Origin of the sequence: Paenibacillus sp. V4I7 (genome assembly GCF_030817275.1) — a bacterium.
GTDB lineage: Bacteria > Bacillota > Bacilli > Paenibacillales > NBRC-103111 > Paenibacillus_E.
In genome coordinates this window covers 4,437,822-4,553,164 of record NZ_JAUSZD010000002.1, presented here as the reverse complement: position 1 = coordinate 4,553,164, position 115,343 = coordinate 4,437,822, and the positions used below count along the sequence as shown (strand labels likewise).

The 115,343-nt window shown below is 45.9% G+C and carries 70 protein-coding genes and 1 pseudogene (2 of these 71 cut by a window edge); 57 read left to right on the top strand and 14 right to left on the bottom strand.

Features of this window, described 5'->3' with window-relative positions:
• The 4 genes from QFZ80_RS21920 to QFZ80_RS21905 all read right to left on the bottom strand — a co-directional run.
• Nucleotides 1–1,845, bottom strand: the 5' portion of a protein-coding gene (locus QFZ80_RS21920; protein ID WP_307560989.1) for a chitobiase/beta-hexosaminidase C-terminal domain-containing protein. It extends 1,416 nt beyond the left edge of the window; the window shows 1,845 of its 3,261 coding nt (coding positions 1–1,845); its start codon is at nt 1,843–1,845; its stop codon lies beyond the left edge, outside the window.
• 234 nt (nt 1,846–2,079) lie between these two features.
• Nucleotides 2,080–2,925 carry a carbohydrate ABC transporter permease gene (locus QFZ80_RS21915; RefSeq protein WP_307554180.1) on the bottom strand — a complete coding sequence of 282 codons (846 nt, stop codon included), beginning with the start codon at nt 2,923–2,925 and terminating at the stop codon, nt 2,080–2,082.
• Nucleotide 2,926: 1 nt separating this feature from the next.
• Complete coding sequence (locus QFZ80_RS21910; RefSeq protein WP_307554182.1) at nt 2,927–3,883, bottom strand: carbohydrate ABC transporter permease; 957 nt, start codon at nt 3,881–3,883, stop codon at nt 2,927–2,929.
• Nucleotides 3,884–3,909: 26 nt separating this feature from the next.
• Entirely contained in the window at nt 3,910–5,238 is a 1,329-nt protein-coding gene (locus tag QFZ80_RS21905; RefSeq protein ID WP_307560987.1) for an ABC transporter substrate-binding protein, read from the bottom strand.
• A gap of 216 nt (nt 5,239–5,454) precedes the next feature.
• Here QFZ80_RS21905 and QFZ80_RS21900 point away from each other — a divergent pair, with 216 nt between their 5' ends.
• The 9 genes from QFZ80_RS21900 (at nt 5,455) to QFZ80_RS21860 (ending at nt 21,031) form a co-directional block, all read left to right on the top strand.
• Nucleotides 5,455–7,794, top strand: coding sequence for a helix-turn-helix domain-containing protein (locus tag QFZ80_RS21900; RefSeq protein ID WP_307560985.1), 2,340 nt, complete (start codon nt 5,455–5,457; stop codon nt 7,792–7,794).
• Between the two features lie 139 nt (nt 7,795–7,933).
• Complete coding sequence (locus QFZ80_RS21895) at nt 7,934–9,712, top strand: cache domain-containing sensor histidine kinase (RefSeq protein ID WP_307560983.1); 1,779 nt, start codon at nt 7,934–7,936, stop codon at nt 9,710–9,712.
• Nucleotides 9,713–9,715: 3 nt separating this feature from the next.
• Nucleotides 9,716–11,320 (top strand): response regulator transcription factor, encoded by a 1,605-nt coding sequence (locus QFZ80_RS21890; RefSeq protein WP_307560981.1) that lies wholly within the window; start codon nt 9,716–9,718, stop codon nt 11,318–11,320.
• A gap of 117 nt (nt 11,321–11,437) precedes the next feature.
• Nucleotides 11,438–13,015, top strand: coding sequence for an extracellular solute-binding protein (locus QFZ80_RS21885; RefSeq protein WP_307560979.1), 1,578 nt, complete (start codon nt 11,438–11,440; stop codon nt 13,013–13,015).
• A 34-nt stretch (nt 13,016–13,049) separates the two neighbouring features.
• The gene (locus QFZ80_RS21880) at nt 13,050–14,006 is read left to right on the top strand and encodes an ABC transporter permease (RefSeq protein ID WP_307554196.1); all 957 of its coding nucleotides are present in this window, start codon (nt 13,050–13,052) and stop codon (nt 14,004–14,006) included.
• 14 nt (nt 14,007–14,020) lie between these two features.
• Nucleotides 14,021–14,914, top strand: a complete 894-nt coding sequence (locus QFZ80_RS21875; protein WP_307554198.1) for a carbohydrate ABC transporter permease — start codon at nt 14,021–14,023, stop codon at nt 14,912–14,914.
• 24 nt (nt 14,915–14,938) lie between these two features.
• On the top strand, nt 14,939–16,951 hold the full coding sequence (locus tag QFZ80_RS21870) for an alpha-L-arabinofuranosidase C-terminal domain-containing protein (protein WP_307560976.1): 2,013 nt from the start codon (nt 14,939–14,941) through the stop codon (nt 16,949–16,951).
• A 38-nt stretch (nt 16,952–16,989) separates the two neighbouring features.
• Entirely contained in the window at nt 16,990–17,163 is a 174-nt protein-coding gene (locus QFZ80_RS21865) for a hypothetical protein (RefSeq protein WP_307560974.1), read from the top strand.
• A 13-nt stretch (nt 17,164–17,176) separates the two neighbouring features.
• Nucleotides 17,177–21,031, top strand: a complete 3,855-nt coding sequence (locus QFZ80_RS21860; RefSeq protein ID WP_307560972.1) for a carbohydrate-binding protein — start codon at nt 17,177–17,179, stop codon at nt 21,029–21,031.
• A 78-nt stretch (nt 21,032–21,109) separates the two neighbouring features.
• Here QFZ80_RS21860 and QFZ80_RS21855 read toward each other — a convergent pair whose 3' ends face one another.
• On the bottom strand, nt 21,110–21,949 hold the full coding sequence (locus tag QFZ80_RS21855) for an AraC family transcriptional regulator (protein WP_307554206.1): 840 nt from the start codon (nt 21,947–21,949) through the stop codon (nt 21,110–21,112).
• Between the two features lie 124 nt (nt 21,950–22,073).
• Between QFZ80_RS21855 and QFZ80_RS21850 the strand changes: the two genes are divergently transcribed.
• The 11 genes from QFZ80_RS21850 to QFZ80_RS21800 all read left to right on the top strand — a co-directional run bounded on the left by QFZ80_RS21850 (nt 22,074) and on the right by QFZ80_RS21800 (nt 41,857).
• On the top strand, nt 22,074–23,588 hold the full coding sequence (locus QFZ80_RS21850; RefSeq protein ID WP_307564186.1) for a sulfatase family protein: 1,515 nt from the start codon (nt 22,074–22,076) through the stop codon (nt 23,586–23,588).
• Between the two features lie 21 nt (nt 23,589–23,609).
• Nucleotides 23,610–24,587, top strand: coding sequence for a formylglycine-generating enzyme family protein (locus QFZ80_RS21845; protein WP_307560970.1), 978 nt, complete (start codon nt 23,610–23,612; stop codon nt 24,585–24,587).
• A 139-nt stretch (nt 24,588–24,726) separates the two neighbouring features.
• On the top strand, nt 24,727–25,653 hold the full coding sequence (locus tag QFZ80_RS21840; protein ID WP_307560968.1) for an ArsR/SmtB family transcription factor: 927 nt from the start codon (nt 24,727–24,729) through the stop codon (nt 25,651–25,653).
• Nucleotides 25,654–25,878: 225 nt separating this feature from the next.
• Nucleotides 25,879–27,213, top strand: a complete 1,335-nt coding sequence (locus tag QFZ80_RS21835) for an ABC transporter substrate-binding protein (protein ID WP_307554212.1) — start codon at nt 25,879–25,881, stop codon at nt 27,211–27,213.
• Nucleotides 27,214–27,292: 79 nt separating this feature from the next.
• A complete protein-coding gene (locus tag QFZ80_RS21830) occupies nt 27,293–28,234 on the top strand; it encodes a carbohydrate ABC transporter permease (RefSeq protein WP_307560966.1) in 942 nt (313 codons plus the stop codon).
• Nucleotide 28,235: 1 nt separating this feature from the next.
• Nucleotides 28,236–29,042 (top strand): carbohydrate ABC transporter permease, encoded by an 807-nt coding sequence (locus QFZ80_RS21825; RefSeq protein ID WP_307560964.1) that lies wholly within the window; start codon nt 28,236–28,238, stop codon nt 29,040–29,042.
• A gap of 3 nt (nt 29,043–29,045) precedes the next feature.
• Nucleotides 29,046–30,077, top strand: a complete 1,032-nt coding sequence (locus QFZ80_RS21820; protein ID WP_307560962.1) for an acyltransferase family protein — start codon at nt 29,046–29,048, stop codon at nt 30,075–30,077.
• 77 nt (nt 30,078–30,154) lie between these two features.
• Nucleotides 30,155–32,476 (top strand): family 43 glycosylhydrolase, encoded by a 2,322-nt coding sequence (locus tag QFZ80_RS21815; RefSeq protein WP_307560960.1) that lies wholly within the window; start codon nt 30,155–30,157, stop codon nt 32,474–32,476.
• A gap of 42 nt (nt 32,477–32,518) precedes the next feature.
• A complete protein-coding gene (locus QFZ80_RS21810) occupies nt 32,519–34,279 on the top strand; it encodes a glycoside hydrolase family 2 protein (RefSeq protein WP_307554221.1) in 1,761 nt (586 codons plus the stop codon).
• A gap of 246 nt (nt 34,280–34,525) precedes the next feature.
• The gene (locus tag QFZ80_RS21805; protein ID WP_307560958.1) at nt 34,526–40,480 is read left to right on the top strand and encodes a rhamnogalacturonan lyase family protein; all 5,955 of its coding nucleotides are present in this window, start codon (nt 34,526–34,528) and stop codon (nt 40,478–40,480) included.
• A gap of 144 nt (nt 40,481–40,624) precedes the next feature.
• Nucleotides 40,625–41,857, top strand: coding sequence for an MFS transporter (locus tag QFZ80_RS21800; protein ID WP_307560956.1), 1,233 nt, complete (start codon nt 40,625–40,627; stop codon nt 41,855–41,857).
• Nucleotides 41,858–41,928: 71 nt separating this feature from the next.
• Here the strand turns inward: QFZ80_RS21800 and QFZ80_RS21795 are convergent, their stop codons facing one another.
• The 3 genes and pseudogenes from QFZ80_RS21795 to QFZ80_RS21785 all read right to left on the bottom strand — a co-directional run.
• Nucleotides 41,929–44,349: a beta-propeller domain-containing protein gene (locus QFZ80_RS21795; protein ID WP_307560954.1), complete on the bottom strand. Its 2,421-nt coding sequence runs from the start codon at nt 44,347–44,349 to the stop codon at nt 41,929–41,931.
• A gap of 173 nt (nt 44,350–44,522) precedes the next feature.
• Nucleotides 44,523–47,261, bottom strand: coding sequence for an EAL domain-containing protein (locus QFZ80_RS21790; protein ID WP_307560952.1), 2,739 nt, complete (start codon nt 47,259–47,261; stop codon nt 44,523–44,525).
• 216 nt (nt 47,262–47,477) lie between these two features.
• Nucleotides 47,478–48,435: pseudogene (locus tag QFZ80_RS21785) on the bottom strand (NADH:flavin oxidoreductase); the annotation flags it as partial.
• 149 nt (nt 48,436–48,584) lie between these two features.
• Here QFZ80_RS21785 and QFZ80_RS21780 point away from each other — a divergent pair.
• The 9 genes from QFZ80_RS21780 (at nt 48,585) to QFZ80_RS21740 (ending at nt 59,499) form a co-directional block, all read left to right on the top strand.
• Nucleotides 48,585–49,235: a gluconate 2-dehydrogenase subunit 3 family protein gene (locus tag QFZ80_RS21780; RefSeq protein ID WP_307554230.1), complete on the top strand. Its 651-nt coding sequence runs from the start codon at nt 48,585–48,587 to the stop codon at nt 49,233–49,235.
• Nucleotides 49,228–50,934 carry a GMC family oxidoreductase N-terminal domain-containing protein gene (locus QFZ80_RS21775; RefSeq protein ID WP_307554232.1) on the top strand — a complete coding sequence of 569 codons (1,707 nt, stop codon included), beginning with the start codon at nt 49,228–49,230 and terminating at the stop codon, nt 50,932–50,934. The genes QFZ80_RS21780 and QFZ80_RS21775 overlap by 8 nt, the downstream gene beginning before the upstream one ends.
• Before the next feature lie 379 nt (nt 50,935–51,313).
• Nucleotides 51,314–52,837: a spore germination protein gene (locus QFZ80_RS21770; RefSeq protein ID WP_307554234.1), complete on the top strand. Its 1,524-nt coding sequence runs from the start codon at nt 51,314–51,316 to the stop codon at nt 52,835–52,837.
• Between the two features lie 15 nt (nt 52,838–52,852).
• Nucleotides 52,853–54,025 (top strand): Ger(x)C family spore germination protein, encoded by a 1,173-nt coding sequence (locus QFZ80_RS21765; RefSeq protein ID WP_307560949.1) that lies wholly within the window; start codon nt 52,853–52,855, stop codon nt 54,023–54,025.
• A gap of 29 nt (nt 54,026–54,054) precedes the next feature.
• On the top strand, nt 54,055–55,149 hold the full coding sequence (locus QFZ80_RS21760; RefSeq protein ID WP_307560948.1) for a GerAB/ArcD/ProY family transporter: 1,095 nt from the start codon (nt 54,055–54,057) through the stop codon (nt 55,147–55,149).
• A 125-nt stretch (nt 55,150–55,274) separates the two neighbouring features.
• A complete protein-coding gene (locus QFZ80_RS21755) occupies nt 55,275–56,864 on the top strand; it encodes a spore germination protein (protein WP_307554241.1) in 1,590 nt (529 codons plus the stop codon).
• Nucleotides 56,865–56,867: 3 nt separating this feature from the next.
• A complete protein-coding gene (locus tag QFZ80_RS21750; RefSeq protein WP_307554243.1) occupies nt 56,868–58,040 on the top strand; it encodes a Ger(x)C family spore germination protein in 1,173 nt (390 codons plus the stop codon).
• A 37-nt stretch (nt 58,041–58,077) separates the two neighbouring features.
• The gene (locus QFZ80_RS21745; RefSeq protein ID WP_307554245.1) at nt 58,078–58,320 is read left to right on the top strand and encodes a hypothetical protein; all 243 of its coding nucleotides are present in this window, start codon (nt 58,078–58,080) and stop codon (nt 58,318–58,320) included.
• Nucleotides 58,321–58,389: 69 nt separating this feature from the next.
• Nucleotides 58,390–59,499, top strand: a complete 1,110-nt coding sequence (locus tag QFZ80_RS21740) for a GerAB/ArcD/ProY family transporter (protein ID WP_307554247.1) — start codon at nt 58,390–58,392, stop codon at nt 59,497–59,499.
• Between the two features lie 14 nt (nt 59,500–59,513).
• Here the strand turns inward: QFZ80_RS21740 and QFZ80_RS21735 are convergent, their stop codons facing one another.
• The 5 genes from QFZ80_RS21735 to QFZ80_RS21715 all read right to left on the bottom strand — a co-directional run bounded on the left by QFZ80_RS21735 (nt 59,514) and on the right by QFZ80_RS21715 (nt 67,262).
• A complete protein-coding gene (locus QFZ80_RS21735) occupies nt 59,514–60,989 on the bottom strand; it encodes a GMC oxidoreductase (protein ID WP_307560945.1) in 1,476 nt (491 codons plus the stop codon).
• A 34-nt stretch (nt 60,990–61,023) separates the two neighbouring features.
• Nucleotides 61,024–62,436: a GMC oxidoreductase gene (locus QFZ80_RS21730; protein WP_307560944.1), complete on the bottom strand. Its 1,413-nt coding sequence runs from the start codon at nt 62,434–62,436 to the stop codon at nt 61,024–61,026.
• A gap of 271 nt (nt 62,437–62,707) precedes the next feature.
• Nucleotides 62,708–63,310 (bottom strand): DUF3298 and DUF4163 domain-containing protein, encoded by a 603-nt coding sequence (locus QFZ80_RS21725; protein WP_307554252.1) that lies wholly within the window; start codon nt 63,308–63,310, stop codon nt 62,708–62,710.
• A gap of 29 nt (nt 63,311–63,339) precedes the next feature.
• A complete protein-coding gene (locus QFZ80_RS21720; protein ID WP_307560943.1) occupies nt 63,340–65,589 on the bottom strand; it encodes a GMC oxidoreductase in 2,250 nt (749 codons plus the stop codon).
• Nucleotides 65,590–65,624: 35 nt separating this feature from the next.
• Nucleotides 65,625–67,262 carry a GMC oxidoreductase gene (locus QFZ80_RS21715; protein WP_307560941.1) on the bottom strand — a complete coding sequence of 546 codons (1,638 nt, stop codon included), beginning with the start codon at nt 67,260–67,262 and terminating at the stop codon, nt 65,625–65,627.
• Nucleotides 67,263–67,728: 466 nt separating this feature from the next.
• Here QFZ80_RS21715 and QFZ80_RS21710 point away from each other — a divergent pair, with 466 nt between their 5' ends.
• From QFZ80_RS21710 to QFZ80_RS21585, 25 genes are all read left to right on the top strand, one after another.
• On the top strand, nt 67,729–70,116 hold the full coding sequence (locus tag QFZ80_RS21710) for a helix-turn-helix domain-containing protein (RefSeq protein ID WP_307564184.1): 2,388 nt from the start codon (nt 67,729–67,731) through the stop codon (nt 70,114–70,116).
• A gap of 239 nt (nt 70,117–70,355) precedes the next feature.
• Complete coding sequence (locus QFZ80_RS21705; RefSeq protein ID WP_307560939.1) at nt 70,356–71,978, top strand: type 2 periplasmic-binding domain-containing protein; 1,623 nt, start codon at nt 70,356–70,358, stop codon at nt 71,976–71,978.
• A gap of 84 nt (nt 71,979–72,062) precedes the next feature.
• Nucleotides 72,063–73,034, top strand: coding sequence for an ABC transporter permease (locus QFZ80_RS21700; RefSeq protein WP_307560937.1), 972 nt, complete (start codon nt 72,063–72,065; stop codon nt 73,032–73,034).
• Nucleotides 73,035–73,075: 41 nt separating this feature from the next.
• Entirely contained in the window at nt 73,076–73,951 is an 876-nt protein-coding gene (locus QFZ80_RS21695; protein WP_307560935.1) for a carbohydrate ABC transporter permease, read from the top strand.
• 15 nt (nt 73,952–73,966) lie between these two features.
• On the top strand, nt 73,967–75,154 hold the full coding sequence (locus QFZ80_RS21690; RefSeq protein WP_307560933.1) for a glycoside hydrolase family 88 protein: 1,188 nt from the start codon (nt 73,967–73,969) through the stop codon (nt 75,152–75,154).
• Between the two features lie 24 nt (nt 75,155–75,178).
• A complete protein-coding gene (locus QFZ80_RS21685; protein WP_307560930.1) occupies nt 75,179–78,292 on the top strand; it encodes a glycosyl hydrolase family 95 catalytic domain-containing protein in 3,114 nt (1,037 codons plus the stop codon).
• Between the two features lie 85 nt (nt 78,293–78,377).
• Nucleotides 78,378–78,563, top strand: coding sequence for a hypothetical protein (locus tag QFZ80_RS21680; RefSeq protein WP_307554270.1), 186 nt, complete (start codon nt 78,378–78,380; stop codon nt 78,561–78,563).
• Nucleotides 78,503–78,991, top strand: a complete 489-nt coding sequence (locus tag QFZ80_RS21675; protein ID WP_307564182.1) for a CBM96 family carbohydrate-binding protein — start codon at nt 78,503–78,505, stop codon at nt 78,989–78,991. The genes QFZ80_RS21680 and QFZ80_RS21675 overlap by 61 nt, the downstream gene beginning before the upstream one ends.
• Before the next feature lie 154 nt (nt 78,992–79,145).
• Nucleotides 79,146–82,277 carry an Ig-like domain-containing protein gene (locus QFZ80_RS21670; RefSeq protein ID WP_307560928.1) on the top strand — a complete coding sequence of 1,044 codons (3,132 nt, stop codon included), beginning with the start codon at nt 79,146–79,148 and terminating at the stop codon, nt 82,275–82,277.
• Nucleotides 82,219–86,862: an endo-alpha-N-acetylgalactosaminidase family protein gene (locus tag QFZ80_RS21665; RefSeq protein WP_307560925.1), complete on the top strand. Its 4,644-nt coding sequence runs from the start codon at nt 82,219–82,221 to the stop codon at nt 86,860–86,862. The genes QFZ80_RS21670 and QFZ80_RS21665 overlap by 59 nt, the downstream gene beginning before the upstream one ends.
• 39 nt (nt 86,863–86,901) lie before the next feature.
• The gene (locus tag QFZ80_RS21660) at nt 86,902–90,708 is read left to right on the top strand and encodes a polysaccharide lyase family 8 super-sandwich domain-containing protein (protein ID WP_307560923.1); all 3,807 of its coding nucleotides are present in this window, start codon (nt 86,902–86,904) and stop codon (nt 90,706–90,708) included.
• Between the two features lie 223 nt (nt 90,709–90,931).
• Nucleotides 90,932–91,825, top strand: coding sequence for a MurR/RpiR family transcriptional regulator (locus QFZ80_RS21650; protein ID WP_307554274.1), 894 nt, complete (start codon nt 90,932–90,934; stop codon nt 91,823–91,825).
• 237 nt (nt 91,826–92,062) lie between these two features.
• Nucleotides 92,063–92,839: a DeoR/GlpR family DNA-binding transcription regulator gene (locus tag QFZ80_RS21645; protein ID WP_307554276.1), complete on the top strand. Its 777-nt coding sequence runs from the start codon at nt 92,063–92,065 to the stop codon at nt 92,837–92,839.
• A 50-nt stretch (nt 92,840–92,889) separates the two neighbouring features.
• On the top strand, nt 92,890–94,377 hold the full coding sequence (locus QFZ80_RS21640) for a sugar ABC transporter ATP-binding protein (protein ID WP_307554279.1): 1,488 nt from the start codon (nt 92,890–92,892) through the stop codon (nt 94,375–94,377).
• Nucleotides 94,378–94,552: 175 nt separating this feature from the next.
• Nucleotides 94,553–96,052 (top strand): sugar ABC transporter ATP-binding protein, encoded by a 1,500-nt coding sequence (locus QFZ80_RS21635; protein ID WP_307560921.1) that lies wholly within the window; start codon nt 94,553–94,555, stop codon nt 96,050–96,052.
• Between the two features lie 46 nt (nt 96,053–96,098).
• Entirely contained in the window at nt 96,099–97,133 is a 1,035-nt protein-coding gene (locus QFZ80_RS21630) for an ABC transporter permease (RefSeq protein WP_307445110.1), read from the top strand.
• A gap of 4 nt (nt 97,134–97,137) precedes the next feature.
• Nucleotides 97,138–98,130, top strand: coding sequence for an ABC transporter permease (locus QFZ80_RS21625; protein ID WP_307554283.1), 993 nt, complete (start codon nt 97,138–97,140; stop codon nt 98,128–98,130).
• A 210-nt stretch (nt 98,131–98,340) separates the two neighbouring features.
• Complete coding sequence (gene rhaS, locus QFZ80_RS21620; RefSeq protein WP_307554285.1) at nt 98,341–99,399, top strand: rhamnose ABC transporter substrate-binding protein; 1,059 nt, start codon at nt 98,341–98,343, stop codon at nt 99,397–99,399.
• 148 nt (nt 99,400–99,547) lie between these two features.
• On the top strand, nt 99,548–100,552 hold the full coding sequence (locus QFZ80_RS21615) for a LacI family DNA-binding transcriptional regulator (RefSeq protein WP_307554287.1): 1,005 nt from the start codon (nt 99,548–99,550) through the stop codon (nt 100,550–100,552).
• A gap of 85 nt (nt 100,553–100,637) precedes the next feature.
• A complete protein-coding gene (locus QFZ80_RS21610) occupies nt 100,638–101,552 on the top strand; it encodes an ABC transporter permease (RefSeq protein ID WP_307554289.1) in 915 nt (304 codons plus the stop codon).
• Nucleotides 101,553–101,564: 12 nt separating this feature from the next.
• The gene (locus tag QFZ80_RS21605; protein WP_307556056.1) at nt 101,565–102,461 is read left to right on the top strand and encodes a carbohydrate ABC transporter permease; all 897 of its coding nucleotides are present in this window, start codon (nt 101,565–101,567) and stop codon (nt 102,459–102,461) included.
• Nucleotides 102,462–102,578: 117 nt separating this feature from the next.
• Nucleotides 102,579–104,243 carry a type 2 periplasmic-binding domain-containing protein gene (locus tag QFZ80_RS21600; RefSeq protein ID WP_307554291.1) on the top strand — a complete coding sequence of 555 codons (1,665 nt, stop codon included), beginning with the start codon at nt 102,579–102,581 and terminating at the stop codon, nt 104,241–104,243.
• Between the two features lie 23 nt (nt 104,244–104,266).
• Nucleotides 104,267–106,510 (top strand): GH32 C-terminal domain-containing protein, encoded by a 2,244-nt coding sequence (locus QFZ80_RS21595; RefSeq protein WP_307554293.1) that lies wholly within the window; start codon nt 104,267–104,269, stop codon nt 106,508–106,510.
• 40 nt (nt 106,511–106,550) lie between these two features.
• Nucleotides 106,551–107,519, top strand: coding sequence for a carbohydrate kinase family protein (locus tag QFZ80_RS21590; protein ID WP_307560918.1), 969 nt, complete (start codon nt 106,551–106,553; stop codon nt 107,517–107,519).
• Nucleotides 107,506–108,978, top strand: a complete 1,473-nt coding sequence (locus tag QFZ80_RS21585) for a glycoside hydrolase family 32 protein (RefSeq protein WP_307554297.1) — start codon at nt 107,506–107,508, stop codon at nt 108,976–108,978. Before QFZ80_RS21590 ends, QFZ80_RS21585 begins: the two co-directional genes overlap by 14 nt.
• A 459-nt stretch (nt 108,979–109,437) precedes the next feature.
• Here the strand turns inward: QFZ80_RS21585 and yicI are convergent, their stop codons facing one another.
• On the bottom strand, nt 109,438–111,759 hold the full coding sequence (gene yicI, locus QFZ80_RS21580; RefSeq protein ID WP_307554299.1) for an alpha-xylosidase: 2,322 nt from the start codon (nt 111,757–111,759) through the stop codon (nt 109,438–109,440).
• 130 nt (nt 111,760–111,889) lie between these two features.
• On the opposite strand from yicI, the gene QFZ80_RS21575 reads away from it, so the two are divergent.
• The 3 genes in view from QFZ80_RS21575 to QFZ80_RS21565 are tightly spaced (at most 49 nt apart) and all read left to right on the top strand, a layout consistent with a single transcriptional unit that may run on beyond the window.
• Nucleotides 111,890–112,789: a helix-turn-helix transcriptional regulator gene (locus QFZ80_RS21575; protein ID WP_307554301.1), complete on the top strand. Its 900-nt coding sequence runs from the start codon at nt 111,890–111,892 to the stop codon at nt 112,787–112,789.
• A gap of 49 nt (nt 112,790–112,838) precedes the next feature.
• Nucleotides 112,839–114,575: a sensor histidine kinase gene (locus QFZ80_RS21570; protein WP_307556058.1), complete on the top strand. Its 1,737-nt coding sequence runs from the start codon at nt 112,839–112,841 to the stop codon at nt 114,573–114,575.
• Nucleotides 114,568–115,343, top strand: the 5' portion of a protein-coding gene (locus tag QFZ80_RS21565; RefSeq protein ID WP_307554303.1) for a response regulator transcription factor. Its footprint extends 349 nt past the window's final position; the window shows 776 of its 1,125 coding nt (coding positions 1–776); its start codon is at nt 114,568–114,570; its stop codon lies off the right edge, out of view. Before QFZ80_RS21570 ends, QFZ80_RS21565 begins: the two co-directional genes overlap by 8 nt.

Here is a 115,343-nt window from a genome sequence, read left to right as displayed (position 1 = left end):
AGCGTTTAGAATCGTAGTTATTACATATTTTCTTCTCTCACGATCAATTTGCAATTGGATTTGGTTAGCATCGTTCCGGTACCATACCGTTACTCCTGCAAGCCCTTTAGAGTCATCAAATCGAATATTGGATTCCAAATAATAATTGGATAACGCCCCCTCTTTCAGGAGCATTTGCTTCTGACCTTGCCGGCTGTTTATCGATAGAACGCCTTCATGGATGCGAGTATCAGCAGGTACATGCATATAGTTTTTCAAGCTGGATTCATTGTTGAACCGATCTTCAAAGGACGGGGCGGAGGCATCAAAGTGTACGCCTGATGAGGTGGATGATGTCGGCCCGTCAACGACCATTTCGTCACCCCAGAAGTAGACCCGGTCTTTGCCTTGGCCGTTCACGCCATCCCAAAATGCTTTGTAAGTGATCCATGTCTCAAAGCCGTTAGGTCCTTCAATGATGTTAGGCTGCGAAGGTCCGACAATATCCGCTTCTACCGGCTCGCCTTTTGTATCATAAAGACCGAAATCGAGGTGATAGTCAGCTAAAACCTGAGGACCGGTTCGGCTCATCGTGGCGGCAATGACATTCGTTCCGGTTTTGAGAATGCCCTTAGGCACTTCGACCATGGCATAACCGGGCTGGATTCCTTGTTGGCTAACCACCTCTTGACCATTAATATACAGCTTGCCATAACCCTCCAATCGATGACGGAGCACCACGGTATCCGGGACAGAGGTTAACGTAAATGTTCTTCGAGTCCACAGATTTTCAGGTGTATCTGAAGAACCCCATGTTGTATAAATACTCGGTACTCTGGCCGGTGCTACTGTATAGATCGGATAACCGAATCCGCCGTTACCGGTTTTCCAGCTTGCAGTATCAAAATCGATGTTTTGCCAGCCGTCACCTGGCTTATCGTAGGTAAAGGTGTACGTCTGACTGCCGAATTCCGCAGTTGGCAAGATCGGAGTATACTTCAGCAGCAGTCTCTCTATATTACGACCTAGAAGCTTATTAGGTAGATTTTTGCTGTTGTTGAAGGTGTTGTAATCATCGGATTGAGCAATGCCTGTATCATACAGTCCCGACCGGGGATCCATTTGGTTGGAAGCATATAACAAGTAATATTGGCCGTTCCGATAGTAAAGCTCAGGCCCTTCAAAGTTAAAATGGTTCAGATTGCTCCAATATCCGGGCGAAGTGAAGAGCAACTCTTTCCCAAGTCCTCGGTCCGGATTACCAAGCTCATTGAAAAATGATTTGACGTTCCACAGCCAAACGCCCGGACGGCCTAAGGCGGCTCCGCCTACATTAGGATCAGACTCCCCTGGATTCAATTTGCGCAAATAAAGCTGATCTCCGTTGGGGGCGATAAAAAATTGGAGATCAATCCCTCGGTCATACTGCTTATCCCAGAAGCTGTGCCTGAAATCAGGATGGTCTGTGGACATCGTCGCAGGGTTTCCATGAATCAGATTAGAGCTGTTGAAACCGTAAAACATAACGCCGTTATGAAAGAGGAAATCCGATGCGCCGTATCTCGGGAATGTGATATCGTTCGGAGCAAAGGGAGGCAAAGTAGCCGGGTCGGTTGATATAAAGCGAGTGGGGCCTTCCCAATGAACCATATCTTTTGATTTGTACAGGTTGCCGGTTGTTCCCGTTCCCGCCACATAATAGAAACCATTATATTTCTCAATGGTCCCGTCATACAAAGGCATTTTTTTTCCCTGATCGCCTCCCGAATCGACAGTAAAATAATTTTGCAAAGGAACGGTGCCTGAAGCTTGCACCTGTACCCCGCTAGGGACTAATGTGGAAGTCAAAGCGACTCCAATTGACATGAATGCAACCCAAAGTCTTCTCCTACAACTTTTGTTCAAACGGATCACCCTTTCATCATTTGTAAACGCAATCAATCCAGATTGTATCAGGTTCACCATGTGCAAGTGAATGTGGAATAACGATGCCAAGGTGAGTATTAGGGACATGTGAATGAATATTACCCTCATGTCTATGAAGCGGTACCGCAAAAAAAAGCACCGTATCGACTGTTCGGGTCGATACGGTGAAGTTCTTTATTCCTTAACCGCACCTGCGGTCATGCCGGAGACCATATATTTTTGGAAAAATAAGAATAGCAGCATAATGGGAATGGTGGAAGCGACGCAAACCGTCATAATGTTGGCCCAATCGTAGGCGACTTCGCCCATATAGCGAATGGAAATACCAGGATTTAGTGTTCGCAGAGCATCCTTGGTGATGAGCGTGAGAGAATACAGCAAATCGTCCCAAGACATGATGAACGAATAGATGCCCACTGCAAAGATACCGGGTTTGGATAAAGGTATCACGATTCGAAACAAGATCCCCGTACGGCTTACGCCGTCCATTTTAGCAGCTTCCTCCAAAGAGATGGGAATATGATCGAAAAATACTTTCAACATCATGATGGAGAATGGCAGCGCAGACGTCGTTAGGGCAATAACAAGCCCTAAATGGGTGTTAAGGAGCCCATATGATTTGTACATCGCATACAGCGCGATGAGCAAGGAAACGACGGGCAGCATTTGCGTCGACATGATCGTTAGCATGGCGAAGCCTTTGAAAGGAAACCGGAACCGAGAGAAGGCATACCCTGCCATGATGGCAAGAAGCAGCGTTAATAACGTTGTCGACAGGCTGACGATCAGACTATTTTTGTAATAGATGAGAAATGCCGATTCACTTAACAGTTTGACGTAATGTTCAAAGACAGGTTGAATGACGATCCATTTGGGTGGCAGCACGAAAAGCTCGGAATTGCGTTTTATTGACGTGATTGCCATCCAATAAAGGGGGAATAGAAAAAATGCGAGATAAACGGTCAGCAGAGCAGGGGTCGCGACTAAGCGCAGCAATCGTTCTTTCCAGGTGTTATTCATGTTAGTGCCCCCTTGCCTGATTGTCTTCACCAATCGAAAATAGCTTATTATAGCCCCACGATATGAAAAGTAACAATAGAAGCCATAACACGCCAATAGCTGCGCCTTCGCCCAAGTTTAATTTGATAAACGCAGTTTTGTAGCTTAGAATCGCTAACGTTGTGGTTGCGTTCAGCGGTCCTCCGCCAGTCATAATCCAGAATAACGGAAACATTTTGAAATTCTCGATCATGGAGATCAAAGTGACCGTTTTGATCGTATTCTTCAACTGCGGAAGCGTAATGTACCAGAACGTTTGTCGGCTGCCCGCTCCATCAATTTTGGATGCTTCATAAATTTCCGCGGAGATTCCCTGCATACCGGCAAGCAGCATGGTACTCATGAAGGGCAGCTGCCGCCAAAGGGCAGCCACCATAACAGCCGGCAATGCAAGATGGAGACTGCTCAGCCATTCGTAAGGTTTATCGATAATCCCCCAATTTACAAGGATATAGTTCAAAACACCGTATTGAGGCTGAAACAGCCACATCCATAATAATGCGACTACAATTGTCGGAATCGTCCATGGAATCAGGATGGCAGTACGCAGCAATTTACGCATTCGAACCACATGATTGAGCATCGACGCTAGAAGGATACCTAGTACAAATTGAAGAATCACGATACCTACGACATATATCAGAGTTGTTCGCAGTGCTTGAATAAAGTCATTTTCGGTCCACAAATGTAAGTAGTTGGCGAAGTTATTCCACCTGTAGTCATTCATTCGCACCAGTGTGACATCAAAGAAACTCATATAAATCGATTTGACGATGGGAATGCCGAGGGTCAGCAGTAGCAGCACCATAGGTGGCGCTAACAAAAAGAAAAGAAACCATCTGTCTTTGGCGCGACTCGATAACCACGCATTTCTGAAAGGTTTCTCGAGTTTCACACTTGTATCTGCTATGCTTTTCAAAGTTGTTCACTTCTTTCTATAAGGGGTCATTTCAGCGCTTGTTTAAGCTTGGCATCCAAATCAGACGCTATTTTTTCCGGCGATTCTTTAGCAATAGTAACTTTTAGAATGGAATCCGCCATATCCAGATACGATTGCTCTAGGCCCTGATTATTTTTGGGCAATGCGTTAATAGCACCCATTTGTTGGTTTAACGCTTTATCGAAAGGACTACTGTTGAATTCGGGCAGTGAACTTACCGATTTTCTGGCGGAAACGACATCACTCTTTTGATGATAAAGCAGCATCATGTCTTTGTCGGTTAAGAACTTGATGAAATTGGCTGCTTCTTGCTTATTTTTGGAATCTTTGGTGATGACGAGTCCATGGGCTTCGCCTATGGAGACGCTTTTGCCCGATTTGCCAGCAGGCATCAGAGCTGCTTCCCAAGTGCTATCGAACGCTTCTCCTTTACCGCTTAACGAACGGAACACGGCTTTACCGTAATATCCGTCCGCATACATGCCGAGACGTCCGATCGCGAACAGATTGCGCAGGTCTTTCAGTTTCGCCGCTTGTGGCGACAAGTTCTCGCTTATCAATGTCTGATAGTACTTAAAGGCAGAGATTGTTTCCGGTGTATTTACGTTCACCTTACCGTTCGTATCTAAGATAGAGCCGCCAAAGCTGTAAAGCGTCTTTAAGAAGATCATACCGTTGATGGGCAGCTTATCCGTCGGTTCGCCCAGCCCATATATATTTTCTCCGCTGTCGGTTTTTAGCTTGGAAATTTTACGGGCGATATCCAGCATTTCATCCATGGTTTTCGGCGGTTTTTGCTCCAATCCCGCCTTTTTAAACAGTTCCTTATTCCAATACAGAACGTAAGGCGAAGCTGCCCACGGAATCCCCATCAGCTTGCCATTATAAGTATAATCATCTTTATAGGAAGGAAGTAGATCATTTACGTAATCTTTTCCAAGCAAATCGTCAAGCGGTTCCACGATGTCGGAGGCGGCATAGGTTGGGAATGAAGCGGTGAATGTTTGGATGATATCAGGAGCATCGCCGCTTGATGCCATCACAAAGGTTTGATCTTTAATGTTTCCGAACGGAATACCAATAAATTCGATTTTGACATTCTTATGCAAACTCATGTAAGTGTCAGCCATTTGCTGCAGCGCATCCTTGGTTGCTGCTTCATTAATACTCCAGCTTGCGAACTTTAATGTAACGGGTGAACTGGAAGTGCTGGGTGCAGATGCTTGATCATTCCCTTTTGGCGATTCACTCGGTTTATTTCCCTGTGACGAGCAAGCAGCTAATAATGAAACTGTTAAGCAGCCCGTTAATACAATGCTTACATATTTTCTCATTTTCAATCCCCCTGACAAGTAATTGACTTGCACATTTATCATATCGTTCTTGATTCTTAGCTGTATATGGGAAGTATTCGTATGTTCATCTCGAAAAGTCATATCTCAGCATCATACATTACTGACGTGCGTCATGATTTTCTGACACTTTATATCATAAACGGGATGAGTTATGGCATAATTAAGGCATATTGCATAAAAAGAAAGGTAACTATCATGAGAACATTTACTCGGCAATGGACACAATGGAAAAAAACGAATCGGTTGCTGTTGTTATATTTCATCTCCTATATAATTGTTATTCTCATGCCTGTTGTTGGAATCGGTTTCTTTTCATATCGTCTTGCTTTGTACACGGCTGTAGATGAAATCAGCCGTTCTCATACTAATTCATTGCGGCACACGGTGGCAACATTTGACGATACACTAAGAAGAATCAACTCGCTGACAGTGGCTATTGGCTTGGATGGGAGATTGAACAGTTATTCCGCCGATCATGAAAATCGTTACTTGCTTAATGAGTTTCAAGATATGCTCAAGCAAGCCGTCGCACAGGATCAGAAGATTCAATCCATCCAGCTTTTTTTCGAATCCGGTCAGGTAATGATTTCTTCCGATGTGTTCATTCATCCTTACCAAGGCAGCATGGCTGACCGTTGGGTGGAGGCGATTCGGAGAACGGATCATGATCATCTTTGGCTTCCCCCCAGGCTAATAAGCAATAATGACGAACAGGAAAAAAGTATTATCACATTTATTAGCAAGGTACCTATCAGCTACCATGAAAAAATCGGATATCTGGCGATACATCTTTATGAGGATCAACTGCAGGAACTGCTTACGCAAATGCAAAATATTGCGCACATGAACACGTATATCGTCGCATCGGACGGTCAATTTATTACGTCATACAAGCAGGCGAATATAGGCAATGACGTGACTCAAGCAAATATGAAGCAAGTTGCTTCAACTGCAGGTGAGGGCTTTTTTACAGATAAAGCCCATCAGCCGCATTTGCTGGTCGCTTATTCGACCCAACTATGGAATGGATGGAGGCTTGTGTCCCAGACGCCTCTAACCAATATTTACGAAAGACTTTCCTATATTGGGTGGCTCACATTAGGATTCTGCGTGATGTTAAGTATAATTGGCATTGTGATCTCATATTGGCTTTCACGTAAAATGTACGATCCGATCAAACAATTGATGGAGCGAACAAGAACATACATGGAGGAGCTCTCTTTAGAAAATCCGTTACTTCATACAAACGAACTGAGTTTGGTATCCGATGTACTGAAGACAGCCATAGGGGAAAAGAAACTGCTGGACCAGCTTTTTCTCAAGCAGACACCGGCAATGCTCGATCGCTTTGCGATGGCGCTGCTGCATCAACGATTAACAGATCATTCGGACATTCAAGAGCAAATTGAACTTTATCGTTTGGAGCTGTCGATGCGAGGGTATGTCGTTATGCTCATCGAAATGGACTATGCCGCCGAATTAACGCAGCGTTTTTCAAGTAAAGAATTGAATTTGTATCAATATGCGATCTCGAATATCATTTCAGAGTTGATTCAGACGCAAACCCATTATCGATTTGTCATCACGGATGTATCGGAGCACCAGCAGGCCGTTATTATCAATGTTTTCGATATAATGGAGGCGGAAGAGCTTCGGGAGCTCGCCGGGCATGTGCAGTCTGTCATTGGTGAACTATTAAAATTATCGATTTCGATCGGCATAGGCAGTGTCTATCTGGATATCACCCAAACGCATAAATCTTATCAAGAGGCACTCCAGGTACTTAAAAGCAAGCTTCTCCATGGTGCTAAATCTGTACTTTTGTACGAATTAAACGAAATACACATTCAAGAGCAGGATAGAGACTATTATCCATTGTTGCAGACCGAGAAGCAGATCACGAATAACCTAAAGGTGGGAAACACGGAAGAGGTTTTGTCGATTCTAGAAAAGCTGAAAACGGAAATTACACAAAAGCAGCTTCAATCAGAATCGGTTTATATGGCTTATAATCGTGTACTTGAAGCCAGTATTGAAGCGTTACTCGAACATAATGGCCACCCGCGTCAATTATTCGGTCCAGATATCATACTTTACCGGGAGCTGGCCAAACGGGAAACCATTGATCATATCCACCAGTGGATCTCGGGTATTGTTGCCCAAATCACAACATTCATTCAAGAGCAGGACAATAAAAACAATAAAACCGTAGAAAAAGTCGTTGCATACATTCATGCACACTATCAAACAGACTTGTCCATCGAAATGATTGCCATAGGTGTAGGCTTTAACTCTTCTTATTTGAGCCGTATATTCAAGCAGCATAGGGGCCAAACCATCCTTGAGTATCTAACGCTGAAAAGAATGGAAGAAAGCAAAAAGCTGTTAATGGATACAAATATGAACTTGAATGATATCTCCATGGCGGTTGGCTACAACAATGTAAACAGCTATATCCGTTTTTTCAAAAAGATAGAGGGGATTACTCCGGGGGAATACCGGAAAAAGAGAACAAGCAATTCCTCGGCAGAGTGAGGATATTGCTGAAGAGGATGGACAGGGGCTATGCATTGCACCTTGTTATGAGTAATATAAAAACATGAATCAAGCTCCTGTTCGGGCTGGATTCATGTTTTTTCTACGAATTGACCATATGAAAAGGAGGTGCCGGTTAATGAAGTTATTCTCCATAAAAAAGCTGATTTCACCCACTGTAAGCATTCAGGGGAAAATCTTTGTCGCATTCAGTCTGGTTACTCTGTTTGGAATCGTTGCTGTGACGAGTATTGTTTATTTGTACATGAGAGAAACGGTCAAGAATAATGCGATTACTTCCGTCATGGAAAGCATACGACAAGCGGACGAATCATTAAATCTTCGGCTGGAGGAAGTTAGTCGCTTAAATACGGTTGTCGCTACCAATAAAACAGTGCTGGATACGCTGCTTAGCAAGACGGAGGAACCAAGCTACGAGTGGTTCCAAGAGCAAAAGCGGATCGAGGAATTTTTATCCGCATTGATTGCCTACAAGCCATACATTTCACGAGTTGCCGTCATCGGGTTGAACGAAAAGGTGTTTTTCGTCGGCTCCCCTTGGCTCGACAAAAACGTTTTATACACACCAATGATGGATTATTTACTTCAAAATGGCTCAGGTCATGCTTATTTTCATCAAACCGGCGTCATTGACTCCATTGTGACCGGGCGCGAGCTCCGATATAATCGTAATTTAATCGGTATCGTGATGTTCGATCTGAATGACGAGTTCATTAAGAAAATATATGATGTCAAACCTACGTCGGATAGTATGTTGTTTGTGGTTGACAGGAACAACGAATTCATTTATCAACCCCAAACAAGCGCCCTTGACAAGGAAACGATTATGGGGCTAAAACAGGAGCTGGCCGGTACAGACGGTTCGGTTGAAAGGGTCATCGACCAGAAATCTTATCTGGTCATCACGCGAAAATCGGATTATACAGGATGGTCCACGGTAGCACTCGTTCCGATGAAGTCGCTTTTAACGGAAACGACGCGGATACGCAATGTATTAGCCACAGTAGCCATTATAGTGTTTATGATTATCGTAATCGCCACTTTACAAGTTTCATCAAGAATTACAAGAAATATTCGAAGGCTGAGATCCATGATGATGCATGTCATGGAAGGCAACATGACGCTCCCGTCCATAGAAATTCATTCTAAGGATGAAATAGGTCAGCTCTATCAGGTATTCAAAAGTATGGTGGAAGAATTAAAGCGTTTACTTGAGGGAATCGTGACCACCGAGAAGGAGAAGCGTGAAGCGGAGTTGGCTGTTTTGCAGGCTCAAATCCGTCCCCATTTTCTTTATAACACGCTGAATACGGTAAAGTATTTGGCTAAGCTTAACGGGGTGCCGAATATTGTTGAGGTATCGGAATCTTTGATAGAACTCATGCGCGGTGTATTGGGGAATACGAATGAATTTCTCTCCCTGCAAGAAGAACTGCAGTATGTCCGCAGCTACGTAAATATTGAAAAATATAAATATGTGGAACCCTTACATGTGAACATAGAAGTCGAAAATGAAGAGCTTTTACAATACAGCGTTTTAAAGTTAATGCTGCAGCCTCTTGTGGAAAACGCCATCATTCATGGCATATCATCTTCGGAGCATGAGGGTATGGTGTTAATTCGCATTTATGAGGAAAACAAAGAACTGAGAATCGAAGTCAGAGATAATGGAAAAGGAATGTCGAAGGAACAGATCGATGCTCTGTTAGAAGTAAATAAAGACCAGACCAGCACACGCTTCAGCGGCATGGGAGTTCGTAATGTGCACGAACGCATCGTTCGACTGTTCGGGGAGCCTTACGGCGTGTTCCTCTATAGTGAACCTGATTCGTATACCAACGTGCAGATCAGATTCCCATTGCTGCCGAGTGTGGATCGTATGCAAAAGGGGGAATGATAGATGTTTCAAGTATTATTGGTGGATGACGAGGCGTTGGCACGTAACGATGTGAAGAGTATGTTGGATTGGGAAAAGCATGGATTCACCATAAGCGGTGAAGCACATAACGGATCTATGGCCCTTTCCATGATGGAGCAGCATACTCCGCATATCGCGATCTTGGATGTGAGCATGCCGTTAATGAATGGGGTAGAACTGAGCCGTATGATCAGAGACCGGTTTCCCAAGGTTAAAATGATCATGCTGAGCAGCTTTGACGATTACGATTATGTTCGGACTTGCTTAATGAACGGTGCTATGGATTATTTGCTCAAACATCGCTTGAACCCGGCTGCGCTTTTGTCGCTTCTGAATAAAGCGGTTCAGGAATTGAAGAGTGAAGAACGGGAGCATGAAGCTCGCAGTGCTCAAACCAAAATGATTGAACGTCTAAGTCCGGTTATACTTCGCGAGCACGTAGCTAATTTGGCTAGAGATGTCCAAGAAGCCGGTGAAGAGCTGCAGTCTTATGCACGGGACAATGAGCTCTATACCCATTCCATAAATTATGGAACCGCTACCGTACAAATCGTTCCTTTTCTGTTGTTGACGGAGTCCTTGACCGATGTACAGAAGAATCGCTTTGTACAGCAGGCTACGGATGTCATGCAGATGGCAATTGGTGACATTCAGAAGCGGACGGTTGGCTATGTGGGGGAGGGACGCTTTATTGTCCTATTTTCTTCTGCGGATCGAAGCGAGCACACGATTACAACCCAAATCAATCAAGCCATGAGCAGCCTTTCCCATTCTCTCGAGAAATTCCTTAACTTAAAATGTGTCTATGCGATAGGGCAGCTATGCGGAAGTTTAAGACAGCTTGGTGTCAGTTATAGCAAAGCTAACCAGGATATGAACGACATGTTCTATCAAACCTCGCATACATCCATCCTGAAGGATTCACTGTTTATTGAAGAGCAGAAGCAATTACTGCTTTTTCTGGAACAGTTGGATGGGGAAAGGATTAACCATATCATTTCAACCATTTTTGCTGGAGTACGGAGTCTGCCTGTCTACGCCATGACGGTGCAAATCATTGTAAGCGAAATGCTGCATATTGTTGAAATATCGTTGAAGCGGCATTTTCCTCATACACCCATAGAAAAAAACGAACTCATCCCTTCACGAAGTGAACTTGGGCGAATTGGAAACATTGCCGAGCTTGAGCAATGGTTGTTAAATTACTATGCACGTATGGTTGAAGTCATCAAGCAACAGCATGCAGGAGGACCCTATTCGCGTCATATTTCGAAAGCCATACAATTTATTACGGACAACTATGCTTCCAACATTTCTTTGGACATCACGGCGAGTGCCCTTAATTTGAATCCTTCCTACTTAAGCAGATTGTTCAAAGAGGAAACGCATTTGACGTTCACGGAATATTTGAACCGAGTTCGTATTAAAACAAGCTGCATGCTCATGGAATCCGGCTCTTATTCTTTGAAAGAGATTAGCAGTCAAGTCGGTTTTTTGAGTTATACTTACTATTTTAAAGTTTTTAAAATCATAAACGGAATGACACCTCAGGTGTACATGGATAACCTCAAACAGTCAAAAAAGTAGAATGGAAAGTCATATATGTTGAACCATAAAGAGAAAAACATTGACTATAATTAGATCAACCCTAAGAAAACGCTTTCTTTAGGGGGAAGAAAACATCTCGAACGGAGGAACGTAAGCATGAAAAGAAATTGGGGGACTTTACTGCTTTCCACATTAGTAGTTTCAGGTATGACACTTACCGCATGCAGCTCGGATACGACGAGCAAGAAGAATGAGAACAAATCCAATACAGATGCAGAGAAAAGTGTGTCTATAGCCGGATTTCCCATTGTCAATGAACCGCTTAAGCTGAAGATGTTCACAAGAATTGCGCCATCCAACGGACCCTTTAAGGATATGCCGGTGTTCCAGGACTATGAAAAATTGAGCAATATTCAGGTTGAATTTATCGAGGCGCCAACCGATGGTTTTCCTGAGAAAAAGAACCTTTTGTTTGCATCTAATGAGCTCCCTGATGCGATGTACCGCTCAGGCCTTACACCTTTAGAAGCAATCCGCTACGGTTCAGGCGGCCAATTAATTCCGCTCGAGAAGCTGATTGATTCGTACGCTCCAAACCTGAAAAAATTAATGGATACCTATCCTGAGATTCGTTCAGCCATTACAACACCCGAAGGCCATATTTATGCCATCCCGGGTATTGTAAGCGTCAACGCTGCCAGAACTGACAAAAGATGGATGAATCAAGCATGGCTGAAGAAGCTGAACCTGAAGGAACCTGAGACTACGGACGATCTGTACGAGGTGCTAAAAGCTTTCCGGGATAAAGATCCTAATGGCAACGGTAAGCAAGACGAGCTTCCGATGACAGCACGCAACGCCTTAAGTATCGTACCTATCATGGCCGGATCTTTTGGTCTGGATTTTCAGTTAGGTTATAACATTAACTTGGAGAATAACAAGGTTAATATTTGGATGGGCAGTGATCGGAATAAAGAATTATTGATGTATTTAAACAAGCTGTACTCGGAAAAACTGCTGGATCAGGAACTATTTACTGCGAAAGAAGCTCAATATCTGGCCAAGCAAGGGTCAGGAAATACCGGCTTCTTCTTTGATCAGACGAACAATCCCATGCTGGACACGAAAGTTGCAGATCAATATATTGGCATAGCCCCGGTTAAGGGACCGCATGGTGACAGACTGCAGTTAGCCGCTCCGGTACCAAGGGATTTTGGAGCTTTTGCCATCACCTCGGTTAACAAGAATCCGGAAGCAACAATGCGATGGGTAGATTATTTCTACGGCGACGAAGGTTCCACTTTGCTGCGATTCGGTCGTCTGAATGAGAATTATGAAATGCGCAATGGGATTCCCTTTTATACAGATGCCTTTTTGGCGACAGGCAATCAATCCAAAATCACCCCTTACGCTGGAGGCGGGGCACCGCATCTGATCAGCGAGAAGGTTGCTTCTTACATCAATCCGCCACAGGTCCAGGAAGCTCAAAAGAAACTCGATCCTTTCATGCCGAAGATTCGCTATGCAGCGCCTATGTTTGACGAGCAAACAGCCCAACAAATCAATATGCTGCGGAACGATATTGATAAATATTACGATGAGCAGAGCACCAAGTTTATTGCAGGCGCCCTTAGCTTCGATAAGTGGGGAGAGTTCCAGGCCACTTTGAAGAAAATGAAAATAGACGAGCTGCAAAAGCTGTATCAGGCCGCTTACGATAACCTCAAAAAGTAAAAATAAGCGCCTCATAAAGGCTGGAGGACTACAGATGAAGAGTACGGCAAATACTGTGGGCGTTGCGTCTCGATCCAAAACGAGGCGCTCCAGCCTCTTAAAATCGATGGGTAGTCGATACGATCTCTACCTGATGCTGCTGATACCTATCGCCTGGTACCTTGTGTTCCATTATGGACCTTTGTATGGTTTGCAGATTGCATTTAAAAACTTCAGTCCGGCCAAGGGGATCAGTGGCAGTGCATGGGTGGGTTTGGATCATTTCAAACGCTTTGTAGAATCTTATTATTTCTGGAGGCTCCTGTGGAACACCATTTCGATAAACTTGTTCTCCCTATTGTTTGCTTTTCCTATTCCAATACTGCTGGCTTTACTTATTACTGAAATCCGTAACAAAGCATTCAGCAAAATTGTGCAAAACATTACTTACATCCCTCATTTTATATCTGTCGTCGTCATGGTAGGCATGCTGATGGTGTTTTTATCTCCGCAAGGGGGTCCTGTGAATACGATCATTGAAGCATTTGGCGGGGCACCGGTTCGATTTCTGGATTCAGCTGGCTTGTTTAAGTCCATCTTTATTGGATCTAACATATGGCAAAATATGGGGTGGCAATCGATTATTTATATTGCGGCTCTTAGCGGAGTCAACCCGCAGCTGTACGAGGCGGCCAAAATGGATGGTGCAAGTCGATTGCGGCGCATTTGGCATGTCTCCATTCCAGGCATTCTCCCTGTCATCGTCATCCTGCTCATTCTTGATGTTGGACATTTCATGAATGTCGGTTTCGAGAAAATTTTGTTAATGCAAAATAATTTGAACTTGGAATCTAGTGATGTCATATCTACCTTCGTCTATTCAGCAGGTATTCTTAAAGGAGAATACAGCTATACAGCAGCAATTGGCCTGTTTAACTCTATTGTTAACTTAATGCTGCTGATACTCGTAAATCGCTTTGCCCGTAAAAAGGCAGAGACAAGCTTATGGTAAGGAGGGGCTATGTGATGAGGGAACAAACGCCCAAGAAAAGAAATTCGGATGAGAAAATATTCGATGCTGTCGTTAACTCATTGGCTGTCATTATATTGGTAGTGGTGCTCTACCCGTTACTATTTATCGTTAGTGCATCCTTCAGTGACCCAGCTTTGGTGCTGAATGGCGAAGTGCTTTTACTTCCTAAACAGATTACTTTAGAGGCATACAAGAATGTATTTCAAAACGCTCAAATATGGAACGGATATGGAAATACCATTGTGTATACGATTGTTGGTACGGCGATCAATCTAATCATGACAACATTAGCGGCCTATCCGCTTTCAAGACCAGACCTGCCTGGGCGGGGTGTTATCATGTTTTTCGTAACGCTTACGATGTTTTTCAGCGGGGGGCTCATTCCATCTTATCTCCTCGTTAAAAACTTAGGTATGGTGGATACGATGTGGGCGCTAGTGATACCTGGCGCAATTGCCACCTATAATCTGATTGTCATGAGAACTTATTTTCAATCCAATATCCCTTGGGAGATCCAAGAAGCGGCACACATCGACGGATGTTCGAACTGGAAGCTTTTGACACACGTGATATTGCCGCTTTCCAAGCCGATCTTGGCAGTCATGATCCTGTTTTACGCTGTCGGTCACTGGAATTCATTCTTCAATGCATTGATCTATATTCGGAGCAAAGATATGTACCCGTTACAACTTGTGCTGCGTGAAGTGCTGATGGTCAGTCAGGCGGATGCGGTTGACAGCAATGTGGGACTGGAATCCAAAGTACTGCTGGCTGAGAGTATCAAATATGTGGTTATTATTATTTCTAGCTTACCGGTACTGCTAATGTATCCTTTTGTACAGAAGCATTTTGTGAAGGGCGTTATGATTGGTTCATTAAAAGGATAATGGATGGAAGGAAGCGTTGTGTTTATGCAAGCAAGAGCTAAGATCCAGGTGAAGACGAATCAAGTCCGTAAAGACAGAATTAATCCTTACATATTCGGACATTTTGTGGAAGATATCCGTGATCATATGAATGCGATGTTGGCCTATCCACTTGCGGATATGGATTTTGAAAGTGCAGACGTGACATGTAGGGGGCTCTCCGGACGCTGGCGTCCTTATACGAATGGGAAAAGCACCATGTATGGCCTTGAGTCTGCTGCTGCGCATCATTCCGGACATAGTCAGTTGGTACGTATCTATAGTGACGACGAGGCATACGCAGGTATAAGTCAAGCGATTGCTGTGAAACAAGATCGGGATGGCTATTATTTGGCTCTGTATGCACGAGCTTCTATCGAAATCAAGTATGTTGTAGCAGAGATTGTAGATACGACGAGTGGAGAAGTGCTTGGGCGGACGCGAATAGATCTGGTTAGCCATAACTGGAAGCATTATGAATCGCGATTGACGGTCAGTCGGTCTTATGAGCAAGCGGAGTTCAGATTATATGTACCTTCGGATCATGAGCGCTGGCTGGATCATGTATCCACGGGGATGCTTTGGCTTGATCATATTTCACTCTTGCCTTCTGACAGCGTAGGCAATGTTCGTAAAGAAGTCATGGATATGACTAGGGACTTAAACGCCGGCATGATGCGGCTTGCAGGGAATTATATTAGTGCCTATCATTGGCAGCAGGCGATTGGCCCTGTATATGAGCGGCCCTGTGTAGTCAATGAAGCATGGGGAGGATGGACCAATAAGTATTTTGGTACGGATGAGTTTATTGGGTTTTGCCGTGAACTGAATGTGGAGCCTCTGATTTGTGTAAACGACGGGTCAGGTACTCCGGAGGAAGCTGCCGAGTGGGTTGAGTATTGCAATGGCGATACGAATTCCCCTATGGGAAAACTGCGGGCTGCTAATGGGCACGCCGAGCCGTATGGTGTGAAGTACTGGGAGATCGGCAACGAAGTTTGGGGAGCATGGCAGGTCGGGCATTGCAGCGCCGAGCAATTCACAGAACGCTACATGCGATTTGCCCAATCTATGAAAGCAATCGATCCAGGGATTAGGCTGCTCGCTTGCGGTAATGAGAAAATGGATTGGAACATAACCTTGCTGGAACGAGCTGCTGAGCAGATCGATTACTTAACCTTGCATTTGTATCACGGATATAACCGTTTTGGGATGAATGCTCATACGCCGAAAGAAGAGCGCTATAAGGCCATCCTCTCTTATCCGGAATGGACGAGGGAGACCGTAAGGCAATTAAGGGAGATGTTCGGAACATCCGCCCGTTATGCTCACCTGAAATTGGCGATCACCGAGTACAATATGATGTATTATCCGAATACCATCCGCAAGGGTCTTCCGAATGAACACACCTTAGAAGCAGCGGCTGCAAATGCAGCGAATTTGAATGAATACATTCGAAATAGCGATTTGATTGAAATAGGCAGCTTCTCCGACCTCGTCAACGGCTGGCTTGGCGGATGTATCCGAGTAGGGGATTTCTATGCGGATCAGTTTCGGGGTAAGTCCGCTGGCAGAAGCGAGAATTCCTTGACCGTGTACGGAACTCCAAGCTATTATGTCATGAAAATGTATGGAAACCGAGACTTGGGCTATGTGGTGGAGAGCCATACCGATTGCGGCAGCTTTCAAGTGGGTAGCCTTGCGCCTGCTGCACCACAGCTTGATAACCTGCCGAATTTGGACGTCGTGGCTTGTACGAATGATCGTGGCGATAAACTGACAATCTTTATGGTGAATCGAAGTCTCGAAGATACGCTAACCGACGTGCAGTTGGACGGATTTGCAGAGTCGGGCACAGCTCATCTGTTGGAAGTAACAGCGGACGATTATGAATCAATAAATAGTGTGCAAAATCCGGATGCGGTGGTCTGCGAAGCTCATGAATTATCAGTAATGAAATCTCAAGTGACCTGTCAGCTGAGGGCGTCATCCGTCTATGTATTAGAAATCACTCGCTAACGGGAGTAAAGGATAAACGGATACTACAGATTAAAGATATGAAGGCGATCAAACCGGTACCCGGCGCGATGGAAGCCGTTCATGATGTTCGCGACGGCAATCCGGTCATTCGTTCGGGAATAACGCCTGACGGTAGCGATGCCGTGGTCCTGTCGAACAAGGGCGACGGTCTTTCCAGCGATCCTGGTACTCTCATGAATCCCAATGAATAGGAGCTGATTATAAATGAAAAAATGGTTGATGGGACTGCTTGCTTTTGTCTTACTCTTTTCTTTTCCTGCATCAGGATTCTCTTACAGCAATCCGCAAATCGTTCCGGACTCATGGCGTTGGGAAAACGGGAATTTTTATGGGGAAGGCGATCCGTTCATCCTGAAATTTAACGGAGTCTACTATCTATACACCAGTACGGTAGACGATAAGCCGGGTGTGAAGGTTTGGTCGTCGGAAGACCTGTTGCATTGGGAATATCGCGGACTGTGCGCTGAGGAACCTGTTACTATGGGAGCCTATGCCCCTGAGGTTGTTTACTGGAACGGCGATTTTTACATGTATACGGCTCTGCTTCGGGATGACGGTACCACGCAGCGAGGTCATCGCGTGCTGAAGAGCTCAAGTCCTACAGGTCCCTTCACAGCCCAAACGGGCAACAAGGTAAATGGCATTGACGGGCACGTATTCATTGACGATGACGGACAATGGTACTTCTACAGCACGGGCAATGGCAATATCGACGTTCGTCCGATGTCCGATCCGTATACGTTCGGAGAGAAAGTGAATACGGGAGCCGTGATGAAGGGTTGGACCGAGGGTCCGACGTTAATCAAACGCAATGGAAAATACTATATGACATATACCGGAAACCACATATGGAGCGATGCATATAGGGTGGATTATGCAAGCAGCACGAATCCGGTTACGGGTTTCGTGCCAGCCGCATCCCAGAACCCGATTCTTCTCGATACGGAAGGAGACCATGTCGGGCTTGGGCATAACTCCATTGTTCGTGGTCCCGATCTGGACTCCGATTATATGGTATACCACAGTCATGCCAAACCGGGGCGAAATCTGAACCTGGACCGAATCGTATGGAACGGGGATAAGTTGCTCGTGCTGGGTCCCACGACATCCGAACAGCCCGACCCGGCAATGCCTGAGTTCAGTGACCGGTTCCAAAGAAATGGACTGGGTGATGATTGGAGGGTTGTAGGCGGAGGAAATTGGGGAATCCGGGACGGTAGTACATTGTATCAAGATGCAATGGGTGAACCGGAACAATCTCATAAACTTCTATCCCAGAAAGCGACGGATGACAACTTCACGGCGGAGTTCAACCTGAAGCAATCAGATAAGGGGAACAGTGCGAACCCGCTGATGGGTGCAGTATTCTCCTACACGAATGAGAACAATTATGGTATTGCCGTGCTTAACCCCAAACAAAATCGTTTGGAGACCGTGTTCCGCGTGGAGGGCAAGGATACAGACCGGGTAACTACTCCTCTTCCAGATGGCTATAATTATACGAAATGGCATCAGATCCGTGTGGAGAAGGAGGGCTCCGACTATCGCATCCATGTAGACGGCATGTTGAAACAAACCCGTCCCGTCGAACGTCTTGGCAAGGGCAAGATCGGTTACACGACAACGGATGCCCATGCGGATTTCGGATATGTCGCGTTTAGCAATAAGGTGGGCGGAAACAGCGCCAACGCCGCTTACAAGCCGATTCCCGGCGAGATCCAGGCCGTTCATTTCAACCCAAATGGAAATGGCAAGTCCGATGGCAATGCCGATCAATCCAAAATCGCCGAAGATCCGGATGGCGGTTACCATGTCGCATTGTTCAATAAGGGGAATTTGTCATATAACGTAAATGTATCCGAAGCGGGTACCTATGATGTCGTAATCAGGTATGCCGCAGCAGCCGATGCGCGAGTGAAGCTTGAACTCGATGAATCAACCGAACTGACGGACATGGTACGGCTTCCTTCGACAGGCGGTGCGGATCAATGGAACAATCTGGTGATAAAGGATATCAAGCTTCCGCAAGGGCTGCATAAGCTCAAAGTGATAGCCGTCGGGGGGGCGCTTGATGTTGCCTCTCTGAAGTTGGGCCGCTCCGCTGCAGCGATCCCCCTATCCGATGATTTCAATGACGGCAACGATTCTGACTGGATGAAATTCGAACAGGGCTGGCGGGTAGATACCGGGGAAGCAACTCCGTTTGACATTCCCAAGCCGGTCCCGGGTATCATCGAAGCGCCTTTCTACAATACGGGCGGTGAAGGTATAGCCTACCATGATAATACGTCTGAAAACATCGGCGGTGCCTATCGAGGCGATTCCGTCGATATCCGTACGAACAATAATTTCAACAGTCTTAACGTCGGATGGAACCAGGCTGGCGAATGGCTCAAATACAACATCGACGTGAAACGCGCGGGAATGTATAAGATCGAAGTAACGGCAGCAACCACGTTCAACGATAATCAAGCGCGTATATGGCTGGACGATTATACGGATCTGACCGGTGCGATCAATATTCCGAGTACCGGGGGCTGGAACAATTGGCAGACAACCGTAACCGAAGGCGTCTATTTGCCGGAGGGCCGGCATGCGATTACCTTCGAAACGGTTAAAGGCGAGTATGACTTCGCGAGGCTGAAGTTCGTTTCCTTCGACGTACCCAAATCAATTCCGGGCGTTGTCGAAGCCGTTCATTATAACACAGGTGGCGAGGGTGTCGGTTTCCATGACAATACGTCAACGAATATCGGCGGCCAATATCGCAAGGATGCGGTTGACATTCGCGTCAATCCGAAAGGTGGCTGGAACGTCGGTTGGAACCAGACCGGCGAGTGGTTGAAGTATAACGTGAGCGTTGCCAAGCCCGCTGCCTATGACGTCAGTGCCCGGATCGCAACGGGGCTTGACGGCGGGAAAGTCCGGTTATGGCTTGATGATACGATCGATTTAACTGGGGTCGTTGATATTCCCAATACCGGAGGATGGAATAACTGGAGAAACGTCAAGCTTGGAGACTTAACGCTTCCGGAAGGTGACCATACCATTAAGGTTGAAATCGTCCAGGGCGAATATGATTTCGCTAGTCTCTCGTTTAATACTTTAAATGAATCCCAGATGCTTCCCGGGACCGTTCTTGCCGTGGATTACATGAATGGAGGGGAAGGGGTCGCGTACCATGACAACACACCGGACAATATTGGTCGTCTATTCCGTACCGATGCCGTCGATATCCGTATGCTCCCGGAAGGGTTCACGACGGGTTGGAACCAGACCGGTGAATGGATGAAATACAATGTGAATGTCGCCGAAGCAGGTTCATACAAGCTGGATTTGCGAGTAGCTACAGGCATGGCTGGCAGTCAAGTCAGACTTTGGCTTGATGATACAACCGACCTTACAGGTATTATCAATGTTCCAAACACCAGCGGCTTTCATGAATGGATGACGGTAACGAAAGAAGGAGTTACCCTTCCCGCAGGCAATCACACCATCAAGGTGGAAATTGTAACCGGCGAGTTCGACTTTTACAGCTTCCGTTTCCACAATGACCCGATCGTTCCTAAACAAGGCGTATACAAATCGCAGCCGAAAGGGTATCCGAAATCGGTTCTCGGTGACAGCAGCTGGTCGGACTATATCGTGGAGACGGATATCAAGTTGGGCGCAAATACGCAAGCGGGAGGTAACGCAGGCATCATTTTTCGTGTAAACAATCCCGCTGACGGAACGTTATTGGGGCAGAACAGAAACGATTTCCTTCAGGGCTACATCGCATACCTGACCACAGATGGCGTGCATCTGGGCAAATTCAATTATAACTTCCAGTACTTGACCGGAACGGCACTAGCAGGCACGGTTGGGAATTGGCAGCATATGAAGGTAGTTACGAGCGGCACTAGGATCAAGGTTTATGTTGGGGACATGGAAAAACCCCTAATTGATTACACGGATCAGAGCGGGACGGTTTTCACGCATGGCAAAATAGGGGTTAGAAGCTTCAACAGTGAAAGCTTAATCGATAACTTCATAGTGACGCCGAATCCGGCGGAATAAACAACATAATCACCCTCTTCTGTGGCCTATCTGCACAGGAGAAGGTGATTATTCTTGTCATTTTACGAGGTTCGCTCCCTAACCACGGAATGTTTTCGGGGATAACCCGTAATATTTCGTAAATGCCCGGCTGAACGAATACAAATCAGGATAACCGAGGGAAAGTGCGATTTCAGTTACCGCAAGACGGCTTTCCTTGAGCAACTGAGCGCCTCTTTCCATTCGAAGCTGCTGCAGGTACTGCATGGGGGAACAGCCGTATGCTTCCATGAAGGAAGCATACAGATGCGAACGATGAACTCCAGCGTACTTGGCAGCCGTTTCGATCGTTATTTGCTCGGTACTGTGGAGTTCCAAGTAGTCTTTTACTCTTACTAGCCAATGGCGTTTCGGATCTTTTTTTACTGACAGCGACGACTGCTTCTTCAATCTCCAAAAAAGTTCCATTAACAAGCTTTGTTCCTTCAACGGGTCCAAATTCTCTGTTTCATAGCCCTGGAAAATTAGGCGAAGCGTTCCCCACACCCGATGGTCCATCAATTGTCTGCCAAAGAACGATTCCGGCGAAAGCCCTGCTTCAGCAAGCAGCAATGAAGCCTGGGGTCCATCCACTGCCAGCCAAGCCATTTGAAGCGGCGACTTGTCCTCTGATAAGGAGCGGTACGAATAGGAGCGGCCCGGAAAGAGACAGAATACGTCGCCTTTTTCCAGAACGACCTCCACTTTGCCTTCCGACACTTTTAGGGTACCACTCAGCACAAGATGAAATCCGAATTGACGAATGATTTTCGGTCCGACTTCATAATGAGGCTTGGCCCTGTTTCGGCCTGCCCTCACAATCCAGCAGCCTCCTGAGGTCTGCAGCGGGGTAGGAAGGGCATACCAGATATCGGCGTATTCATGAGCGTATTCCTGCATACACATCACCTTTTTTTGAATTTTGAAGACAAAATGACAAGTCAAATCATCTTGTTATTTTCAGATCGTAAAGTTTAGTATACCATTTATACAAAGAATTATATGTATATTAAAGGAGCTGAAGATTTTGACCAGACCCAACATTTTGCTTATCACCAGCGACCAGCAGCATTGGAATACAATAGGAGCGTTTAACGAGGAAATCCATACCCCTAATCTGGACCGATTGGTTAGGGAAGGGACGACGTTTACGAGAGCATATTGTCCGAATCCGACCTGTACTCCGACCCGATCGTCGATCATTACCGGCATGTATCCGAGTCAACACGGGGCGTGGACACTCGGCACTAAGCTGCTGGAAGATCGGCATACCGTAGGAGAGGATTTCAACAAGAGCGGTTTTCAAACAGCTTTGATCGGTAAGGCTCACTTTCAACCCCTGCGCGGTACAGATGAGTATCCTTCGCTTGAAGCATACCCGCTACTTCAGGATTTGGATATCTGGAGAAAATTTACGGGGCCTTTCTATGGCTTTGACCATGTGGAGTTAGCCCGAAATCATACAAATGAAGCACATGTAGGCCAGCATTATGCCATTTGGATGGAGGAGAAGGGCTGCAAGAATTGGCGTGATTATTTTCTCCCCCCAACCGGCACAATGGATAAAAGCATTATGCACAAATGGCCGATACCGGAAGAGTTTCACTACAATACTTGGATCGCTGAAAGGTCAAATGCTATGCTCGAGCAGTACAAGGAGAATAACGAGCCATTTTTCTTATGGTCGAGCTTCTTCGATCCGCATCCGGATTATCTCGTGCCGGAGCCTTGGGATACGATGTATGATCCGGACCAGCTTACGATACCAGTGGTCACCCCAGGAGAGCATGACCGGAATCCGCCGCACTTCCGGATGACACAGGAGGAGAATCCTGATTTCTCCGCATGGCGCGAAACCGGCCAAGGGATTCACGGCTACCAATCTCATTCTCTGCAATCCCCGGACGAACGTAAAAAACTGGTTGCGACTTATTACGGAATGATCAGTTGTATGGACAAATATATCGGCAAAATTCTCAATAAGCTGGATGAGCTTGGTCTTGCAGACAACACGATTGTCGTGTTTACGACGGACCATGGGCACTTCTTTGGTCAGCATGGGCTGCAGTACAAGGGCGGCTTTCACTATGAAGATTTGATCAAGCTGCCCTTTATTGTCCGTTATCCCGCCCACGTCCCGGAAGGCCGTGTTTCCCCGGCGATTCAATCGCTTGTCGACCTTGCGCCCACCTTCCTGTCGCTTTCCGGTATTCCGATTCCTCCAGTAATGACAGGGGTGGATCAAAGCGGTGTCTGGCTCGGTACACAACCGGAAGCCAGAAATCATACTGTTTGTGAGTTTCGGCACGAGCCAACGACCATTCATCAGAAGACGTATGTCGATGAACGGTATAAAATCACGGTATACTATAATCAAACCTACGGTGAAATTTTCGACCTTCAAGAGGATCCTGGAGAGCTTAATAACCTTTGGGATGAGCCGCAGCATGCTGCACTTAAATCCGAATTGCTTTTGAAATACGCTTGGGCGGAGTTGGGAAAAGAATCGATGCCCATGCCACGCATTTGGCACGCATAAATAGAAAGTGAGGCATAGGGGATGTCAGAACATACTTCTTCCAAACCATCCTGCTGCGGTGCAGGAAGAAACCAGATAGAAACAGGTTTCGTGAAAGTGGGTAAGCTTGAACGGAAATCCGGCGCGTTGGATATAACTGCTAGAACGTCTAAAGATAACATGATTTATTTGCCGGGCGGCTCTTTTCTGATGGGGACGGATGATGGGGAAGGTTTTCCTGCGGATGGCGAAGGACCTATCCGTACAGTAGAGATCAGCTCCTTCTATATCGATCCGTGTGCCGTTACGAATGCAGAATTTCACACATTCGTCGAAGCTACCGGGTATGTTACTGAAGCGGAGAAATTCGGTTGGTCGTTTGTGTTCCATCTGTTTGTTTCTCCGGAAACAGCCGCGAAGGTGAAAATCAAAGTGCAGCATACACCCTGGTGGTTGGTAGTGGAAGGCTCTGATTGGAGGCATCCGGAGGGGCCGGATTCCAGCATTGAAGAGCGTCTGAATCATCCGGTTATCCACGTCTCCTGGAATGACGCGACGGCATACTGCCGGTGGGCGGGAAAGCGGTTGCCAACGGAAGCGGAGTGGGAATATGCCGCTCGCGGCGGGCTGGAACAGAAACGATATCCATGGGGAGACGAATTAAAGCCGGGAGGTGTTCACCGCTGTAACATTTGGCAGGGAAAGTTTCCGGATAAAAACAATCAAAGCGATGGATTTGCAGGAACAGCACCAGTGAATTCGTTTGAGCCGAACGGATACGGGTTGTATAACGTATCTGGCAACGTGTGGGAATGGTGCGCGGATTGGTTCAGCCCGACATATCATCTGAATAGCTCCAAAGTTAACCCGCTCGGTCCGTCATCTGGTGATAACCGAGTGCTTCGCGGGGGATCTTATCTATGTCATAAGTCTTACTGTAATCGCTACCGGGTAGCGGCAAGAAGCAAAAATACGCCGGATAGTTCTACAGGAAACATCGGTTTCCGCTGTGTGAAATAAAAAAAGCCAGTCAACACTTTTTTCAGTGTTCGGACTGGTTTTTTTAATGCTATATATTTCATGAATATGCATCCATGGACGTATACCTCCATTTATTATATGATATATGCATTCATACAAAAATTCGGGAGTGAATTCGATGCTAGAGTTAAATATAGAAAATCCAGATGAGCTTGTTCTTGTAGCCCATGCATTATCTACTGATTTAAGGGTCAACATCATCCAACTGTTAAATACAAAGAAGTTGAATATAAATGAAATTGCTGACGCACTTCAGATTCCTGTATCCACCGCAGCTTCCAATGTGAAGATACTAGAAAAGGCTCGACTCATTGAAACCGAGCTGCTGCCGGCGACACGCGGAGCTATGAAAGTATGTACGCGAACTTACCATGACATTCATATCATATTAAATTCACAGTTCTATCATGTACAGCCGGATAAAAACTGCTATGAGATCGAAATGCCCATCGGATACTTTACGAATTGCCAGGTGTCGCCTACCTGTGGGATGGCCAATACGGAGAAAATGATTATTCAGGAAGATTCGCCTGCCGGCTTCTTTCATCCCGATCGCTTTTCTGCACAAATCATCTGGTTCCGCAAAGGATTCGTTGATTACCGTTTTCCGTTGGAACTTCCGAAAGGTGCTAAAATTCAATCCGTCCAGTTCAGTTTTGAAATCTGCTCAGAAGCTCCAAATTATGATAACAACTGGCCATCTGATATTTCGTTTTGGGTGAACGGGGTCGATGTGGGAACATGGACCTCGCCTGGCGATTTCGGAGGGCGAAAAGGGAAGTTAAATCCAGGATGGTGGCAAGAAATTTCGACCCAGTTTGGATTGCTAAAAACGTTGAGTGTAGATGGTACTATGACCGCTATTGATAATGTTCAAGTGTCTTCCGTCAATTTGCATCAATTAGTGCTTGGAAATAATAGCTTCATCGATTTAAGATTAGGAGTGAAAGATGATGCGACACATAAGGGCGGTATTAACTTATTCGGTAACAAATTTGGGGATTATGAACAAGGGATCGTCATGAAAGTGTTCTATACGATTTAAATGATGGGGAATAAGGTCATACAAACAACAAAACTGTGTTGACCTATCTTTTTGTACAAAAAAAATGTAATAATAAGATGAAAATTGCCATTACGTACAATAATATTAAAATAAACGTTGACATAACCGTATGTAAGCGTTATTATTTTCAATAAGATACAGAAAAATGGTTGTAATACAAAATTATTGTTTTGTATCTTCCAAATTAAAAAGGGAGCGATTGAATTGAAAACAAAAAAAGGTTTAACGTCAATGCTAGGCGCCACAATGTTAGTATCCCTATTGGTAGGTTGCTCAAGTAACGGTGGTTCAAGCGCAACTCCGATCAGCACTGAAAAGGCAGCAGAGACGACGAAACCGGAAAATACCGGAGGCAAGAAAACAGAGCTTGTATTCTGGACGCTGTTTGGGGGCGGCGATGGCGAGTACATGGATCAGATCATTAGTTCTTTTAATAAATCGCAGGATAATATTTCAATCAAGAACGTCAAATTGGAGTGGGCAGAATATTACACCAAGCTCTTGACTGGTGTGTCTGGTGGAAAAGGTCCGGATATCGGGGTTTCCCATACATCCAAATTACCTGAACTAATTAAAGCGGGAGTAGTAACTGAACTAGATACGACTGGTAAGGCCATTAATCTCAACTGGGATAACTATAACAGCAATATTTTGAGTTCCGCTACAGTGAATGGAAAGCATTATGCGGTACCGATCGATACGCATCCTTTCATCATGTACTACAATAAGAAGCATTTACAAACAGCTGGAGTGCTGGGCACTGATGGCAAACCTACAATTGAATCAGGTGCTGATGGCTTCGTCAAATTCTTAACAACGCTGAAAGATAAGCTTCCTAAAGATGTAACACCATTCGCTTTTTCTAATAATGCGGATGATCCATACCGCTTATGGTGGGCGCTCTATTCCCAACAAGGCGGAAATGATGTTATTTCGGATGACGGCAAAACACCTGCGATTGATACGGATAAGGCAATTAAAGCGGCAAACTATATCAAGGACTTATATTATACAAGTAAAGTAATTAAACCGCAGGATCCTGACTTTTACAAAACGTTCCAAAGCGGCAAGGGTGCCATCATGATGACAGGCGTGTGGGCTACAGGAATTTGGGAAACGACCAAAGATCTTGATTTCGGTGCTATGCCAATTCCTAATATCTTTGGAAATTCGAAAACATGGGGAGATTCCCACACCATCATCTTACCAGTGACCGCGAAGGAAGATCCTAAGAAGCGCGAAGCTGCATTGACGTTTGCCAACTATGTTGCTGAAAAAGGCGGCCAAGTTTGGGCAAAAGCAGGACACATTCCTGCCAACAAATCTGTTTTCGATACAGCAGAATACAAAGCTCTTAAATACCGCAGTGACTATGCAAGTGTAGCTGGTGATGTGGTATTCCCTAAGGTATCAGATAAAACATGGCCTAAGAATGATGTTTTGAAAAAATATTTGGATGAAATTTGGTTGAATAAAACCCCGACGGATGCTGTGTTTAAGAAGATTGATGGTGAGTTAAAAACATTGCTCTCTAAATAAATGCTATTAAACTAGATAACAAGCTTGGAGTATCCTACTTCAAGCTTGTTACTTTCAAGAAAGAGAGGTGCGATACTACATGAGTACAAATGAAATTGATTTGAATAAAAAATCGGTCACCGTCCGGTCACAAACGAAAACAAAGCAGTGGCGGCTGGACATCCTGGCTTTTCTATTTCTTTTGCCTTTTCTTGCCTTATACTCCGTGTTTACGTTATTCCCGATGATCAAAGGACTGCAGATGAGTCTGTACGACTGGACGCTAATTAAAAAGATGGATTTTGTTGGCCTTAATAATTATATCGCTATGGTACAGGATGCAAATTTTTGGCGTGCGCTCTGGAACTCAACGTACTTTGTTATCTTATCTACGCCTAGCATGCTTATATTTGCTCTACTGCTCGCGGTCATTGCCAATCAAAAAACGAGACTTCAGAAATTTTTCCGCAGCGTCTTTTTCTTGCCGAGTGTATTATCTGTATCTGTCGTTTCGTATGTAGGTCTTTTTGTTATACAGCCTTACACAGGCTTTCTGAATAATTTACTTAAATTAGTTGGTATTCTTTCGGTAGATCAAGAGATATTTTGGTTGACTGAATCATCTCTTGCCTGGATTGCCATTACGGCCATTACACTTTGGTGGACTGTTGGGGTTAACATGATTCTGTACTTATCGGCTATGCAGGATATTCCAGATGATATTTATGAAGCCGGGAGACTCGACGGCGCTTCGGAAAGACAAATGTTTTTTCGAATGACGCTTCCATTATTAGGTCCTATTACAAAAACGATATTACTGCTTCAAATTATTGCTTCGTATAAAGTGTTTTTGCAAATTTACATCATTACTCGCGGCGGACCGGGTACAGATACACGGCCAATTATTCAGTATATTTACGAGGAAGGCATCAAAAACAACCATATGGGTTATGCAGCTACCATGTCGTATGCGCTATTTGCCATACTCCTTGTCTTGTCGTTGATCCAATTGAGAATGAGTACGAAGAAGGAGGCGGTCTAAGATGCGGGCTCTTCGCTTATCATTATCAGTGCTTCTTGCCCTGTTTTTTCTTGTTCCCATCTCATGGATGCTAATTGTTTCTATTAAAGATGAAGGTATGAAGATTACAGGTGTACTGGATTGGTATAAACCGCCTTACACCTTTGATGCATACGCGTATATTTTTCAAGAAACGTCACTGGTAAGGTGGATGTTCAACTCTCTTGTGATTGCTAGTGCCGTTACAATGCTAACGCTGTTGGTTTCTTCTCTGAGTGCATTCGCCTTGTCCAAAATTAAGTTCCGTTATCAAAAGTTCATGTTCGTCTTGATCTTGGCTGGTCTATTGATCCCAGGCGAAGCGATTCTGATTTCGCTTTATCAGGTCGTGAAGGAACTAGGGCTGTTAGATTCTTATCAAGGATTAATTTTACCGGCGGTGGCTTCTCCATTCGCAGTTGTTGTATTGAAAAGCTTTTTTGACGCGGTTCCCAATGAGCTGCTGGAAAGCGCTGAGATGGATGGGGGAAGCAAGTTAAGGATTTACGCCAGCATTGTAATGCCGCTTGCTAAGCCTGCCTTGGCTTCCATTGTAATTCTTACGTTTATTGCTCAGTGGAACAACTTCCTATGGCCTTTCATTGCGATTACTTCAGAAGAATTATTTACACTGCCGATGGGGATTCCCACCCTTATGACACAGTACTCGGAAGATTATGTAAGACCTATGGCCATTAACTCGGTAGCATCTATTCCTGTCATGGTCGCGTTCTTGTTCTTCGAGCGGCAAATTGTAAAAGGTCTGAGCTTCTCGGGTATAAAGGGGTAATCCATGAATAAAGAAAGAGATTACAGCATCGACATCTTTAAAGGGTTATTGGTCATCGGGATGGTGTACTGTCATATCTTGCAATTTTTCAGCAATCCCGTGGTCTTTACGGGAGCACAACGAGTGATCGATGTTGTTAATATTGTCACGTTTACAGGTTTCGTATTTAGTTTCGGTTACGTTGGCCAATTAGCCTATTACAATAAACCGTTCAAAGCAGTATACGGAAGAATGCTGTCAACCGCGTTGAAAACGCTAATTGCTTTTTATATTTCAGGTACTTATTATCGCTTGTTTTTAGATTCAAAGTCCCTAACATGGAGCACAATCAAGCCTATTCTGATTCTTCAAGATATTCCTGGTTGGTCGGAGTTTCTGATTTCTTTTTCACTTATCATGTTGGTCGGGTTGGTATTATTTAAGCCATTAACTTGGTTGGTTGAGCGAAAGTTTAAATTTTGGATGGTCGCCGTTTTACTGCTAATTACTACGTATCTCCCTTATGACAAAGTGACTGTGAATCAGTTAGGGCTATTGATTGGCACAAGAAAGTTTGCTTCTTTTCCCGTAGTGCAATATTTTCCCTACTACTTGATTGGGATGTATGCCGCACGCTACAAGCTGGGTTGGAGCTGGAGATTTTTCGTAGGTTCCTTAGCTGCTTCCGGCATATTCGTCACATACGTACTAGCGAAACAGGGGCTTCCTGAACGATTTCCACCATCCATCTATTGGATTTTAAGCTCCGCTTTCTTATTGTATGTGTACTTCCTAGCTGCGAAAGTGTTGGTTACTAGTATGAAATATACGAGCTTTTTACGAGTCTTAGGTCAAAATGTGCTGCTCTATCTGCTTCTGAGCAATATCATGATTTTTACGTTAAAACACAATCAGGAGCAGCTTTTATTAAGCACGCTGGAGAGTTTTTGGTTTGATATTGGTGTTCTTCTGCTGATTAGCTTTTTCATTCGAATCACGATAAGGACTAAATTGGGTGCGAAGTTCGCTTTGAAATCGGAAGGTGTAAATCATTGAAGAGATTGGTGAGCGTAATGGTGACGATATGTTTTGGGGTTTTTCTAACCTCATGTCAGGGAGAGGGACCTAAGGGAATGGAACTCGAACGTTGGCGTCAAGTTCCCACTTATAGTAATCCCATGGAGTTAGCTGAAGAGTGGGAGGATTATGGTATTGGCGATCCATTCGTTCTTCGTTACAACGGTATGTACTATTTGTACTGCAGTACCCAGGATGATCAAATTGGAGTAAAAGCGTGGAGTTCTGCGGATTTAGTGAATTGGAAGCCGGAAGGACTCGTTACCGAGGAGCTAATAACAAAAGGGGCGTATGCGCCGGAGGTTGTCTACTGGAACGGTTACTTCTACATGTACACCTCACCGGGAGGCGGCGGTCATTATGTGCTCCGCAGCCAGAGTCCCACAGGCCCTTTTACGGTCCAAACGGATAATCTGGGGATGTCGATCGATGGCTCTGTATTTATTGATGACGATGGGAAATGGTACTTTACACATGCTTCCAATCGAGGCATTATGGCTAACGAAATGTCAGATCCTTATACGTTTGGCCCCGATAAGCTGATCCCGGAAGCCTATTTGCAGCACTGGACAGAAGGCTCATCGATCTGGAAAAGAGAAGGGAAATACCTAATTACCTATACCGGTAATCATGTCTTCAGCACAGGTTATCGAATGCAATATTCGATTTCAGACCAAGGCCCCTTAGGTCCTTATCGGACGCTGGAAAACAATCCATTCGTGATCAGCACGGACGATGAATTTAATGGACTAGGTCACAGTTCTACTGTTCTAGGGCCCGATCTGGATTCCTATTATTTGGTGTATCACAATCTGGAAGGCGCATCGACGTCAGGCCCGCCTGTACGCAAGCTTAATATCGACCGTTTGCAGTTTAATGGGGATCGTATGTCTCTACTCGGTCCTACCTTCGCAATGGCCCGTCCTGTTGCCAAAATGCCTGACTTTTCGGCCAAAGAAGTAGTTCCCGGAAGTACGGCTGGTTGGAAACAAGAGCAATTGCGTGATAAAACGATTGTCGTGAGTGACTCTAAAACGGAACAGGCATTTACAGCTGAGTATAATTTCCACGCATTGTCGACTGACGAAAGCTCTTCCCATATAGGCGTTGTATTTGCATACGAGAATGAGCGAAATTTTATGTTTACGGACGTGGATTCGCAAAGTCATGAGCTCATCGTACAGCGGGTTAATAAGGGTAAGATGGTCCTTGTGGGTAAAGCTCAAATCCCAAAGGAAACGGACCTAACAAAACTGCATACGATTCGGGTAACAAGTGTAAATGGCAAGATTCAGGTTTATTGGGACAATATGCATAAGCTAGAGGTAGATAGGCAGAGTGCCGGAGGTAAAATTGGTTACATCTATGCTTCTGCATCGAAGTCCGCTCCTGCTATGTTGTTTACGGCTTATAGCAATGATGCGGGTGGAAGCAGTGATTATGAAACCTTCAAACCTATCCCAGGGAGTATCGAAGCAGTACATTATTTGAAAGATAAGAACCGTGGCTATTCAGATTCCTTAGCCAATGAGCATCGAGGAATTGCAGCGGATGATGGCAGTATGGCAGCTGTTTTGCCGAAGGCCGGAGATTGGCTGCAGTACCCTATACAGGTGAAGCAGGCAGGAACCTACGGCATAGATTTGGATATGCTGCCATCGGATGCGGAGACAACGATAGAAATAGCTGCTGGAGCAGAAAAGAAGCGGTTTATCGTACCAAAGCGGAACAAAGCGGATCAAACTTGGGAACAAACACGCATCGGGAGTATGGTATTGAAACAAGGCTACGCAAACCTGAAAATCAAAGTTGTCCAAGGTTCGCTTTCGTTCAAGACGATGACGTTCTATCCGGGTGATGAAGCGTTCTCCCCAATAGACAATGTGCCTAAGGGTATGGTGGGCATGTGGATTCCTGTAGATGGCGGTTATGAAACTCGCTCTCATGAATATATAAAAACATTCGCGGGAAGTGAAGACTGGACGGATTACCGGATGGATGCGGAGTTCCATTTCCCCACGATACCGACAAGCGATGCAGGCTTGCTGATCAGATCTGTTCATGAATCTTACTATCCGCATCAAGTGCAAGATGCCTTCACAGGTTATTATGCGTCTGTGAACCAAGACGGACTTTCGTTGAAAAAAGTGAATTACGGAAAACAGGAGATTTTGAAAACCGTGCCTCTAACGATTCAAAAAGATACGAGCTATCGAATGAACGTTCAGGTTACCGGCAATCGAATACGTGTATATTGGAACGGATCAACGGATCCTGTTCTCGATTATCATGATCCGAAAGCTTATACACATGGGAAAATCGGTCTACTTTCCAACCATTCCGATATTATTTTTCATAAAGTTTCTGTTTCGAAATGAAATGCGTAGTTGTAAATACAGAGAAGATAGAGGAGTGTAGTTATGACAACTAAGATGTATATCAAAGATTATCCAAGACCTCAATTCGTTCGTGATTCTTGGCTCAATTTGAACGGGGAATGGGATTTTCGTTTTGACGATGATTATGTAGGGGAAAAAGAAAAATGGTATAAACAGCTTAACGGAGATCACAAAATAACAGTTCCATTCACGTACGAAACGAAGGCGAGTGGGATTGGAGAAGAGAAGTTTCATCCGAATGTGTGGTATGAGCGTGCTTTGGATATCCCGAAGGAGCAAGAAGGGAACCGTGTTATCCTTCATTTTCAGGCCGTAGATTATTTAGCCAAGCTATGGGTTAATGGAACTATGGTCGGACAACATCAAGGGGGATACACTGCTTTTTCTTTTGACATTACACCGTATCTTAGATTTGGCGAATCCAATACCCTCGTGTTGAAAGCGGAAGACTCACAAAGCTGCACACAGCCAAGAGGCAAGCAGCGATGGGTTGATGATAATTTTGAGTGCTTTTATGTGCAGACAACAGGGATTTGGCAAAGTGTGTGGGTAGAGTTTGTAGCGGCCTCGTATTTAAAATCTGTTAAGATGACGCCTGATCTCGATAATTATTCAGTTCGCTTTGAATATCAGGCTCACATGGCTGCCAAATCGAAACAACTTCGTCTGGAAACTCGGATTAGCTTGAAGGATAAAGTTCTTAAGCAATCGAGTCTGGTTATCGATCGCCCATGGCTCCAACTGGATATGAATTTATTACATGAGGCGAATGGGCCTTGGAAGAAACTAGCATGGTCACCGCAAAACCCAAACTTATACGATGTGGAATTTATCCTTTATGAAGATGATATCATCATTGATCATGTATACTCTTACTTCGGTATGAGAAAAATTTCGATTGAAAAAGGAAAAGTGCTCCTCAACAATACGCCGATATATCAACGTCTTATTCTCGACCAGGGCTACTGGCCAGACAGTCACTTGACTCCGCCATCGGAGGAGGCGTTGATTGAAGACATTGATGCAATTTTAGCTATGGGTTACAACGGGGTAAGGAAGCATATGAAGATTGAAGATGCCCGATTCCTTTACTGGTGTGATGTGAAAGGTGTGCTGGTCTGGTCCGAAATGGCGGCAACTTTTGAGTTTAACGATGAGGCTATTGATACGTTCACATCGGAATGGGTGGAGATTGTCCGCCAGCAGTACAATCACCCTAGTATTGTGACATGGGTACCTTTTAATGAATCATGGGGGATCGCACAAATTTACACCAACGTGAGACAACAAAAGTTTACGGAAAGCATCTATCACTTGACCAAATCACTAGACCCGCATCGGCCTGTTATCGTAAATGATGGCTGGGAGCACACCGTTTCTGACATCTTGACATTACATGATTATGAGGAGAAAGGCTCTGCATTCTTAAAGCGTTATATAGACAAAGATGGACTCCTGAACAATGAATTCTCATTCAATAACGGGAAATACGCCATGGCCCAAGGATACGCCTATCGTGGCCAACCGATTATGATCACTGAATTCGGAGGTATCGCTTTTAATACAGGGAAAGGGTGGGGCTATGGGAATCAGGTTGAAAATGAGGAAGCCTTTATCGAGCGCTTTAGGAACATTACACAAGCGATTAAAGATACGGATTACATTAGTGGATATTGTTATACGCAAATAACCGATGTTCAACAGGAAGTCAACGGATTGCTTACAGAAGATCGGAAGCCTAAGATACCACTCGAACTGATAAAAGAAATTAATCTTGCTTAAGGCATAGTAAGAAGGACATGGCTTGTTTGTGAAGCCATGTTCTTTTTTGTTAGGACTCTCTTTGGAAGCGCATTCAAAATAACTGTTTTTTAAACAAAAAGAACGTTTTTTTACATGGGAAAGAAGAAACAAACCATCTATGATGTGAAGAGGAAAACATTCCTAATGGAATGGAGGTGTGACGTTACACAACGTGAACAGACATGATAGAAGAAGGAAAAACATAGAAGGCGAGGACTCCGTATAATGAAGATGAATGCACGTCGAATAGTAACATCCCTATTGTGTGGTCTCATGGTTTCCTACAATATGCTCCCAACTCTGCCATATGGTGAATCTACTGCTCATGCAGCAGAGGCGTTTGTAAAGAAATTTGATTTCGGTTCAGCGAGCAGTCCGGTCATGACAAACTATAATCAAGTTCATGATCAGATGACCTACACGCAGGAACGGGGATATGGGCTTGAAACAGCGCTGCCTGCAGGAGCCTCAAGAAATCGATCAGGCGGCACGGATTTGACGAACGATTTTATTTTGGGAACGCCCTTCACATTCTTAGCTGACGTGCCGAACGGCAATTATAACGTGACGATTTATTCGGGCGATCTGCTTGCAGGTACGTCAACAACGAAAACGACGGTTGCTCTCGAAGGGGCGACGAAAGGAACGATTTCAACGAAGGTAGCTATTGCACAAGCGACCTACAGCACCACGGTAACTGACGGTCAATTAACAGTTGGCATCTCTACAGGCTACAGCGGCACAGGAGCTGGCTATTTGAACGGCCTTGTCATTGAACAGGTACCAGCGGCGACGGCTCCTTCGGCTCCTCAATCACTCGCTGTTACAAACATTAATTCCACTCCAGGTGCAGCCTCCGTATCACTCGGATGGAGCAGCGTAACGGATTCGGTCTATTACAACGTGTACCGAGCGACGAATAGCGTCACGAATTATGATTTTATCAAACAAGTGATGATAAATTCTTACACCGATACGGCAGTTTCTGTAGGAAATACATATTCCTATCAAGTAACTGCTCTGGGTGCAGGTGGTCTTGAATCTGCAGCAAGCACCCCGGTAACGGCGGAAGTGAAACAGACAGTTGCAATTCCGGCTGCTCCTGCCAACTTAATTGTAAGCGGTGTCACTTCGGACAAAGTGTCCTTGCAATGGTCAGCATCGAATGGAGCAACGGGTTATACGGTATTCCGTTCGAATTCTGCTGCTGGAATTTACACCGAGCTCGGCATGGTAACATCGACAACGTACACAGATTCCACGGCCGACACATCGGCAGTTCACTACTATCAGGTAAAAGCAACGAATGCGGCAGGGGTGTCTGAAGCCTCGGGCGTGGCAGCAAGCACGGTATATGTTGCTCCTAATGAGCTTCCGTCCGGATTGCCGTTGAAATTAGACTTCGGTCCTGGGGCCATAGCTGACGGCTATTTCGGCATAACGACTCCAGTGGCCTACTCAGCCCAGCTGAAATACGGATTCGCCAATCCTTCGCTCGTCAGCTCTGGTAACAGCGGCACATCGGATCCATTGAAATCCGATTACCTAATGCCGGCTGGTACCTCCTTCAACGTGGATCTGCCAAACGGGGATTACGCTGTTACGGTTACGGCAGGTGATGCACACGCGGCAACAGAAGTGGCTGTTTCCGTAGAAGGAATGACGGCGAACAAAATTGCGCTCACACCTAAGGCAGCTGGTGAGTATTTGGAACAGACATTTGAAGTCGCCCTAGTTGATGGTCAGTTGAATATCAGCTTCTCGGGGTCCGCGCCCAAAATTAATGGGCTTGTTATTTCAAAGCAAGTGGATCGGGTGGCTGGAGAAATGCCAACGGTGTATATCGCAGGGGATTCTACGGTACAGACCTACGATTCCTATTGGAAGCCTCAAGCCGGTTGGGGGCAGATGATTTCCCGCTACTTTACTTCCAACATAACCTTCAGCAACCAGTCTATCGGGGGCCGCAGCAGCAAAACGTTCCTCACGGAAGGCCGTTTGGATAACATTTTGCGGGCGATCAAGCCGAATGACTACTTCTTGATCCAATTCGGTCATAATGATGCGACAATCTCCGTTCCAGAACGGTATGCATCTCCCGAGGATTATAAAAACTATCTGAAGACGTATATCAATGGCGCTAGGCAGCGTGGCGCTATACCGATTTTGGTAACGCCTGTCGGCCGTAGGGACTTTAACGCAACAACCGGTATATTCAATGTCAGCTTCCCGACATATGTAGCTGCGATGAAGGAACTGGCGCTAGAAATGGATGTAAAGCTCGCGGATCTCAGCGCATTAAGTCGTGCGTACTATGACACCATCGGTCCAATCGGAACGCTTGCTGTTTTCCTCCATGTACCCGTAGGTACCTACACCGCCTTTCCAAGCGGTAATGCGGACGATACGCACTTCCAGGAATATGGCGCAATCCAAATCGCGCGTCTTCTGTCAGGCGGGATTAAAGATCTGAACATTCCACTTTCCGCCTATGTCACGGATGTTGCACCGCCTGCTTCAGTTCCATCGAAGCCAATCGGTGTAGTGGCAAGCAGTGTGAGCAACGCAGGCGCAGTATTGACATGGCACGAAGTAGAAGGTGCGGATATTTATAAGATTTATAGAAAGTTAGCATCAGACACCACTTACGTCTTAGTGGGTACGTCGACAGTTCCGACGACTACGATTCAAGGTATGACGGAAGGGCTAACCTATGATGTAGTTGTTACAGCAGTTAACGGCAAAGGGGAGTCTGAGCAGTCAGATGTCGTCGTCATCAAAACGAAGCACGCGACGATCAAGTTTGACTTCGGCTTGGCTACCTCTCCAGTTCAAGTTGGTTATACTGGCATTAATCTTTCCAGCACATACACAGCAGCAAAAGGCTATGGCATCAAGGACCCAACAGGAATGATTGGCCGTGATCGTGCGACTGGTACGGACCTCCACCGGGATTGGCTCGGCTATTTCAATGTCGGTTGGGAATTCATGGTGGATCTGCCGAATGGTCTTTATTCCGTTAAACTTTACGTTGGCGATTATCTGGGTAGTGCAAGAACGACCGTTGCCATCGAAGGGACGGATTTTGGGACCGTTACAGCGGGCAACAGGTCCGTCGTTGAAAAAATTATTTCACAGACTTCCGTTAGCGATGGACAAATGAACTTCAAGTTCGGCGGTGCGACGGCGATTGTAAACGGTTTGGAAATTACACCGATTTTAATGGCGCCGACAGCTCTGAAAATCGATGCGAAGAACACAGATCCGGAAAGCCCTTCCGTTTCCCTTTCGTGGACCGGGGTAGAGGACGTCGCGAAATATAATGTTTATCGCAAGGTAAGCGGTACGTCAAAATTCCAATTGATTGGAAGCACAACGACGAACGCTTACGTTGATAACACTGTTGATGTGGGGATGGAATACGTATACCAAGTGACGACAGTGGACTTGGCCTCAACGGAAACCGGTCCATCCACATCTCTCACCGTATCCATGATTGATCCAAATGTTCCTATACCTGCTATACCTGTCAATATTCAAGCGGTGAGCGTGAATAAGAATGATCTCACCCTTAGCTGGGATGCAGTTACTGGAGCAAAAACGTATAACATTTACCGTGCTGAGGCAAGTGGTGGTCCCTACGAGTTGATTGGCAAAGCAAGTCAATCCAGCTACACAGATACGACAGTACTTACGACAATTCCTTACTATTACAAGGTTTCAGCCGTAAGTGCAGGCGGAGTATCCGGTCAGTCCGAAACACTGGCAACGCCAGTCGTAACCGTACTGAATCGGCAAGCCGAATATCTCGATCGCGCGCTTGTAGCGGTTAAACAAGATAATGGTGTTTATGTAGGCTGGAAAATGCTTGGCACAGATCCGTCTAACATCGCATTCAATCTGTACCGCAGCGGTGTCAAAGTAAATGCAGAACCGATCACAGGAGCAACAAATCTGCTGGATGAAGCGGGAACGGATACATCTGTGTATCTACTGAAAACTGTTATCGGCGGCAGTGAGAAGGTGGCTTCGAAAGAAGCATCTGTATGGCAAAACAATTATATGGCCATACCGCTCCAGAAGCCGGAGGGCGGCATCACGAAATCCGGAGAAGCCTATACCTACAGTGCGAACGACACTAGTGTCGGCGATGTGGATGGCGACGGCACGTACGAGTTGATCGTAAAGTGGGATCCGTCTAACGCCAAAGATAACTCCCAGGCTGGATATACCGGCAACGTTTATGTCGATGCCTACAAGTTGGACGGTACTCGCCTGTGGCGTATCGACCTTGGACCAAACATTCGCGCTGGAGCGCACTACACGCAGTTCCAGGTTTATGACCTGGATGGCGACGGCAAAGCGGAAGTCACATTCAAAACAGCCAATGGCACGATTGACGGAACAGGTATGGCTATTGGTGACGCAACGGCCGATCACCGGAACAGCAGTGGTTATGTGCTGGAGGGACCTGAATATTTAACTGTCTTTAATGGTTTAACCGGCCAAGCAATCGCAACGACGAATTACGATCCGCCTCGCGGAGTCGTTTCGGATTGGGGCGACGCTTATGGTAATCGGGTGGACCGTTTCCTTGCAGCAGTTGCTTACCTCGACGGTGAGCATCCGAGCTTGATTTTTAGCCGAGGCTATTATACAAGAACGGTGATTGTTGCCTACGATTTCAAAAATGGTGTATTGACGAAAAAATGGCGTTTCGATACGAATGATGAAGGTCTTGGCGCAGCTTATACAGCCCAAGGAGATCATAACTTGTCCATCGGCGACGTAGATGGCGACGGCAAGGATGAGATCACGTTCGGGGCCATGGCCATCGATGACGATGGTACGCCGCTATATAACACAGGACTCGGTCACGGGGATGCACAGCATCTTGGGGACCTAGATCCATCCAGACCGGGGCTAGAGTACTTTAATGTTCATGAGCATCTGGATTCTCCTTATGGTATGGACTTCCGGGATGCGAAAACGGGCGAAATTCTTTGGGGCGTGTGGACAGGGATGGATACCGGACGCGGCATGTCGGCGGACATCGATCCGAACTATTTGGGTGAAGAGGTATGGTCTGCAACAATAACGAATGCGCAGCATATTCCGATCTCCGGTCTTTACAGCGCGAAAGGCGAATTGATCAGCACGACCATTCCAAGTTCAACGAACTTCGGCATCTGGTGGGATGGCGACCTGAACCGTGAGCTTCTAGATTACAACCATGTTGATAAGTGGGACTTTGTGAATCAAACGACCAACCGGTTGTTTACGGCTGATGGGGCGTTGTCCAACAACAGCACAAAAGCAACGCCGAACCTGCAAGCCGACCTGTTTGGAGATTGGCGAGAAGAAATCGTGTGGCGAAATACAGACAGTTCAGAGCTGCGCATTTATACGACGAGTACTATGACCAATACAAAGCTGCGTACGCTAATGCATGATCCGATTTACCGCTTAGGGGTCGCTTGGCAAAATACTGGTTATAACCAACCGCCTCATACAAGCTTCTATCTTGGAGTTGGCATGGTGGAACCGGCTACGCCGCATCTTACGATTGTGAACGAGCCAGCACCTGTGTTACCACCGGTGACTACCGATGATGCGCCTGAGGGCTGGGTGAACAAAGACGTAACGGTAACGCTAACAGTTAGTGACAGCGGATCCGGCGTAGCAGGCACTTACTACACGGTGGATGGCGGTGCAGAGCAGCAAGGCACTTCCGTTATCCTTACAGAAGAGGGCACGCACACTATCTCTTACTGGAGCGTTGACACAAAAGGTAATACTGAAGCTCCACATACAGTTATCGTAAAAATTGACAAAACGGCACCGACCTTACATCTGGTTCTGGATCAATCTGCATTGTTGCCGCCAAATCACCAAATGATTCCCGTGAAAGCAACGATTAGTGCAGATGACGGCCACTCTGGAACCTCCTCCATCTTACTTACATCCATTACAAGCAACGAGCCTGATAATGGGTTAGGCGACGGAGACACGTCAGTTGACATTCAAGGAGCGGAAATCGGCACATTGGATACGGAATTTATGCTGCGTGCAGAGAGATCAGGTAAAGGGAATGGGCGAATATACACCATCACCTACACGGCTTTTGACGTAGCGGGAAACACAACGGCCCAAACAGCAACCGTATTAGTTTCTCATTAATCATCCAGCAAATAATGCACTAGGGAAGCAAGCTTAATCCGTGGTTACTCGCGGAATAGGCTTGTTTTTTTCTAATAGACAATACACGAACGTATGTGCTATAATTGGAAGATTCTGAGTGTCAATTTAGATTGGAGATTAGGTATGAATTATTCGTTACTTCGGAATCGAACATTTGTTTTCATGATGATCGGAGAAGCCATTCAAGGTGCAGGTATTTGGACAAGCATCATTGCCAATTTGCAATTTATGCAAAGCCACGTCCCGTCTGATTTAGGTAAAAGCTTGATCTTGATGTGCGGTTTATTTCTCGGTGTTCTCATTTCGCCGCAAGCCGGGGTGTGGGCAGACCGCTATGATAAGAAAAAAATATTGCTTATATCAGGGATTGTCCGCTGTCTGGCTCCGATTGTCATGTTTGCGGCCATACAGTATCAATCTGTCGCCATCATGCTGTTGTCCGTCGTCATCATGCAAGTAGCGGCTACTGTTTATATGCCTACCGTACAAGCAGCGCTGCCTTCCGTCGTTCCAGCCTCCGAACTTCTTAAAGCGAACAGCGTAAATTTTAACGTGATTACTATAGCGAGAATTGGCGGCACTGCAGCAGCAGGTATATTGGTATCCATGATGAATTTGTACACAGTCTACGCGCTATCGCTTGCTTTTTACGTCATCCTCGTGATGCTCATTACACAGTTGAGGATTCCCAATACTGCGGATACCTTGGCTGCAAGAAAGAAGGAGAAAATCCGCTTTACGGAGTTGTTTCCACTTATTCGATCAGAACCGTCTATATTCATCGCACTTATCAATAGCGGGGTTATTACTTTGTTTCTAGGCGGTTTTAATTTGCTTGTACTGAAGTTTAGTCAAATCCAGCAGAAACCGGAACTGATGGGCTGGATCTATTCTTTAGAAGGCACTAGCATTTTGATTGCAGGTCTATTCGCAAAGCGTGTGATCGGCATGCGGAATCTGGTAACCAGCTCTACGCTGTTTATGTTATTATTTGCGCTTTCTTTTGCAGGAATGTCCTTCAGCGAGAGCAGTTTTGCGGTTCTCGGCTCTTTCGTTATGTTCGGTTGCGCAGTCGCTTTTTTCTTTCCGATGGTATCTACACTATTCCAAATCAAAGTGCCGAAAGAAGCACAAGGCCGCTTTTTCTCATTTCGTGGAATGCTTGACCGCGTCATGTTCCAGATTTCGCTGCTTGCGACCGGTGCTTGTCTCGATTGGTTTGGGATCTCCACATTTTTACTGACGCTCGCCCTCATTACAATATCAAGCGGGATCTTAACGTTGTTCATTGCCAAACGAAAATTAATGGACGTCCGGCAACCGATCACTGTAGACACAGTTGCGGGCGGGAAATAAATGAATCTAGAGAACGAACAAGCCCCGATCCTTGTAGGAATCGGGGCTTGCTTTATTTGTAGTGAAAAAGACTACGGAATTACCACCGAGTTCTTTTCCTGCAGCGTGCGAAGGTCGTTCGCTTTGATTAATCCGTTCGAGACGGTGTACAGCGTATCTCCGATATAAAGAACGCGCTGCACCTGTTTGTCGCCGGCATGAACGTATTGTCCGGCTTTTTGCAGATCTTCCTGAGTAAGATGGGTGATGCCGCCGCGGAACTGGAAGCCTTTTTCCAAATCAAGGTTGTAGACGTACGCACCTTGGAAAGCAAACTTGCCGTATGCGCTAGCAGGCATCTTCGGATCGTTTGTCGTGTGATTCGGATCGATTTTCATCACGTTAACTGGGAAGGAAAGTAGATTTTTTTCCTTGTTAAAGAGCAAGGCACGGTGATTGTGCAGCAGCTCAGAATCCGTTCCGCGGTCCCCGATCAGCTCCTTAAATTTCTCCTTCGGATTATTCACATCGGTTACATCGAACAGCGCCACTTTCATGCCTTGGTAATAGGCAATAGACTGCGGTCCATTCGGGTTTTTGATGTCGACCTCGATCGTATCTTTCCCGAAGCCAATAATGTGGTTTTCATCATAAGGATGCAGATAATCGCTGTAGCCAGGAATCTTCAACGCACCTAATAATTTCGGCCCCGCGGGATCCTTTAAATCCATGACGAATAGTGGATCAGTGTTTTTAAAAGTAACCATGTAAGCCCGGTCGCCCATGAAGCGGGTGGAATAAATCCGCTCTCCTGGAGCGATGTTTTCGATCTTGCCTTTCTCTTTCAGGTTCGCGTCAAGAATGAAAATATGGTTTTTCGAAATCCCCTCATCCGTCCGACCCATTTCGCCAGTAGTAGTAGCAAGCCGGAAATGGCCGTTATGTTCATCCATGGAAAATTGATTGAGTAAGCGTCCGGGCACCTTGCCTGTATTCTTGTACGCCGCTTTACCTGCGTTCAGCCCGAATTGATAAATAATCGTTTCCTGCTTAGGAAGTTCATAAGGCTGGCTGGATCCGTTCGGCTCACCGATTCGTATGCCTTGAGCGGGAACACCTGCAGGCATTTTCATCGGCTGGATTCGCATCTGTTCATAATTCGTTACGGCCATATACAAGTTCTCTTCGGATGCGTACACGTTCTGGCCTGAGCCGAGGTAAGAAGTGACATTCATCGTCTGCTTCAATTCATTCAGGTTGATGCCTCCGATGAGCACATAGTTGGGATCCAGGGCTTTCGGCAAGTAATAGACCTGATCCAAAGGAATAGAGGTAAAGGAATCGCCTGCCGCCGAATCTCGATAAGCAGGAGCTAGCCCAGTTTTCGCTTCTTCTTTATCGGCCATTTCCCGGTATTGGTAGTAATTCACGTACTTATTGGAAATAAAATAGAGCGATGATCCGATTTTGCGGGAAGAAACGTAGTTTCCTTCAAGCTCAGCGTCCTTCAGAAGCTTCAGGCTGCTCCGGTCAGTGAGGTCGTAAACGATGACCTTCGCGGTTCCCTGTGATCTCATAGGCATGATCATTTTCTTCTCAGTGGCGCCGTCTGTACCATTATAAGGGATCGGTTTATAGTTCTGATAAGAATTACCAAGCACGATCAGATGCTTTTCGTCCACGTAGATTTCACTTGGCTGGAACTGAGTGTCTTGATTTTTCGGGAAATCCAAAATGCTCAGCACTTTCATCTGGTCGGCGGGATAAGCCTGAGTGACTACGATACGCTGCTTGTTTACCGTATAGATGTACTTTCCATCAGTCTTGACGACATCGGATTCATCCACGCCTTGCACTTGCACGTTCGTGCCGGAGTAGCCGGGTGCTGCTGTGCTGACCGAATCTTGGACAGTAAGAGTAGCACCTTCGCTAGCTGGAACCGAAGCATTGCCGAAGGATTCAGATTTAGCTTGTTTGGTTATTGTTGTTAAACTAACTCTGGCGAACCCGCTGCTCTCATTCTGCGTCAAAAGTGTGACCAAGTGGTCATAGGTACCAACTACCGGCAAGCTGTCAGTCTGCTTCGTGACGTTCACTGAGCTGGTGGCCGAATCCCATCGAACAACATGATTGGCGCTTTCCATAAAGAAGCGTAGCGGAACGTACATAGAACCATCTACCATTTGCGTGCTGCCGTAAATGGTGTTTGCTTTACCGTTCACGTAGGCATAATCCGAATTCAATGGCAGCTTCAGCTCGTACCCGTTACCAGTAACAACCGCAAGCCGTTCTGCTTCATTCCATGTCACTCCCATGTCTAAAGCCTTTGCCAGATCCCGAACAGACGCCATCAGAACACCGTCCATTATTTTAGGCTGCAGCGAGAAAGCAAATGGCTGGCCCTCAAACTGGACCACAGGTTCCTGATCGGCGTTAGTGGCAGCGGGAGCGACTGCAGACGTTAAGATCATAGCGGAAAGCAGGAGGCCTACGAGCAACCCTTTTTTCATCATCTTCTTCATCCTTTTCTAAGTTATTGAGGATTTCTATTTCCATTATTTTCATCTATATCCTCTTAACGGATGAGCTTTCTAATTTGTTTCAGCGATTCGAAAATATTTTTATTTGTTACCTGTACACATGTAAAAAAAACGAGAATTGTCAATTTCTCGTTCAGATATGCCAACTATTCCGTATAAATAATCTTAACGATGTTATCCGCAGACATCGGAAGGCCCAGAAAATATCCCTGTGCTTCATGACAACCATAGTTTCTTAAAAGATTAAGCTGCTCCTCAGACTCGACGCCTTCAGCGATTACTTTTAGATTTAAATTGATACCTAAGGCGATGATGGTCTTCACGATGTTTTGATCGCTGATATCATTGGATAGGTCTTTAATAAATGTTCGATCTATTTTAATGCGGTCGATGGGGAAGTTCTTTAAATACGCCAATGAACTAAATCCCGTACCGAAATCATCAATGGAAATGCTTACTCCAATGCCTTTCAGTTTGGAGAGCAGCATCGTTGCACGGTCAAGATTCATGGTGATGCTTTCCGTAACTTCAATTTCCAAGTAATGGGGATCCATCCCTGTTTCATTCAAAATCTTGCTCATCAATTCAATTAAGTCCGGTTCATACATCTGCCTTGAGGATAGATTGACGGACATTTTAATTGTACGTCCACAATGGTTATGATCCATCCATAAACGCCATTGTTTGCATGCCTCTTGCAAGACCCATTTTCCGATTGGGACAATGAGTCCGACTTCTTCAGCAAATGGAATAAATTGCAATGGAGAGACGATTCCCTTCTCGGGATGATTCCACCGTATTAATGCTTCTACACCAATGAATTCTTTAGTAGCTATATCATATTGCGGTTGATAAACAAGTACAAATTCATTATTGTCTAGCGCTTTTCTGAGATTTCTGTAGAGCTCTACATGTTCAGAAGCGGGATATTCATTCTCTTTGACATAAAACTGGTGTAAATTTTCCCCTTGCTTCTTCGCTTGATACATCGCGATATCTGCCTGTTTGATCAAAGTTTCAAAAGTGCTCCCGTCAAAAGGAAACATGCTGATTCCGATACTAGTTGAGATATATAAATCTTGATCTTGAATATTGAAGGGGATAGTCAAGGCAACCATAATTGATTTAGCAATAGCTTCCGTTTCCTCTTTTGTTGTGTTGGGCAACATGATCGTGAATTCGTCTCCGCCTTGACGTGAGACAACACCCCTATTCATAATCATGGTCTGCAAACGATCAGAAACATTCTGCAGTAGAACATCTCCCAAGGAGTGCCCCATGGAATCGTTGATCATTTTGAAACGGTCTAAATCCAGATAAAGCACGGAAACGATTTGATCGTTTTGTTTGGCATCAACAATGGCTTTTTCAAGCATATGTTGAAATGATTTTCGATTCGGAAGTTTTGTTAATGAATCATGAAAAGCCATGTGACGAATGGTTGCTTCCGCTTTATCCCGTTCAATCACCAAACTTACAAGATAGGCCGCTCGTTCAATTAATTTAAGCTCATAGGTTTGGGGAGAATGCGGAACTTTGTAATACATGGCAAATGTTCCAAGCACCTGATTTTTTTTATCCGTTATCGGCACGGACCAACAAGCTCTAAGCCCGTGGATTAGTGCAAGCTCGCGATAGTCATTCCATAAAGGATCATTCCCGATATCAGAAACTATGATCTTGGTATTGTAGAAAGCGGCTGTGCCACAAGAACCTACTATTGGTCCTATTTCCACTCCATCTATCGCACGAATATAGGATTCAGGCAGGTTTGGAGCTGCACTATGTATCAACCGTTCGTTTTCCAATAAAAGAATCGAACAAATAGCGCCGCTTTGTTGTTCGACTAACTCAATAATTCGATGCAAAATAGCACCCATAGGTTTTCCTTTTGCTATCATTTCCAAAATATCATTTTGGCCTAATAAGTTATCTTGTACTAATTTCCGATCCGTAATGTCGCGGCCAATAACAATGAGCCATTGTCGGCTTCCCTTATGATCATAAACGGGCACTTTTGTATATTCAACCATCATAATTGCCCCATTGGTACGTTTAATTTCTTCCTCGAAAATGATCGGTTTGCGTGCCTCCCAAGCTTCTTGATCCGTTTCTTCACATGTCATGAACATCTCTCTGTGAAATTCATTGGTTTTTTGGAAGTCGCTGTTCGTTTTACCTTTGTATGTATCTTGATCTAACTCAAATAGTCGGAGAACTGCATTGTTTGCTTCGATCCATCTACCTTTACCATCTTTAAAAACAACAATGTCAGGCATCGTATGAATTAAAGTTAGTAAATTTTGCTCGCTTAATTTTAATTTTTTCTCTTCCAACAATCGTATTAGCTCAGCAGATGCCCTGAATGAGAAAATTTTCAGTATAGTTTCTGCAAGAGACCTGTCATGAAGCGGTTGATCATTCATCACAACAAGTATGCCAATTACAGTACCATCGACATGTAACAGAGGAATACCCAGATAGCTTTGAATATCAAGTCTGGTCAAATCCGAGTCCAAAGGAAATAAATTCTGCACATACTCTTGATAACAACACAGACGCTTTTCATTTACAACATTTTCACAAGGTGTATGTTCCAAATTGTATTCAAATTGCTCAATCATTTCTCCTTGCTTATACATGGCAATTGTTTTTACACAGTGATGATCAACTTCAGCAATGAAAGCATAAGAGCATTTTAAAACACGAGCTAAATATTGTACCAAGTGTGTAAAAAAACTTTCTGAGACCTCACTTTCAATACCTTGGGCGATATCGAGAATGGTTTTTTTGAGGTAATCATTTTCATTTTGTAAGGCAATGAAAGCTTCAGTAGTATGACTTGGTTTAAGATCTATATTAGGTCTATTAAATTGCTTTTTCATATGTTCTCCTGAAGTAGTTAATAGTACCTATGAAATTCGACAAAAAATGATAAACTCCTTCCTTTGAGGCGCTTACTCGAACGGTGCGGGCAGCTCCATGCGAGTCTGCTTGGAGCTTCCTTGATGATGAAGGTTGTTGATGCTAAGCGATATTCACCAATGGACATAAAAAAAGACTCCCAATGAATATAGGAGCCATCTTTATAAGATCCTTAATTAATAGAGTGTCTTGGTTGATTCTGGAGTGAAGGGCAGCAGCTCATTCGTGCGGCCATCGCGAATCTTGTTGGTCCATTCGGGATCATGCAGCAAAGCGCGGCCGACAGCGACCAAGTCAAATTCGCCTTGTTCCAATCGTTCCAACAGATTCTCAAGATGTACAGCATTCGCGCCGAAACCTTCACGGAATAGCTTCGTAAATTCAACATCCAATCCGACGGAGCCAACGGTGATGGTCGGTTTGCCCGTTAGCTTCTTGGTCCAGCCCGCAAGGTTCAGAGAAGAACCTTCAAATTCTGGTTCCCAGAATCGTCGGGTTTGAGCAGTGGAACACATCGACTCCGGCATTAACCAATGGAGTCAAGAATTGCGCAAGTTCCTCCGGTGTGTTCGCTAACTTGGCTGCATAATCAGAACTCTTCCATTGGGAGAATCTGAACACGATAGGAAATTCGGGGCCGATTGCACGCCGACAAGCTTCGATGACTTCAACTGCGAATCGGGTGCGGGCAACCAAGCTTACACCTTAGTTGTCAGTACGCTGATTCGTTTCCTCCCAGAAGAATTGGTCAATTAAGTAACCGTGTGCGCCATGCAGCTCGATGCCGTCAAATCCGATTCGTTTGGCGTCGGCAGCAGCTTGCGCATAGGCAGCGACAATCTCGCGAATTTCTTCTATAGTTAGTGGCTCAGACACCTTCTCTCCCGTCAGATCGAGTTCGGACGGGCCAACAGGTAGCACTTCAGGATTCGGTTCGCTTCCAACCTTGCGTGTCGTCCCTACATGCCAAAGCTGCGGAATGATTTTACCTCCAGCCTCGTGTACGCCGGCTGCTACTCTTGCCCAACCTTGCAAGGCAGCTTCGCCGTGAAAATTCGGCCAGTTCGGGCTTGCACCGGCAGCCGGATGGTTGATAAGCGTACCTTCTGTCACAATGAGTCCGATACCGTGCTCAATTCATACTATATTCATTGGAATACAATTTTTTAAAAAAGTAGATAATTAAAAGAATAAGAAGAGTCATCAAACATAATTGATTTATTCATTTTATATATATAAAGATTGGAGGAATTTAGGATAATGAAGAAAGGATGATGTATTCGATGCATGCATACGATGCGATGGCAAGTGAACACATCCGGACAACTTTTATTGCGTTGGTTGAAGCGATTGTCCCGAATACGCCTGAGTTAGCCGCATATGGGGCAGAGCAAGCCGCAGGTGCGGTGGAACTGGGTATTCACGATTATATGATCTGGGAATTGGATCACAATCTTTCGCTTTTTGTGGGTTATTATCTAGCTGATATTCCTATGGCGTCTCCTACTGCAAGGCTTCTCAATGCCGGCGCGGCCCAGTTTATCGCAGCGGGCAAAGCGCAGGACTCTCAATTGCATGCCGTTTGGGGGGGCGGCCCTTTCGCCTGTCTCTCGCCCCGCGACCGTATACGTGTATTGGCGATGCTGGAGCAGCTTGATGTTGATCTCGGGAGCTTGCCGCCCCCCTATAAAGACGATGGCGGACTCATTGTATTTATAGTCGATTATCTGAACCGGGGGACGATGTTTGGTTTTTATTCAGAGTGGTCCGCATACGGGTCAACACGACTGAGAACACCGACGGAACGAAGACTGGAACATTTTCCGATTGGTTGGAAGCAGGTGGGTTATCCGGGTGTTTCCAAGGGTTATCGCGCGCTTCGCGGATTTTTGTTGACGATTGAACGACAAGGAGGTGACTCATCAAATGGTTGATGCCGATGTGATCATAATCGGGTCAGGCGGCGGTGGAGCCGTCGCGGCCAAGGAGCTCGGTGAGCTAGGTCTTAAAGTATTGGTGCTTGAAGCAGGCCCGTGGTATGGGAACAGCAAGTGGCCGAATCCAAATAAAGAACGCGGTGCGGAGTGGAGCTCCGATCATGCTGATCTGGATGTAGGACTATATAAGAAAATTTACAATTCATATGAAAACAATATGAACGATCAGGTGTCAGGTACATTTCGCTTTGGCCCAGCGGATCGCCGGCGCACGCCTTGGCACCGGATTATGCGGCAGAAGGGTGAAGTTTGGCAACTTTCCGGAGTCGGAGGAACGACTCAACATTACTGGTCCCAGTCTCCGCGGGCTTTTCCTGCGGCTGTTGATAATGTTTGGCCGATTAGTTATCGCGAGCTAATTCCTTATTATGAAAAAGCCGAAGCCACATTGCCCGTTCAATTCGCGCCGACGACTCCGAAAGAAGAGCTGTTTTACTACGGGGCCAAAAAGGCCGGATGGACACTGAATCCGACGCTTGATGTCGTAACTCCGGGTTATCGACCGAATCCCAATGCGATCCTTCGTACTAATGAACATCTGATGGATCCTAATTACTCAATGGAGCAATTATCCCATATGGAAGGATGCTCCTTGAGGGGGCATTGTGTTAATGGATGCACGACCGGTCCTTCGGTAGATCGAATTGCTAAACGGAGTACCCTTGTCAGTTATATTCCCCTCGCTCTCAAGACGGGGAACGTTTCTATACGGCCCAATACCTTTGTGATCAAAATTTTGACAGAACTCGATCCGAAAGAAGGACTTCGCGCTACGGGGGTGAAGTTTCGGGATACGTGGACGGGAGAAATAGGTGAGCTTACAGCCAAAACGGTTGTCATGGCAGCGGGCTGCATCGAATCGCCTCGGCTTTGGCTGAATTCCGAACTGCCTCACAATCCTTGGGTAGGGAGAGGACTGACCAATCATTATTTCGATTGGGTTGGAGGCGTATTCGACGAAAAGGATCTGATGAGTATACTGGGAGTGCCGTCCGTTTATCCATACATGGGACCCACATCCGGGGGCAGAGTCGATATTCCGGGACTTGGCGTGTTTCAGGTTTCCTGTTTGAGCCCTGGATTAATGGCCTCCTTGACTTACGGCTTCAGTGAAGCGGGGTATGACGCGCTTAATCCGCCTGAACCGGGAGAGCCTTGGAATATTCGAGGCAGGGTCGTAGGACCGGAGCTAAAAGAATTGATGGCGAACTATAGCCGGACAATGACGATGCTGCTCCTCGCCGACGATGAGACGCTCTATAGCAATAGAGTGGAAGTCGATCCGCTGCTGAAAGACGAACATGGGCCGATCCCAGTTATCTATTATACCCCCAATAAGAAAACCTTACAGCGGCGCGATCAATTAGCCAGATATGCTTGCGAAACCCTGCAGCATGCCGGCGCAAAAAAAATCATCAGAACGGACTCGCCGACCGGCTGGTTGCTTCATCTCGAAAGCACGATGCGTATGGGATACGTTGTGGATACGAATTGCGAGGCCTATCAAGTTAAGCGTTTATATATTGGCGACAACAGCGTGCATTTCAACGGAATTGGAGGACCTAATCCGACGCTTACGACTCAGGCGCTGGCAACACGCATGTCGGAGAAGCTAGCCCAAACCTATTTTAGTTAAAACCAAGCAGGCAGGTCAGGAGGGAATATCCTGCCTGCCTGTTTATTCGTTTCGGGGCCTCTATAAAGCAAATGGAATATACTTGGAAGCTGCGATATTTTGTGGGGCCATTTTATTAACCCTTTGAAACCGTATAATAAAGCACCAAACCCGATAAAACAACAATACATAAAAAACCGATGGATTTCCCAATTAACCCGTTGCGCATGCTATTGTACGTCCTTCCTCGTTCATAACCATTAAGTTTCCACGGAATAAGGGGAAATATACCAATGATATTTGTTCCATTTTAGGGAGAAACTTTAAGGTGAACTGAGTATAATACTACTCCTCAGTAACCTCTTCTTTCTGAAAAAACTCAAAGGGCGTGAAGACACATATGGCGTATAAAGGAGTGCTGCCTTGGCGAACGAAAGTAAAGAAGGAGAGACTTGAAGTTGAAACTATAGGTGAAATTGAAGAGGAACTATCTGATAAGCTCGATGCTAATGAAGCTTGGTTAAAACAGACGTTTTCAAATTGTTCGGATCTGATAGTCAGAAAGGTAAATCTATACGATTCAATCCCTTGTATGTTGGTATTCTTCAAGGAATTGGTCGATACCAAACAATTGGATGATGAATTATTGAAAACGCTCTTTAATGATATGACGATTGAATTAGATACATCTACCCAGCTCATTGAACAGATGAAAAGTGAACTGCTTCCAATAGCGCAGACCAGAATCGTTAATAATAAGAAAGAAACTGTTAAGCAAATTACAAGGGGACAAGTAGTTCTGTTTGTGGAATCTTCGAACCAGGTTCTGTCCATAACTATGAAGGGGAAATTGCATCGTGATCTGCAAGAACCCAATATGGAGTCGGTGATTCGCGGTCCGAAAATTGGGTTTATTGAGAATATCGACATTAATATGGGATTAATCCGTCAGATCATTCGTACACCTCAATTGAAGATGGAACAATTGCTAGTTGGAGAGGTTTCACAAACGGAGGTCGTTATCGCGTATTTAGAGAACGTGGCTTCACCTGAGGTGATCATGGAAGTAAGAAAACGCATATCGCAACTGGATATGGAAACTGTTTTGGAATCTGGTTACATAGAAGAAATGATCCGTGATGCGCCTTACTCGCCTTTTCCGGTGATCCAAATGACTGAACGGCCTGACGTCGTGTCAGCTTCGCTGATAGAAGGGAAAGTTGCTATTCTGGTGGACGGAACCCCAATGGTGCTTGTTGCTCCCATTACTTTCTGGCACGCCTTTCAAACAGTGGAGGATTATTACACGAACTTTATTATTGCTACATTTTTGCGATGGCTTCGATATTTTTTTACCTTCATATCCTTAATTTTGCCGTCCTTGTTTATTGCTGTGGACACGTTTCATCCGGAAATGATACCCACAAGCTTGATTTTGTCTCTTGCATCGGCACGGGAACCGGTTCCTTTTCCGACGTTGATGGAAATCATGATGATGGAAATTGCTTTTGAAGCGATTCGCGAGGCGGGAATACGCCTTCCCAGACAAGTCGGCCAGACGATCAGCATTGTAGGCGTACTTGTGATCGGACAAGCTGCCGTTCAGGCAGGTATCGTATCTGCGCCGATTGTTATTGTCGTATCTTTGACGGGAATCGCATCCTTTCTCATTCCCAGTAACAATATGAGTCAGGCGATTCGTATTTTACGATTTCCGCTCATGCTATCTGCAGGTATCTTTGGTTTGTATGGTCTTGGCGTTTCAATAATTGCGCTGCTGATTCATCTCGTTAACTTGCGTTCCTTCGGCGTTTATTATATGTCGCCACTCGCTCCGTTTCAATTTTCCGGAATATTGGATGTATTCGTAAGAGCCCCGTGGTGGGTCATACACAAGCGTCAAAATCGCATTCGCTCGAAATAGGAGTTGAAGAAACAAATGAGCCGGATGAAAGGGTCTAAAACGATAGCTCTCATCCTTTGTCTCAGTTTAATGACTGGCTGTTGGGATCGGAACGAGGTTAACGATCTTGCGTTTGTGCTTGCCAGCGGTCTCGATCTTGCTAAGAATGGACAGGTAGAGGTTACGCTGCAAATCGCTCTTCCTACAGAAATGCCCAGTGCCATGCAGGGGGGGAGAGCGGGCGAGAAAAGAACGGTATTGGTCGTCTCGGAAAAAGGAAGAGATGGTACGGATATTTTGCACAAATTGCAGAAGCGATTATCCCGGCGAATCTTTATGGGGCACAGGGGGGTGATCATCATCGGTGAAGAATATGCCAGACATGGTATTGATCAGGTTTTAGATCAATTTCTGCGTGCGCCTGGTAGCCGATATAGCAGTTATTTTCTGACTGCAAATGGAACAACCGCCAAACAAGCGTTACAAACACGGTACTTGCTGGAAGCTATACCGGCCATCGCTCTTAAAAAAATGCAATTAACCGGACTCGGTTTATCCATTAAAATGGATGAATTTTTGGATGCACAATCCTCTCCCGGGAGGTCACCAGTAACTGGAGCCCTAAAGGCATATTACAGCAAGAATGAAGAAGGGGTATTCAATGTTGATGAAGCGGCCGTGTACCAAGAGAATAGGCTGGTTGGATTTCTAACGCCAAATGAAAAGAAGATATTAATCTGGCGGAGAGGGAAACTCAAACTAAGCAAAATAACTGCGCAGGTCGAACCAAAAGTGAAAGGCTATAAGGGAACCGTTGGCATTGATATATTGCAATCGAAAGCGAGCTTGCTCACAAAGATGAATAATGGCATGCCCGAGGTGACAATGGTCTTCAAAGCCAAGGCAAGAGTAATGGAAAACGATACGAAGTTGGATTTAAGCAAAGGTGAAAATTTCAAACTAGTCGAAAGCAAACTAAAGAATGAGATAGAAGCACAAGTGAAAAGTACGCTTAATCACGTACAAAAGCGATTAAAGGCAGACATTTTCGGTTTTGGAGAAGAAATTCATATCAAACACGCCTCTTATTGGAAGCAAAACAAGGATCAATGGAAAGACATCTATCCGGGAGTTCCGGTTACGATTAAGATTGACGTCAAAGTTCAACGTATTGGCCGTACCCAGTCGCCTGCGCACCTGAAAAAGTAGAACTATTCAACCCGAAAAGGATGATAACAATGAAAGTGAGCGGAATTCAAGCGTTCTGGATGATTACCATCATGGATATTGGCATGACCTTGCTGATGACGTTCACTCCCAGTTTGCAGGCTGCTAAGCAGGATGCTTGGGTCTCCGTTCTGATTGCGGGATGCATCGCCTTGCTGATCGCTGTGATAACAACCAAGCTTGTGCTGCTTCATCCGGAGCAGACTTTCATCCAATTCAGTCAAACGATTATGGGGAAATGGCTCGGTAAGATCGTCATCGTTATCTATCTTGTCCAATGGTATACCATCATTCCAATCGTTCTGCGCCAATTCAGTGATTTGCTCCGAGTTCTGCTCCTTAATACAACTCCGGGAATATTTATCATAGTGCCTATGGTTCTGATCGTTATGTATGTGACCTATTCCGGAGGGATCGATGGGATCGGACGTGTCAGCGAAATATTGGGACCGGTTATTTTTTTGATGGTATTGCTGGTGCTGACCACAAGCGTCATCAATATACAATGGAATCGTCTGCTGCCCTTTTATGTTGACAGCGGTATGGGAGCTATTATCAAGGGTGCGCTTCCCCCCGCTTCCTACCTTGGGCATGCGGTTGAATTTTTCATGATTTCACCGTTTCTTTTTACACCACGCAAGGGATCCCCCTACGTGATTTGGGGTGTTGCCATTGCCAGCTTTGGTGTGCTGTTATCGATGATCATGGTCATTTTAACGGTAGGCGTCAATCTCTCCTCCAAAATGTGGTATCCATTTTTTGAAATGACAAAAAAGATTGCTGTTTTTGGGTTTATTGAAAACTTGGACGCTATTGCGGTTGTGATTTGGATTGCCAGTGTATTCGTTAAATTGTCCATTTATATGTTTGTTGCCAGTTACGGAACGGCCCAGTTTTTACAAGTGAAAAATTGGAAGAACATGATCTGGTTTATTGCCCCGGTTGTTACGGCATTTGCGTTCATCCCCCAGAATGTCTCCGAGGCGACCGGCAGTTATTTGAATCATTACTGGGTTCCGTTTGTTCTTCCTGTCAACATGATCGGCTTGCCCTTGCTGCTGCTTATCGTAGGGAAAATCCGGCAGAAGAAACAAACAGCAAGTTAGCAAAAATGGACTATAGCGCATGAATGAATGACCGATAGGTAATCCTCATCGGTGTATAACTATACATATTATGGGAGATTATAAACTTAATTTCCGACTAGGCTGCAGAAAGGATGGGGGTCAGAATGAATATAACCAAATTTTTCAAGAAACATCGCATAAAAAGTACATCCTCCCCTAACCTTCTTCAGGATGCAGCTAAGCAGGAACCATTGAAAGTGCATGAAGCGATTTCGTCGAGCCTTTCTGTAAACAGAAAGAGGTTGGAGCAAATATTCGCCAACTGTAAAGATATCACTTTCATTCCGTGGCACTATGGAGCCAATCTCCAGTATGAGGCGATGGCCATTTATTGTATCACATTAGTTAAAGACAAAAAGGTGAATTATTTTAAAACCGTCATGCAGGATTTGGTTTCCCATCAGATAGGACCGGCCACAGATATCAAACCAGGCGATGTGATCAACTTTTTCGAGAGTCATGGGGCTTCCGCTGAAACCGCACATACGATAGGAGATTTGGATAGATCGGTTGAAGATATATTGGAAGGAAAAGTTGTTGTCTTTTTCGATCATTGGGACAAAGCACTGAGCTTCTTGGCGATAACGCTTCAAGAGAGACAAGTGACGGAGAACCTGATTGAGCCAGTGGTGAGAGGTCCGCACGAGAGCACGGTAGAAAATCTGAGTCAGAATATCGGTCTGATACGGGTACGCTTGAGAACCCCTGACTTTAAGTTGGAATTTTTCAAAGGAGGGGGGAAATCGAATTCCGAGGTTGCTTACGCTTATATAGAAGGAGCCGTGAATCCGGAAACGTTGGCGGAGTTTCAGGAGCGGATCACACCGGCCAAAGAAATGGATGTATTGGAAACTTCCTATATTGAAGAACTGCTTGAGGAGTCGGTATACTCGCCATTACCGCAATCCCGGGTTACGGAGCGTCCTGATGTAGCTGCTGCCGCCCTCTTGGACGGTAAGATTATTGTGATGGTTTCTGGAAGTCCGTCGATTCTTATCTGTCCCGGTTTATTCCTCGAGTTTTTGATGTCTCCTGAAGACGATTACCAAAGAACGGTTTTTTCATCCTTTATCAGGTGGTTAAGATTCATCGCTTTTTTCTTGACCGTATTTCTTCCAGCCATTTATATCGCATTGACTACCTTCGATCCCGAGCTAATTCCAACTGTGCTGCTGCTAGCGATTCTCAACACGCGGGAAGGGATTCCATTTCCGGCCTTTATAGAGGCGTTGATCATGGTCTTTTTTTTCGAAATTCTGGTCGAAGCGGGAGTTCGATTGCCGCGCCCTGTAGGCTCTGCCGTCAGTATCGTAGGTGCGTTGGTGATTGGGGAAGCATCCATTAATGCCGGCATAGCTTCCCCAATCATGGTTGTCGTGGTGGCCCTTACCGGGATCGCGAAATTCTCGCTCCCGCAGTATAGTCTACAAACTTGTGTCCGAGTCCTGCGAATACTCTTGATGTGCCTTTCCGCTTTTTTGGGGGGATTTGGGCTGATGATCGGGATCCTGCTGCTGCTGCTGCATATGATGAGTTTACGCTCGCTCGGTCAGCCTTATCTTGCTCCGTTAGGACCCCTTCGTCCACGACAATTGCGCGATGTGTTTATCCGGGCACCGCTGATTTCTCAACTTCGCTCGCCGAGAAACCGACACAAGCATAATCGGCTCGCAGATAACAGGAAAGAAGGATGAACGGTGAGAACGTTTGGAACCGCTGCATTAACTTTTGTGGTCCTTGTCTTCTTAACCGGATGCTGGAATAGAGTCGAGTTGGATACCCTAGCCTTTGTTCAGGGAGTTGCAATCGATCAATCGGAAGACGGGAAAGATATTGAACTGAACATCCAATTCTATAGGCCGATGACGGGAAGTAAACAGCAAGACGGAGGACCATCTAGAGAAAGCTATGTCAATATTACAACAAGAGATAAGTCTTTGTTTGAAGCAATCCGCGATATGACCATTCATATCGGCCGGAAGGCGCAGTGGAGCCATATGCGGGTTCTGATCATCGGAGAAGAAATTGCCAGGAAACGGAATATCGGCGAGATCCTCGATTTTTTCTCACGGGATCACGAACCGCGGGCAACGATAAGCGTTATGATCGGCAAAGATAAGGCGGAGCTTTATTTGAAAAAAGGCAAGCCGTTTGTTGAAACGTCCATGGGTCAGCAATTGCGCGAGTCTGAACACGTGGCCTATAAGAATACAGGGAAATCGTTAAAATCCTCCTTTATCGATCTGATGCTGGAATTGAAAAGTGAAACGGGCGTTGCCGCGGTACCGTATGTTTACTTTGACCCGAAGAATATGCCGATAAGCTCTCCCGTTACCGGACTGGCGCTGATGAAGAAAGGGAAACTGGTTAATGTGCTGCCAGCAAAAAAAATCGAAAGCTTATTGATGCTGATGGACGAATATCAATCAGGCATTATCCAAGTCGAATGCCCGGGTGAGAGCAAAAAGGACATGAAGAAGGTGGAAGCTGTTGAAGTTTCGACCCTAAATACGAAACTCAAAGTGAAAGTCGAAGGGGATTCGGTGTCCGCACATGTTTCGACCAAAATTGATGGGTATTTCGGCGAACTTTCCTGTACGACTCTGAAAACCCCGGAGGACGTAGAGAAGTTTAACGAAAGAGTCCAAAAGGTTATCGAACAGGATATGAAAAGTACCCTGCTTCTTCTCCAGAAGCAAAAAATGGATGTACTTGGAATTGGAAATCGCATATACCGCAAGAATCCGGCTTTATGGTATCGTTTGAAGCCGGATTGGGAAGAACGATTTCAAGGTATGGCATTTACCGTTGAAGTTAAAGCAAATATATTCAATACAGGAGCTAACCTTGGCGAACCGGTTGCCAAATAGTCCCGTCTTTGCAATATGAGCGAACGGGGAGAAAACGATGATCGAGAAAATCTTGGTTGTACTAGTGGTATATACGGCCATTTTTATTCATGATGGACTGAATCTGAAGCATGCAAGCGGTAAGGTGAGGTTCGTTCATGGGATGTTGATGATCGCTGCTCTATATCCAAGTCTTATTTATGTGCTGGAGCTGCGTTGGCCGAATCTGGACGAGTTGGTTCATTTCTTTTTGAAAGATCCGGCGAAGAAAATTGTGGAAACGGTCAAAATTCCATCGTAACGAAGCTTAGGCTTCCGAAGCAAGTTTTTTTCGAAAAACGCTAATGAGGAGGCAGGTGATGATGAGGTGATGATGAGAAAGCAGAAAACGGTTAGTTCACGGCAAATGGCGACGCTGTTCCTCTCGTTTCTGACCGGTTCGTCAATCGTAAATATACCGGCGCCTTTGACTGGGGCGGCAAAAAACGCCGCTTGGATGTCTCTGTGGATGGCGAACGGAGTTGGGATGCTGCTGTTGTGTTGTATTCTTTATCTGCACCGGAAATATCCCGAACTGACGCTCATCCAGTACAGTCAGGAGGCTATTGGAAGGATATTGACCGTTATACTCGTCATTCCTTTCTTTCTGATGGCTAACATGATGCTGGCCAACGTCGTGGTAGACATCGGCGGATTTTTCAAGAGTACGATGATGAGGGAAACACCAACCTATGTCTTTCACTTTTTAATACTTTTCACAGCGGCAATGACGGTTCGTTCAGGTATTGAAGTCATGGCCAGGATGTTTACTTTACTGCTCATCACGATATTTATCTTCAGTGCCGCAGTCATACTTATGACGCTTCCTTCCTATCGTGTGGAACTACTAATGCCTTTATTTCCACATGGTTTTAAACCGGTTCTGCATGGCGCATATATTGCTTATGGATTTCCATACGCAGAGCTGATCCTGTTTTCGATGGTTCTTCCGTTTGTAAGAAAGGACCAAGAACCTCTGGGGAAATTTATGTTCGCAGCACTTCTAACCAGCGGGCTGTCGCTTACCTTGGTGATTGTATGCACGATTATGGCGCTGGGGCCGATGTCTGGGAATATCAAGTTTTCTTTGTTTACACTTGCGCGATTGATTGAACTCGCGGAAATTATTGAACGGGTCGAATCAGTAATCGGTATGACCCTGATCGCCGGCTCCTATATGAAAGCATCCATTATACTGTTCGTGATCAATTTGGGGGTATCCCAATTATTCCGACTACCGGATGAAAAGACCCTGATTTTTCCTTTAGCATTTTTTGCATGCATGATCTCGCTTACCTTGTACCGGAACGAATTGGAAGCCATGGAACATGTAGGTACAGTGTGGCCTTTATTTATAACGGTTACAGGCGTTGTTCCTATCCTTTTGCTGACGATTGTAACCGCGTTAAAGAGTCAGCGGAACGAGGTGCCAAGAAATTAGGTGACTGCTCATTCCTAATATTGCGAAATGATATAATCCGCTGTTCGAATCGCCAAAGCAACGGTTGTCAATGTTGGGTTAGCTGCTCCGGTAAGCGGCAATACACTGTTATCAGCCACATAGAGACCGGGTACGCCGTGGATTTGCCCATACTGGTTTGTTGCCGAGGTGGCGGGATCATCGCCCATTCGACACGTTCCCGCCTCATGATTGTCTAGACCGGGTGGTATGAGACTAGGGTTCTCATAAAAATCCAGCCCCATTGCAGCGGCGGCGATTCGAATAGAAGCCGTCAACTCGCGGATAACAGCTTTATCCTGAGAGCTATACGAAAATTGTACCTTTAATAAAGGCACACCGTATGGATCACGTCTGTTCGGGTCGAGGCTAACATGGTTTTCAAATCGCGATTCGAGGGTTGCCAAGCCGAAAAATCCGAGATTTAGTTCGTCAAGTAATTTTCTTTCTTCATAATGGTACCACCAGTACTCTAAAGGATCAGTTCCTAAAGTGAAGAACATATATTTCCGATTTTCCGCACTTGGAACCATGATAGCGGCATTTCCTAACACTTCGGGAAATTGATTGCGCTTTATTTTTGCAGCCGCAACGACTGTCGGTTGGTTCACCAAATATCTGCCAATGGCTGCTCCGGGAATATTAGAGTTTAGTAGAATACGCGGCGTTTCAAAGGTACTGGCGGAAAGGATTACCGTCTTAGCTCTGATCGTACAGGATTTACTGTCGGCAGTAACCACCTTCACACCTGCAGCTCTTCCTCTCTCGGTGAGAACCTGTACAGCCCGCGTATTTACAGCCAGATCAAAGGGTTTCATATTGAGAGCATACGCCATAAATATAATGGAACTAAAAAAGACATTCGAATGGAGTTGACCGTATCGGGTAACATCAAGGTCAACAGCCATAGGAAGGTCAGTGGCATCCGGAAATCCGCCGAAGCGAAGGCGTTGGAGAAGTTTTTCCTGAAGGGCGGATCCCTTTGCGTATGCACCGGTTACATTCATGATCTGTTCAGCGGTAAGGTAATAAGGAACCAGTTCTTGATAGGAAATCGGCCAAGATTTGATTTCTTCGGGCAGCAAGCGGGGACTCATTAAGTACCAGTGAAGGGTTCTGCCGCCTAATGCTCTAAATATTCTTGCCCCCGGATAATCCGGCCATAATTTCCCGACTGGTTCGGCAAAGCGGGGACTTTCAATAAATTGAGTAAACCGCGTTTGATCGAAAGTAGGCAAATTATGAGCATGGGTCGGCAGTGTTAGATCCCCGGCCTCGATCATCCCGATCCGCAAGCCATTATTTTTCGATTGTTCGATTAATCGCCAGAGAGCGGCTCCGCCTCCCGCGCCGCTGCCAACAATAAGCACATCATAATCGGTTTGCGCCATTTTCTCGATCGGAGTCAAGGGAATCCACGGTACCTTCGCAGGCTGTGACGGATAGGTCCGAGCTTCGGTATTTTCGCTCAATTTAATCGCCTTCCCTTCGGACAAAATAAATGATCTATTTCATTTGTTCGACGATATGATCTGCTGTACGAATGGCCAATGCGATAGCGGTTAGCGTTGGATTAGATGGTGAAGTAAGATTTAATACACTCATATCGGCTATGTAAAGACCAGTAATGCCATGCACTTGACCATAGCGGTTAGTGACGGAAGTAGCCGGATTGTCCCCCATTCGGCATGTTCCCGCCTCGTGATTATCTTTTCCTGGCTGACGCAGCTGGAGCGGGCTCTCCAGCGATAATCCAGAAGCGGCGGTGAAGGCGGACAGGGAAGCGTGCATTTCTCGAAGAAGTACCTGATCCTTATCGCTGTAGGAAAACTGTACATTAAGATTAGGTACGCCGTAAGTATCCCGATGAATCGGATCGAGGCTGACGTAATTATCGGCCCGCGGTTCCACGACTCCGTAAGCGTGTACTTCCAAAGGCTCTTTTTTCAGAAGCGGTTTTACTTTATAGTCATAATAATAATCGGAGAAAATCTGGAGTTGATAATTTCGCTCAGCCGAACCTGGAACAAAGACGGTTGCGACGCCAAATACCTCTGGGAATTCATCTCGGTTAACGGTTCCATACCCCTCATACACAGGATGGAACACCAAATATTTCCCGATCGCTTCTCCTGGGATATTGGAATTTAGCAGAAGGCGAGGGGTTTCCCAGGTGCTGGCGGATACGACGATTGTCTTGGCAGTCAATGTATACGTTTTTTTATCCGCGGTCATGACCTTGACGCCTACAGCTCTTCCTTGTTCCGTTAAAATTTGCACGGCGCGTGAATTTACGGCCAGATCGAATTTTCGGATATTTAAGGCGTATGCAAGAAAATCAATGGAACTGAAATAAACATTTGAATGGACCTGCCCGTATTTTGTACCTTGAAGATCGGTGGAGAGCGGAACATCTGTTGCCTCAGGAAAACCGCCGGTAAGAAGGCGTTCGATAAGTATTTCCTGCAGTGCGGATCCTTTGGTATAGTTGGTGGTCACATTCATTATTTTTTCTGCGATCAGATAATAGGGAGCAAGATCCTTATAAGTGATTGGCCATGTTCTGAACGCAGCAGGGTCAAATCGGGGAGACCAGCCGTACCATATCAGGGTTCTTCCGCCTAAGCCTCTGACGATTTTCGCACTTCGAAAGTCCGGCCATCTATTTCCGACTGGATCCGAAATCCGTTCCCAGTATTCAAGCGCGCGTTGTTCGTCAAATGTGGGTATATGAAACGCATGGGTCGGTAATAACAGATCTCCGGCCTCTATCATCCCAATCCGCTTGCCGTTTTGCCCCCATTGTTCGCATAGTCTCCAAAGAGCAGCCCCGCCCCCCGCACCGCTGCCGATGATAAGCACATCATAATCGGTCTGGGCCATTTGCTCGATTGAAGTTAGGGGAATCCATTGATCCAATGGGGCGTCTGATGGTTCGGGAGGGCGCGATACTGTGTCATCAGGGATCTTCCGCACGTGTAACAGCGGGGTGGGTAGTTTTATTTGAACATCGGAAACCATATTCAAATCGGCGCTGGGAATATGTGGATTGTGAGATAGGAGGGATTCTAATTCACAATAGTATCTATCGGCAATTTTCCTCAGAGTATCCCCATGATCAGTGACATAGATATGCAAATGGCATCCCTTCCTTTATCAGTTGAATTCAATATATGGGTTAACTGACTCCCTAATACATCATCGTACCAAGGGGCTGCTCATTAATGATATTCTGAATCTCATAAACCGAAATAGGGAAATATTGGAACCCATAAACATATGCCGTGATTTCTTCGAGTTGAAAATAAACGACCAGAGCTTTATCGGCGATATAAAAATCTTGATTGGGCCTTATTTTTTTGAATTCGGACTGCAATGGAATACGACGATCTCTGATCTGTTGTCCAATGATTTCGGAAACGCTTTGCACATAGTCCTCGCCGTGAACGAATAAATCTTGCAAGGTGTATAACTTTCCGGTTTGTACATCAAAGGTAAGCGAATTTTGCAGCGTCCATCCGTGATCAACGCTAGCGTTTGACTCATTATATAGAGATAAGCTTAATACACCTCGCTCATTCGTTTTTATTTCATAATAACCGGATAATTCTTTGGGATTTTGCGGGTATCCCTGCTGATGGATCTGCTTTTTAACCTCAGCAACAATGAGTTGATTGATCTGCTGCTGCATGGAACTATCCGATAGTTCCACAATGACCGGGTAAAGTACATTCAACCTGGGTCCGGACATCCGATAAGTTTTGATATGAATAGGGAGATTAAACACTGTCATCCTCCTCTGAGTTTTTCGCCAGTAAAATTCTAAATTTTCCCAAGGATATAATCCGCGGTGCGAATCGCTAAGGCAACGGTTGTAAGTGTTGGGTTGGCAGCCCCGGTAAGAGGTAGAACGCTGTTATCGGCCACATAAAGACCGGGTACGCCGTGGATTTGCCCATACCGATTCGTTGCCGAGGTTGAGGGATCATCACCCATTCGGCACGTTCCCGCTTCATGATTATCCAAACCTGGAGGCAGGAGGCAAGGATTTTCGTAAAATTCCAGTCCCGTGGCTTTGGCAGCAGCATGAATGGTAGTCGTCAATTCACGGATTTTGGCCAGATCCTGGGTACTGTAAGAAAATTGCACCTTCAATAAAGGCATCCCGTAGGAATCCAGTTTGCTCAGGTCAAGACTGACATGATTGTCCATTCGCGGCTCCATGGTTGTCAGGCCGAGCATTCTGAACCTCAATTCATCCAGAAGTTTTCTTTCCTCATAATGGTACCACCAGTAATTCACGGGATCTGTTCCTAAAATAAAAAATGTATGATTCCGATCGACAGCGCTTGGTACCATGATTGCCGCATTTCCCAATACTTCGGGAAATTGGTTGCGGTTTATTTTCGCATACGCTAAAACGGATGGATGATTCACTAAATATTTACCGATGGCTCCACCGGGTATTTGGGAGTTCAATAAAATACGCGGCGTTTCAAAGGTGCTGGCGGAAAGGATGACTGTTTTGGCTTTGATGGTATAGGTTTGGTGTTCCGAAGTGACGACCTTCACACCCGAGGCTCTTCCGCTTTCGGTGAGAACCTGCACGGCACGCGTATTTACAGCAAGATCAAAAGGTCTTGTGTTGAGAGCGTATGCCAAAAATATAATGGAACTAAAAAAGACATTCGAGTGGACTTGCCCATATCGCGTAACATTCAGGTCAACAGCTAAAGGAATACTCGATGCATCTGGAAATCCGCCAAATCGTAGACGTTTAAGAAGCGTTTCCTGGAGAGCAGAACCTTCCGTATATTCCCCGGTTACGTTCATGATTTCTTCAGCAGTAAGATAATAGGGAAGTAGTTCCTGATAGGTAATTGGCCAGTTTATAAATTCTTCAGGCCGGAAACGGGGACTCATTAAATACCAATGCAGGGTTCTACCGCCTAGCGCTCTGAATATTCGCGCACCCGGATAATCCGGCCATAAATTCCCCACAGATTCTACATATGGCGGACTCTCTATATATTGATCAAACCGACTTTGATTGAATGTAGGCAAATTATGTGCATGTGTCGGCAATAATAGATCTCCAGCCTCGATCATGCCGATCCGCAAACCGCTTTTTTTCGATTGCTCGCATAATCTCCAAAGAGCGGCCCCGCCGCCTGCCCCGCTGCCGACGATGAGCACATCATAATCGGTTTGTGCCATTTTCTCGACCGGAGTCAAGGGAATCCATGGCACTTTCTTTGGGAGAGACGCAGAGGGGCGGGCATCACCGCCGCTTTGAATGGGCACTCTGCCTTCCAGTTCCGTCCGATCCAAACTTGGATTTATACCTAACGCCCATTGAATAGCGTTCATCACGAGCTTGCGGAAAGCGGGGACTTGAAAGTCCTCGGGATGGCCCATCGTCGTCATGAAGGTGCGTCCTCCGGCATAATTATTCCAGGTCCATGCAACTGGATTGATCTCGGTGCCTGGCTCCGGTTTTAATTCCGGATCGACGGATTGTCCCCAAAGCAATATGTTTGATCCTTTTGGTGGATACGGCAAAACAACATATAACCATGATCGCACATGGAATTTATCCGGAACCCCGCTTAAAATTGGATCCTGTCTCGCTCCTGGTTCCACGAATACATCCGTACCTGATGTATAGGCGTAATGCTTTATCCATGGAGCTCCCAATACGTCAATGCCAAACTTTTTATTCCATACTTCAAGGGGATGACCTTTCGGATACAGAAATCCATGCGTGCTGGTACGAAATCCGATGATCGGTTTACCTCGTTCAATATAATCCCGAATATGACGGAATTGCTCTTCAGGCAAAGTTCGATAACGAATAAAGAATACGGCCAGATCCGCATCGGCAAGTACCTCGAGACCGGGAATATTAGCTGGATTTGCAGGAGACGGATAAGCCGTCAACAATGTCGTCCGAGCCCCGAGCCGCTGCGCCTCTCTGGCGATTTCAGACAAGGAATGTTCGGAATCATATTCGACTTCGGCAGCAATAAATACAATATGAAACGATTTTAAAGATCGTTGGTTTTCCGACAATTTGATCGTGCTCCTTTCAGGCAGCATTGACGCTTTTATTTCATTTGCTCGATGATGTAATCGGCTGTACGCATGGCCAAAGCAATCGTCGTTAGCGTTGGATTGGCCGGCGAAGACAGATTCACGACGCTGTTATCTGCTATGTAAAGGCCGGATATGCCATGGACCTGACCGAAGCGATTGGTTACAGAAGTAGCGGGATTATCCCCCATTCGGCACGTGCCGCACTCATGATTGTCATAACCGGTAGGACTCATCAGGGGCGGGCTTTCCAGTGAAAGCTCCATTGTCGTAGAAAAAGCTAATAGGGCAGCGTACATTTCGTGAAGAAGAACCCGATCCTTATCGCTGTGGGAAAACTGAATATTTAGCAGAGGCACGCCATAAGCATCCCGTTTTAATGGGTCGAGGCTAACATGGTTTTCAAACCGCGGTTCCACGATGCCGTAAACCTTCACTACAATCCGAGTTGTTTTCAGCAGCGGCCTTTCCATGTAATGATAAAAAAAATCGGAAAAGCCTATGAGTTGATAATTTCGCTCAGCAGAGCCCGGAACGACGATAGTGGCAACGCCAAGAACCTCCGGGAATTGATCCCTGTTTAGGCATCCATTTGCCACATACTCGGGGTGATGCACGAGATATCTCCCAATGGCTTCGTTCGGCATATTGGAATTTAGCAGAAGGCGCGGAGTTTCCCACGTGCTGGCCGAGACGATGATCGTCTTTGCATTCAGGGTATACATTTTCTTATCGGAAGTCATAACCCTGACACCTGCAGCTTTACCCTTTTCGGTTAAAACCTGTATGGCTCGCGTATTTACGGCCAGATCGAACGGCCTGATATTCAAAGCGTAAGCCAGAAATACGAGTGAACTGAAAAAGACATTCGAATGAACCTGCCCATATTTCGTCCCTATAAGATCAGCTGCTATACGTATAGCAGTTGCCTCTGGAAATCCGCCCATTAGAAGACGATCGAGAAGCATTTCCTGCAGTGAGGATCCTTGGGTATAGTTACTAGTTATATTCATTATTCTTTCAGCGATCTGATAATAGGGCATAAGATCCTTATAAGTGATAGGCCAAGAACGGAAAGCCGAAGGGTTGAAGCGAGGAGAAAACAGATACCATAAAAGGGTTCTACCGCCCAAGGCTTTTACCATTTTTGCACCTGGATAATCCAGCCAACGCTGCCCCGGTCTTTCCGCAATACGTTCCCAGTATTCTATAGCGCGCTGTTCATTTAAAGTAGGCAAATTAAACGCATGCGTAGGCAATTGAAGATCTCCGGCCTCAATCATGCCTATCCGCTTACCGTTGTTTCCCCACTGTTCGCATAATCTCCAGAGAGCGGCACCGCCCCCCGCACCACTGCCGACGATAAGCACATCATAATCGGTTTGGGCCATTTGCTCGATTGAAGTTAGGGGAATCCATTGATCCAAAGAGGGGCCTGATGATTCGGGAGGGCATGAAGTAATCGTATCATAGATCTCTCGCACAGGTAGCAGTGGGGCGGGCAGTTTTATTTGAACATCAGCATCCAAATTCAAATCAATATTATGAATATATGGATTAAGTGATAAAATATTTTCTAATTCACAATAATATCTGTCGGCAATTTTCCTCAGAGTATCCCCATGATCAGTGACATGTATATGCAATGGCATCACATCCCTATATCCTTATGATTGCAATATGAGTATATGAGCTAAAACCGTATTATCGAACACATTGTTCGTTCATATTCATCTGAGTTTATCATCTTTAGATCACATTGCCTTTAATCATTGTCCATTGCACCTGGAATTGTTCATTTAATAAGACAAGATCATAGGCTTTGTTTGATTTTTACTGCATGATAAGTAAAATAAAATTTTAATTACATATAGAATAAATTGACGAAATATTTTAATTGAATTTATAATTAAATAGAGGGGCTGTCCCAAAAATCATATTTGGCAAATGCAGCTCCCACTTTGTGAATTTCACAGTCTGACTGCTACTTCCATTGGAAAACCGACCCTCGTTCAACGGGGGTCGGTTGCAGTAAATTTGATGTATTGCAACTTTGGACGAGTGAGGATACAATTTTTAGTAAATAAATTTGAGAAATGGGCGTGACCTGTTTTGAAAATGCCACTGATTTTACGTCTAATCGACAGTAGAAAAAGCGCGTTAATGACGATGATCGCCTCCAATTTGTTTATTCTGCTGATACCGCTTGCAATGGGGCTATTTTTGTATGCCAAAGTGGAGCAAAGTCTGGAAAAAAGCACGACACGATCCAATGCGGCGATGCTTGAGCAGTTGAAGCTGTCACTTGACAACAAATTGTCGGAAGTGGATATTTTAATGCGTCAGGTCGCGTTCGACCCCAAGTTGGATTATATGCTTAAAATTCCGGCTAACGCGAACGATGTTGACAGATATGAGTTTGTTCAATTCATGCGGGACAAGATGAGCAGGTATCGCAGCATGACCAGCAATTTTATTCTCGATTACTACGTTTATTTCGCTATCAGCGATACAATCGTCAAGGCGGATTTGGTAACTGACTCGCGAACGTTTTATTCCACCTACTACGCCATGAAGAACATGTCGTACGATCAATGGCGAATGCTGCTCCAGAACGAGCATAAGATGTCCTACTTGCCGGTCGCTTCACTCTTCAGCAGTACCACCGATTCCTATTCACCCGAAAATATCCCAATTATCTCTAAGGATGTTATTACGTATGTGCAGTCGCTGCCCATCCTTTCGCAATCTGACAATCTTGGCAGTTTTATCGTCTTGATTGACGTCGACCAAGTCAAACAATTATTCGCGCAGCTGGAGTCGGCAAGCCATAGCGCCATCTACATCCTTGACGATGCTGGAAGGACGATTATGAGCAACAGTGATAGGCCGTTTCCGTCCGAACTACTGGGGCGCATTAAAGAAATCACCGATCCGTTCGAATATCGGCTGGCGGGTGAGAATCAAATTGTTTCGTTAGCGTCCTCGCAAAAAGCAGGCTTTAAGTATGTATCCATAACGCCAAACGATGTTTTTATGCAGCAAGTCAATCAAATACAGAATTGGTCGCTCGGACTTTTTGCGCTGTGCTTGATCGCCGGGCTGCTGGCTGTCAGCTTTGGGGCCTATCGGAATTACAAGCCTCTCCAAAAAACCGTGAGCGCGATTATGAATGGAAAGGATATGATTGGTCGTCCTGTCTCTAACGAATACGAATTTATCCGGCAAACGATCGAAGGCTCGATCCACGAAGAGAAGAATCTGCGAAGTACCTTGGCGCAGCAAATCCCATTCATCCGGGCTAACTATTTGTCCCGTCTTTTGAACGGATATATGGACGTGGATGCTACAGCCGAAAGCGAAGATACACTTAGTTTTATGGACTTGTCGTTTGTAAGTGACCGTTTTGCCGTTCTGCTTGTTAAGATTGAGGACATTATTGGTTTCACCGAAGAAGAATCCGAACAGCAATGGGCGCATGCAAGGTTTATTGTTTCAAATATCGGCGTAGACCTAATTGGACCCAATCATAAAGGATTCTCAGTCGAGCTCGACCGCGATCGGCTTGCGCTCCTTATTAATCTGACGGAGAGTCGAGAAGAACTCGCCGAATCCGATATTAGGGAAATCACCCAGTCCCTCTATAGCGTCATTTCACAAAGATTCCAAATCGGTATTACCGTGGCTGTCGGAGGGATCAACCAAGGGCCCAAAGCGATTCGCGATTCTTATCCGGAAGCACTGGCAGCTCTTGAATATAGGCTCATTTTGGGCAAAAATGCCATTATCCACTTCCAGGATATTATCGGTGTCAATCAGCACTATTATTATCCGCTTGAAATTGAGATACAGCTTACCAATTTCGTTCGGAGCGGCGATACCGACAATGTTGAAAAGCTGCTCGATAAGATTTATTCGATGAATTTCGATTCCAGCCACATGACACCGGAGCTGGGAAAATGCTTGTTCTTTAACGTAACAAGCACCTTCTTGAAAATCCTTAACTCCACGAATACGAACCAGGAAGAAGTGCTTGGAGCGGACTTCGATCCGATTAAAGCGGTTTTCAGCTATCCGACGGCGCATGGCATGCAGTGTAAAACGAAGGAGCTGTACGAAACGCTCACCCGCTCGTTCAATGTCGAACGATCCGATCACAACACGCAGCTGCTGCAGGAGATTGTTGGCCTGTTGGATCATAATCTTGGCGATCCGAATCTCGGACTGGCTCTTATCGCTGAGCGTTTCCGGATGACTCCGCAATATATTTCCACCTTCTTCAAAAAAAATCAAGGACAAAATCTATTGGATTATATCACGCACAAAAGGATCCAATTCGCGAAGCGGTCAATGGAAAACAAGGAGCTGACAATCGCGCAAATCGCTCAAAAGGTCGGCTATAATAACGACGTCGTATTCATCCGCGCATTCAAAAAACTGGAGGGCATTACCCCAGGGAAATACCGTGAAACGATGATGCCGGGCAAAACCGGTTCAGATGCATAAAGGGCAGCCTCATAGGGGACTGCCCATATTTATTATGTAAATGTATACTGACGATTTTTAATGTTGGACTGATTTGTTTTCTGCTGCCATGCATTTCTTACGAAAATATAACGGATATGAAAAGTAGAGAGTATTCATTTCCCGCTGGTTGAGGCTACACTTGGAACCAGAAGCCAGGACTGCAATAGCCCGGTTTAACCAGCAACATAGCAGTTAACTATTAAAGGGAGGCAAGAACCATGAAGAAAAAAATGAAACAAGTAGGCTCCATCATACTGGTTTCCGCACTCGCAGTTTCGGTTGCCGCATGCAGTAAACAAAGCGGGGGCGAGACGTCCTCAGCTTCACCGCGGTCAAGCAAAGAATCGCAGCCGCCGAAGCTGACGAATCTTACTTACTGGGTAGCCAACCATTCTGCTGCTTCTTCACAAATGAAAACGTTCGCAGAAATGGGAATGTACAAGGAGCTAGAAAAAATAACTGGAGTAAAGGTCGAATTTCAACATCCCCCGCTAGATGCTCAACAGGCCAAAGAACAGTTTAACCTGATGCTTACCTCCAACCAACTGCCAGATATACTGGAAACGAGCTGGACAACGGGTTATCCGGGCGGTCCCGAAAAAGCGATTAAAGACGCCAAAATTATTAAGCTGAACGATCTGATTGATAAATATGCGCCGAATCTGAAAAAACTGTTGAACGAACACCCAGACTGGAAAAAGCAAATTACGACGGATGAGGGCAGCATATACATGTTTCCGTTTTTGCGTGGTGACGACAAGGTTAGAGTATTCTTTGGACCGACGATCCGCCAGGATTGGTTAGACAAGCTCGGGTTGAAAATGCCGACGACGATCGACGAATGGTACACCGTGCTGAAAACGTTTAAAGAAAAAGATCCGAACGGCAATGGCAAAGCGGACGAAATTCCATTTTACCTGGATAAAAGTCTGATCGCGACAGACGCTCCATTCCTCGGAGCATGGGGAATTAATTACAGCTTTTATCAAGACGGAGGCAAAGTAAAATACGGCCCGATTCAGCCAGAGTTTAAGGAATTCCTGACAACGATGAACAAATGGTATAAGGAAGGCTTGCTGGATAAGGATTTCGCAGCCCCGAACGAAAAATTGTTCGATAACAAAATGACGACGAACCTGTTAGGTGCATCCGTGCAATTCAACGGAGGAGGCGTAGGCAAGTTCGGCACCCTAATGAAGGATAAAGATCCGAAATTCAAACTCGTCGCCGCTCCATATCCGGTATTGAAAGCCGGGGACAAAGCGATTTGGGGACAAAGAGATTTTGCTTCTAACGGCTACGGAGGCGCAATTACGACGAGCAACAAAAATCCGATCGAAACGGTCAAATGGCTCGATTACGCATATGGCGAAAAAGGAGATCTTTTATTCAACTATGGCTTAGAAGGTGTCAGCTACAAGATGGAAAACGGCAAAGCTACATTCTTACCGGAAATCTTAAACCCTCCTGCCGGAGTTAGTGTCCAGCAATCGTTAGCGAAGTATAACCGGGCGACCTGGAGCGCGCCGTTCGTGCTCAGCGACAATTTCCAATTGCAGTATCTCGTGCTTCCAGAGCAGAAAAACGCTTTGGAAATTTGGTCCAAACCGACCGCCGAGCGCAAAATGCCGCTCGTTTCGCCAACACAGGAAGAGAGCAGCAAATTCGCTTCGCTCATGACGGACATTCAGACGTATCAAGACGAAATGCTGCTCAAGTTCATCATGGGCGTGGAGCCTATCGATAATTTCGACAAATACGTGAAGAAGATTCAGAGCATGGGTATCGAAGATGGAATCAAAATTCAGCAAGCGGCACTTGAGCGCTTCAACAAGCGCTAATCATCGAAAGTTTGGACTGGGAGATGAAACGGGCTCATCTCCCAGATTTCGTATTTAAATCAAAAAGAAAGGTAAGGTGAGACGATGACGCAAAGCACCGGAAACGTTCAATCGAGCAGTGCAGCATCCAAAATCTATCGTAATCCGACCGTTCGGCAAACCATTCGTGCCGATTTGAAACGTCATTGGACCATTTATTTGATGGCGCTTCCCGTTATCGCCTACTACCTCATCTTCCATTACGGACCGATGTACGGTTTGCAAATTGCCTTTAAAGAGTTTACGCCGGCGAAAGGAATTTGGGGAAGCCCTTGGAGTGGATTCAAGCATTTTGAAAGCTTTTTTAACGGTATTTATTTCTGGCGATTGATTAAGAACACCGTGTTGATCAATTTATTCGAACTTATGTTTGGTTTTCCGGCAGCGATTGTCCTAGCGCTGCTGCTTAATGAGATCCGTAATAGCATATTCAAACGATTCGTGCAGACGATCTCCTATTTACCTCACTTCATTTCGATCGTTGTTGTGGCCGGAATGATGATCGACTTTTTAAGCCGTACCGGTCTCATTAACCAGATCATCGGTGCCTTCGGCATCGAACCGATCGACTTCCTAAAAGAATCGGGTTGGTTCCGTTTCCTGTTTGTTTCATCCGGTATTTGGCAGGGAGTCGGTTGGGGGTCGATCATTTATCTAGCGGCAATTGCCACCATCGACCCGTCATTGTACGAGGCTGCCCGGATGGACGGTGCAAACCGCTGGAAGCAGACGCTGCACATCACGCTTCCTGGCATCATGCCGACGATCGTCATCTTGTTTATTTTGCAGATGGGCAATATGCTGACGGTCGGCAGCGAAAAGGTGCTGCTTCTGTATAATCCGCTCACGTATGAGACGGCGGACGTCATTTCGACCTACGTATACCGCAAAGGAGTACTCGAGGCGAGCTACAGCTTTACGGCCGCTGTCGGGCTATTCAATTCCATAATTAGCTTTATTCTGATTGTCTCGGCCAACAGCTTCGTCAAGCGGATCAGCGAAAATAAACTGTGGTAGCTGGAGATCATCTTTTAAGGACTTAGAGAGGAGATTAGGACATGAAACCAACTGCTGGGGAACGCACGTTCGGATACATAAATACGCTGTTCATGATTAGCATTTGCGCGGTCACGCTGTACCCGTTCTTGTATGTGCTGTTCGCCTCATTCAGCGATGCGACATCATTACTGCAGAATCGTGGGCTGATGTTCAGACCGGCAGGCTTTGATCTTGGTGCATACAAAGCTGTATTCGAGAACCCGATGATCATAAAAGGGTACCAGAACACGCTCTTGTACGTGCTGTTCGGTACGACAATCAACCTGTTCATGACGTCGATCGGTGCTTATGTGTTGTCTAGACCGAATTTATATTTCAAAAATATCATCATGTTCTTTATTGTCGTGACGATGGTGTTCCACGGTGGCTTGATCCCGACTTACCTGCTCGTGAACGATCTCGGGATGATGAATACGATGTGGGCGCTCCTCATTCCCGGCGCGATCAATACATTCAACATGATCATCATGCGCACCTCGTTCCAAGGTATCCCGGTCAGTTTGGAGGAATCTGCAAGAATGGATGGCGCAAACGACTGGACGATTTTATTCCGTATCATCATTCCGCTGTCGATGCCGGTGATTGCCGTCATGATTTTGTGGTATGCAGTAGGACATTGGAATTCCTACTTTAGCGCGCTGGTCTATTTACGAGACCGCGAAGCGTATCCGCTACAGCTCGTGCTCCGCGAAATTTTGATATCCAACAACACAGATTCAATGATGACGGGTTCAGCAAGCGACGACAAATATGCAATTGGTGAAACCATTAAATACGCAGCGATTATCGTTTCGACGTTACCGATCATCTGCCTATATCCGTTTTTGCAAAAGTATTTTGTCAAAGGCGTTATGATCGGGGCAATCAAGGAGTAAAGGAAGGAGATCCCATTGTTTAAGGCTAAAGATGAAGGAATTCGAAATTTAAGCAAATACGCAGATGCTCCTGTATTAACCAAATCGGGTTGTGAAGACGCCATTCAATTCATACTTTCGCAGATCGACCGTAATCTGGATACGTTCACGGATAGGTTTCCATCGCCGTCCAGTACAAATAACATCTACGAGCCATGGGGCAATATAGAATGGACCCCAGGCTTCTGGACCGGGATGCTGTGGTTAGCTTATGAAATTACAGGCGAAAGGAAATATCGAAATACGGCTGAAGGTCAATTAGAAAGCTACAAGATACGGCTAAAAGAAAAAGAACATACGGCCACTCACGATCTGGGATTTCTCTATACACTTTCCAGTGTTTCCGCCTATAAGTTGACGGGTAATGAGGAAGCCAAACAGTTAGCGATCCAAGCCGCCGATTTACTTCTTGAACGGTATTTTGAGAAAGCGGGAATCATTCAAGCTTGGGGCGATCTGAATAACCCGAACCAGCGCGGTCGCATGATTGTCGACTGTTGCATGAATCTGCCTCTTCTGTATTGGGCTAGCGAAATGACCGGTGAGCGGAAATATACTCGAGCTGCTGAAACTCACGTCAAGCAAGCAGCTGCTCATCTGATCAGAGAAGACGCCTCCAGCTATCATACGTTCTACATGGATGTGGATACAGGGGAACCCAAGTATGGCAAGACATCACAAGGGTACTCTGATGATTCGTGTTGGTCGCGCGGGCAGGCTTGGGCTTTGTATGGATTCCCACTTAGTTATGCGTACACTGGGGACGCAGCATTACTAGACATCGGACAAAAAGTTACGAACTACTATTTGAATAGGCTTCCAGACGATTATGTATGCTATTGGGATTTAACATTCACAGAGGGTGAAGAAGAAAGAGACAGCTCAGCTGCAGCTATCGCCGTATGCGGCATGCTTGAGCTCATCAAACATTTGCCCTTGTTGGACAATAACAAACGCATATACGAGAATGCCTCTCTTCTTATATTGAAGTCTTTGAAAGACCGTTATACAGCTAAGAAGGATCCATGCTCCAATGGCATTTTGCTCCACGCTGTTTATGGAAAGCCGCTCGGAAACGGTATCGACGAATGCTGCATTTGGGGGGATTATTATTACTTTGAAGCGTTGGTAAGGGTTATGAGTGATTGGAAACCATATTGGTAAACGACCAGAGAAGGGAGGGACAATGTGAGAACCGTTACATTCGAAAATGCCCCGAGCAGTTGGAACGAGGCTTTGCCGCTCGGCAACGGACATTTTGGCGGTATGGTGTTTTTCGAGGATAACAGGCTGACGCTGGCGCTCAATCATTACGAGGTCTATTATCAGAAGCTCCATCGGTATAGTAAGAAGTACCGGAATGGTGAAGGGCATGATTTCTCGCTTCAATATGGACGCACTTTCGATGAATTGAGACAAAGGGCAACCGAGCTGTATCGAAATCCCGATCAAGGCCCATTACTTCTATATGGCGATGCATTATCAAACAGCAGCATGTACAGAAAATACGGCAAATCGGCGGGTGGATCCTCCCATTATCCCACCGGAGAAATTCATCTGTTTCCATCTCAGGATCTGGCGGAGCCGGACTACTATTCACTTGAGCTCGATGTTGAGAGGGCAGTCGTCAATTTACGGATCGAGAAGGGTGAAGAAAAGCTTGGCGTCAGAACATTTATCGCCAATGATGGTGATTATGTCATAACGGAAATCAGACAGACCAACGCCTTATTGCTAAAATCCGTGTCCATGTATGTCCCTTCCAGAAGGTACGTGGATATGAATGTGAAGTATCATCAGCTGGATGATACGACGTTTTACTATCTAGGTTCCTTCTATCCGGACGGCGAGGATAAGGAACAATACGATCCGTTTTCATTCATCGTGATGATGAAGTTGATCGGAGTGAAGGGAAGCACAGATGATTCTACCGATTCCGTTCGAATTCTCCTACACGATGCGGAGGAGAACATGACACTGCTGACAACGGTCATAACGGAGGAAGAGACCAAGGATCTGTTTCATACCGCCTTGCAAAGATTGAACACGTCCGTTTCTCGAGTCAAGGACATGGCAACGAGTCATCAAGACCATTGGAGAAGCTTCTGGAGTCGTTCCTCGATCACCGTGCCCGATAAAATGATCGAAGATTTATGGTATATCAATTTATACGCGATCGCCTGCTGCAGCGGAAAAGGAGGCAAAATGCGTGAACAAGCATGCGGACTGAATGGTTTATGGGACATTAAGCAGCCGACCAAGTGGGGCAGCATGTGGTACTGGGACGTTAACATTCAGGCTGCTTTCTGGCCGCTCTACACCGCCAATCACCTTGAAGTGGCGGAAGCGTTCAATGACGGACTGTTGTCATATGTCAGTCTTGCCGAGCAAATGGCGAAGCAGTTTTACGGTCTCGAAGGTGTTGCCGGGGATTACCCGCATGCGTTGTATTTGAGCATCTGGCCTTGGTGTGCGCAATTTGTATGGGACTATTACCGCTATAGTATGGATCTGGACTTTTTGCAAGAGAAGGCCTATCCGTTGTTTAAGCAGATCGCCCGGTTTTTCGAAGGCTATTTGCAGGTTGATGTGGAAAAAGGACGATATCACGTATTCCCTGATATTTCGCCGGAACAGGGTCCTTTGACCCGTAACTCGGTTTGTACGCTTTCATCGGTCAAATATTTGTTGAAGATCGCGAGCGAAGCAAACGAGCTGCTTGGAGAAGCGGAAGCCGACCGAATCAGGTGGAGGGAAATGGTAGATCGTTTGGCCCCTTATCCGAGAGGCCTTTCCAGTCGGTATGGCGATGTATTCCTGGATTCGGAATGGGCGCCCGTAGACTTGCATTTGCGACATCCCTCGCTGCTTATGCCGATTTATCCGATTGGAGAAATCAACAAAGATAGTGAGGAATCGCTGCGGAAAAGGGCAGAGAATACGCTTTGCTTCGCGGAGAACCATACCGAATTTGGAATGTTTCAGTTCGGTTGGCTCTCTTGCGCCGCCTCAAGGCTGGGCAAAGGGAATACGGCGCTGAGGCTGCTATACGAGCAAGGCATTGATTTGTCGCTGCGGAGCAACGGGTTGTTTGCCGAAGAAACGGAACGTTGGATGAACTATTGCAACATTACGAATGAGCCGTTGTATCACCCCAACATGATGGAGGCATCCGGAGAGATCGTTGCTTCGGTTAACGAGATGCTGCTGCAAAGCTATAACGGCGTTATCGACGTGTTCCCGGCGGTACCGTCGGGAGAGTCCGAGCAAGAAATGACGATAGGCTTGTACGAGCATGATGTTGAGAAGAAAGTGCGGTCATATGAGAAATGGAGCGATTGTGCTTTCCAAAGCTTGCTGGCTGTTGGGGCATTCGAGGTTAGCGCCGAGATGAAACAGGGGCGTACGATTTGGGTCAAGATCAGAAGCATGGCAGGAACCAAGGTTGTGATGCGCAACCCGTTTGGTTTGGCTGAGAAGGTATTTGTATTGCACCTAGTTGGAGCTTTATGGCGAGCGCTGGAATATCGACAGGATGATAAACAAATCTCGTTTGAAACGGTTAAGAACGGAGAATATGCGATTTATCCGCAGACCGAATCTTTATTGCCCGAGTTGTTCCTATCCAAGTCTGAAAAAGTAGCCGCAAATAACGGGAGTTATCCGCGTGTTCACGAGGCCCATACGTGTCGGAGAGTGTTTCTTGGCAAAAACAAAGACACGCATCATTTTAAGACTCTCGATCACTTCACATTCGATTATTATGCCGGCAATCATCGGGAATCAAAACTGGCAGCTTACCGGCTCGATTTTGGTGTTGATCCGGACTTGCTGGCCAAGGATTATTACAAAGCGCTGCCCAGACAGGCTCATGTCGAAGGCGTCCTCGGCCAAATGTTCCGCAAAATATCGCCGGAAATCGTATTCACGTCATATTCCGGTATCGGTTGGGAGTGCGCTGAAGATCTCATAGCGACGGATCGTGGGGAGCCTGACGAACTTCGAAGAGATTTTATTGGAGGTACTAGCGACAAGATTTTCATGATCGAGCTGCCTAAAGGCAGGTACGATCTGCTCTTTGTATCCGGAGATCGTGACTCACCCTCTTACACGGAGGTTGAGATCGTAGGGCAATGCTCATGGAAGCCAGAGAAAGCGCTGAAAGCTGGCGAATTTGCGACGGACATTTTGCCGGTCATGCAGCGAAAGGACGGTATCGTGAAAATACGATTTCGGACCGCTGAAGGCCTGCAGTGGAGGATCAACGTATTGATCCTCAATAAAAATTACCCTTATTTATAGAATGAACTACTGAAAGGAGGCGATTCCTGCATTTTGCTTGGTTGAAAGTTTAGCATGTTGATTTCAAAAAAGGAGCTGAACGGTATTGAAAGATAAGCAATCTTTGCGTGTATCCAAATTTGCTGCGTTATTCACGACTCTCCTCATGGCAACACAGACGCTAGGCCTTGGCACTCCAAGTTTGACGGGAAGGTCTACAATTAGCACAGCATATGCAGCCACTACAACAAAGATTCAATCGTCGGTCATTCAGGTTACAATCGACCAGTAGAGCTGCAGCTCAAAACGCCGTCAACGGGCTCTTCGTCGAGAAAGGTATATCTTTCGTATGACTTGATGGGCAACGCTTTGAAATATGTCAAAAAGGCCGATATCCAGCTCTATATATACGAGCTTATGGGAACGGCCCGATCGAGCGAAATCGTAAGTATTTATGAAGTTCCCGATTTCGACGAAACGAAGTTAACCTGGGGGAACGCGCCGGCGAACGGGGAGAAAGTAGGGGATGTCAGCTATTCGCGCGCTACCGCCAATACCTATGCCAGCCTGGATATTACGAGCTATATCAACAAGAAGCTGGCGGAAGGAGAAGCTTCAGGACGACTGAACTTCGTGCTCGCGATCGAGAGAATGGGCATGATCAGAAGGGCGCTCATATCTCGAGCAAAAAGAGGAATCCGGACCAGAAGTCCAAGCTGATTCTCGTGCAGGCCTGCCCGCGCCAACGCTTGAGGTAACCGGCATTGAGGACGGCAGCATCCACACGACGGGCGTCATTCTGGACGTGTCGTATGGGCAAAAACCGCTGCTTTGTCCTACTACGATCTGATATATTTTTAAGGAGGGAATAACTGTGAGCAAAATGAAACGCAGGAGTCTGAGCATAATATTGGTTTTGGTCATGATGCTGTCGGTAATCGGCGACAACCTTGCGCCATTGACAGCATATGCTGCCGACCCAGATGGATCCGAGGCTGAGCTGATCAGCGTGGCGGGGGAGACGCTCGAGCCGGGCGGAGGAGACGGACAACAAAGCAATCCGATCACCGCCAACGTCAGCGTTTTGAAACCCCAGATTACGACGGATGATATCGTTGCTTCTTCCACCGCGGCGGTTGAGCTGTACGATGACTCTAATTTCAGTGCAAACCAGAATACAATTTCTCTCAATGCGGGAGAAAACGATGTGTACATCAAAGTCATCTCGCAGGATGAAACGAATGTCAAGTACTACCGTGTAACCGTGAATTTAACCGTAACACAGCCGCTATCCGTAAGCGCTTACAACGTAATGTTTACCATCAACAAAGACGGCCAGCTGTTTGACGGGCATGGCAAAACGTTCACGCTGCGGCAGAATGGGGAAATAATTGATAACGGTTCCGACATTGGCGGCACGGTTACATTTGACGTTTACGACGGCACATATAATATTTTTGACGGCAGCGACGACACCGGCGAAACGGTTGCCGTCTCTGGAACCACTGCCAAAACGCTTAACTACTACACGGTTAAATTCAGGGCAGAGGATGCTGGTGCGTCTAATGGCTCAGCTATCATCGCTAAATACAACGACAACTTCATTGCCAGCGGCGCTGTGGTTCTCGGCGGCAAAACGCTGGTGATTACCGCTGAAGGAAGGGGGGGCGGGTTATCGCCGTCGGACGTGCTCGAAGCCGGATATTCGTACAAATGGAGCGGTGACGGCGCAAACAATCAAACCACCGACACGCTCACGATTAACAATCTGGACAGAAAGATTGATGTGCTCTGCACCGTGAGGGGAGGTCTGCGGTTGTATGCTGCGGGCAGAAACAGCACAGATGCCCCAAAAGCATACATGAAGTTGCCGGAGGTTTTGACTAGTGGACAAATGACGGTTCAGTTCGACTATGTCACAACGGTGACCAGTCCGAACACAGCTGTCTCCTTAGTTCACGGTAGTGCAGCAGCGAATGCGGATGTCGTCAACATGAACGCCCTTGTGCGGTTCAATACGGGTATTGGCGCATATAACGGCACGGCTTGGGGTGCTGATAAAATCTCCCGTTTAGAGGTAAATAAAATATATCATGTAAAAACTACGATTGATATGACCACGAAAACATACAGCGTCTGGGTAACGCCGGAAGGCGGCACGGAAATCGAGGTTGCCAAAGACTTTGCATTCAGGGCAAAAGACCCTGTAAACATTGCCGAACTCCGGGTGCTTGATACAAGGAACTCAGGCAATAACGGGATTACAAGGCAAATGTGGATTGAGAATATAGCAGTATCCAAGAAGCCGGAGCTGATGGTTCTTCTGGATGGTGAACCGCATCCTGACATCAATGGAATGGAGTTCACATTGGTGCAAGATAGCGACGTAAAGGCTACCGGCGTCAAGAACGGCTACAAGGTTATCTTTAATGAAAAGTTGAATGACGGCATATATGACATATATGTCAATGGCACCAATTCTAACATAAAGCTCACGATCAACAACGGCGGAGGCAGAGCGACGCTCGATCTGGGCACTGATGAGAGCAGGGCGAGGAAAGCGCTTCAAGAGCTGAACACGACCATTGAGGGGCGTGGCCTTAAAGAGGACCGCTACACCCCAGCTACATGGGTGCTGTTTGCCACGGCGCTGGCCGAGGCGAAAGACTTGCTTCTCGACGATACAGCGACGGCGGAAACGCTCAATACTGCATTGAGCAACCTGAGCAACGCGTATGAAGCTCTTGCGCTTATCCCGCGTGCTAACGGCATCTACAAGGCCGCATACGCGGATAAGTTCGGCGGCAACGTAGTTCGCACAAACCTGGGCAACACTACCAACGGCACGACTTACCCGAACGGCAGCTACTCGTCGCCTCCGGCCGGTCAGCCGAACGACAGATCTGTCCTGGGCGGCTTCCACACCGGCAGCGACCCCCAAACCTATAGGGCGAAGCCCGGTGCCGGCGTCACGTTCCCTTTTACTATTCACAAAGACGGTGAATACGGATTCATGCTGAAGTTCTCCCGTGTCAATTACGAAATTGAGGACTATATCAGCGTATATGTAAACTACGACCAGGTCGAAAAAAATGAAAACGGCTCTCCGAAAACGCCTGGCAATTACCGTATTCCCCTCGCTGGCAGGGACAGCGAGCTTGTGTTTGTTGAGTCCGACATTTGGACGATGGATCTGAAAGAGGGCGACACCATTTCTCTGGTGCTCGACACCTCCAGTCTTGACGTAGTGGACTATCCAGACAGAGGCCTTGTAAATATCGACTATATCTCCGTCTGGGAGGTGGATCAGTCCTACACATACGACTCCTTCAACCGCAACTTCTACCTCCTGACGGGCAATGAGATCATTATTCCGGAGCCCGTGACCTTCCCGCTCACCTGGACCAGCAGTAACCCGGAGATTGCGACGGTGGATTCTGTGACTGGAAGGATTCAGACGATCAAGGCTGGGGACGTCGTCATTACGTCCACTGGTACCGGCGGTACGTTTAAGTACAACCTGTACGTAAAGAATAACGAAGACGAGATTAGGCTGAAAACCGCCCAAGTCTCGCTGTGGGATACGGAAAACAATGTGTTTGACCCACCGGCAGTGGTACGGAATAGCAACGCCAATGAAGTCCCGGAGAACATCCCGATCGCGTTATCCGGGCTGAGCGGAGGGATCAGGGTAGGCAACGGGTTTGTGGATACGATGGACTACGTCCCGGTCGGCTCGTCTATTGGAATCGACGTGCCCGATGCCGTCGTGGATAAGCCTGGATTGTATGACATCACCCTGAACTATGCGAAAGGCAGCTCTCAGGCGAGCGGCCAATTGGGGCTGCTTGTGAACGGCCAGCTTGCTGGCACATTATTTACGAGGACAACGTCCAGCCTCGCCAGTACTGAACAGTCGAACATCGTTACGGTGTATCTGGAACCCGGTGATACAATCGGCATCCGCGACGATCGTCAATCCGAAGGACGCCGTCGGGCGCTTTAACAGCTTGACGGTCACCGAGAACGTGGTGATTCCGCCGTCATCTGTTACACTGTCCACTCCCGCCAGCGTGAATCATCAGGACCAGACAACGCTGAATTATACAACTGTCCCCGCGAACGCTACGCCGGCCTTTGAGTGGACAGCCGCCAACACCGACATTGTGTCCGTGTACGGTAACCTGGTGGTCGGAGAAAATGTCGGTGAAACAACGGTTACGGCGACTTCCATATACAATTCGGAGGTTAAATCAACCGGGACGGTGACGGTTGCACAAAACAATAGCGTGTTCAGCATCGAGAACAATAAAATGAAGGTCTATCTGGATAGAGACTTCCCCCGCGCCATTCAGTATGAGATGAAGGCCAGCGGCGCGAAGATCGATGGCAACCGCACCAAGCTGGACACCCTCAGACTGACGACCGGCATGACATACAGCTTAAATACGTCCCAGGGGTTGACAGGTTCAACGGTTAAGGACTACAAGCCCGTCGTTACAACCGGTGAGCCAATCCTGAACGCAGACGGTAGCCAGCATGTTATCTATACCTTAAAAGTGACCGAGTTGAACGCGGAAATCAAGATCAAGGTGACGGTGGAGGGTATGGTGCTCAAGTTTGATTTTATCGAGATTAATGAGAATCCGGCCAACCGCATTTTCACAATCGAAATACCTGATCATAATCCGGTAACTGTCAGCAATTTTAGTACCGGCTCCTCATTTGCCGGTTCCAAAATGGAAAGCAACATCGGAAGGAGCGGCGACAGTTTCTTCAATATAGGAGATATGTTGACTGGCTCCGATTATTATAACTACGCCTTTGTGTCCAACGGCAGCGTGGCCGCCGGCATCAAGAGCAACGCCTTCGGGTTGACTGACGGCAGCGTGGCAAGACGCGTATTCGCTGACACCAAGCGAAACGACTCGCTGGTCACCACGAGTCTGCTCAGCGGCTCTTGGGTATGGCGATTCCCTGATGCGACCAAGAAATTTATTGACTATGAGGGTATATACGGAGAAGCGCAAGCCTTAATAACCAGAACGTATACAGATGAACCCTACGAAAGGGATATGCCGCATGTCTGGGTCGTGCTGGCGGAAGAAAACAACGACGACGGCATCGTTAACTGGCAGGATGCGACCAATGAGTTCCGCAGTGTCGCTAAAGTGGCGGTCGGCTCGGACAAAATTGCCGACGCGGTCGTACAACGGCTTATTATGTCACAGGGCAACGAAACCAACTACCCGTATCTGGCATCGGTGGACGAGACCAAGCGGATCTCGCTGCATACGGACGGCTTGGGACAAATCATCCTGCAAAAATACCATAACGCAGGCAACTGGGGCGACTTCAGCGTCTACGATGACCAACTGGGTGGCTTGGACGAGTTCCGGAAATTTGTCGACATTACGACCAAACAGTACAACAGCTTTGTCGGTGTCCACACCAACTTTACGGAGTATTTCGCGAAGGTTGACCAGTTCAGCTATGAAAACGTGGAAATGCAAGCCGACGGAATTACCCCGCGAAGCAAAGGTTATGTAGCGTTTGGTTACTACCTGCACCAAGCCTATGTGATCGACGACCAGATGGATGCGCTGACCCGATATAATGAGAATGAGGCAAGTCAGGAAAAAAGCCGTTTTGAGCGCATGAATCGTTTTAAAACCGATATACCGGATCTGGGCTTCATTTACAGCGATGTGTACTCCCATAACGGCTGGCGCGGAAACGCCTTGGCGCGGGATTACGAGGATAACGGCCTTGCGTACTTCGTGGAGTGGCCGTACGTCGCAGAGGAATCTGCCGCGTGGGCGCACTGGTCCGTGGAGAAGAGCTACAGCCCCGCGTCGCTCAAGGGATACTCCAGCGATATTGCCCGGTTTATCTTCAACGACACCAAAGACCGCTGGGATAACTACACGACCGACAACTGGAAGGCCGACATTGAGGAAACCCGAGTGCCGAACAGCGCCTTCTTGCTGATGGGCGCCGATACGACCTCCTACGAGGGCTGGGTGCACAACGGCATCAACGAATATGACTCGATTGTTGAGAAAATCTATCGCAACAACATCCCCACTAAGTTCATGCAGCACTTCCCCATTACGCGCATGGAAAAGGATAAGGATGGCTGGGCGGACTACATCGAGTTTAATAACGGAGATGTGAAGGTTTATGCAGAGGGTCATGAGAACCCCAATAACGAAACAAGAAACAGCAAACGTATCATCGAAAAAGACGGAAAGAAGATTTACGAGCAGGTCAACACAATAGGCACCGATCAAGGTTCCACCAAGTACCTGATACCGTGGGACGAGGGCGACATGCAAAAGCTTGATGAACAAGAAGAGAAGGAGATCAAACTATACCATTGGAACGATGACGGCGGCAGTACGACCTGGGAGCTGCCCGACAGATGGCTGGACCTCGAGACCGTCTATATGTATAAGTTGTCCGACCTGGGCAAGATTTCTGAACAGGTTCTGACGGTGGAGAATGGAAAAGTTACTTTAAATACGGATGCAAGAACCCCGTACGTGGTGTACAAAGAACAGCAGGATATGGATGTGGACGTCGAATTCGGCGGGGGGCAGTACGTGTATAACCCCGGCTTCAGCACCGGCAGCCTCAAAGGTTGGAATACGATAAATGGCAATCCCGAAGTAGTGCGTAACGACAACACAAATATGCCTCTTTTCACCACGGGCGGAGCCGCAGTGGAGCTTAACTCGAATGCCGACAACCACGGCAGAAGCCGCAACTGGGAGCTTGCGGTCAATGACAGTAACGAAACGGAGGTCAGCCAGACAATCACCGGCCTGACGCCCGGCGACGAGTACGCCGTTTCGGTTATGGTGGAGGTGCAGCGTGGCAAAACGCGTAAGGCGTCCCTCATAGTGGATACAGACGGAGATACGTTCTCCAATTATACAGATTCTTCCATCTTGCTTAACTATGACCGCTATGACTCCAAAGAAAAAACCGGTATGCTCCGTATGCGCGTCGTATTCACCGCGGACGCACCCACGGCGACAATCCGGCTGCACGCCGCAGCGGGCGAGGGCGAGGTGCGATTTGACAACATGCGCGTGTACAAGACTGCCACTCCTACGCCGAAGACTCCGGTGACCGACGGGAAAACGATCCTGTATCAGGATTTCGAATCCTCGCCGGACGGAACGACTGAAGCGGGTACGGCCATCAACAAACCCACCTTTGAGGGCTTCTTCCCCTTTAACCTTGGCAACGGCGGTGGGTTTCGCGAAGCCAGAACGATCATGCAGCGCCGTCATGAACCCTATACGCAAAACAATACTGTACCCGATTGGGGCGATAACGCGCCAGAAAGCGTAAGAAACTTTGTGCAGCCCACGAAAGACCAAGCGGGTAATACCGTTACTGGCCAGTGGTGGGATACCACGACCATCCCGGTTGATCTGGTTGTGGACGGCAATACCTCATTCTCTAATATCACTGGAAGCGCGGGCATCATGTACCAGACCACACCCCAGAGCCTCCGGTTTGAAGAGGGCAAGACATACCGTATCAGCTTTGACTACCAGACCGGCGTAAACGGCATCTTCGCCTTTGTGCTCGGGAGTGGTATGAACGGGACAATGAGTCAGAGAGCTTCTTCGACAACCGTGGAATTTACAGGACTCCAGCACTACGATTATCTGCAAGGCACGATGGGCCCGTACTTCAACAACGTTAAGTCGAACCGGTCGGACGACGGCGTGCCAATAACCGCGATGCCCGAAGGCTGGGCTGCCAACGGCACCTACCGCAACACCGACATTAAGACAGCGGTTCCAAACTGGAGAGGATATTATGAGTACGAGTTCGTGAGCACATCCGACCAGACTTGGTTCGGTATTTTGCGAAACGGCGACACCCCGGCGCCGAGCGATAACCCCAACCCGTTTATCATCGACAATCTGCTGATCGTGGAAGTGCCGGTCGTGCAAATCGATAAGACAGCTCCAACAACTTCGGATAATGCTCCTGCTGGCTGGGTGAACAGCGACGTTACGGTTACTTTCAATGCCAGCGACAGCGGCTCAGGCTTAGCGGGCACCTTCTATGCGGTGGACGGCGGTATCGAGCAACAAGGCACTTCCGTTTCCATCACAGTAGAAGGCAGTCACACCATCTCTTACTGGAGCGTTGACAAGGCAGGTAATGTTGAATCTCCACATACCGCGATTGTGCAAGTGGATAAGACGGTCCCAACGTTTAATGTCGTTTTGGATAAACCTGTTTTGTGGCCGGCAAACCACCAAATGATTACGGTAAGTGCGTCCGTGTATGCCAATGATAGCCATTCAGGAATCGCATCCATCTTGCTTACTTCCATTACAAGCAACGAGTCGGACAATGGATCAGGAGATGGTAATTCGTCGACCGACATTCAAGGTGCAGAAATTGGCAATTTGGATACTGAATTTATGCTCCGTGCTGAAAGATCTGGCAAAGGTAATGGACGCATTTACACCATCACCTATACGGCTTTTGATCAGGCAGGCAATAGGACTTCCGCTTCATCAACCGTTACGGTTCCTCATGACCAAACTGGAAAGTAATTGAATAATTATCAAATTAGTTGGTGGAGGGGAACGTTAATGAACTTTCTATTTAAGAAATTCGTCGTGTATTCGCTGATTACATGTCTTCTGATGTATTCGTTCATGCTTTTGTTGGGGCCGGCACAATCGGCTAGCGCAGCCGATGAGTATGATTTGCTTAGGGATAGATGGAAGACGTATTTGACAGGGGGTTCAGCAATAAACGTATCGGATCCGGAAATTGCGGTGAAAATCGACCAAATCGAAACGAACGCGAACAGCTACTGGTTGTCGATGAACAAAACTGCGGGACGTACGTATTTGTGGAACGACTTGGCGGGCTGGAGCGCATCCAGCACGATTTCCTCCAACTACGTTCGGTTGAAGGAAATGGCGCTGGCGTATGCAACAACTGGTTCGTCGTTATACGGAAATACAAGTTTGGCAGCCGATATCCTTAGCGGCTTGGATTGGATGTACGCGAACAAATATAACGAGACGAAGGGCGAATCAGGCAACTGGTGGGACTGGGAAATCGGCGTTCCGCTGAACTTGACCGACGCGATGGTTTTGATCTACGATCAAATGTCCGCTACGCAAACGACCAACTATACGAAAGCGTTGGATAAATTCGTACCGGATCCGACTTATCGTACGAATTCCCCGTCGCTTAAGGAAACCGGGGCGAACCGTTTAGATAAAGCACTAATCGTCTCTCTGCGTGGCGTCGTCACAAAGTCGAGCACCAAGCTTGCCCAGGGACGGGATGCGATCAGTCAAGTTCTATTATATGTAAAGGACGGAGACGGCTTTTACGAAGACGGCTCGTTCATTCAGCACGATTATGTCGCATATACGGGAAGCTACGGTGCGGTGCTGATTGGTGATATGGCCAAACTGATGTATTTGCTAGGAGGTTCAAGTTGGAATGTCACCGATCCGAATCTTGCCAACGTCATTCGCTGGGTGACAGAAGCGTATCAGCCGTTTCTGTACAAAGGGGCGATGATGGATACGGTACGAGGTCGGGCGATTGCACGGGAAACGCAGCAGGATCATCAAATGGGCCGAGGGATCATTTCCTCGCTTGTGCTGCTGGCGGATGGAATGAACGCACAAGATGCAGCAACGATCCGGCAAATCGCCAAAGGCCAGATTGCTTCGGATACGACATTCGCAAGCTATACAGAAGGTCTTTCGATCTTCAATATTGGTAAAATCAAGGCGTTAATCAACGATTCCTCCGTAGTTCCGGCTGCGGAATTGCTGGAAACACATGTGTTTGCCGGGATGGATCGCGCCTTGCATTTGCGCCCGAATTTCGGGTTGGCGCTAGGGTTGTTCTCGACGCGCATTTCCGCATTTGAATATGGCACACCCGGTGAAAATAAAAAGCCTTGGTGGCAAGGAGCCGGAGCCGCCTATTTATACAATTCGGACCAAACCCAGTTTAACGGTGCCTATTGGCCGACCGTGAACGCGGTTCGTTTGCCGGGCACGACGACGGACGGGTCAACGGGTACGTTAAGCTCCTTCAAGTTCAATACATCGAATTGGGCAGGAGGTTCGTCGGTAGACGGTCCGTACGGGTCAGTCGGCATGCAGTTCTCAATGTCGAGCAATACAGGGACTCCATTATCTGGCAAAAAGTCTTGGTTCTTATTCGGCGATACGTATATTGCTCTGGGCTCCGATATTACGAGCACAGGCGGCCGCACAGTGGAAACAATCGTTGAGAATCGCAAGCTGAACGCAGGCGGCACAAATACGTTAACGGTAGACGGAATAGCGAAGCCCTCTACAATCGGTTGGTCGGAAGCGATGACAGGCGCCCAATGGGCGCATTTGGCGGGAAGCGTACCCGGTTCCGATATCGCTTATGTTTTCCCTGGAGGCGCTACTGTGAACGGACTTCGGGAGACGCGTACTGGTTCTTGGAATGATATTTATACAGGAACAAGCACAAACGTATTGACCGCAGATTATGCGAGTTTGTCGCTGAATCACGGCGTTAATCCGACGCAAGCCTCCTATGCGTATGCCGTGCTTCCGGGTAAAACAGCGGCTGAGGCTGCTGCCTATGCATCGAATCCGGGTTTTAACGTTCTCAAAAACACGGGGACTGTGCAGGCTGTAAAGGATACGGAAGCGAATGCGGTCGGAGCGAACTTTTGGACAGATTCCGCCCAAACGATACAAGTGGACGGTAATGATTACCTGACCAGCAACAAAAAAGCATCCGTGACTGTAGTCGAAAGCGGAAACGAGCTGCAAATCGGCATTTCCGATCCGACGCAATCCAATACAGGAACGATTGAAATCGAGCTTCACCGAGCAACAACCGGTGTCATTGGGCTAGATTCGGGGATAACTGTGAAGCAGTTTGCTCCTACAACTAAGCTGGAAGTGAAGGCAGGGGGTTCAATTGGCAAAACGTTCCTGGCTAAGCTGAACATAGGTCAACCGACTACGTCAGCAGCACCTCAGTTAATAGAAGTAACGAAAGGTGACGGCTCCGCCACGCTGAAATGGAGCGGGTATACGGGAGCTGCCGGCTACCGGGTTTATTACGGAACGACTGCCGGAAGCTATACGAATTCAGTAGATGTGTCTGCTGTAAGCGCAGGCGAAACCAGTTACACGGTAACGGGGTTGACGAACAAGGCTACGTATTATTTCATAGTGAAGGCCGTAAACGGTTCTGGGGAAAGCGCTCCGTCGGGCGAATTGTCGATCACGCTCCCTGATATGGTTTCTTTTGCCCCAACAGCGGATACGTATGTGCGCAACGGTTCATATGCGAATACGAATAATGGTACGGATCCTTCGCTCGTTGTCAAAAATGACGGTACTGGTTTTAACAGACAGTCCTTCTTAAAGTTTGACTTGTCCTCCTTCACCGGCTTGATCAAGTCGGCGAAAATAAGGCTTGTGCCTACTTCTATCGGCAAAAGCGGCATCTCACAGCAGGCGAATATAGCAACGAACGATTCTTGGTCGGAAACAGGTATGACTTGGAATAACCAGCCGGGTGTCGGAACACTACTAGCGAATTGGACGGCGCCGACCGTCGGGACGCCGGTCGAATTCGATGTGACGGGTGCGGTTTACGATGCAATATCGACGGATAAAACGTTCTCGATCCGTATTATGGCGACCACGAATCAGGGTTCCACAGGCGATGTCATTTACGCTTCCAAAGAGAACGCCACGGCGAATTATCGTCCTGTGCTTATTATTGAGAAACCAACGTATATACCAGCAGCAACGATCGATAATGCACCTGCCGGCTGGGTCAATCATGATGTCACGGTAACGCTCACTCCAGGCGACGGCGGCTCAGGTGTAGCTGGAACCTTCTACACGGTGAACGGCGGTATCGAGCAGCAAGGCACTTCCGTTACCATCACAACAGAAGGCAGTCACACCATCTCTTACTGGAGCGTTGACAAGGAAGGTAATGTTGAATCTCCACATACCGCGGTCGTGCAATTGGATAAGATGGCCCCAACGCTTAATGTCATTTTGGATAAAACTGCTTTGTGGCTGGCTAATCATCAAATGAATACGGTAAACGCTTCAGTGTATGCCAATGATAACCTTTCTGGAATCGCATCCGTTTTGCTTGCATCCATTACAAGCAGCGAGTCGGACAATGGACCAGGGGATGGTCATACGTCAACCGACATTCAAGGTGCAGAAATTGGTATGTTGGATACTGAATATATGCTTCGTGCTGAAAGATCCGGCAAAGGTAATGGACGCATATACACTATCACCTATACGGCTTTTGATCAGGCAGGTAACATAACTTCCGCTTCAGCAACTGTTACGGTTCCTCATGACCAATCTGGAAAGTTATAGAAAAGTAAGCAGAGGCCACAACGAATAGGATTCGCGACAAATGGTAAACGTCTACGAATAAGGAAAAGGGGGGCTTTGGCTCCTCTTTTTTTTATTTGCAGGACTTTCGGTTTCTATGATACCTGTGATGATCTTGTATGCTTTTTTCCAAAGGCACATCGTACGTGGTATGATTGAAGGAGCTGTAAAAGGATAATCGGTCAGTACGAAGGGAGTGGAATTCATGGCAGACAATCATCTTGCCCAGTCGCTTTCGGGGGGCTTAATCATGCTGCAGGAAATCGCGGAGCAATTGCCACCGTCTGAGCGAAAGATTGCCTTATATATCATTGAAAATCCCCATGAGGCGATTCGTTGTACGGCCAATGAGTTAGGAGAATTAAGCTCTACAAGCGCTTCTGCGGTTATTCGGCTGTGTAAATCACTTGGACTCAGTGGATTTCAGGAATTGAAACTTAGAGTAGCCGGAGATATGCGGAATTCAAATGAAGTCGGCTTTACTGACTTTGAACCGGACGAACCGCAGCCATCCATTGTTCAGAAAGTTACCGCGAATAGTGTTCGCGCGCTGCAGGAGACTGCAGAAATCATGAATTATGAGGCATTGGGCAAAGCGGTGGAAGCCCTGGAGCGAGCGCAAAGTATTCATTTCTTTGGTGTTGGTGCATCTGCTGTTATTGCTCAGGATGCGCAGCTGAAGTTCGTTCGTGTAAATAGATCGACAACTTCGAATACAGATTTTCATATTTCGGCTATGCTGGTCGCACAGTCAAATAAGAAGGATGTCGTCGTAGGTATTTCATTCTCGGGAGAGACCTATGAAGTTGGTAAACTCCTGGAGCTAGCCAAGGAGAAAGGCGCAACAACGATCAGCTTAACGAGCTATGGATTATCGCCGATCAGCGAAATTGCTGACATTAATTTGTTCGTGTCCGCCAAACAAGAAGAGGTCTTCCGCAGCGCCGCAACTTCTTCCCGGCTCGCTCAGCTTCATTTGATCGATATTTTATTCATGTGCGTGCTAACGAATCAGTATGAGGCATCCATTCAACATCTGGATGAGGTTCGTATGGGTGTCAATTTTATCAAACAAAATACGGCTTTAAAGAAGCAATAAGAAGTTAAATTAACTCCGAAAAGTTGAATTTGGAAGCTGTATGATGAGTTTAATAACGTGAAGCGGTAAAAAGGAGGAGTGAACCTCCTTTTTTGTGCATGAAACTACTCTCCAAGATGGGAGTACCGCTAACAAAGCACAGCGAAATTATCGGAAACGAACACAAACGAAAGAAACATGATATAATACACACAACTAATAATCATTGTACCTTCCTACCTATAAGGGGTTTTTATCATGTTTGCGATTGAACGATTGAATAAAATTAAAGAGCTGCTCCTGGCGGAGAAGCGGGTCGATGTATACGAGCTCAGTGAGAAGTTTTCCGTTACGGAAGTGACGATTCGTAGAGACCTAGATAAGCTAGAACAAAAAGGATTTCTAGTTAAGACATATGGCGGCGCCGTATTGAACGATAAATTGAATTCGCTTCCTTCTGACTCAAGCGGGGATACTGATCAGAAATTCGTGGAAGAGAAACGAATGATCGGTAAAATCGCAGCTCAAATGATTGAGGATGGAGAAGCCATATTCTTAAGCGCTGGCTCGACGTGTCTGGAGATCGCCAGGAATATCAAAGGAAAGAAAATCACTGTTTTAACGAATGACTTGGCCATTGGTCTTGAATTGAAAGATACGCCTGGTGTGAAGACAATTGTCATCGGAGGCGATTTGGTACCATCGTCAACGATGCTTGTTGGCGGGTTTGCTCTGCAAATGCTCAAAGGCATTTATGTGAACAAAGCTTTTCTAGGTGTAAAGGGTGCGCAGTTGGACTCCGGCTATACGGTTAGTCACTACGAGGAAGCGATGATTTTGCAGGAGGTTGCAAAAATTTCCAGCGAAATCATTATTGTTGCGGATTACTCCAAATTTAATGTCAAAGGCTTTGCCAGACTTGGCGATCTGACGATGGCTAAGAAAGTAATTACAAACACACAACTACCGAACGATTATAAGAAATATTACTTTGAGCAAGCCGTCAAACTTTTTACAACCTTTGATTTTCGGTAATCCCTGTTGTCTACACGCTGATTCTATAGAGAAGTAAAGGGGCATATAAGGTGGAAAACTTCTTACAAATGAAGGGCATAACGAAGAGGTTTAATGACAATGTGGTGTTGAACCAAATCGATTTCAGCGCAGATGCGGGTCAGGTTCACGCCTTAATTGGTGAGAATGGAGCCGGTAAATCAACACTAATGAAAGTATTGGCGGGCTTGTTTCAGCCTGACGAAGGAAGCATATACATAGACGGAGAGCTTGTTTCGATCCCCAATCCGAAGGAAGCCCAGGAATTGGGTATCGCGATGATCTACCAGGAGATTCGCTTATTTCAAGATCTCGACATTGCTGAAAACGTATTCATTCGCAGGGAACCGATTAAGAAATGGAATCGTTTAATTGATTGGGATAAGGCATATCGTGAAACACGTAAATACTTAGATGATTTTGGCTTGAACATAAATGCGCGAACACCTGTGAAATCATTAAGCTCGGGTCAACAGAAATTCGTGGAAATCATAAAGGCCTTATCCCATAAAGCCAAAATTATTATCATGGATGAGCCTACGGCTGCGTTAACCGAGCAGGAAATAGAGACATTATTTAAAGTCATTCGCGATCTGAAAAAGCTGGGTGTCGCAATCATTTACATCTCTCACCGTATTGAAGAAATTATTCAAATCGCTGATCAAGTTACGGTCATTCGTGATGGCGAGTCCGTTCAGACGTGCAGTGTCAATGATATGGAGCTTAACGATCTTGTTAAAGTCATGGTCGGTAAAGAGCTAGCAGATCGATTTCCTAAGCTCAAGGTTAAACTAGGTAAAGAAGTACTTCGTTTGGAAAATATGTCTTACTACGGCCGTATTCGCAACATCAATTTGGATGTGAAACGCGGGGAAATTATCGGATTAACGGGGCTAAGCGGCTCCGGTAGAAGGACGCTCGCTAAAGTACTATTCGGCATAAACGGACCTTTCGAAGGCAGCATGGTGCTGCAGGGTAAATCTTACACATCAATGACACCGCACAAAGCAAAGAAGAATGGGCTTTGCTATATGACGGGAATTAATACTGAAGAAGGCTTATTAAATAACGCACCAATTGGCGAAAATATTACCTTAACTAATCTAGAGCGAATTTCTAGTTTTGGTTTCCTGAATACCGAGAAGGAACGCAGGTTTGCGCAAGACATGATCGAACGGCTGGACATTGAAACAGATGAAGAAGAAAACGTCAATAATTTGAGTGGCGGTAAACAAAAGAAAGTGATTTTCGCAAAGTGGTTGTTTGCTAATGCGAAAGTCATGATCATAGAGGAACCTACCGCTGGCATTGATATTGGTTCCAAAATCGATATTTATAACATGATGAATGAGCTTGTGCTTTCAGGTGCCTCCATTATTATGATTTCATCGGATTTATCGGAAATTATGGGGATGTCCGATCGCATTGCCGTGATGTATAACGGTGAAATACGCAACGTGTTCCAGAGAGAAGAGGCTACTCAGGAGAAAATTTTGTATTATGCTTCAGGGGGCAAATAATCTGCGGATAAGCGTGATAGGAAGTGAAGGAGCCGCATAGAATGCGGCTTTTTACATGAAATGATCATAAAAGAACATAAAAATAAATAAAAAAACATAAAAGTATAGCCAATCAATCATTCCTATGGTATATTCTATTCAGAGAAGAGAATATCCAAGCGAGTAGGGGATAACAATGAGTGAATTTGTTCTTGAATTGAGAGCGATTTCAAAAACGTTTCCAGGAGTCAAAGCTCTTGATCTTGTGCATTTTCAACTGCGAGCCGGTGAAATTCATGCACTTATGGGAGAGAATGGCGCAGGGAAGTCAACTTTTATTAAAGTGATTACAGGTGTTCATCAACCGGATCAAGGTGACATTTATGTAAACGGTAACAAAGTGGTGTTTAATAATCCGAATGATGCCAAAAAAGTCGGTATTGCCGCCATTTATCAGCATGTGACCTGCTATCCAGACCTTAGTGTGACGGAAAATATTTTCATGGGTCATGAAAGGATACATAAACGAACAAAAAGAATCTTGTGGAATGAGATGCACATGGAAGCGAAAAAATTGCTCGATACGTTGGGAGCGAATTTCGAACCATGCACACAAATGGGGACTTTAAGTGTGGCGCAGCAGCAAATTGTAGAAATTGCGAAAGCGTTGTCAACGGAAGCTCGCATTATTATTATGGATGAACCGACAGCTGCCCTCACGAAGCGGGAGAGCGAGGAACTCTACCGTATTACCGAGCAGCTAAGAGACAGAGGCGTTGCGATTATTTTCATCTCGCATCGTTTTGAAGACATGTACCGTTTAGCGAGTAAAGTTACGGTTTTCCGAGATGCTAGATACATCGGAACCTGGGGCGTGCATGATATTTCAACTGATAAACTTATAGTCGCTATGGTTGGGCGGGAAATTACACAGCTCTATCCCAAAAAGGAAGCGAAGATCGGTGATGAAGTATTTCGGGTGGAAGGGCTTGGACGAACAGGATATTTCAAAGATATTTCGCTCCAATTGCACAAAGGAGAAATTCTTGGGCTTACTGGATTGGTTGGAGCGGGACGTACAGAAGTGTGCCAAACCCTTTTTGGTATCGAACAGGCCGATCAAGGGAGCATTTATGTGAAAGGAACACAAACGAACATTCGTAATCCACAAGACGCGATTAAGCTGGGCATTGGTTATTTGCCGGAGGATAGGCAGAAACAGGGATTAGTGTTGGATTGGGATATTGGGCGAAACATTACGCTATCTAATATTGATCATTATGCTAATGGCGGTTGGTTGAGCGAAGCCAGAGAAACGGAAGTTTCAAAGTCATTAGCCGAAAAGGTTAGTGTTAAAGCTCAAAGTATTTATGATTTGGTCAGCTCATTATCTGGAGGAAACCAGCAAAAGGTCGTATTTGCCAAGCTTCTGACAGCTGAACTCGACGTTCTCATTCTGGATGAACCGACCAAAGGCGTCGACGTGGGAGCCAAGTTTGCGATCTATGAAATTATGAACGACCTCGCTGCGCAAGGGTACGGTATCATTTTGATTTCGTCGGATATGCCTGAAGTCATTGGGATGAGCGACCGCATCATTGTTATGCGAGAAGGTAGAATAACGGGGCGTTTGGATCGAACACAGGTTACACAGGAAGCAATTCTGGAAGCTTCGATGAGTGATCAATTAGCATAAAAGTCTCGTGTCTGCTTCAGTAAACAAGGGGGAGGGAAATCAGGACATGAGCAACCAAGTGATAGAGAAAAGAACATTCAGTCCAGCCGGTGAAAGAAAAACGTTTGGCGCCAGCATTGCAAAGTTCCGTGAACTCGGCTTGCTGACTTTCATCATCGTTCTTTCGATCATTGTGCAATTAAACAATAACAGCTTTCTAACGCTGGAGAACATCAATGATTTAGTTACGAACACAGCCATTCTAAGTATACTAAGCGTAGGTATGATGCTGGTTATAATTACGAGGGGCATCGACCTTTCGATAGGGGCAACACTCGCTCTATCTGGGATGATCTCATCCATGACGGTTAGCGCCTTTCCGGGCTTACATCCACTCGTCGTTATGCTGTTGGGTACATCAGTTGGTCTGATCAGCGGTGTCATCATTGGTTTTCTTATTTCGAGAACTGGCGTGCTGCCCATCATCGCCACACTGGGGATGATGAACGTAATCCGGGGGCTTACTTTTACCGTTAGTGGCGGGAAATGGGTGAGTGCCCATCAAATGCCTGATAGCTTTAAAGCGATTGCCACAGGTTCTATTTTCGGCATCAACACTCTTATCTTTATTGCTATTATCATTTACATCGTTTTTTACTACTTCATCAATCATACGCGAACAGGCCGTCAAATTTATGCCGTGGGAAGCAATCCGGAATCTGCCAAAATTAGCGGTATCAACAACGATAAAATTTTATGGATGGTTTATGCCATTATGGGAAGCTTAGCAGGACTTGCTGGCGTGTTATGGGTATCCAAGTTTGCATCCGCTCAAGGTGATACGGCTTCGGGTTACGAGTTAAGCGTTATTGCTGCATGTGTACTGGGAGGCGTTAGCATCGCAGGCGGTTCAGGCAAAATTTCGGGTATTATCTTAGGATCAATTTTACTTGGAATATTGAACAACGCGCTTCCCCTTATTAATGTATCTCCTTTCTGGCAGATGGCCATTCAAGGAACGATTATTTTAATAGCTGTGCTTGTGAATGCCTTGGTTAAGAGGGGCGTCGATCGCAACCACCTCATGAGGAGGAAGATTTAAGCCTATGGAACTTAGAACGATTCAAGCGAAAAGAGATTTTAATTACAAAACGTTCTTCCTTCAATGGGAATGGCTGTTAGTCATTATTTTCATAGGGGTCAACATTCTGAATGCCAGCTTGTCCCCTTATTATATGAACGTTGATAGTTTAAGAGATGCAACAATGGGCTTTCTCGATAAAGCATTTATCGTACTTCCGATGGTGCTTGTCATGATTCTTGGTGAGATTGATATTTCAGTCGCCTCCACAGTCGCACTATCATCTGTCATTATGGCGGATCTGTACAGTCAAGGTGTACCAATGGGACTTTCCATGCTCATCTGTTTGGTAGTTGGAACAATATGTGGGCTCGTTAACGGATTTCTTATTGTCAAGTTTAAAGAGCTGTCGTCGGTCATTATTACACTAGCGACCATGATTATTTATCGCGGAATTGCTTATATGCTCTTGGAAGATCAAGCGAAAGGGCAATTCCCCGACTGGTTCAGTTTCTTTGGATGGGAATATGTCATGGGCATTCCTTTTATTTTGATAGTTTTCATTGTCTTCGCCGTCGTCTTCGCCTTACTCTTACATAAGACAACATTCGGTCGAAGAGTATACGCGATGGGTAATAATATGACCGCTTCGCGCTTTTCAGGGATTCAAGTAGATAAAATCAAGGTCATTGTTTTTGCTCTAACAGGACTGATGGCTGCAGTAACCGCGATCTTCTTAACCTCACGGATGGGGAGCACACGGCCCAATGTAGCAACAGGTTACGAGTTGGATGTGATTGCCATGGTTGTCCTTGGTGGTATTTCTACCGCAGGAGGCAAGGGCAGAATGATTGGCGCCATTATCGCAGTTTTCCTAGTTGGTATGCTTAGCTACGGATTAGGTCTCGTCAATGTGCCAGCCCAAGTCTTGCTCATTATTATAGGACTGCTGCTTATTTTCGCGGTTATTATACCGAAATTGAAATGGAACAAGAAGAACCTTCGTAAGGCTTCGTGATGGTTATACACCAGTTGAGGTAGTCGAAGACGGAAGACACACATAAGGTGATGCCGCTATAAGTATTGTAGATATCATAACCTTCGATGCTTGTAGCGGCATCATCTACCCACAACTATAGAATACCCGGGTATAGTATGTTGGGGCGTGCATTTCTATTTGACGCTGATGCTTAAATGTATATGAGAAAAAAGGGAGGATTCAAATCTTATGAAAAAAGTACTTGCAACATGCCTAACCGCGGTGCTCTCGTTAACACTTTTGGCGGCTTGCGCATCGACGACTTCGGATCCTAAACAGACAGATGCTGCCAAACAAGCAGACAGCTCAGCAGGCGGCAAGAAGAAATATGCCATTATTTTCAAAAATACAGGAAATCCGTATGGCGAAAAGCAAATGGAAGGCTTCAAAAATGCGATTACCGAGCTTGGCGGCGAGCCGATTCTGAAAGCGCCTGATCAACCAACGGCTGAAGCGCAAATCAAAATGATTGAAGAACTTATCTCGCAGAAAGTGGCTTCTATTGCCATCGTCGCTAATGATCCGGACGCGCTTCAGCCTGCTTTGAAAAAAGCGATGACCGCTGGGATTAAAGTTCTTTCCCTTGATTCCGCTGTTAACTCGAAAAGCCGATTGGTGCACATCAACCAAGCTGACCCTGAGCGTATTGGCCGCGTAGAAGTGCAAGCCATTTCCGAAATGATTGGCGGTAAAGGTGAGATCGCGATTCTGAGTGCTACTTCCCAAGCTACCAACCAAAATTTATGGATTGAGTGGATGAAGAAGGAACTCGAGGATCCGAAATACAAAGAGATTAAGCTTGTTAAAGTGGCCTATGGTGACGATCTTCGCGATAAAAGCGTATCCGAGACAGAAGCTTTGCTGAAATCATTCCCGAACTTGAAAGGGATTATTTCACCTACAACGGTTGGAATCGCTGCAGCGGGTAAAGTGCTTACAGATAAAGGTCTGAAAGATAAAGTACAGCTGACAGGTCTTGGTCTTCCGAGTGAGATGGCTCAGTACATCGAAGGTGGCGTTAGTAAATGGATGTACCTGTGGAATCCGATTGATGTTGGATATTTGGCCGGTTTTACCGCTGACGCGTTGGTGAAAGGTACGTTAACGGGTAAAGAAGGCGAGAAATTCAAAGCTGGCAGACTCGGCGAGAAACAAATTGTGAAAGATGGCGACGGTACCCAAATCATGCTTGGAGATCCGTTCAAATTCGAAGCTTCCAACATTGCGGAGTGGAAAAAAGTGTACTAAAGATAAAATGGAAAACCCAAAATTCCCTCAAAGGGGATTTTGGGTTTTTTCAAACATAAAAAGTCATTGACAACGCAAATAATTCAACCATATAATAAAAGAAAACGGTTACGTAAACGTTTTCTCGAAGAGAAGAGGGTCGAATGTTATGCGATCGGGTATTAAGCAGGTAGCAGAGCACGCGGGCGTTTCGATAGCATCAGTGTCACATGTTATTAATAACACCCGTTATGTGTCGGATGAAGTTAAGCGCAAAGTTTACGAAGCAATGGAAGAACTTGATTACCGCCCTAATTCGGCAGCAAGGAGCTTGCGCAGTCAGAAGTCTAATACAATTGGCCTCATCGTGCCAGTTCTCCCATCGGATACCTCTAATTTCTTCTTTATGATGGTAGCACAAGGTATTCAGTATACATTGAAGCAACATGGTTATCATTTGCTGCTGAGCAACAATACAACGGAACAAATTGAAGATGAGAAAGAACAGATTAAATTGTTTAATTCCAAGTTAATTGATGGCTTATTTATAGCATCAATTGCTGAAGATGTCAGTTATTTAAATGATATCGTGCGTTCTAATTATCCTGTAGTGTTCATCGATCGCAAACCGACAGGTTATAACGGGGATTGTGTGCTGGCTGACGGCATTGGAGGTGCTTATGAAGCAGTCAAAACGCTCGTCCTGAAAGGTCATCGCCGAATTGGGCTGCTAACCGGGGAACTCGGTATTACGACGAGCAATGAGCGCTATGATGGGTACAAAAAAGCACTAGCAGATCATGATATTCCGTTTGATTCATCCATTGTGAGGATGGCGGAATCTAACTTTGAGAGCGGATACGAAAGCGTTATGGCGCTGCTTGGCGAGCAGAAGATTACTGCTCTGTTTATTGCCAATAACGTATTGACAATGGGCGCTATGAGATACATACAAGAACAACGGATTCAAATTCCAGCGGAGCTGGCCATTATTGGCTTTGACGATTATGATTGGACACAAATTACGTGTCCGCCTTTGTCGGTCATCCGGCAGCCTTCTTACGAGATCGGCGTGAAAGCAGCAGAGATTATGTTAGAACGGATCGAGAAGCCAAGCACTATAAGCGAAGAATACAGACTACCTACCTCGTTAATTCTACGAGATTCATGCTAAAAAGCTGCTCTGGCTTTTTTTTGAACATCAGAAAAACGTTTACGCAAACGATTTCCCGAAAAAGGAAGGGGCTGCATCACAACAAATGAACAAGTTCAAGGAACCACTTAAACAGATCAGAACCAACTATGAATTATACCTTCTCATTCTGCCCACCGTGATCTATTTTATCATTTTTAAATATTGGCCTATGTATGGGGTTCAAATCGCATTTAAGGATTTTATCGCTTCCAAAGGTTTCTGGGGTAGTCCTTGGGTAGGAATGGAGCATTTTCAGCGGTTCTTCGATTCTTTCAACTTTTGGAACGTCATACAGAATACGTTAGGACTTAGTGTTTTCTCTTTAGTGGTTTCATTTCCAGTGCCGATCCTCATCGCGTTGATGCTCAATCAGCTGCTCCATGAAAGGTACAAACGATTTATCCAGACGGTCATTTATGCTCCGTATTTCATCTCAACCGTCGTCCTCGTTGGTATGTTGTATGTGTTCTTATCGCCGGGAAGTGGACTAATCAACCACATCGTTCAACTTTTTGGAGGCGAGCCGATTTACTTTTTATCGAAGGCAGAATGGTTCAAAAGCCTCTATGTGTTCTCCGGTGTATGGCAAGAAACCGGCTTCGCCTCAGTTATCTATTTAGCGGCACTAGCCGGTATCGATCCGCATCTTCACGAGGCGGCGGTTGTGGATGGAGCTACGAAATGGCATCGCATCTGGCATATCGATATTCCTGGCATTCAGCCGACGATTCTCATTTTGTTCATATTGGCGATTGGGAATCTCATGAATGTTGGCTTTGAAAAAGCTTTTCTCATGCAAAATGACCTGAATGCCAGCTCGTCTGAGATTATCGCTACGTACGTGTACAAAATCGGCTTGCAGCGAGCGGAATACAGCTTCTCAGCAGCAGTAGGTTTGTTCAATTCCTTGATCAATTTCGTTCTACTACTATCCGTTAATCGCATCGTCAAAAAAATAAATGGCAGTGGCCTATTTTAAAAGAGAGGAGGCATTCGCCCAATGATTACAGCTAAGAGTACCGCTGATAAATGGTTCGACGCTTTAAACATCCTTGTGTTGAGTGGCTTTGCATTGTTGATTCTGTATCCGCTTTATTTCGTCGTTATTGCTTCTGTCAGCGAGCCAGATCAAATCTATGCCGGAAATGTGTGGCTATGGCCCCAAGGGTTTACACTCGAAGGTTATAGAAGAATTTTATCAGATCCTCAAATCTGGTCTGGTTATGGAAATTCGATCTTGTACGCAGCTGCAAGTGCCCTAATCAGTGTTTTCTTAACGATCGGAGCGGCATATCCGCTCTCCCGTAAGGATTTTTATGGACGCAATACGTTCATGCTGTTCTTTGTATTTACGATGTTTTTCTCCGGCGGCTTAATTCCTACTTACTTATTGGTCAAAAATCTGGGCATGGTGAATACGATTTGGTCGGTTATTCTGCCATCTGCAGTCGATGCTTTTGGAATTATTATTGCCCGGACGTTCTTCCAATCAACCATACCCGATGAACTTAGGGAAGCGGCATTCATGGATGGCTGCAGAAATACGCGCTTTCTATGGAGTGTTGTCATTCCATTATCCAAACCCATTATTGCGGTGCTTGTGCTGTTTGCGGTTGTTCGTCAGTGGAACGGATTTTTCGATGCATTAATTTATTTGGAAAATGAAAAGCTGTATCCGCTGCAGCTGGTTCTCCGTAATATTTTGATCCAGAGCCAGCCTATCGGCGACATGATATCGGATATTGACTCTCTTTTAGCTAAACAAAGGGTCTCTGAGTTGATCAAATATGGGGTCATCCTCATTGCGGCGGCCCCACTTCTCATTTTATATCCATTTTTACAGCGTTATTTCGTTAAAGGTGTTCTGATAGGATCTGTAAAAGGTTAGAAAACGGAAGGTAAATAGGAAAGGTGGTGGTGGTGGTCTTACGGTGATACCAAGATTTGCATCCATGGATCAATCATGAGCGTAATGGGTTACATACAAAGAGGAGGGTATCGACAAATGAAAAAAAGACTAACGACATTAACGATGGTAACGATGAGCTTAAGTTTGGTATTGACAGCATGCAGTGACAAAGCACCGGCAGCGAAAGATGCCGCATCTGCATCCCCGCAAAGCAGTGAGAAAGCAGCCTCCAAAAGCTTCAACGAAAGCGGTTACCCGATTGTAAAGGATAAAGTTACGCTGAAAATGGTATCGCCTAAAGCACCGCTTGCACCTAATTATGGCGAGATGGAAATATTCAAACGTCTAGAAGAACAGACAAACGTACATGTAGATTGGGATAACGTCCCAGAAGCGAACTACAACGATAAGAAGAACATACTGCTAGCTAGCTCCAACTTACCGGATGTCTTCTATGGTGCTCGATTCACGGATAACGATTTGGTGAAATACAGCAAAGACGGTACGATCATCCCTCTGAATGACCTTATCGATAAGTATATGCCTAACGTGAAGAAGCTGTTTGAAAAAAGACCGGAGCTGAAAGCGTTCGTTACCGCGCCTGACGGGAAAATTTATTCACTTCCAGTAGCGGAAGAGCTGGGTAAAGGGCAAGCCGGTATCGGCGCGAATCCGGATTTTCTCTTCTTGAACAAAGCATGGCTGGATAAGCTGAGTTTGAAGATGCCAACGACCATTGAAGAGCTGCATAATGTGCTTACCGCTTTTAAAACGAAAGATCCTAATGGTAACGGCAAGGCCGACGAAGTACCGATGTCCTTCATGAATACCTTCTGGACCGGCGATATCGGTTACTTGTTCGGAGCTTTCGGTGTCCCAGACAAAACCTATCAGCCTGGCGATAACTCGTTTATTGAACACTTGAATGTGAAAGATGGCAAGGTGAATTATGCGGCAATTGATCCGAAATATAAAGATGCAGTCTCCTATTTCCACAAATGGGTCGAAGAGGGCCTCATAGATAAAGATTCATTTACTTTCAATAACAATCCGGCTCCTTACTTTGCTAAAGGAAAAACGAAGGATGTTACACTTGGTTCCTACCTCTGGTGGGAAGAGACAGAAATTGTTGGCATGGATCGCTCCAAGGATTATGCACTTGTACCGCCTTTCAAGGACATGGTCGTGAAATACAACAATGGTTCTCCTTGGAGTCGTGGGGGTCCTGTCATTACGAAAGTGAACAAAAATCCGGAAATCACAGCCAGATGGTTAGATTTGCAATATGAGCCAAAGATGGCCGCTCAGCTGCATTGGGGACCGATTGGCATCGTATTCGATGAAAAAGACGGCAAACTGGTGCAGAAACCGCTCGATGCAGGCGTAGCCGCTGGCGAATTCCGTCAAAAAGTAGCGCCGAACATGACAGGCGTCATCTTGGCGGAAGATTTCCAAAATCTCGTCGCTCCAGAGCCTCGCGCATTGGAAAGAATGAACCGTATTAAGGATACTTTTGTTCCACAAATGGAAAAAGAGAATTACCCGAGTATTTTCTTTACACCGGAAGAGCTGGATAAAATCAGTAAAATCAAACCCGATATTGCCAAGCTGACCAATGAAAAACGCTCCAAATGGTTGATGGAAGGCGGCGTTGAGAAAGAATGGGATTCGTATTTAGCGACACTGAAGAAAATGGGATTAGATGACTTATTGAAAATCTATCAGGATGCATTGGACCGCTACAATAAAGCGGCCAAGTAATGGGAAAGCAGGAGGTATCGAGCATGGAACCTATTGCCTATTGGTCCTTCGATGAGGGGCAGGGGCGCATAGCGCATGATCCGTATTTGGGTAATGGGGATTCAATTCAATATGCCCTTACGAAAGGTCGGTTTCAGCCGCCGCAAGATCCGGTTTGGCGTAAAGGGGTTCGTGGATGTGCGCTGTTGTTTGATGGTTATTCAACGTGGCTGCAGCGCCCAGCAGACCAATGCCCTAGCTTGTCGGGAGCTTTAACGATTACCGCTTGGATAGCTCCCCGCAGCTATGACTTCGGAGATGAGCGGCGACTCGCCGCCATCGTCAATCAACATGACAGAGAACGTTGCGAGGGTTATATATTCGGATTATCTCGCCATGGGTCTTGGTCGCTCCAGCTTGCGCTTGGCGAAGAATGGGTTGATATTTGGTGCCATGATCATCCACTCCCTAAGGGAGTTTGGTCCTTCGTCTGCGCTACTTACGATTCGGTAACTGGACGGCTGAAGTTATATGTAAACGGGTGTGAGGTAGCGGTTAAGCAGCATTCGCAGAAGAATACTTTGATTACTCCCAGTCAAGAAGATTTGATAATCGGGCGCAATAACAAGGGTGTTATTTTAGCAGAAGCCTTTACGATGAATATGTTCGACGGTTTGATGGATGAACTTTGTTTATATGATCTCGCGATGTCTGAGGAGGACATTGCGAGAACTTATCGGGATTATTTAACCGAACACGGCGGAGCTGCACCCGCTATTTCTTACGAAGATCTGTCCATAACTAGAGCTAACTTTGTTCAGGACCGGCATCGTCCCGTGTATCATTTAACTTCGCCGGGGCATTGGATGAACGAGCCGCATGCGCCGATTTATTTCAATGGACAGTATCATTTGTTCTACCAATTCAACCCAAACGGCCCATTCTGGCATTACATCCATTGGGGACATTGGGTGAGTGAAGATTTAGTTCATTGGCGCGATCTTCCTGCGGCTTTGGCGCCGGAACCCGGCCTTGATCCGGATGGAATCTGGTCAGGAAGCGCAGCTTATGATGAACACGGTTATCCGGCATTATTTTATACAGCAGGGAATAACGCATGTTCTCCAAATCAATCGGTGGGGCTGGCTCGAACCACTTTTCTGCGGGATGGAGACTTAGATTTGAAGACTTGGGTGAAGCATCCCGAGCCAATCGTGGTTCAGGAGCCTGGCGTTGGATACTTTGGCGAATTCCGTGATCCCTATGTGTGGAAAGAAAATGAAGAATGGATCATGCTCGTCGGCACGGGGATAGAGGGACAAGGCGGAACCGCGATGGTGTACCGTTCTGCGAACTTGACCGATTGGCAACTAGAAGGTCCTCTTTACGTGAGCAATTACGAGAAGTATCCATACCTTGGCGTTGTATGGGAACTGCCAGTACTCCTGCCGTTAAAACGTAATGGTGAGGAAACGGGCAAACATATTTTGCTGATAAGCCCATGGGGGTCTGAGGCTAAAGTAGAAGTGAATTATTGGATCGGGATATGGGATCGTGCACGTTATCAGTTCATTCCGGATCATGAAGAGCCGGGACTCATCGATGTAGGTGATTTCCATTTCACAGGTCCGAGCGGCATGGTTGATCCCTTAACAGGAAGATCGCTTCTATTTACGATTGCACAGGGGGAGCGTACACCTGAAATTGATTACGATTGCGGGTGGTCGCACGGCGCTGGCATGCCGATAAGTTTGACTTTAAGGGAGGATGGGCTGCTCGGGATCGAACCCATTGAGGAAATGCGTCAACTCCGAGGGATGGAGCTTCTGAACGTACTGGATCTAAGTTTAGAGGAAGCAAATGAGAGCTTGCGGCACATACGGAGTGATACGTTTGAGATAGAACTAATATTTGGTTCAGAGGCAGAGCACCAATATGGAATCTCGTTAAGACGAACACCAGACGGAGAAGAGGAGACCGTTCTCTTCTATGATCAGGAACGTGAGCGGCTTGGCGTGAATCGAAATAAAACAACGCTAGATACGGGTGAACGAACGACTGGCATTCAAGAGGGGCTGCTTGAGCTTCACGGTGAACCGCTGCAATTGCGGGTTTTCGTGGATCGTTCATTGATCGAGGTCTACGCTAACGGGCTAAAAAGCTTAACGACACGCGCCTACCCATCTAGACTGGACGCGCTAGGGTTACTTTTGCACGGGGATCGAGACATTCGAATCACGTCCATGCGAATATGGGAGATAAAACCGGCATTTCAGGTGTCGGTGTAGAGAAAAAGCGGATAAACAATATCGGGAGGTAGAGATAGCGATGTATGATATCGTTGCATTAGGTGAAGTGTTAATCGACTTCACACCAGCTGGAAACTCAGAGTTAGGTTATGCTTTATTTGAACGCAATCCTGGGGGCGCGCCAGCCAATGTGCTGGCTGCCTTAGCCAAGTGGGGCAAGCGGACTGGCTTCATCAGCAAAGTCGGATCGGACATTCACGGACAATACCTAGTGGATACGTTAGGGCTGTGCGGAATTAATACGCAGGGCGTAGTGATGAGCAAAGAAGCAAATACGACACTGGCTTTTGTTCAATTGGATGCAAGTGGAGACCGCTCCTTTAGTTTTTATCGTAAACCTGGAGCCGACACCTTGCTGACGGAAAATGAGGTACTCCTCGATATGATCGCGCAGTCGAAGTTATTTCACTTTGGCTCGTTGTCCATGACGAATGAGCCATCGGCCTCCGCGACAAGGAAAGCACTGCTATTCGCCAAAGAAAATGGCTGCACGATATCGTTTGATCCTAATTTGCGAGTTCCGCTGTGGGACGATTTGGAGCATGCTAAACGTATGATGGAATATGGTTTGGCGCATGCTGACATCGTGAAAATATCCGAAGAAGAACTCATATTCCTAACGGGCGCTGCGGATCTTGAAGCGGGATCACGCATGTTATATGAAGCCTTTGGCCCTTCCGTCATTTTAATTACGCTGGCCGAAAAAGGTGCTTTTTACCGTTTCGGTCAAGTAACGGGGAGCGTTAGCGGTTATGCAGTAGATGCCATAGACGCTACAGGTGCAGGGGATGCGTTCTTCGGAGGTTTCCTTAACAGTTGGATGGATTCTAATCAAGCCATTCACACAATGAGTGAAACTGAAATTCGAAGTATAATCAGCTTCGCCAATGCAGCAGGTGCCTTAGCGACAACCCGAAGAGGAGCCATACCGGCGATGCCGAGCCTAGAAGAGATACGAAAGGTGACGAAGCATCATGATAACAGCTAATAATCAAACAATATTCCGGCCGCAGCTTCATTTCACACCGAAAGATCAGTGGATGAATGATCCGAATGGGATGGTATTTTATGAGGGGGAGTATCATCTTTTCTATCAATACCACCCCGAAAGTACGGTTTGGGGACCTATGCATTGGGGTCACGCTGTCAGTCAGGATCTGGTTCACTGGGAGCATCTTCCCATAGCGCTTGCGCCTGATGAACACGGTGCTATTTTTTCAGGAAGCGTAGTGGTAGATAAACATGATACGAGCGGCTTTTTTGGCGGTAAGTCAGGTCTAGTCGCTATTTTCACACATCATGATACGAAACCGGGGACAGATCTAACTAGGCAAAGACAAAGTCTTGCTTACAGCACGGATCGTGGGCGAACCTGGACAAAATACGCTTACAACCCTGTGCTCATAGAAGAAGCACTGCCTGATTTTCGTGATCCCAAAGTATTTTGGTTCAATCCTCAGCAAAGCTGGGTGATGGTCATTGCTGCAGGCGACGTCATTCGATTTTACAAATCACCGAATTTGAAAGATTGGACCTGTTCTGGTGAATTTGGGGTTGGGCAAGGCTCCCATGACGGCGTTTGGGAATGTCCGGATTTATTCGAACTGCCTGTAGATGGCGATACCATCAACAGGAGATGGGTGCTTATTGTTAGTATTGGGGAAGAAGCCAACTTTCTGGAAGGATCACGCACGCAGTATTTCATTGGTTCTTTCAATGGGAATACTTTTGTTCCAGAGGAATCCCCGGCTCCACTTCTTTGGCTGGATCACGGGAGAGATAATTACGCAGGTGTCACGTGGTCAGACGTGCCTGAACAGCAAGGAAGACGCCTGTTTATTGGGTGGATGAACAATTGGAAATATGCCAATGTGATTCCAACTTCCGATTGGAGAGGAGCGATGACGCTTCCTAGAGAGCTAACACTTACGGCGGAATTGGAGGGAGTCCGGCTCCTTCAGATGCCTATTCGTGAGCTCCAGGCTCAAAGGCGGAGTGAACAGAATTGGGCAGCTTTTGAGCTGAGCCATTCAGAATTAACGGTAACGCATGGCGATTTGCTTGAAATCATCGTTGAATTTGAGTTTGACGATGAGTTAGAATTTGGTTTGAAGCTAAGAGCCTCCGAAACAGAGGAAACAATCGTTGGTTATAGCACTCATGAGCAGCTGCTGTTTATTGATCGCAGTCGTTCTGGAGCTATCGATTTTCATAGTGATTTTGCATGCAAGCACAGCGCTTTATTGAAAGCGGAGACTGGAAACGTTAAGCTGCATATTTTCGTGGACCGATCGTCCATCGAAGCTTTTGTGAATGACGGAAAACTCGTCATGACGGATCAGATTTTCCCATTATCCTCGTCAATAGGCATAAAACTGTATGCGAAAGATGGGAACGTTAAGGTTAAATCCCTAACGATTCATACTCTTCATTCTATATTTGATTGAGGTTTGCTCTAAGATAGAAATGATGCTTGGAAGAACGGCTTTTCCGGTCACGGAGAAGCCTTTTTGTGTTTTTTTGGATTACAATCATGTAATCTCGATGTAAGGTAGATCGACCCCGAAAAATCCCGCGAATGCTCGCCGAACACTAACTTTGTATTTGCGTATGGTGGTATAATAAGACAAGCTGCATACGAAGAAATCAATGATTTGTATATCGAGAATGTTCGCAAGGGTGGGCAGACGCGGCAGGCGGCCTATTCGGTTTGCAAAAAGATAGCTGAAAAAGCAGATGAACGTTTATCTGCTTTTTCAGTGTAATTATTGGTATTCAAATAATTGCAGTCTGCCTGCTACTTCCATTGGATTTATCCAATGGGAGTATGAATTTCGTTCTGAATACCGATTCGAATGTTGTAAACGGCTGACCTTGTATGAATAACAGGGCCAGCCGTTTATTTATTACAATCGTACAGCTATCTTCGATATGCCGGACTCGGGAGTTAGCACGATGCCGATTGCTGATTTTGTCCAAGATGCGCCTTCTACGGATGAGATTTGATTGAAGCCTCTTAGTACGATGGTGTAGGGTTTAGTTCCGCCTTGAACAGAGATGTCGATCAGTTCATTCATTCGGACTGCTTTTACGGATAATTGCAGATTAGCTTGCACGTCATAAATTGACGTTTCCGCTGCTGCTCCATCCTCCAGTTCAAATAAATGAAGAGATACGCCGTTCGCATAATCGTAATCAGGCTTCTGATCGTTTGCTCCTACGGCAAGCAGCGTATTAGGTTTAACTAGCAAAGGCAGCGTCATGTAGCCATGCGTTTCTTCCTGCCATTTACCGCCTTCAACAACTCGTCCAGTGAAGAAATCGGTCCAACGTCCTTCTGGAACATAATACATCACAGTTCCCTGATCGTTAAAGATTGGGGCAACGAGCAGGTTGTCTCCCAACATGTATTGCGTATCCAGGTGATGAGTGGACGGATCTGATGGGAAATCCAGCACCATTGCGCGCATCATCGGAATTCCCATTTCTGTGGATTGGATTGCACTTGCAAATAGATAGGGCATCAACGTGCTTTTTAGCTTTGTGAAGTGTCGGAGTACATCGACCGCTTCTTCGTCAAACAGCCATGGAACACGGTAAGACTCATTGCCATGCAAACGGCTGTGAGAGGACAGCAGGCCAAAAGCTACCCAACGCTTATAAATATCAGGTGGGGCTGTTTTTTCAAAACCGCTGATGTCATGGCTCCAGAAACCGAAACCGGATAAGCCGAGTGAAAGGCCTCCACGAAGCGACTCCGCCATGGAGTCGTAATTGGCAGAACAGTCGCCGCCCCAGTGTACAGGGAATTGCTGTCCTCCAGCCGTTGCGGAGCGGGCAAATAACATGGCCTCGTTCTTGCCGAGTTTTTCTTCCAGCACTTCAAATACGGCCTTATTGTATAGGAATGTATAGTAGTTATGCATTTTGAATGGATCTGAACCGTCGTGGTATTTGACATCGGTCGGGATGCGCTCGCCGAAATCGGTTTTAAAGCAGTCCACGCCCATATCGATCAGCCGTCTTAAATGACCTTTGTACCACTCCGTTGCTTCCGGATTGGTGAAATCGACAAGCCCCATGCCGGCCTGCCAGAGATCCCACTGCCAAACGTGATCATCCAAGGTTTTGACCAAATATCCCTTGTCCATGCCTTCTTGAAAGAGCGGTGATTTCTGGCCAATGTACGAATTGATCCAGACACAGATTTTGAGTCCTTTGTCCTTTAAGCGCCCCAACATACCTACCGGATCAGGGAACATATCGGCATCCCACTCAAAGTTGGTCCATTGATATTCCTTCATCCAGAAACAATCAAAATGGAAAACATGCAGCGGAAGGTCTCGTTCAAACATTCCGTCAATGAAACTGTTCACGGTAGCTTCGTCATAATCCGTTGTGAAGGAGGTTGTTAACCATAGACCGAACGACCAGGCCGGCGGCAGAGCGGGTTTGCCGGTAAGTTTCGTATAATTATTCAGAACATCTTTTAACGTCTTACCGCCAACAATGAAATACTCCACATTTTCGCCAGGTACGCTGAACTGGACTTTCGACACAACCTCAGAGCCGACTTCGAAGGATACGTGCTCGGGATGATTGACGAAAACGCCATATCCTTTACTGGATAAGTAAAAGGGCACATTTTTGTAGGATTGCTCACTGCTCGTGCCGCCATCTTCGTTCCAAATATCCACCGTTTGCCCGTTTTTCACTACATTTGTAAATCTTTCTCCGAGTCCGTAAATATGCTCACCTATGCCAAGGTCAAGCTGCTCGCGAAAGTAAATCTCTTTGTTAGCTGTCGTGATATGTCCCGCACCTTTGCTGTTGGTACCAGTTAGACGACGGCCTTCGAAAGAGAATTCAGCTCCCCACGTACTATGTTTGTTGACTTTGACACTTAATCCGCCGGATTTCATGGCCACATGATCGTTGCTGTCATCGATAGAAACAGGAGTCTGCGGATTATCGAACAATTCAAAAGCGGGTCCTTGCGAACGTTTACCTGCATGATGAGTCCAGCGCACACGGATGATATCCGGAAGAGGCGAGCTCAGTTCACAAGTCAGCATCGCACCATTTAAAGTATCCCCTTTTCGCTGAATCTTCCGAGCGGCAGCATATACTGTCAGACTGTCGTCTTCTTGATGTATATCGCGGACATCGACTGGATTAAGGACGGTGTACCCTTCTTTTACCATCCAATAACCGTTAGAAAATTTCATTGCCATCATCCCTCCAAAGTGTTGTAATATAATTATATTGATTTAAAAGCTCCATTCCTTTCGTTATATTGTGAAAAAATATCAGTATTTTGACATATGATTTGAAATTCTCTAAGGGGGAACTATTGCCATGCAGCAAGCGAATTTAAAAGAGGACCGCATTCACGGCGATCCGCTTTATCCGATCCGAGTTTATGAAATCTGCTGCCAGCCAGGGGAAGAACTGCTTGAACTCCATTGGCATGATGAGTTGGAGTTGCTCATGCTTACAAAGGGAAAGGCGGTATTCCGTGTTTCTATGGATGACTATGAATTGGAAGCCGGGGAAGCGATTTTCGTGAATTCCGGTCAGCTTCATTCTGGGCGTATATCCGCTAACGAAGAATGTACCTTCACTGCCGTGGTGTTTCATTCGGATATATTGGGAGGGGAGCGGTTTGACCTTGTTCGTGAGAAATATATTAACCCGCTAATCCAGCAGAAATTTGTCACTCCTGCCCACATCAGCCATCATACTGCAGAGGAAAGGGAGCTATTAGCGTTATTGCTGCAAGTGTTCGATTTGAATGTAAATGAAAGGCCTTTATATGAGCTTTCTACAAAAGCATTGCTGCAATTGATCATTTCAAAGCTAATTATGCTGGGAGGTCCTGCTTTCCGTGAACTTCCGCTTTCCGTTAACCCGACGCATATAGATCGATTAAAGCTAATTATTGAATACATGCAAGTTAACTATAGCAGTCCGATTCGATTGGAGGACCTTGCGGCGATTGTTTCTTTTAGCGAGTCTTATTTCTGCCGATATTTCAAGGGTTTTACAGGAAAGAGTCCACTGGAATACTTAAACCAGATACGAGCGCAGCGAGCGGCATTGATGCTGAAAGATAGCAACAAGAAGATTACAGAGATTTCGCTTGATGTCGGATTCAACACTTTGAGTTATTTTATCGGTGTGTTTAAAACGCATTTTGGATATACACCTTCCGAATATCGAAAAAGATTAAGGACAAGCAAGGAATTGGGTATGTAGCCTGAACAGAGGGGAGTGATTACTATTGTTTGTTAAGATGCAGGAAAATATGAAATCATTTCTGTATGATTACTTAACTTTGAAAAAGAGGATTTTTATTATTTTCTTATGCAGTACATTGATTCCATTTATTTGTATCGTTCTTATCTCGTATTACACGATTTATTCCATTCTTACAAATAAAATTCAAAGCGGTATTCAAAGTAACTTAAAACAAGTAGGCCTTTCCTTGGAGAGTACGATAAGCAATTTAAATCATGTCTCTCAGCAGCTAGCTTTTGCAGGAAGTGTAGGTAAGAAGTTGGATCAAATGTTATCGCTTCCCGCAAGTCAATCTTACGAACGCTCGCAAATGATAAGAGAATTAAAAGATGAATTAAGCTTAGTCACGTTTACCAACCCTAACATTGGCTTAACCTTATATTATTTTCAAAATGACCATACGTATGATCTCGAAAATTCGGGCGTAAAGGAGAATTTTTCCCCTGAAAAGCTGCCATTACTGGCTGCATACTCGGGAATTTCCTATTATGGTCCTCATCTAAGTAACAATCGTTTTGATAATAATTTTGTTTTATCTGCACTAAGGAAAGTGGATTTACCTCTTCGTGATGATGTCTATGTCTACATTGAAACGGGGTTTCATCTCACGCAGAATATTCTTAATAATGATCAATTTGGCGGCGGGAATTCTCACATTTTCCTAGACAATAATGGTCGAATCGCGTTTTCTGAGCTTCCCGATGCTTTTGCGAAAGATACGATTTTTCCTAATTTCTCCAAAGAAGAAGCATTTGGCACACATAATGAATTTTATTGGTTTAGGCAGGCAAGCAATCAAGGGTGGAGTATCGTGTCGGTCATTCCTAAAGCAGATTACAATAAAGAGATGAATCAATGGTTTGCTCAAATCTTACTGTTTTCGCTCGTTTTTCTAGGGCTGAGTGTATTCATGGCCTGGCTATTATGGAAAATGGTCTATCTCCCTTTGAATGGCTTTAATAGAGAAATCAAGCTGATGGCACAAAACCGAGTCCAGGCTGTTACGGTACGAACCAAAATTCCGGAGTTTGATTTTCTATTGCATCAATTTAGGCAAATGAGAGAACAGATTTGGAATTTGTTCGCCGAAGTCGAGCAAAAAGAGAAGCGAAGAGTGGATCTTGAGGTAGAGAAATTGCTCTATCAAATTAATCCTCATTTTTTAATGAATACATTGGATACGGTGCATTGGTTAGCCCTCATGAACGGACAGGATGAGATCGATCGTCTTGTATCCTCATTAAATAAGCTGCTGCATTATAATTTAGGCAAGCTGGGGCAGGCCTCAACCATTTATGAAGAAATAGAAGCCTTAAAGCAATATTTGATTTTACAGCAGATTCGCTATGATTTTAAATTTGATGTGCAGTTGAATGTCGATGAAGAGGTTTGGAAAATGCCGATTCCTCGCTTCATCCTCCAGCCGCTTGTAGAAAATTCGCTTTATCATGGGTTAAGTGATGACGGATATATCAAGGTAGATGTTAGTTTAACGAATGCCATTCATATCTCGATTCATGATAACGGTTCAGGAATGTCGGAAGAAACGATTCATAACCTATTGCATAATCCGGAAGTTGAAAATAAAAAAGTCGGTATGGGGATTGGCTTAAATTATGTTAAGCGAATGCTCGAATCCCAATATGGCGATCAGGCGGACCTGAGTATTAACAGTGTTATCGGAAAAGGGACAACCATACTTGTTTCCTTACCTATTATGGAGGTGAAACCCCGTCATGATTAAAGTGATGATTGTTGATGATGATAAATTGGTTCGCAAGGGTCTTATATCAGCCATGCCTTGGCATGATTTTGACATGGAAGTTGTTGGGGAAGCCAGTAATGGCGAGAAAGCCTTGGAATTTATTGCAGCGAACCCGATAGATTTATTGCTGACTGACTTAGCGATGCCTGTTATGTCGGGTATAGAATTATTGAAAATAGTGAGAAAGCAATATCCAAGCATTTATACCGTCGTGCTAACCTTCCATCAAGATTTTGAATATATCCAAGAGGCACTGAGACTTGGAGCTATTGATTATATTGCCAAGGTTCAGCTTGAAAAGGAGCGCTTTGAGGAAGTGTTGGAGCGAATCTACAAGCGGATTATGGAGGAGCAGAAGCATACCACCAATCCACATGATATCTTCTATGATAATGAGTCCTCTCATGGCCTAGGTTCTGCAGTTCTTGAAGAGGACAATCATCAACTGGAGGCAGCTCAAAAAGACTTAAACCTAGTGAAGGAGCAATGGTCGGGTCACGAATGGGTCTATCAAGATAACCTCTTTACAGCTCATATCCATGATTTGAAGCAGCTGCGTTTACCTCAAACGAAGCTGATTGGGTTGTTATATGCGTTAATCGACAAGTGGAATCTTTTATTTCATCCTGTTGATTTGGCGAAAATCCAATTGCCTGATTCATTTGAAAGCTGGCTTCAGGTTGAAGAATGGTTGATGGCTACTCGTGAAATGATTCGCAAGGCGATTGATAAACCTTCTTTTTCACA

Excerpts from the sequence above, each read along its gene's own strand:
- QFZ80_RS21660 (WP_307560923.1), top strand. The coding sequence starts at position 86,902 with ATGAACTTTCTATTTAAGAAATTCGTCGTGTATTCGCTGATTACATGT.
- QFZ80_RS21830 (WP_307560966.1), top strand. The coding sequence starts at position 27,293 with ATGAGTACAAATGAAATTGATTTGAATAAAAAATCGGTCACCGTCCGG.
- QFZ80_RS21630 (WP_307445110.1), top strand. The coding sequence starts at position 96,099 with ATGAGCAACCAAGTGATAGAGAAAAGAACATTCAGTCCAGCCGGTGAA.
- QFZ80_RS21625 (WP_307554283.1), top strand. The coding sequence starts at position 97,138 with ATGGAACTTAGAACGATTCAAGCGAAAAGAGATTTTAATTACAAAACG.
- QFZ80_RS21600 (WP_307554291.1), top strand. The coding sequence starts at position 102,579 with ATGAAAAAAAGACTAACGACATTAACGATGGTAACGATGAGCTTAAGT.
- QFZ80_RS21815 (WP_307560960.1), top strand. The coding sequence starts at position 30,155 with ATGGAACTCGAACGTTGGCGTCAAGTTCCCACTTATAGTAATCCCATG.
- QFZ80_RS21715 (WP_307560941.1), bottom strand. The coding sequence starts at position 67,262 with ATGCCATTGCATATACATGTCACTGATCATGGGGATACTCTGAGGAAA.
- QFZ80_RS21780 (WP_307554230.1), top strand. The coding sequence starts at position 48,585 with ATGCATGCATACGATGCGATGGCAAGTGAACACATCCGGACAACTTTT.
- QFZ80_RS21695 (WP_307560935.1), top strand. The coding sequence starts at position 73,076 with ATGAAACCAACTGCTGGGGAACGCACGTTCGGATACATAAATACGCTG.
- QFZ80_RS21765 (WP_307560949.1), top strand. The coding sequence starts at position 52,853 with ATGAGCCGGATGAAAGGGTCTAAAACGATAGCTCTCATCCTTTGTCTC.
- QFZ80_RS21745 (WP_307554245.1), top strand. The coding sequence starts at position 58,078 with ATGATCGAGAAAATCTTGGTTGTACTAGTGGTATATACGGCCATTTTT.
- QFZ80_RS21840 (WP_307560968.1), top strand. The coding sequence starts at position 24,727 with ATGCTAGAGTTAAATATAGAAAATCCAGATGAGCTTGTTCTTGTAGCC.
- QFZ80_RS21595 (WP_307554293.1), top strand. The coding sequence starts at position 104,267 with ATGGAACCTATTGCCTATTGGTCCTTCGATGAGGGGCAGGGGCGCATA.
- QFZ80_RS21710 (WP_307564184.1), top strand. The coding sequence starts at position 67,729 with ATGCCACTGATTTTACGTCTAATCGACAGTAGAAAAAGCGCGTTAATG.
- QFZ80_RS21740 (WP_307554247.1), top strand. The coding sequence starts at position 58,390 with ATGATGAGAAAGCAGAAAACGGTTAGTTCACGGCAAATGGCGACGCTG.
- QFZ80_RS21725 (WP_307554252.1), bottom strand. The coding sequence starts at position 63,310 with ATGACAGTGTTTAATCTCCCTATTCATATCAAAACTTATCGGATGTCC.
- QFZ80_RS21570 (WP_307556058.1), top strand. The coding sequence starts at position 112,839 with ATGAAATCATTTCTGTATGATTACTTAACTTTGAAAAAGAGGATTTTT.
- QFZ80_RS21810 (WP_307554221.1), top strand. The coding sequence starts at position 32,519 with ATGACAACTAAGATGTATATCAAAGATTATCCAAGACCTCAATTCGTT.
- QFZ80_RS21855 (WP_307554206.1), bottom strand. The coding sequence starts at position 21,949 with ATGCAGGAATACGCTCATGAATACGCCGATATCTGGTATGCCCTTCCT.
- QFZ80_RS21860 (WP_307560972.1), top strand. The coding sequence starts at position 17,177 with ATGAAAAAATGGTTGATGGGACTGCTTGCTTTTGTCTTACTCTTTTCT.
- QFZ80_RS21760 (WP_307560948.1), top strand. The coding sequence starts at position 54,055 with ATGAAAGTGAGCGGAATTCAAGCGTTCTGGATGATTACCATCATGGAT.
- QFZ80_RS21880 (WP_307554196.1), top strand. The coding sequence starts at position 13,050 with ATGAAGAGTACGGCAAATACTGTGGGCGTTGCGTCTCGATCCAAAACG.
- QFZ80_RS21770 (WP_307554234.1), top strand. The coding sequence starts at position 51,314 with ATGGCGTATAAAGGAGTGCTGCCTTGGCGAACGAAAGTAAAGAAGGAG.
- QFZ80_RS21820 (WP_307560962.1), top strand. The coding sequence starts at position 29,046 with ATGAATAAAGAAAGAGATTACAGCATCGACATCTTTAAAGGGTTATTG.
- QFZ80_RS21795 (WP_307560954.1), bottom strand. The coding sequence starts at position 44,349 with ATGATGAAAAAAGGGTTGCTCGTAGGCCTCCTGCTTTCCGCTATGATC.
- QFZ80_RS21755 (WP_307554241.1), top strand. The coding sequence starts at position 55,275 with ATGAATATAACCAAATTTTTCAAGAAACATCGCATAAAAAGTACATCC.
- QFZ80_RS21585 (WP_307554297.1), top strand. The coding sequence starts at position 107,506 with ATGATAACAGCTAATAATCAAACAATATTCCGGCCGCAGCTTCATTTC.
- QFZ80_RS21825 (WP_307560964.1), top strand. The coding sequence starts at position 28,236 with ATGCGGGCTCTTCGCTTATCATTATCAGTGCTTCTTGCCCTGTTTTTT.
- QFZ80_RS21865 (WP_307560974.1), top strand. The coding sequence starts at position 16,990 with ATGAAGGCGATCAAACCGGTACCCGGCGCGATGGAAGCCGTTCATGAT.
- QFZ80_RS21895 (WP_307560983.1), top strand. The coding sequence starts at position 7,934 with ATGAAGTTATTCTCCATAAAAAAGCTGATTTCACCCACTGTAAGCATT.
- QFZ80_RS21845 (WP_307560970.1), top strand. The coding sequence starts at position 23,610 with ATGTCAGAACATACTTCTTCCAAACCATCCTGCTGCGGTGCAGGAAGA.
- QFZ80_RS21775 (WP_307554232.1), top strand. The coding sequence starts at position 49,228 with ATGGTTGATGCCGATGTGATCATAATCGGGTCAGGCGGCGGTGGAGCC.
- QFZ80_RS21875 (WP_307554198.1), top strand. The coding sequence starts at position 14,021 with ATGAGGGAACAAACGCCCAAGAAAAGAAATTCGGATGAGAAAATATTC.
- QFZ80_RS21575 (WP_307554301.1), top strand. The coding sequence starts at position 111,890 with ATGCAGCAAGCGAATTTAAAAGAGGACCGCATTCACGGCGATCCGCTT.
- QFZ80_RS21610 (WP_307554289.1), top strand. The coding sequence starts at position 100,638 with ATGAACAAGTTCAAGGAACCACTTAAACAGATCAGAACCAACTATGAA.
- rhaS (WP_307554285.1), top strand. The coding sequence starts at position 98,341 with ATGAAAAAAGTACTTGCAACATGCCTAACCGCGGTGCTCTCGTTAACA.
- QFZ80_RS21615 (WP_307554287.1), top strand. The coding sequence starts at position 99,548 with ATGCGATCGGGTATTAAGCAGGTAGCAGAGCACGCGGGCGTTTCGATA.
- QFZ80_RS21870 (WP_307560976.1), top strand. The coding sequence starts at position 14,939 with ATGCAAGCAAGAGCTAAGATCCAGGTGAAGACGAATCAAGTCCGTAAA.
- QFZ80_RS21790 (WP_307560952.1), bottom strand. The coding sequence starts at position 47,261 with ATGAAAAAGCAATTTAATAGACCTAATATAGATCTTAAACCAAGTCAT.
- QFZ80_RS21700 (WP_307560937.1), top strand. The coding sequence starts at position 72,063 with ATGACGCAAAGCACCGGAAACGTTCAATCGAGCAGTGCAGCATCCAAA.
- QFZ80_RS21635 (WP_307560921.1), top strand. The coding sequence starts at position 94,553 with ATGAGTGAATTTGTTCTTGAATTGAGAGCGATTTCAAAAACGTTTCCA.
- QFZ80_RS21705 (WP_307560939.1), top strand. The coding sequence starts at position 70,356 with ATGAAGAAAAAAATGAAACAAGTAGGCTCCATCATACTGGTTTCCGCA.
- QFZ80_RS21900 (WP_307560985.1), top strand. The coding sequence starts at position 5,455 with ATGAGAACATTTACTCGGCAATGGACACAATGGAAAAAAACGAATCGG.
- QFZ80_RS21905 (WP_307560987.1), bottom strand. The coding sequence starts at position 5,238 with ATGAGAAAATATGTAAGCATTGTATTAACGGGCTGCTTAACAGTTTCA.
- QFZ80_RS21885 (WP_307560979.1), top strand. The coding sequence starts at position 11,438 with ATGAAAAGAAATTGGGGGACTTTACTGCTTTCCACATTAGTAGTTTCA.
- yicI (WP_307554299.1), bottom strand. The coding sequence starts at position 111,759 with ATGAAATTTTCTAACGGTTATTGGATGGTAAAAGAAGGGTACACCGTC.
- QFZ80_RS21805 (WP_307560958.1), top strand. The coding sequence starts at position 34,526 with ATGAAGATGAATGCACGTCGAATAGTAACATCCCTATTGTGTGGTCTC.
- QFZ80_RS21590 (WP_307560918.1), top strand. The coding sequence starts at position 106,551 with ATGTATGATATCGTTGCATTAGGTGAAGTGTTAATCGACTTCACACCA.
- QFZ80_RS21915 (WP_307554180.1), bottom strand. The coding sequence starts at position 2,925 with ATGAATAACACCTGGAAAGAACGATTGCTGCGCTTAGTCGCGACCCCT.
- QFZ80_RS21650 (WP_307554274.1), top strand. The coding sequence starts at position 90,932 with ATGGCAGACAATCATCTTGCCCAGTCGCTTTCGGGGGGCTTAATCATG.
- QFZ80_RS21800 (WP_307560956.1), top strand. The coding sequence starts at position 40,625 with ATGAATTATTCGTTACTTCGGAATCGAACATTTGTTTTCATGATGATC.
- QFZ80_RS21890 (WP_307560981.1), top strand. The coding sequence starts at position 9,716 with ATGTTTCAAGTATTATTGGTGGATGACGAGGCGTTGGCACGTAACGAT.
- QFZ80_RS21645 (WP_307554276.1), top strand. The coding sequence starts at position 92,063 with ATGTTTGCGATTGAACGATTGAATAAAATTAAAGAGCTGCTCCTGGCG.